This is a genomic window from Chloroherpetonaceae bacterium (genome assembly GCA_025056565.1).
Classification (GTDB): Bacteria; Bacteroidota; Chlorobiia; order Chlorobiales; family Thermochlorobacteraceae; genus Thermochlorobacter.
The window spans coordinates 1-115,343 of the sequence record JANWWA010000008.1 but is presented as its reverse complement, the minus strand read 5'-3'; the positions used below and the strand labels follow the sequence as shown (position 1 = coordinate 115,343).

At 49.7% G+C, this 115,343-nt stretch carries 92 protein-coding genes, 3 tRNA genes and 2 pseudogenes (1 of these 97 running past the window's edge); 44 read left to right on the top strand and 53 right to left on the bottom strand.

Annotated elements, in window-relative coordinates; translation table 11 throughout:
* The 3 genes from NZM05_07885 to NZM05_07875 all read right to left on the bottom strand — a co-directional run.
* Nucleotides 1–1,781: the 5' portion of a WD40 repeat domain-containing protein gene (locus NZM05_07885; GenBank protein MCS7013534.1), read on the bottom strand. The gene continues 523 nt to the left of window position 1, outside the view; 1,781 of the gene's 2,304 nt are visible here — the first part of the coding sequence; it begins with the start codon at nucleotides 1,779–1,781; the stop codon falls past the left edge of the window.
* A 207-nt stretch (nucleotides 1,782–1,988) separates the two neighbouring features.
* Nucleotides 1,989–3,497, bottom strand: a complete 1,509-nt coding sequence (locus tag NZM05_07880) for a B12-binding domain-containing radical SAM protein (GenBank protein MCS7013533.1) — start codon at nucleotides 3,495–3,497, stop codon at nucleotides 1,989–1,991.
* Nucleotides 3,498–3,617: 120 nt separating this feature from the next.
* Nucleotides 3,618–4,370: an isoprenylcysteine carboxylmethyltransferase family protein gene (locus NZM05_07875; GenBank protein ID MCS7013532.1), complete on the bottom strand. Its 753-nt coding sequence runs from the start codon at nucleotides 4,368–4,370 to the stop codon at nucleotides 3,618–3,620.
* 45 nt (nucleotides 4,371–4,415) lie between these two features.
* Here NZM05_07875 and NZM05_07870 point away from each other — a divergent pair.
* Nucleotides 4,416–4,489 (top strand) — tRNA-Val (locus tag NZM05_07870).
* Here the strand turns inward: NZM05_07870 and NZM05_07865 are convergent.
* Together NZM05_07865 and hisC are read right to left on the bottom strand one after the other, a co-directional pair.
* Nucleotides 4,480–5,034, bottom strand: a complete 555-nt coding sequence (locus NZM05_07865; GenBank protein ID MCS7013531.1) for an RNA methyltransferase — start codon at nucleotides 5,032–5,034, stop codon at nucleotides 4,480–4,482. The two genes, NZM05_07870 and NZM05_07865, sit on opposite strands and share 10 nt — an antisense overlap.
* A 155-nt stretch (nucleotides 5,035–5,189) precedes the next feature.
* Nucleotides 5,190–6,281 carry a histidinol-phosphate transaminase gene (hisC, locus tag NZM05_07860; GenBank protein MCS7013530.1) on the bottom strand — a complete coding sequence of 364 codons (1,092 nt, stop codon included), beginning with the start codon at nucleotides 6,279–6,281 and terminating at the stop codon, nucleotides 5,190–5,192.
* A gap of 174 nt (nucleotides 6,282–6,455) precedes the next feature.
* On the opposite strand from hisC, the gene NZM05_07855 reads away from it, so the two are divergent.
* Nucleotides 6,456–7,274, top strand: a complete 819-nt coding sequence (locus NZM05_07855) for a M48 family metallopeptidase (GenBank protein ID MCS7013529.1) — start codon at nucleotides 6,456–6,458, stop codon at nucleotides 7,272–7,274.
* A 20-nt stretch (nucleotides 7,275–7,294) separates the two neighbouring features.
* Here NZM05_07855 and NZM05_07850 read toward each other — a convergent pair whose 3' ends face one another.
* The 4 genes from NZM05_07850 to NZM05_07835 all read right to left on the bottom strand — a co-directional run bounded on the left by NZM05_07850 (nucleotide 7,295) and on the right by NZM05_07835 (nucleotide 11,411).
* Nucleotides 7,295–8,554 (bottom strand): exonuclease SbcCD subunit D, encoded by a 1,260-nt coding sequence (locus NZM05_07850; protein MCS7013528.1) that lies wholly within the window; start codon nucleotides 8,552–8,554, stop codon nucleotides 7,295–7,297.
* Nucleotides 8,555–8,565: 11 nt separating this feature from the next.
* A complete protein-coding gene (locus tag NZM05_07845) occupies nucleotides 8,566–8,973 on the bottom strand; it encodes a DUF393 domain-containing protein (protein MCS7013527.1) in 408 nt (135 codons plus the stop codon).
* A gap of 224 nt (nucleotides 8,974–9,197) precedes the next feature.
* Entirely contained in the window at nucleotides 9,198–10,745 is a 1,548-nt protein-coding gene (locus NZM05_07840; GenBank protein ID MCS7013526.1) for a leucyl aminopeptidase, read from the bottom strand.
* 162 nt (nucleotides 10,746–10,907) lie between these two features.
* Nucleotides 10,908–11,411, bottom strand: coding sequence for a DUF2085 domain-containing protein (locus NZM05_07835; protein ID MCS7013525.1), 504 nt, complete (start codon nucleotides 11,409–11,411; stop codon nucleotides 10,908–10,910).
* Between the two features lie 88 nt (nucleotides 11,412–11,499).
* Between NZM05_07835 and pgi the strand changes: the two genes are divergently transcribed.
* From pgi to NZM05_07805, 6 genes are all read left to right on the top strand, one after another.
* Entirely contained in the window at nucleotides 11,500–13,149 is a 1,650-nt protein-coding gene (gene pgi / locus NZM05_07830; GenBank protein ID MCS7013524.1) for a glucose-6-phosphate isomerase, read from the top strand.
* 94 nt (nucleotides 13,150–13,243) lie between these two features.
* A complete protein-coding gene (locus tag NZM05_07825; GenBank protein MCS7013523.1) occupies nucleotides 13,244–14,512 on the top strand; it encodes an MFS transporter in 1,269 nt (422 codons plus the stop codon).
* A gap of 78 nt (nucleotides 14,513–14,590) precedes the next feature.
* Nucleotides 14,591–17,251 carry a patatin-like phospholipase family protein gene (locus NZM05_07820; GenBank protein ID MCS7013522.1) on the top strand — a complete coding sequence of 887 codons (2,661 nt, stop codon included), beginning with the start codon at nucleotides 14,591–14,593 and terminating at the stop codon, nucleotides 17,249–17,251.
* Between the two features lie 21 nt (nucleotides 17,252–17,272).
* Nucleotides 17,273–17,962 carry an FAD-dependent thymidylate synthase gene (gene thyX / locus NZM05_07815; protein ID MCS7013521.1) on the top strand — a complete coding sequence of 230 codons (690 nt, stop codon included), beginning with the start codon at nucleotides 17,273–17,275 and terminating at the stop codon, nucleotides 17,960–17,962.
* A gap of 166 nt (nucleotides 17,963–18,128) precedes the next feature.
* Nucleotides 18,129–18,932, top strand: coding sequence for a J domain-containing protein (locus tag NZM05_07810; protein ID MCS7013520.1), 804 nt, complete (start codon nucleotides 18,129–18,131; stop codon nucleotides 18,930–18,932).
* Nucleotides 18,933–18,935: 3 nt separating this feature from the next.
* Nucleotides 18,936–19,712: an exodeoxyribonuclease III gene (locus NZM05_07805; GenBank protein MCS7013519.1), complete on the top strand. Its 777-nt coding sequence runs from the start codon at nucleotides 18,936–18,938 to the stop codon at nucleotides 19,710–19,712.
* A gap of 31 nt (nucleotides 19,713–19,743) precedes the next feature.
* On the opposite strand, the gene truA is transcribed toward NZM05_07805, so the two are convergent.
* On the bottom strand, nucleotides 19,744–20,610 hold the full coding sequence (truA, locus tag NZM05_07800; GenBank protein MCS7013518.1) for a tRNA pseudouridine(38-40) synthase TruA: 867 nt from the start codon (nucleotides 20,608–20,610) through the stop codon (nucleotides 19,744–19,746).
* Between the two features lie 146 nt (nucleotides 20,611–20,756).
* Here truA and NZM05_07795 point away from each other — a divergent pair, with 146 nt between their 5' ends.
* Both NZM05_07795 and NZM05_07790 read left to right on the top strand, forming a co-directional pair.
* Nucleotides 20,757–21,161, top strand: a complete 405-nt coding sequence (locus NZM05_07795) for a hypothetical protein (protein ID MCS7013517.1) — start codon at nucleotides 20,757–20,759, stop codon at nucleotides 21,159–21,161.
* Between the two features lie 19 nt (nucleotides 21,162–21,180).
* A complete protein-coding gene (locus NZM05_07790; protein ID MCS7013516.1) occupies nucleotides 21,181–21,642 on the top strand; it encodes a M67 family metallopeptidase in 462 nt (153 codons plus the stop codon).
* On the opposite strand, the gene NZM05_07785 is transcribed toward NZM05_07790, so the two are convergent.
* Complete coding sequence (locus NZM05_07785; protein ID MCS7013515.1) at nucleotides 21,639–22,520, bottom strand: hypothetical protein; 882 nt, start codon at nucleotides 22,518–22,520, stop codon at nucleotides 21,639–21,641. The genes NZM05_07790 and NZM05_07785 overlap by 4 nt on opposite strands.
* A 162-nt stretch (nucleotides 22,521–22,682) precedes the next feature.
* Between NZM05_07785 and NZM05_07780 the strand changes: the two genes are divergently transcribed.
* Nucleotides 22,683–23,495 carry an ABC-2 family transporter protein gene (locus NZM05_07780; GenBank protein MCS7013514.1) on the top strand — a complete coding sequence of 271 codons (813 nt, stop codon included), beginning with the start codon at nucleotides 22,683–22,685 and terminating at the stop codon, nucleotides 23,493–23,495.
* Nucleotides 23,496–23,509: 14 nt separating this feature from the next.
* Entirely contained in the window at nucleotides 23,510–25,270 is a 1,761-nt protein-coding gene (locus NZM05_07775; GenBank protein MCS7013513.1) for a glycoside hydrolase family 13 protein, read from the top strand.
* A 10-nt stretch (nucleotides 25,271–25,280) separates the two neighbouring features.
* Here NZM05_07775 and NZM05_07770 read toward each other — a convergent pair whose 3' ends face one another.
* Nucleotides 25,281–26,717, bottom strand: coding sequence for a DNA photolyase family protein (locus NZM05_07770; GenBank protein ID MCS7013512.1), 1,437 nt, complete (start codon nucleotides 26,715–26,717; stop codon nucleotides 25,281–25,283).
* Between the two features lies 1 nt (nucleotide 26,718).
* The gene (locus NZM05_07765) at nucleotides 26,719–27,492 is read right to left on the bottom strand and encodes an ATP-binding cassette domain-containing protein (protein MCS7013511.1); all 774 of its coding nucleotides are present in this window, start codon (nucleotides 27,490–27,492) and stop codon (nucleotides 26,719–26,721) included.
* A gap of 90 nt (nucleotides 27,493–27,582) precedes the next feature.
* Between NZM05_07765 and NZM05_07760 the strand changes: the two genes are divergently transcribed.
* The 3 genes from NZM05_07760 to NZM05_07750 all read left to right on the top strand — a co-directional run bounded on the left by NZM05_07760 (nucleotide 27,583) and on the right by NZM05_07750 (nucleotide 31,300).
* Nucleotides 27,583–28,347: a phosphoribosylanthranilate isomerase gene (locus NZM05_07760; GenBank protein ID MCS7013510.1), complete on the top strand. Its 765-nt coding sequence runs from the start codon at nucleotides 27,583–27,585 to the stop codon at nucleotides 28,345–28,347.
* Between the two features lie 56 nt (nucleotides 28,348–28,403).
* Nucleotides 28,404–29,624: a pyridoxal phosphate-dependent aminotransferase gene (locus NZM05_07755; GenBank protein MCS7013509.1), complete on the top strand. Its 1,221-nt coding sequence runs from the start codon at nucleotides 28,404–28,406 to the stop codon at nucleotides 29,622–29,624.
* Nucleotides 29,625–29,791: 167 nt separating this feature from the next.
* Nucleotides 29,792–31,300: an amino acid permease gene (locus tag NZM05_07750; protein ID MCS7013508.1), complete on the top strand. Its 1,509-nt coding sequence runs from the start codon at nucleotides 29,792–29,794 to the stop codon at nucleotides 31,298–31,300.
* Between the two features lies 1 nt (nucleotide 31,301).
* Here the strand turns inward: NZM05_07750 and NZM05_07745 are convergent, their stop codons facing one another.
* The 4 genes from NZM05_07745 to NZM05_07730 are packed head-to-tail and all read right to left on the bottom strand — an operon-like array spanning nucleotide 31,302 to nucleotide 34,077.
* Nucleotides 31,302–32,243, bottom strand: a complete 942-nt coding sequence (locus NZM05_07745; GenBank protein MCS7013507.1) for a DUF4835 family protein — start codon at nucleotides 32,241–32,243, stop codon at nucleotides 31,302–31,304.
* 8 nt (nucleotides 32,244–32,251) lie between these two features.
* Nucleotides 32,252–32,800, bottom strand: a complete 549-nt coding sequence (locus NZM05_07740; GenBank protein ID MCS7013506.1) for a YceI family protein — start codon at nucleotides 32,798–32,800, stop codon at nucleotides 32,252–32,254.
* 26 nt (nucleotides 32,801–32,826) lie between these two features.
* A complete protein-coding gene (locus tag NZM05_07735; protein ID MCS7013505.1) occupies nucleotides 32,827–33,561 on the bottom strand; it encodes a hypothetical protein in 735 nt (244 codons plus the stop codon).
* 6 nt (nucleotides 33,562–33,567) lie between these two features.
* Nucleotides 33,568–34,077, bottom strand: coding sequence for a Rieske (2Fe-2S) protein (locus NZM05_07730; protein MCS7013504.1), 510 nt, complete (start codon nucleotides 34,075–34,077; stop codon nucleotides 33,568–33,570).
* Nucleotides 34,078–34,187: 110 nt separating this feature from the next.
* Between NZM05_07730 and NZM05_07725 the strand changes: the two genes are divergently transcribed.
* Nucleotides 34,188–34,724, top strand: coding sequence for a hypothetical protein (locus NZM05_07725; GenBank protein MCS7013503.1), 537 nt, complete (start codon nucleotides 34,188–34,190; stop codon nucleotides 34,722–34,724).
* A gap of 102 nt (nucleotides 34,725–34,826) precedes the next feature.
* Here NZM05_07725 and trpD read toward each other — a convergent pair whose 3' ends face one another.
* Nucleotides 34,827–35,876, bottom strand: a complete 1,050-nt coding sequence (gene trpD / locus NZM05_07720; GenBank protein MCS7013502.1) for an anthranilate phosphoribosyltransferase — start codon at nucleotides 35,874–35,876, stop codon at nucleotides 34,827–34,829.
* The gene (locus NZM05_07715) at nucleotides 35,873–37,069 is read right to left on the bottom strand and encodes an aminotransferase class V-fold PLP-dependent enzyme (protein MCS7013501.1); all 1,197 of its coding nucleotides are present in this window, start codon (nucleotides 37,067–37,069) and stop codon (nucleotides 35,873–35,875) included. The genes trpD and NZM05_07715 overlap by 4 nt, the downstream gene beginning before the upstream one ends.
* A 178-nt stretch (nucleotides 37,070–37,247) precedes the next feature.
* Here NZM05_07715 and NZM05_07710 point away from each other — a divergent pair, with 178 nt between their 5' ends.
* Entirely contained in the window at nucleotides 37,248–39,389 is a 2,142-nt protein-coding gene (locus NZM05_07710; GenBank protein ID MCS7013500.1) for a GAF domain-containing protein, read from the top strand.
* A gap of 100 nt (nucleotides 39,390–39,489) precedes the next feature.
* Here the strand turns inward: NZM05_07710 and NZM05_07705 are convergent, their stop codons facing one another.
* From NZM05_07705 to NZM05_07690, 4 genes are all read right to left on the bottom strand, one after another.
* Entirely contained in the window at nucleotides 39,490–39,705 is a 216-nt protein-coding gene (locus tag NZM05_07705) for a type II toxin-antitoxin system HicB family antitoxin (GenBank protein ID MCS7013499.1), read from the bottom strand.
* A 127-nt stretch (nucleotides 39,706–39,832) separates the two neighbouring features.
* Nucleotides 39,833–40,507, bottom strand: coding sequence for a heme exporter protein CcmB (locus NZM05_07700; protein ID MCS7013498.1), 675 nt, complete (start codon nucleotides 40,505–40,507; stop codon nucleotides 39,833–39,835).
* A gap of 12 nt (nucleotides 40,508–40,519) precedes the next feature.
* Nucleotides 40,520–41,767: a geranylgeranyl reductase family protein gene (locus NZM05_07695; protein MCS7013497.1), complete on the bottom strand. Its 1,248-nt coding sequence runs from the start codon at nucleotides 41,765–41,767 to the stop codon at nucleotides 40,520–40,522.
* A gap of 170 nt (nucleotides 41,768–41,937) precedes the next feature.
* Nucleotides 41,938–42,762 (bottom strand): class I SAM-dependent methyltransferase, encoded by an 825-nt coding sequence (locus tag NZM05_07690; protein ID MCS7013496.1) that lies wholly within the window; start codon nucleotides 42,760–42,762, stop codon nucleotides 41,938–41,940.
* 404 nt (nucleotides 42,763–43,166) lie between these two features.
* Between NZM05_07690 and ileS the strand changes: the two genes are divergently transcribed.
* The 3 genes and pseudogenes from ileS (at nucleotide 43,167) to NZM05_07675 (ending at nucleotide 47,356) form a co-directional block, all read left to right on the top strand.
* Nucleotides 43,167–46,394 (top strand): isoleucine--tRNA ligase, encoded by a 3,228-nt coding sequence (gene ileS / locus NZM05_07685; GenBank protein ID MCS7013495.1) that lies wholly within the window; start codon nucleotides 43,167–43,169, stop codon nucleotides 46,392–46,394.
* A 280-nt stretch (nucleotides 46,395–46,674) separates the two neighbouring features.
* Nucleotides 46,675–47,049, top strand: a pseudogene (locus NZM05_07680) (TraR/DksA C4-type zinc finger protein).
* A 151-nt stretch (nucleotides 47,050–47,200) separates the two neighbouring features.
* Nucleotides 47,201–47,356 (top strand): annotated as a pseudogene (locus NZM05_07675) (twin-arginine translocase TatA/TatE family subunit).
* Between the two features lie 196 nt (nucleotides 47,357–47,552).
* On the opposite strand, the gene NZM05_07670 reads toward NZM05_07675, so the two are convergent.
* From NZM05_07670 to NZM05_07655, 4 genes are all read right to left on the bottom strand, one after another.
* The gene (locus tag NZM05_07670) at nucleotides 47,553–51,338 is read right to left on the bottom strand and encodes a multifunctional oxoglutarate decarboxylase/oxoglutarate dehydrogenase thiamine pyrophosphate-binding subunit/dihydrolipoyllysine-residue succinyltransferase subunit (GenBank protein ID MCS7013494.1); all 3,786 of its coding nucleotides are present in this window, start codon (nucleotides 51,336–51,338) and stop codon (nucleotides 47,553–47,555) included.
* Between the two features lie 130 nt (nucleotides 51,339–51,468).
* A tRNA-Leu gene (locus NZM05_07665) sits at nucleotides 51,469–51,555 on the bottom strand.
* 14 nt (nucleotides 51,556–51,569) lie between these two features.
* A tRNA-Leu gene (locus tag NZM05_07660) sits at nucleotides 51,570–51,651 on the bottom strand.
* Between the two features lie 79 nt (nucleotides 51,652–51,730).
* Complete coding sequence (locus NZM05_07655; GenBank protein ID MCS7013493.1) at nucleotides 51,731–52,099, bottom strand: hypothetical protein; 369 nt, start codon at nucleotides 52,097–52,099, stop codon at nucleotides 51,731–51,733.
* A 54-nt stretch (nucleotides 52,100–52,153) separates the two neighbouring features.
* Between NZM05_07655 and NZM05_07650 the strand changes: the two genes are divergently transcribed.
* Nucleotides 52,154–52,780 (top strand): HupE/UreJ family protein, encoded by a 627-nt coding sequence (locus NZM05_07650; protein ID MCS7013492.1) that lies wholly within the window; start codon nucleotides 52,154–52,156, stop codon nucleotides 52,778–52,780.
* Here NZM05_07650 and NZM05_07645 read toward each other — a convergent pair.
* Nucleotides 52,753–53,829 carry a bifunctional oligoribonuclease/PAP phosphatase NrnA gene (locus NZM05_07645; GenBank protein ID MCS7013491.1) on the bottom strand — a complete coding sequence of 359 codons (1,077 nt, stop codon included), beginning with the start codon at nucleotides 53,827–53,829 and terminating at the stop codon, nucleotides 52,753–52,755. The genes NZM05_07650 and NZM05_07645 overlap by 28 nt on opposite strands.
* 317 nt (nucleotides 53,830–54,146) lie before the next feature.
* On the opposite strand from NZM05_07645, the gene topA reads away from it, so the two are divergent.
* Both topA and NZM05_07635 read left to right on the top strand, forming a co-directional pair.
* On the top strand, nucleotides 54,147–56,600 hold the full coding sequence (topA, locus tag NZM05_07640) for a type I DNA topoisomerase (protein ID MCS7013490.1): 2,454 nt from the start codon (nucleotides 54,147–54,149) through the stop codon (nucleotides 56,598–56,600).
* A 188-nt stretch (nucleotides 56,601–56,788) separates the two neighbouring features.
* Nucleotides 56,789–57,946, top strand: coding sequence for an acyl-CoA dehydrogenase family protein (locus NZM05_07635; protein ID MCS7013489.1), 1,158 nt, complete (start codon nucleotides 56,789–56,791; stop codon nucleotides 57,944–57,946).
* 62 nt (nucleotides 57,947–58,008) lie between these two features.
* On the opposite strand, the gene NZM05_07630 is transcribed toward NZM05_07635, so the two are convergent.
* From NZM05_07630 to NZM05_07615, 4 genes are read right to left on the bottom strand one after another with little or no spacing between them, the layout of a single operon-like run.
* Complete coding sequence (locus NZM05_07630) at nucleotides 58,009–58,164, bottom strand: hypothetical protein (GenBank protein ID MCS7013488.1); 156 nt, start codon at nucleotides 58,162–58,164, stop codon at nucleotides 58,009–58,011.
* Nucleotides 58,146–59,231, bottom strand: a complete 1,086-nt coding sequence (aroB, locus tag NZM05_07625) for a 3-dehydroquinate synthase (protein MCS7013487.1) — start codon at nucleotides 59,229–59,231, stop codon at nucleotides 58,146–58,148. Before aroB ends, NZM05_07630 begins: the two co-directional genes overlap by 19 nt.
* A 28-nt stretch (nucleotides 59,232–59,259) precedes the next feature.
* Nucleotides 59,260–59,835, bottom strand: a complete 576-nt coding sequence (locus NZM05_07620) for a shikimate kinase (protein MCS7013486.1) — start codon at nucleotides 59,833–59,835, stop codon at nucleotides 59,260–59,262.
* Between the two features lie 50 nt (nucleotides 59,836–59,885).
* The gene (locus NZM05_07615) at nucleotides 59,886–60,824 is read right to left on the bottom strand and encodes a small ribosomal subunit Rsm22 family protein (protein ID MCS7013485.1); all 939 of its coding nucleotides are present in this window, start codon (nucleotides 60,822–60,824) and stop codon (nucleotides 59,886–59,888) included.
* 186 nt (nucleotides 60,825–61,010) lie between these two features.
* Here NZM05_07615 and NZM05_07610 point away from each other — a divergent pair, with 186 nt between their 5' ends.
* A complete protein-coding gene (locus NZM05_07610) occupies nucleotides 61,011–61,730 on the top strand; it encodes a Rieske 2Fe-2S domain-containing protein (GenBank protein ID MCS7013484.1) in 720 nt (239 codons plus the stop codon).
* A gap of 89 nt (nucleotides 61,731–61,819) precedes the next feature.
* On the opposite strand, the gene NZM05_07605 is transcribed toward NZM05_07610, so the two are convergent.
* The 5 genes from NZM05_07605 to NZM05_07585 form a co-directional block, all read right to left on the bottom strand.
* On the bottom strand, nucleotides 61,820–62,272 hold the full coding sequence (locus NZM05_07605; protein ID MCS7013483.1) for a BrxA/BrxB family bacilliredoxin: 453 nt from the start codon (nucleotides 62,270–62,272) through the stop codon (nucleotides 61,820–61,822).
* Nucleotides 62,273–62,523: 251 nt separating this feature from the next.
* The gene (locus NZM05_07600) at nucleotides 62,524–62,919 is read right to left on the bottom strand and encodes a hypothetical protein (GenBank protein ID MCS7013482.1); all 396 of its coding nucleotides are present in this window, start codon (nucleotides 62,917–62,919) and stop codon (nucleotides 62,524–62,526) included.
* 111 nt (nucleotides 62,920–63,030) lie between these two features.
* Nucleotides 63,031–64,284, bottom strand: coding sequence for a DUF1501 domain-containing protein (locus NZM05_07595; GenBank protein MCS7013481.1), 1,254 nt, complete (start codon nucleotides 64,282–64,284; stop codon nucleotides 63,031–63,033).
* A gap of 26 nt (nucleotides 64,285–64,310) precedes the next feature.
* Nucleotides 64,311–66,320, bottom strand: a complete 2,010-nt coding sequence (locus tag NZM05_07590) for a DUF1800 domain-containing protein (GenBank protein MCS7013480.1) — start codon at nucleotides 66,318–66,320, stop codon at nucleotides 64,311–64,313.
* 111 nt (nucleotides 66,321–66,431) lie between these two features.
* Complete coding sequence (locus NZM05_07585) at nucleotides 66,432–67,112, bottom strand: ATP-binding cassette domain-containing protein (protein MCS7013479.1); 681 nt, start codon at nucleotides 67,110–67,112, stop codon at nucleotides 66,432–66,434.
* Between the two features lie 449 nt (nucleotides 67,113–67,561).
* On the opposite strand from NZM05_07585, the gene NZM05_07580 reads away from it, so the two are divergent.
* The 4 genes from NZM05_07580 to NZM05_07565 all read left to right on the top strand — a co-directional run bounded on the left by NZM05_07580 (nucleotide 67,562) and on the right by NZM05_07565 (nucleotide 73,773).
* Nucleotides 67,562–67,978 carry a hypothetical protein gene (locus tag NZM05_07580; GenBank protein MCS7013478.1) on the top strand — a complete coding sequence of 139 codons (417 nt, stop codon included), beginning with the start codon at nucleotides 67,562–67,564 and terminating at the stop codon, nucleotides 67,976–67,978.
* A gap of 316 nt (nucleotides 67,979–68,294) precedes the next feature.
* Entirely contained in the window at nucleotides 68,295–71,234 is a 2,940-nt protein-coding gene (locus tag NZM05_07575) for a carboxypeptidase-like regulatory domain-containing protein (protein ID MCS7013477.1), read from the top strand.
* 65 nt (nucleotides 71,235–71,299) lie between these two features.
* Nucleotides 71,300–72,916, top strand: coding sequence for a hypothetical protein (locus NZM05_07570; GenBank protein MCS7013476.1), 1,617 nt, complete (start codon nucleotides 71,300–71,302; stop codon nucleotides 72,914–72,916).
* A gap of 41 nt (nucleotides 72,917–72,957) precedes the next feature.
* Nucleotides 72,958–73,773: a DUF4397 domain-containing protein gene (locus NZM05_07565; GenBank protein ID MCS7013475.1), complete on the top strand. Its 816-nt coding sequence runs from the start codon at nucleotides 72,958–72,960 to the stop codon at nucleotides 73,771–73,773.
* A gap of 116 nt (nucleotides 73,774–73,889) precedes the next feature.
* On the opposite strand, the gene NZM05_07560 is transcribed toward NZM05_07565, so the two are convergent.
* The 4 genes from NZM05_07560 to NZM05_07545 all read right to left on the bottom strand — a co-directional run bounded on the left by NZM05_07560 (nucleotide 73,890) and on the right by NZM05_07545 (nucleotide 77,064).
* Nucleotides 73,890–74,723, bottom strand: a complete 834-nt coding sequence (locus NZM05_07560; GenBank protein MCS7013474.1) for a PASTA domain-containing protein — start codon at nucleotides 74,721–74,723, stop codon at nucleotides 73,890–73,892.
* A gap of 222 nt (nucleotides 74,724–74,945) precedes the next feature.
* Nucleotides 74,946–75,632, bottom strand: a complete 687-nt coding sequence (thiE, locus tag NZM05_07555) for a thiamine phosphate synthase (protein MCS7013473.1) — start codon at nucleotides 75,630–75,632, stop codon at nucleotides 74,946–74,948.
* Between the two features lie 14 nt (nucleotides 75,633–75,646).
* Nucleotides 75,647–76,291: a thiamine phosphate synthase gene (gene thiE / locus NZM05_07550; GenBank protein ID MCS7013472.1), complete on the bottom strand. Its 645-nt coding sequence runs from the start codon at nucleotides 76,289–76,291 to the stop codon at nucleotides 75,647–75,649.
* Nucleotides 76,288–77,064, bottom strand: a complete 777-nt coding sequence (locus NZM05_07545; GenBank protein ID MCS7013471.1) for a thiazole synthase — start codon at nucleotides 77,062–77,064, stop codon at nucleotides 76,288–76,290. The genes thiE (NZM05_07550) and NZM05_07545 overlap by 4 nt, the downstream gene beginning before the upstream one ends.
* Before the next feature lie 258 nt (nucleotides 77,065–77,322).
* Here NZM05_07545 and NZM05_07540 point away from each other — a divergent pair, with 258 nt between their 5' ends.
* Nucleotides 77,323–78,309, top strand: coding sequence for a diguanylate cyclase (locus tag NZM05_07540; protein ID MCS7013470.1), 987 nt, complete (start codon nucleotides 77,323–77,325; stop codon nucleotides 78,307–78,309).
* A 48-nt stretch (nucleotides 78,310–78,357) separates the two neighbouring features.
* On the opposite strand, the gene NZM05_07535 is transcribed toward NZM05_07540, so the two are convergent.
* Both NZM05_07535 and NZM05_07530 read right to left on the bottom strand, forming a co-directional pair.
* Nucleotides 78,358–79,533, bottom strand: a complete 1,176-nt coding sequence (locus NZM05_07535) for a hybrid sensor histidine kinase/response regulator (protein ID MCS7013469.1) — start codon at nucleotides 79,531–79,533, stop codon at nucleotides 78,358–78,360.
* A 120-nt stretch (nucleotides 79,534–79,653) separates the two neighbouring features.
* The gene (locus tag NZM05_07530; protein ID MCS7013468.1) at nucleotides 79,654–81,228 is read right to left on the bottom strand and encodes a Ppx/GppA family phosphatase; all 1,575 of its coding nucleotides are present in this window, start codon (nucleotides 81,226–81,228) and stop codon (nucleotides 79,654–79,656) included.
* A 189-nt stretch (nucleotides 81,229–81,417) separates the two neighbouring features.
* Between NZM05_07530 and NZM05_07525 the strand changes: the two genes are divergently transcribed.
* Complete coding sequence (locus tag NZM05_07525) at nucleotides 81,418–82,386, top strand: cysteine synthase family protein (protein ID MCS7013467.1); 969 nt, start codon at nucleotides 81,418–81,420, stop codon at nucleotides 82,384–82,386.
* A gap of 160 nt (nucleotides 82,387–82,546) precedes the next feature.
* Here the strand turns inward: NZM05_07525 and glgP are convergent, their stop codons facing one another.
* Nucleotides 82,547–84,682, bottom strand: coding sequence for an alpha-glucan family phosphorylase (gene glgP, locus NZM05_07520; GenBank protein ID MCS7013466.1), 2,136 nt, complete (start codon nucleotides 84,680–84,682; stop codon nucleotides 82,547–82,549).
* Nucleotides 84,683–84,831: 149 nt separating this feature from the next.
* On the opposite strand from glgP, the gene NZM05_07515 reads away from it, so the two are divergent.
* The 4 genes from NZM05_07515 (at nucleotide 84,832) to NZM05_07500 (ending at nucleotide 88,528) form a co-directional block, all read left to right on the top strand.
* The gene (locus NZM05_07515; protein MCS7013465.1) at nucleotides 84,832–85,689 is read left to right on the top strand and encodes a metallophosphoesterase; all 858 of its coding nucleotides are present in this window, start codon (nucleotides 84,832–84,834) and stop codon (nucleotides 85,687–85,689) included.
* Nucleotides 85,690–85,774: 85 nt separating this feature from the next.
* Nucleotides 85,775–86,533, top strand: a complete 759-nt coding sequence (locus tag NZM05_07510; protein ID MCS7013464.1) for a YjbH domain-containing protein — start codon at nucleotides 85,775–85,777, stop codon at nucleotides 86,531–86,533.
* Between the two features lie 142 nt (nucleotides 86,534–86,675).
* Nucleotides 86,676–87,812, top strand: a complete 1,137-nt coding sequence (locus NZM05_07505) for an XdhC family protein (GenBank protein MCS7013463.1) — start codon at nucleotides 86,676–86,678, stop codon at nucleotides 87,810–87,812.
* Between the two features lie 116 nt (nucleotides 87,813–87,928).
* Nucleotides 87,929–88,528 (top strand): nucleotidyltransferase family protein, encoded by a 600-nt coding sequence (locus tag NZM05_07500; GenBank protein ID MCS7013462.1) that lies wholly within the window; start codon nucleotides 87,929–87,931, stop codon nucleotides 88,526–88,528.
* Nucleotides 88,529–88,652: 124 nt separating this feature from the next.
* Here the strand turns inward: NZM05_07500 and NZM05_07495 are convergent, their stop codons facing one another.
* Together NZM05_07495 and NZM05_07490 are read right to left on the bottom strand one after the other, a co-directional pair.
* Nucleotides 88,653–89,915 (bottom strand): beta-lactamase family protein, encoded by a 1,263-nt coding sequence (locus tag NZM05_07495; GenBank protein ID MCS7013461.1) that lies wholly within the window; start codon nucleotides 89,913–89,915, stop codon nucleotides 88,653–88,655.
* The gene (locus NZM05_07490; protein ID MCS7013460.1) at nucleotides 89,915–91,465 is read right to left on the bottom strand and encodes a hypothetical protein; all 1,551 of its coding nucleotides are present in this window, start codon (nucleotides 91,463–91,465) and stop codon (nucleotides 89,915–89,917) included. Before NZM05_07490 ends, NZM05_07495 begins: the two co-directional genes overlap by 1 nt.
* 230 nt (nucleotides 91,466–91,695) lie before the next feature.
* On the opposite strand from NZM05_07490, the gene NZM05_07485 reads away from it, so the two are divergent.
* Entirely contained in the window at nucleotides 91,696–97,452 is a 5,757-nt protein-coding gene (locus tag NZM05_07485; protein ID MCS7013459.1) for a T9SS type A sorting domain-containing protein, read from the top strand.
* A gap of 113 nt (nucleotides 97,453–97,565) precedes the next feature.
* On the opposite strand, the gene NZM05_07480 is transcribed toward NZM05_07485, so the two are convergent.
* The 4 genes from NZM05_07480 to NZM05_07465 form a co-directional block, all read right to left on the bottom strand.
* Nucleotides 97,566–98,450: an ABC transporter permease gene (locus tag NZM05_07480; GenBank protein MCS7013458.1), complete on the bottom strand. Its 885-nt coding sequence runs from the start codon at nucleotides 98,448–98,450 to the stop codon at nucleotides 97,566–97,568.
* A gap of 61 nt (nucleotides 98,451–98,511) precedes the next feature.
* Nucleotides 98,512–98,967 carry a hypothetical protein gene (locus NZM05_07475; protein MCS7013457.1) on the bottom strand — a complete coding sequence of 152 codons (456 nt, stop codon included), beginning with the start codon at nucleotides 98,965–98,967 and terminating at the stop codon, nucleotides 98,512–98,514.
* Nucleotides 98,968–99,194: 227 nt separating this feature from the next.
* Nucleotides 99,195–99,617 (bottom strand): hypothetical protein, encoded by a 423-nt coding sequence (locus tag NZM05_07470; protein MCS7013456.1) that lies wholly within the window; start codon nucleotides 99,615–99,617, stop codon nucleotides 99,195–99,197.
* A gap of 122 nt (nucleotides 99,618–99,739) precedes the next feature.
* The gene (locus NZM05_07465; GenBank protein ID MCS7013455.1) at nucleotides 99,740–101,476 is read right to left on the bottom strand and encodes a hypothetical protein; all 1,737 of its coding nucleotides are present in this window, start codon (nucleotides 101,474–101,476) and stop codon (nucleotides 99,740–99,742) included.
* A 500-nt stretch (nucleotides 101,477–101,976) separates the two neighbouring features.
* Here NZM05_07465 and NZM05_07460 point away from each other — a divergent pair, with 500 nt between their 5' ends.
* From NZM05_07460 to mgtE, 4 genes are all read left to right on the top strand, one after another.
* Nucleotides 101,977–102,423, top strand: coding sequence for a universal stress protein (locus NZM05_07460; GenBank protein ID MCS7013454.1), 447 nt, complete (start codon nucleotides 101,977–101,979; stop codon nucleotides 102,421–102,423).
* Between the two features lie 36 nt (nucleotides 102,424–102,459).
* Nucleotides 102,460–103,443 carry a zinc-binding dehydrogenase gene (locus NZM05_07455; protein MCS7013453.1) on the top strand — a complete coding sequence of 328 codons (984 nt, stop codon included), beginning with the start codon at nucleotides 102,460–102,462 and terminating at the stop codon, nucleotides 103,441–103,443.
* Between the two features lie 39 nt (nucleotides 103,444–103,482).
* Nucleotides 103,483–103,965: a DNA starvation/stationary phase protection protein gene (locus NZM05_07450; GenBank protein MCS7013452.1), complete on the top strand. Its 483-nt coding sequence runs from the start codon at nucleotides 103,483–103,485 to the stop codon at nucleotides 103,963–103,965.
* 570 nt (nucleotides 103,966–104,535) lie between these two features.
* Entirely contained in the window at nucleotides 104,536–105,915 is a 1,380-nt protein-coding gene (gene mgtE / locus NZM05_07445; GenBank protein ID MCS7013451.1) for a magnesium transporter, read from the top strand.
* 18 nt (nucleotides 105,916–105,933) lie between these two features.
* Here mgtE and NZM05_07440 read toward each other — a convergent pair whose 3' ends face one another.
* A complete protein-coding gene (locus tag NZM05_07440; GenBank protein ID MCS7013450.1) occupies nucleotides 105,934–108,000 on the bottom strand; it encodes a DUF262 and DUF1524 domain-containing protein in 2,067 nt (688 codons plus the stop codon).
* Between the two features lie 191 nt (nucleotides 108,001–108,191).
* Between NZM05_07440 and hpt the strand changes: the two genes are divergently transcribed.
* From hpt to NZM05_07415, 5 genes are all read left to right on the top strand, one after another.
* Nucleotides 108,192–108,770: a hypoxanthine phosphoribosyltransferase gene (gene hpt / locus NZM05_07435; protein ID MCS7013449.1), complete on the top strand. Its 579-nt coding sequence runs from the start codon at nucleotides 108,192–108,194 to the stop codon at nucleotides 108,768–108,770.
* A 100-nt stretch (nucleotides 108,771–108,870) separates the two neighbouring features.
* A complete protein-coding gene (ftsH, locus tag NZM05_07430; protein ID MCS7013448.1) occupies nucleotides 108,871–110,871 on the top strand; it encodes an ATP-dependent zinc metalloprotease FtsH in 2,001 nt (666 codons plus the stop codon).
* Complete coding sequence (locus NZM05_07425) at nucleotides 110,871–111,242, top strand: sulfite exporter TauE/SafE family protein (GenBank protein MCS7013447.1); 372 nt, start codon at nucleotides 110,871–110,873, stop codon at nucleotides 111,240–111,242. Before ftsH ends, NZM05_07425 begins: the two co-directional genes overlap by 1 nt.
* A gap of 26 nt (nucleotides 111,243–111,268) precedes the next feature.
* On the top strand, nucleotides 111,269–111,586 hold the full coding sequence (locus NZM05_07420) for an integration host factor subunit beta (GenBank protein MCS7013446.1): 318 nt from the start codon (nucleotides 111,269–111,271) through the stop codon (nucleotides 111,584–111,586).
* Nucleotides 111,583–112,524 carry a tetratricopeptide repeat protein gene (locus NZM05_07415; GenBank protein ID MCS7013445.1) on the top strand — a complete coding sequence of 314 codons (942 nt, stop codon included), beginning with the start codon at nucleotides 111,583–111,585 and terminating at the stop codon, nucleotides 112,522–112,524. Before NZM05_07420 ends, NZM05_07415 begins: the two co-directional genes overlap by 4 nt.
* 3 nt (nucleotides 112,525–112,527) lie before the next feature.
* Here the strand turns inward: NZM05_07415 and NZM05_07410 are convergent, their stop codons facing one another.
* Entirely contained in the window at nucleotides 112,528–114,567 is a 2,040-nt protein-coding gene (locus tag NZM05_07410; GenBank protein ID MCS7013444.1) for a GAF domain-containing protein, read from the bottom strand.
* 186 nt (nucleotides 114,568–114,753) lie between these two features.
* Nucleotides 114,754–115,343 (bottom strand): T9SS type A sorting domain-containing protein (locus NZM05_07405; GenBank protein ID MCS7013443.1); only part of this gene is annotated, 590 nt, incomplete at its 5' end.

Below are 115,343 nucleotides of genomic sequence, written 5' to 3'. Positions count from 1 at the left end.
AGCTTGCTATCGGCAGAAAACGCCGCACAAGTTACATTGTGCGTGTGCCCTTTAAGTGTCTTGACCTTTTTCCAATTCTGTGTATCCCAGTAATGGATGACGGCATCTACTCCAGAAGAAACCAGAAATTCACCATCAGGGCTGAAGCCAACAAACGTTACGCTCTGCTCGTGCCCCTTGAGCACTTTTAGCTTTTCACCTGTTCTGACGTCCCAAACGATAATGGTTTTATCGCTGCTTGCCGTGGCGAGCTTTGTGCCATCGGGACTAAATGCCACGCGATTGACACTCTGCTTGTGTCCTTCTAAGGCATAGAGCTCTTTGCCAGTTTTAACGTCAAAAATTTTAGAGGTCATATCGCTGCTGGCGGTTGCCAACTTGCTGCCATCTGGACTGAACGCCACGTGATTGACAAATTCTTTCATTGAATGCCCAGATAGACTCTGGATTTCTTCGGCTGTGGCAGCATTAGAGATAATAACTTTCCAGCTTGCAGACGCCAGCATTGTGCTGTCGGCACTGAAGGCAAGTGCATTGACGCGCAGCGTATGTCCAACAATCATTCGCTTGAGCTCGAAGATTGTTGGCATTACTTTCCACTTTCTTGGGCGATGCAAGTCATCTATCCCACTTAGCACTGCATAGTAAGTGCGCTGTTTAATTCGCTGCTCAATTTCGCCAAGGATTGGGGCAGCTTGGCTATTTGGCACCATTTCTGCTCGGCACTTTTGAATATGCACAGCGGTTTCTCGGAATGCCTCATCGCGCACCTTTCTGAGTGCCGTTTGCGTCGCAGGCTTTTGGAAAATGTCAAGGTCAATTGCAGCTTTGAACGCATAGATACGTTGCTGGCGAATCACCTGCTCTAAGATGATTGCTGCTTCTTGGTCTCTTCCCGCAAGCATCATTGACTTTGCTTGCAAATATCCTGCCTCAGGCAGCGGATACAGCTCTCGGCTCTTTGAAAAGATATCGGCTGCATCATAAAACTCGCCCTGTGCTAAGCAGGCAATTCCCGCCTGAAAATAGGACTCAGCCGCCACACGCTTCATCAGGAAAGCCAACTCTTCGGTCATTCCTTTTGCACCATAATCGGCTAGCGCACTAATCAGCCGCTTTGCCTGCGGGTCGCTTTCTTCCATTACGCACTCTGCCGATTTGATGAGGTAGGCTTCAGCTTTTGCCAAATCTAGCAGCGAGGGCACATAGAGATGCATTAGACCGATGCGATGCAAAATAAGGTAATCGCTATGCGGTGCTTCACCCGAGTCCAGAAGCTCGTTCAGCCCCGTGAGAGCTTTGGCAAAGTCCTCGTCTTTCGCTGCACCTTGATAGAGCGAGAGCGCTTTTTCCAATTTTTTCGCCCAACCTGCTTCTTCTAATGACACTCGCAGCAGCAACCCTAAGTCATCAGCTAAGACTTTCTTGATTCGCCACTGGTCAATTGGGAGCGACAGTCGCCAGTCCAAGCAAGGTCCTAGTTCAGACAATTCTTCCGTGTCGTTTTTGAGCAGGTAACTCACTGTTGCAGCATACACTCCCAGCCCTGTCAAAAACGACCCTGTTACCGTCTGCATCACTTGATAAATTTCTCGTGCACGATTGCCTTCAACATTATCAATTGCAGTCTGGGCTTGTTGATTCAGGCGGCGAATGTGCTTGTCGCACTCCTCTCCCACCATCTGCAACGCCAGTTGAATGTCGTTTGGAAAAATTTTCAAGTAACGCTGGTAAGCTGTTGCAAGTCCTTCGCTTGCCTGTGTCAGGTGGAAGCTCGCCATACGTCTTCGTCTGCCTTTGCGTTTTTGGAACCCACACTGCGCTTAATCTAACGCTTTTCGCCAGAAAAAACTAACTGATACTTGCTTGGGAATTGGCGTGATGGTGAAGGTTCTTTACTTGTCAAACTCGTTTGACAAGCCATGAATCATTTTCCTCTTTTACGCAGGGAAAATTCTTGAACTTTTAGTGTGCCCTACACACTCCTCTTAGAGGATACTTTTCTCAGTTTCAGAGGACAAAGCCGCTATGTCCAGTTCAGCTGGTTTGCGCTCCCCACTTTGCGCTTGCGAATTTTGACCGTGCAGCCCTTGCCTTAGTTTCTCGCGCTGTGCAAAAAGATCTCGCCTTGAGAGTCCATACATATAGATGTAGGAAAGGTTAAACATTAAAATAATGTGTGGAATGCACGGCGCATGCATCGCTCTCTTGATAGCTTTTGGAAAAGTGTAAAGCCGTTTTGTGAGTGATGTGTAGGCTTCAATAAAAGTCTCTACCGACATTAACTTTGGTTTGCATTGCATTTCTTGCCCCCAGCTGTATCGGAAGGCTTCAATGTCATCTTTATCAAAGAGCAGTCTGCCTTCTTCTGCCAAACGTTTGAAGAGTGCAGTGCCTGGAATTGGTCGCAACAGGTTAATGCCGGGCACATCAATGTGGGTGTCTTCAATGAAGTCGTAGAGTGCTTGTGCGGTTTCAACTGTGTCGCCATCTAAGCCATAAATAAAGCTGCCGTAGACGCAAATGCCTGCTGAGCGAATCGCTTTAATGTTGCGGGCAAGTGTCCGCTCACTGTTTTGCTTTTTTCGGTGCTGATGATTGCTTGCATCGGTTACACTTTCAATACCAATCAAGAGTCCAACGCAGCCAGAGTCAGCAAAGATTTTAAGCAGCTCCTCTTGCTGACCAAGTAGCGTGGTAGCTTGTCCGACCCAACGAATTTTGTATGGAATCAGCCGCTTGTAAAGCTCCTTTGCATAGCGCGGATCAGCATTGACCGTGTCATCAACGATAAAGAAAACACGCTTGTCATCTTTCAAAAATCGCTCTACTTCGGCGACCACATGTTCAATTGGGCGATGCCGCACCGTGCCCCCATTCATCACATAGACATTGCAAAAGTCGCAGCGATACGGACATCCGCGCGAAGTCTGGATAAGATTGGTGGTAAAATAGTTCTTGATGTTGAGTGCCTTTTTCTTAATTGGTCTTGGCACACTTAGGTCAGGAAGCTCTGTAGCTTGGTAGCGCCTCTTCAAGCAGTTGTGTTTCAGGTCTTGCAACACTTCCTGCCAAATATCGTCTGCTTCTCCTACGACAATCACATCGGCTTCTTTGGCGCAGCGCTCTGGAAAAAGTGTTACATGCGGTCCGCCTAATACCACCTTCATTCCTCTTTGGCGAAATTGCCTTGCGACCTCAAAGGCCGCAGTTGCTGCTCCTGTATGCACTGTAATTCCCACCAAATCCCAATGCTCATGCAGTGGCAACTTATCAAAGCGCATATCACAGATTCTTTGCTCAACTCCCTCTACCTCAATTGAGCTCAGGAGCATCAGTGCCATATTCGGCACGGCAAACTGCGCTCGCTTGATCAGATTTTGCAGCAGCGTCTCTTTACAGCGCTGCAATAGTGACGGAGGATGAGATGTGAAAACAGGTCTTGGGCCATCGACACCGCTAGCGGCTCGTGGAAATACCAACAGCACGCGCTTCATTGTGTTATTCTCCTTTTTCTTCACTGAAGACAAAGATAATCCCATCTTGTCTCACATCAAGACTGCCCCAAGACGTCTCTCAGTCTTTTGCTCTTCGATACTCTTTGCAGGTGTGTGCTATCAGAAAAGGTATGGGAAGAGCCGCTTTGTTTGACGCATATACTCGGCGTATTCATTGCCAAACTTGCGCAGCAGCAGCGACTCTTCAATGCGAATGCGTGTGCCAAACCAAATGGTGCAGACAACTATTAGTAGCAACATTGCCCAGAGGCTTTCAAAAAGCACCATATTACCGCAGAACAGCAAAATGTAACTGGTATAAATTGGATGTCGAACAATGCGGTAAATCCCTGTGGTTACAAGGTAGTGTTCATCTTTGATAAGCAATCGATCCCAGAAGCGTCCCAGCTCGCGAGCTGCAAGACGATTGACGACGAGTGCTACCAGCATCACCAACACACCCAGCACTGACCAGACCGACACAGTGCGAAGATGCTGTGAAAAATCATACACCGCCAACCAATGTGCACCGCCTAAACCAAGAAACTGTATCGGATATGCGACTTTGCCCCACTTGCTTTGCACCTGCGCATCTTGTGAACGTGGTGAAAAATCGCCGTACTTTCTGACGCGCGCAATGGTGCTCAGAAAAAACAGGAAGTAGAAGAGACATGCTGCATAGACTTGCCATGTCTGCATTATGCCGCAGAGCGCTGCAGGCACTAACACCAAGCTTGCTACAGCAAGTATGAGAGCAAACACCAGAAAAGTGAGCCTCAGTGCCACGCCCATCGTCTTCTCCCTTTTGCTGAAAAATACGGAGTCTGTGTAGCCTGAGAAAATGATTGGCTGTTGCGAACAAGTTATTGGCAATCTGGTACGTAGGTCGTATATTTACGCTCCTTGTTTTTTGCCGCTGCGCGGTTAGCTCAGTTGGTTAGAGCGCCACCTTGACACGGTGGAGGTCAGTGGTTCGAATCCACTATCGCGCACTTTCCCCTTCGTACTGCCGCCATACACGCACTAACTCAAACACGGCAATACCCACTGCCACTGCCACATTGAGCGAATGCTTTGTGCCATACTGCGGAATTTCCAATGCAAAATCGCAGGCTGCCAGCACTTCATCATCAATACCAGTTACTTCATTGCCGACTACAAGGCAAATTGGAAAGTCCTCGAGCTGCACTGCATCATAGCGTCGACTGGGACGCGCAATCTCCAGGGCCGCAATTTTGACGCCTTTTGCACGCAGCATCGCAATTGCTTCTATGGGATTTTGGCAGTATGACCACTTAACCGTTTCAGTTGCGCCCAATGCCGTTTTTTCAATTTCTTTGCGCGGTGGGGTTGCAGTGTAGCCTGTGATAATCAACTCCTCAATGCACGCCGCATCACTGGTGCGAAAAATTGAGCCGACATTCCACATTGAGCGAATGTTTTGCAATAGCACGTATATCGGGTGCTTCGGGGCTAAGCGAAATTCTTCAGGTGAGAGGCGCATCATTTCTGCCCCTGCCAGTTTCTGAAGTGGCATAGCATTTCAGGCGCTTAGCATTGCAGGCAGCGGTTTTGATTTAGCAATCACAAGTTCCGTTGTCATCTTGCTGCCCTCTCTGAGCAAAGACAGACTTGCCGAATAGCTTGCTTATCCCTCCCAATTAGTTTGGCTGCATCGTAAGCACTTCAAAGTCATGCACAAAGCTGCCTCAGCTCACTTAGCAAGTGGTCATTTTCTTCTGGCGTGCCTACGCTGATACGTAAGCACTTTTCCATTAGCGGATACTTGGAGACATCGCGCACCAGAATCCCTTTGGCACGCAAGGCTTCAAAGAGTTGCTTAGGCTGCTCGACTTGAATGATGATAAAATTCGTATCGCTCTCCAGTGCTCGTAGGCGTGGTATCTCGCGTAGCGCGCATAGTAGCCGCGCTCGCTCCGACAAAATCTGCTTCACACTGGCTTGAACCAGTGAGTAGTGCTCTAAGATTTTTATCACGGCAATTTCAGCCAGTCTTGAAGACGCAAACGGAATTTTAGGCTTTCGCAACTCTGCCATTAGGGCTGGGTTACTAATTGCAAAACCAATGCGCAACCCTGCCAATGAGAATGCTTTGGAAAGTGTGCGTAACACAATCACATTCGGGTGAGTTTCCAGCAGTTCCAGCGCCGAGCGTTCGCGTGAAAACTCTGCGTAGGCTTCATCGACCAAAACCAGCGCGCGCGTCTCTGATGCAATTCGAGCAATATCTTCAAATTTCATTGCCCTGCTGGTCGGGTTGTTCGCTGTTGAAAGCACAATGAGCGCTGGTGCACTGCGTTCTGCTTCCTCGAGAATTTGCTCTGTATCAAACTCCAGCGATGGCGTCATTGCCACGTGCAAAATCTCCGCTTCCAAGAGTGCGGCAACCTTATCGTAGAGTGAAAACGATGGCGCTGGAATCAACACCGATGCTGTGCGGCGCAAGATGGCTAAGAAAATTGTGTAAATCAGCTCATTAGAGCCATTACCCATCATCACGCACTCCTTAGGCACGCCAATAAAATTCGCATATTGAGCCACCGCTTCGTCTGCGAAGGTGCTCGGGTAGCGGTTCCATGGCTCCTGCAAAAAGCGCTCGAGAATCTCACGCTTGAGCCACTCAGGCAAATCAAACGGATTTTCATTCTGATTGAGTTTGATGCCAGCATACTGACCGCCCTCGACCGTATAAGCCGACATTTGTCGTACCGCCGGCTTGATGCACTCTAAGAAGATGTGCTCCGTTTGAAACGAAAAAGCCATATTTGTAGGGTTCTGAATGAAACTTTCGAATCTACGCAAAAAAGCACTTTCAAGCGTGATACAGTGCTGCAGAAAGATGGCATTTCTTTTTTCTCTATTGGTGTTCAGTCCCTCTCCTTTGAAACTTTCAAGCCTTTTTTGACGTAAGGATGCGCAAAGACAGGTAAATCAACAATGTGGGGTTTCTATCGTGATGAACAATCTTTTTGGTCGCTGCGCCTCATCATTGCGCTTGTAATTGTGGTTATTTCGCTGGTCTCATACTTTTCCACATGCGAGCGAAATCCTATCACAGGCAAAACCCAGTTTGTTGACCTAACGCCCGGTCAGGAAATTGCATTGGGCTTAAAAGCCACGCCACAGATGATTCGCCAATATGGCGGCTTGCACCCCGATAAAGCTTTGCAGGACTTGATTGACAAGGTTGGACATCGCATTGTGCAAAAGAGCGCTGCAGGAGCAACGGCGTGGAAGTTTGAGTTTCATCTCCTTAACGACCCCAAGACGGTCAATGCGTTTGCCCTGCCCGGCGGACAAGTCTTCATCACCACTGGGCTTTACAACCGTCTGCAAACTGAAGGGCAATTAGCAGGTGTGCTTGGACATGAGATTGGGCACGTGGTAGCTCGCCATAGCTCACAGCGACTTGCGAAAAATAAGCTTACACAAGGTCTCACAGGCGCTGTGGCGGTTGCCACTGGTGATGCTTCAGCTACACAGATAGCAGCTGTCATCGGCGAACTAGTTGGAATGAGCTACAGTCGTGACGAAGAGTTGGAATCTGACGCTCTTGGCGTACGTTTTATGTCCGAAGCAGGCTACGACCCACGCGCCATGATTGAAGTGATGAAAATTTTAGACCAAGCGACTGGTGGCGCACGTCCGCCTGAATTTTTCAGCACTCACCCGAACCCTGAAAACCGAATTCAGAGAATCCAAGCCGAAATTCAAAAGCTCTATCCACTGGGCGTGCCTAATCACCTTATCAAGTAACTGTTGCCACGCTACGCTTCTCAGCTTGCCGCCAACTCATCAAACTTTGCAAGTAGCTTTTCTTTCTTTTGCACAAGGTCATGCCGCTTTACATCAATGTAACGCACTAGTGCTTCTCTCATTGACATTGCTTTGTTAATCACTGGCTGTGCGGTCGCCCTTTCTTCATCTACGATGAGTTGAATCGGCAAAATGTTGAATGCACTACTGAGCTGATCTTTGATTGCCTTAAAGTCAATTTCTCGCTGCTGCGCTGGCTTGCAAGCAATGCGAACCCGTACGATTGACTCACTGGCACAGTATTTTTCCAGCTCCTTCTTTACCTTTTGCATCGGCGTCTCTTCCGCTCTGACATCTATCGCAATATCCAGAAAACGCCGCGCTGGCGTCTCTACAAAGCGATAATGAGCGCGCTTCTGGTCATCGAACTCCACAATCACAAAGCCCTTTGGGTCATTTGCCTCTGAGAAGCTGATGCGCTCAATGCTGCCTGAATAGACGACTGGCGGTTCGCCACGCTCCACTGCGCCCGGGTTCAAATCTTGATGCTTGTGAATGTGCCCCAGCGCCACATAGCTGAACGCCCGCTTTGCCAGCGACGCTACGCCGAACATTGGGTCTCTACCAAACTGAATGCGCTCCGAGCCTTCACTCAGCGCTGCTACATCGACATGGAGATGCCCTGCCAAAATCACTGGATAGGGCAGCTCTTTTGCTTCTTCTGCTTGCGCTTCAATGAACTCAATGTAAATCTCATGCATTTCTGCGCGCAGCTCTTCGTCAGTTTTGTGTGCATGTTGTTTCAGACCTGCTAGCGCACTTTTTGAAGCCCACGGCAAGCCAACTATTCGCACCTTACCAGATTTAGTCTCAAAATCTTGAGCTCTCGGCTTATCAAATAAGTAGATTAGCCCATTCAGGTCAGGGAAAACTTGCAGCGCATTGGCTCTGCCGAATGAAACAGGGTGGTCATGATTGCCGACAATGCACACCACTGGGATTTGGCGCTCCAGTAGAGGACGCACGGCTGCAGTGAAAATTCTCTGCTCCGTAGGTGTTGGCATTGCATCGCGATATGCGTCACCGCAGAAGAGAAACAGGTCAATGTCTTCTTCTATGGCTTTCTCGACCATAAACTCAAAACTTCGCTTGACATCCAGCCAGCGCGAGTTCAATCCTGTTTTCGCATCTAATCGTCCGTGCGTGTCGTAGCCAATGTGAATATCCGCCGTATGCAAAACCTTCATTCGTTTTCCGCTTTTGCTTGAAAGGCTTTTCATTGATGGTAAAGTTACTCTACTCCGCGTGCTGGTGGCTTCTCTGGGTTTTGAGCCACATAGCATTCATCTGCGCATCCAAAGACTTCATAGCGATTTTGCGCCACTACTTTGTAGAGTGCTTCTCCCAGTTCAGTCGAAAAAAATGCGCCACCTATTCTGAGCAGCGGGAAATACTCGCTCAGTTTTTCAATAGCTTTACCTCTCACATACACCTTGCCGTCTCGGTCAATGAAATGTAGGGTAGCCTGCAAGGCGCTTGGCGACAAATTAAATCTTGCTATCCACTCTTCTGCTTTCTGAAATGGCACAAACATCACTCGTCCACCTTCACTTGATTGATTCATTGGCTCTAAGAATCGAATCAGGCGAATGCACAAGTTGCAAATGCCATCGTAAATGAGAATTGGTTTCTGTAGCATCGCTTAGCCTTTGAATCTTTTCACGAGCTTCCAACAGCGTGCGCAGCGTGTGCAAGGGCGTCTTGCGACCGCGGGTTTTTTGGAGCATTTAAAATAAAAAAACGTGGCTGGCATACGTCCCCCACACCGTATGCCACAGGCCGCGGGCGCGACCTGCTTGCCACTTGTGGATGCAAGTATACACCGTGCATTTCAAATTTGCAAGTCCACCAACAAAATTTTTTTCAATTTTTTTGTGCCTGTCCATTCCAGCTTCGGAGCACCTCTGTAATCAGTCTGACGCCAAAGCCAGAGCTGCCTTTGCTCTGCTTACCACCCATCGAGGGAAATGCAGGTCCTGCAATGTCAATGTGCGCCCATGCACGGTGGTCGCCGATGAATTTCTCAAGAAATTTTGCTGCGGTGATTGCACCTGCTGCCCGACCGCCCACATTCTTCACATCTGCTACATCTGACTTAATTTGCTTGTCGTAATCGTCCCAGAGTGGCATTCGCCAGACCTTTTCACCTGAGCGCAAGCCTGCTTTGAAGAGCTTATCGGCTAGTTCATCGTTGTTGCAGAATAGCCCCGCCACCGGGTTACCGAGTGCTACCACGCAAGCCCCCGTTAGCGTGGCAAGGTCAATGATTGCATCTGGCTCATACTGCTCTTTGATGTAGGTTAGGGCATCTGCCAAAATCAAACGACCTTCGGCATCCGTGTTATCGACCTCAACCGTGATGCCTGAGTATGTAGTGAGCACATCACCTGGGTTTTGTGCTGTGCCGCTAGGCTTATTGTCGGTTGCTGGAATGGCCCCAATCACATGCAGCGGCAGCTTTAAGCGCGCGGCAATCTCAACAATACCAATGACATCTGCTGCACCGGACATATCAGCTTTCATATCGCCCATATTTTCTGCGGGCTTGAGCGAGATACCGCCTGTATCAAACGTGACCCCTTTGCCAATCACCGCCACTCTGCCGCGAACCTTGCCTGAGGGTTTGTATTCGAGAATCGAAAAGGTGGGCGGTTCACTGCTCCCTTTATTGACCCCCAGCAACCCACCAAATCCTAATTGCTTCAACTTCTCCTTGCCGAATACTGTCACCTTGTAACCATACTTTTTCCCAGAGGCTTTTGCGGCATTCGCAAGGTCTGTTGCGGTCATATAATTACTTGGCGCATTAATCAGGTCTCGCACTGCCGATTGCGATGTGGCAATTACATAACCTACTTCTGCTCCTTCCTTCACCGCTGCGAAGCTTTGTTCGGTTGTAAAGAGAATCAGTTCTTTTAGCTCCACTTTCTTTTCAGGCTTGAAGGCTTTGCCCTGCTTCAGTTCCTTTATTTTCTCCGTCTTTAGTGCGGTGTACTCATATCGCCCAAATTCAAAGCCTTCTACCACGGCTTGTGCCACATAGTCCGGCGTTTCGCCTAATGCTTTGGCGAGCATCTCGACATTAGAGAGGTCAATGCCGACCTTTGCCAGCTGAAAGTCTTTTGCTTTGGTTGCAAAGGCTGCTGCAGCTTTGCGAATGGCTTCAAGCGATGTAAGGTCACCTAGTCCTAGCAAACAGACGCGCGTTGCCTCGATTCCCTGCGTTCTGGGATAGAACATCAACACTTCTTCTTCGTTTGCTTTGAAATCGCCATTGAGCCCCGATGCATTTAGCCCTAAGGTCTCTGCAAGTCGGCTCAGTTCTTCCTGACGATTTGTTTTTGCGACTAAGAAGCCCGCTGCATCTAAGGCTTGCGTGCGGATATCGACTTTGGAGACACTTACCTTCATCTTTCGTTTTGCTCTTTGTTTAAAGTTTGAAAAGTTAAAAGTTATGCATTTAGCCCCAGAAGAAAAAGCAGCTATGCGCTCCGAGATACCATCGCCTCAGCTCCTTACAACTTCTTCTCTCTTTGCCAAAAGGTGACACAATCCGAGAAGTTGAAGTAAGCACTAACTGCCATTGTAGGACGCCTCATGGCTTTTGCTTCGGCAAAGCTGCTCGGCGAGTGCACTGGTTAGGAATGGCGAGAGTGCTGCGCCGAAGAAAAGTCCTGTTATGAATCGCCATGCTTTGAAATTGTGGTAGAGACCCATTGCCTCTGCGCTGACATCTATGCCTAATACGGCGCAGGCTGCAAGCAGTCCCAGAAGCCAGCGGCGACGCTGCTTTTTGTGCGGTGCATACAGCCACGCTCCCACGGCAATACCTGCATAGATGCCAGTGCATCGCACGCAGAGCGCCATCGGTTTTTCACCAATGTAGAAACATCGTTCCCCAATTTGGTGGCAGACGCTATGGAATACGCTGTAACACTCTGGGAAACCCTGCGCCGCTAAGTAAGGCGCTGCTGCAGCCAAGCCCAGCAACCCTATTACACACCCCGTTACCAGTAACTTCGCTCGTCCCAGTGCGACACCCGACTTTGTTTCGCCGCAGACTATTGTTTGTCTCACTTCTTTGGTGTTCATTTACGGCACATTTTAGCCCAATTCACTGCAAATTGTCTAACTTTAAGTAAGAGACAAAACCAAAACACGAAAGATGCCTTCACTGACGCAGTTGCCTGCTTGGAAAGCACTTGCCGCACACTACAAAAAGGTGAGCAAACTTCATTTGCGCGACCTTTTCGAGAAAGACCCGCGCCGATTTGAAAAATTTTCACTCCGAGTCGGTGACATTTTGCTTGACTACTCCAAAAATCGCATCACCGAAGAGACGATGCGCTTGCTCATTGAGCTTGCAAAAGCCACGAAAGTCAAAGCCAACATTGAGAAGATGTTTCGTGGTGAGAAAATCAACACGACAGAGAATCGCGCTGCACTACACATTGCGTTGCGCAATCGCTCGAACCGTCCGATTGAAGTCGATGGCAAAGATGTGATGCCTGAGGTCAATGCGGTGCTGGCACAAATGAAGACATTTACTGAGGCAGTGCGGAAAGGTGAGTGGCGTGGCTACACAGGCCAACCTATTACCGATGTGGTGAACATCGGCATCGGTGGTTCGGACTTGGGTCCAGCAATGGTTACCGCTGCCTTAAAGCCCTACAGCAAGCGCGACCTCAATGTGCACTTTGTCTCCAATGTTGATGGCACGCATATTGCTGAGACACTGCGCACCTTGAATGCTGAAACAACGCTCTTTATTATCGCTTCAAAGACTTTCACCACGCAAGAGACGCTCACCAACGCCCACACTGCACGTCGCTGGTTTTTAGAGCGCATCGGTCAAGAGGCAGCTATTGCCAAGCATTTTGTGGCGCTCTCCACAAATGCGGAAGCCGTGAGGCAGTTCGGGATTGATACGAACAATATGTTCGTCTTCTGGGATTGGGTCGGCGGTCGATACTCACTTTGGTCTGCTATTGGACTCTCGATTGCGCTCTCGATTGGCTTTGAGAATTTTGAAGAACTGCTTACAGGTGCTTTTGAAATGGATGAGCACTTCCGCACTGCCCCTCTTGACCGAAATATGCCCGTGATTCTTGCGCTGCTTGGCATTTGGTATAACAACTTCTTCGGCGCTGAAAGCTATGCTATCTTGCCCTACGACCAGTATCTTTCGCGCTTTGCTGCCTATTTCCAGCAAGGCGATATGGAATCGAACGGCAAGCGCGTTACCAAAAAGGGTGAGGTTGTCGACTACCAGACAGGACCGATTGTTTGGGGAGAGCCGGGCACAAACGGTCAGCATGCTTTCTACCAGCTTATTCATCAAGGCACCAAGCTTATTCCGTGTGATTTCTTAGCGCCGTGTCAAACCCATAACCCGATTGGAAATCATCACGAGATTCTGCTCTCGAACTTCTTTGCTCAAACTGAAGCGCTTATGCGAGGTAAGACTGAAGCAGAAGTTGAAGCGGAACTTCAAGCACAAGGTCTGAAAGGCGCAGCGCTCAAAAAACTTTTGCCGCACAAGGTCTTTGAAGGCAACAGGCCTACAAACTCGATTCTTTTCAAGAAACTGACGCCACGCACATTGGGCAGCCTTATTGCGATGTATGAACACAAAATCTTTGTGCAGAGCATTATCTGGGACATCAATGCCTTTGACCAATGGGGCGTGGAGCTTGGCAAGCAGTTAGCCAAGAAAATTCTGCCTGAGCTTGAAACCAAAGAACCCGTGTTTTCTCACGACTCTTCCACGAATGGACTTATCAACTTCTACAAGCAAATGCGTGCGGAGCCGTAGCGTGGCTTTCAAGGCAAAATCTATTAAGTTAGCTTTCTCTGGCCAGCCACACTATTCCTGCGGATAGACATGACAAACCTGCTTCTTTTTTAGTATGAACGCGCTGCTGAAGGCACTTTTCCTCAACCGCAACTTAGGACTTTTGTGGGTCGGGCAAATCATTGCCAAGTTTGGCGAGTCGCTTTTTATGTTGGCATTGCCTTTCTTAGCGTTAGAGCTTACAGGTAGCAGTGCGATTACGGGTTTGGTGCAGATGTTTAGTTACCTGCCGATTCTGCTATTTGGGCTATTTGCGGGTGCCTACATTGACCGCACTTCTCGCCGTGCTGTGATGCTTATTGCAGACCTTGCACGGGGCGTGCTCGTTTTGCTTGTGCCGATGCTTTTCTTTCTCAACTTGCTTTCAGCGTGGTGGCTAGCGGCGGTGGCGTTTGCAATTTCAGCGTTCAGTGCATTTTTCGTGCCTGCACGCAATGCTGCAATTCCAGAACTGGTTACAGGGTCTCCTTATGAGCGAGAAGTTGCGCTGCTAAAAGCCAACTCACTGGTGCAAACATCAGAGCAAATTGCATTTCTTCTTGCACCGCTGGCGGTTGGCGTGTTGGCACAAGTCGTGATGCCTGCCTACCTGTTAGGTATTACTGCGCTCACATTTTTCGCCTCATACTTTTTCATTTGGGCGATTGCACTTCCTGCACATAGAGCATCCAGCCCATTTTCCTTGCTGCAAATCTTGACGGATACGAAGGCGAGTCTTCAGCGCATTCAGCGCAATGTGCCCTTGCGCGGTATTCTTATCATTACGTCGCTCAATAATCTTTTCTTGATGGGCGCTGCAGTGATTGCCACACCTGCCTTGATAAAGAAGGAGTTAGGCAGAGGGCTTGAAGTCTTTGCGCTCATTGAGTTTATCTTTGCCGTAATGATGCTGCTGGTTGGATTCTTGATGAACATTTTTGCCTCACGTGCGCGCGCCATTGGCTATGAAAAAATCTGGGCTTTTGGCTTGATAATGGACGGCTTTACCTACTGTCCGTATTACTTTTGTCGCTCTGTTGAGGAACTTTGCCTCTATGCTGCCATTCATTCTGCATTTATCATCTTCATTATTGTGCCACGTAGCGTGCTTATTCAGCGGCTTGCGCCCAGCGAAGACTTGGGCAAGGTGTTTAGCTTCCTCAATGTTGCGGTAGCAGGTATGACGGCACTTTCATCTGCCGCAACGGGCTGGCTCTGCGAAACGATTGGCATTCGTGAAGCATTCTTGGGGATTGGTATCTTTGCAGGTCTTACGGGCATTGCCGCTTGGCACTTTGTTGCCATGCCTATTCGCGCGCTTAACTTAGGTCAAACCTCAGCGTGATCCATGATGCAGCACCTACGGATTATGCTGCCCGCCTTTTGGGCGCTCCTTGTGCTCAGTTTCAGTTGCGCTCACGCTTTGGCTCAATCTATTCGGATTTATCCCGACACCCTTTCGTTTCAACCTCGCCGCTATGCGATTGCACCGTATCAACAGCCTTTGCGGAAGAAAGTCGGTTTAGCCCTCTCGGGTGGCGGTGCACGCGGCTTGTCTCACATCGGGGTGCTTAAAGCTTTTGAAGAAAAAGGGATTCCGATTGACGCTATTGCAGGCACCAGTATGGGCGCTATTGTAGGGGGGCTTTACGCCAGTGGTTATTCGGCAAATGACCTGTGGTCGCTTTCGCAGCAGCTTAACTGGTCAGAACTGACGGCACTCAGTGAAAGTGAAGAGCGACGCAACCTTTTCTTGGAGCAAAAGCACGTGCGCGACAAAGCAGCTCTTACGCTTCAGTTTAGCGGGCTTCGGCTCATTATTCCTAAATCGCTTTCCGCTGCGCAGAAACTTACAGAAACATTAGACCTGCTCACGCTTCAGAGCATCTATAAACCAGAGCACAGCGACTTTCTGACACTGCCAATTCCTTTCTGTGCAATTGCCACTGATTTGGTGTCGGGTCGGCGCGTCATCTTGCGTCAAGGTTCGCTTTCTGAAGCCATGCGCGCCAGCTCCGCTGTGCCGTTGCTTTTTGCTCCTATTGAGCAAGGCTCTCTTCAGCTTGCAGATGGTGGCTTGCTTAGCAACATTCCTGTCGATGTCTTGGACTCGCTTGGCGTAGACTACAAACTCGCTGTCAAGAGCACTAGCCCACTTTACGAAAGCTCACAAGACCTCGACTTACCTTGGCAAGCTGCTGACCAAGTTATTGGCATTATGATGCAAGAGCCCAATCGGAAGCAATTGCAACTGGCACATCGAGTTATTGAACCGCATCTCAACGGGCGCAGTGCCACCAACTTTGAGCGCGTTGAAGAATTGCTCTATGCTGGTTATGAAGCCGCACTCGTGCAAGCTGACCGCATCAAGGCAGACATCAAGTTAACTCCAAAAAACGATTTTGACATTTGTGGCTATGAGAAGCGTATCGTTGGCATAGAGCCTTGTGCGCCATATGCCGAGCGCATCACTCGCATCGCTGAAGTGGCAACTGGCGTCAAAGCTGCACTGGCTGAGTTCTTGGAGACAGACTACTTTACGCGCGTATTTGCTGAAGTGGACACTGTTAGCAAAATTGTTACGTTTCACCTTTGTCCCACGCCACGCTTTACTGCAGTTGTGCTTCACGGCGCACAGCAAGAGATGCTTCGCCCCGCTCAAGCCCTGTTTGATTCTGTATGCGGCCGCCCCTATACAAATCGCGATGGAATGCTGCTTTTGGAACGTGTGCTGCGGCTCTACCGTGAAAAAGGTTACGCACTGGCACGCCTTCGGCGCGTCGCTATTTTGAACGACACTTTACACATTGAGGTAGATACTGGGAAACTCATTGATGTTTCAATCTGGCAGAGCCGAGGCTGGGCGCAGCGCTTTGTCATTGAGCGCGAAATGAAGGTAAGGCTCAATGAGCCCTTGCGCACGCAAGATGTGCGCGCTTCCATCTCTGGCTTGTACAACACGGGGATTTTTAATCGCGTCTCAATGTGGACGGAGCAGTGGTCAGATTCTAGTCAGCACACTGCAGCGCGGTTGCAAGTTAAGTTAGATGAACGATTCTTTGAGTTGCTACGCGTTGGCGTGCGCTTCGACGACATTTACACAGGTCAGCTCTTTTTGGACTTTCGCAATGAAAATTTCTTAGGCGCAGCTACCGAGTTAGGCGGCTGGGCAATGCTTGGTCAGCGGAGCTTTTTGACTCAGGCAGAGTTTCGCGTGCATCGCTTGTGGCAAAGTTATGTTACGCTTTTTGCGCGCGCATTTTACGAACAGCGTAACGTGTTCGGCTTTCAGACGCAATTTGCTGCTCCGCTTGTGCAGCCTGAACGACAGATTACTGGTGAGTATGCCCAGCGCATCTGGGGTATTTCCGCCGCTGTAGGCTGGCAACTTTATCGCGACGGTAGTGCAATTGTGGAGTGTATTCGTGCCCGTAATGAGCTGGTGCCGCTCTCGCTTTCCCCTGCGCAGGAAGCAGCTTGGATTACGACACTGCGCACTCGCTTCACGGTCGACACGCGCAACGCTGCACTGGGCGCTACTGAAGGCGCTTATACCAACATCTACTACGACTTTAGCCCCTCATTTTTAGGCAGCGACATTAGCTTTTCAAAAATCTTCTTTTCTCACGAGGAAAACGCCTCATGGTTAGGGGGCACACTGGTTGGACGCTTGCGACTCAGTGCTGGCTTTGCCGACAACACTACACCGTTTATTCAACAATTTAGCTTGGGCGGCATCGGCTCACAGTTTAGCGCTACATTCTACGGTTTGCGACTTGATGAACTTCGTGGTCGGCAACTGATTGCTGCGGGTCTTGAAGCACAAGTGCCCCTCCCGATTCAGCTTGTCGTGCCTACCTTTTTCAGCCTGCACTACAACATTGGCAACATCTGGCAATTTGCCAGCGATGTTAAGCTACGCGACTTTTTGCACGGTATCGGCGCAGAAATCTCGCTTAAAACGCCAATCGGGCTAGCGCGCCTTGCAACGGCAATTAGTTTTCGGCTCGGTGAATTTGAACGCACCACTTTCATTCAAACTGCACCACCTGTTTTTTACTTTGCACTGGGTTATGAATTCTAAAATCTGTCTTGCTTTGAAAAAATGAATGTTCGCCTTATTTCAATTACTTCACCACTTATCAAAATTGATGGCAAAGACACCACGCCCGAAGGCTTAATCGCTTACTGTGCTCGTGTCTCAAGCCCTCATCAAGAAAACCCTGACTACGCTAAGCTCTTGCGTTTCTGCATTCGCCAAAAACACTGGAGCATCTTTGAAATGGTGGATATGACCGTAGAGATTACGACTACGCGCGCCATTTCACCGCAAATTCTGCGCCATCGCAGCTTTTCGTTTCAAGAGTTTAGTCAGCGTTATGCCAAAGCGCTGGATTATGAAGTCTATGAGGCACGGCGGCAAGATGAAAAGAACCGCCAAAACTCGCTCGATGATTTTGATGAAGACACCAAAGCGTGGTTTCGTGCCGCGCAGCGTGAAGTGGCTTCGCTAGCCTTTCAGCGCTATGAAGAAGCCTTAGCTAAAGGTATCGCGAAAGAATCTGCACGCGTGCTCTTGCCTCTGAACACGGTTACGAGGCTTTATATGAAAGGCTCGGTGCGTAGCTGGATTCACTACTTGCAAGTGCGCTGCGATCCTGCTACGCAAAAGGAGCATCGTGATATTGCCAATGCCATTCGCGAGATTTTCATCGCACAGTTCCCAACCATTGCCGAAGCCTTAGAGTGGACAAGCCATAGCACGCCTGTCTCTTCTGCGTCACCAACTGCTTGATGTGACGGCAGCTCTGCCTTAATTGGATGCACTGCTCATCGCAAAGGGCAGTGCAACTTGTGTTGCTTTGCCTTCTGCAAAAGTCTATCTTTGCTTTGACGAAAACTTTTGTGCTTTTTCTAGCACAGTTGCCGTTGTAGTTCAGAAGTAGTATCCGAACAACCTTATGCCAGCCTCACACGGTGCGTTCAAGAACTATTACGAAGTCTTGCGTGTGCGCCCTTACGACCCGCCCGAGCTGATTCAAGCGGCGTATATGGCACAAATCAAGCAGTGGCACCCCGACCGATTTCAGAATGCAGATGCTTATATGCAAGCTCAGGCACATGAGCGCACCAAGCTTATCTTGGAAGCCAAGCGCGTGCTCTTAGACCCTGTGCGCAAAGCGGAATATGATGCCGAGTTTGCTGCTCGTTTCCCCAAGCGCTTTGAAAAGCTCTCGACACGTGCTCGCGTCAAGCAGCGTCAGGTTACGGTTGAAGACCTGATGGCTGGCTATGGCTTCCCCATCAATGAAAAAGCAGCTGCCGCAAAAGCTGTGCCGCCGAGCAATCTATATGAATTCAAGTGGCTCTCTTTCTCTACGCGTGTCAATCCACGCTTGCAACGCGTCATTTTCAATGTCAATCACTTTTTGGACAATAACCCCGATTGCGAGGTGCGCTTCAAATTTCATTACAATATGGATTGGACAGAGTTTTCCCGTCAGCGCATTTATCCAATTGCCTACCGCAGCAATGTGGCTCTGGTGGAAATGCAAGCACGGCGCCCTTCTTCCAAAGGGCGCTGGATTTACTCACCGATTATTTGCAAGACTGTGGTCGTAACAAACTACGATGCTGCGATGCAGGAGCGAGAGCTGATTTTCAGACATCTTCGCAAAGTGCGTAATCGGATGGCGCTTAAGCTCGTAATTGTGCTCTTGGGTTCTGCCATTGCTGCCTTGACTTTGCCAATCCTTACTGCCTAACCAATGCGCTTAGCCACTTGGAACATCAACGGCATTCGCGCTCGTGAGAAAGCTCTTCTTGCATGGATTCAAACCCATCAGCCCGATGTGCTTGTGCTTCAAGAGCTGAAAGCCACGCGTAGCCAAATCCCCGCTACCCTCACCTCACTCCCGCATTACCAAGCCTACTGGAACGACTCCACAGTGCGAGCTGGCTACAGTGGTGTCGGCGCTTTGGTGCATCACTCTGTGATTGAGCAGTATGGTGAGCCGCAGTTTGCAATCCCTGAGTTTGATGTCGAAAATCGGCTCCTGCAACTGCAGTTGGGTAACACCTTGCTCTTAGGCACTTACTTTCCCAGAGGCGAAAAACCTGAACACTACGCTCTCAAACTGCGCTTTTTTGAAGCACTGGAAACCTTTGTCAGACAAACTTTGCAGACCCACAAAGAAGTAATTATTGCAGGCGACATCAACGTTGCACGAGAAGAAATTGACCTTCACCCTTCGCAGCAAAGTGAGAATGCTACCGGTTTCCGCCCTGATGAACGCCAAGCCCTTAACCGTTTGCTTGCTGCTGGCCTTCGTGATGTTTTCCGTGACTTTTATCCTAATCAAGCTGGGCTTTACACATGGTTTCCGTATTGGAAAGGTGCTCGTGAACGAAATATCGGCTGGCGTATTGATTGCGTGTATGCCTCACCGAAACTAGCCTCACGGGCAAAGTGCGCCACCATCCATAGCGATGAAAAAAGCTCCGACCACTACCCTGTTACGGTCGAGTTTGAGACGCTGGCATAGCTTGCGCATTGCACTGTTTTGTCCTCTACTCTCACTTTTCGGTTTTGCGCAGGCTTTCCACCTCAGTGTGTTGCGTTTCGCCCTGCAACGGTATTTTGGTTTCTTCGCCCTTTGTTTCGAAGGCAAGTGTCAGTGCTGGCTTGAGCGGTCCAGGGCGCTCCGTTTTGCGGTAATACGCGCCCTCAAAGAATAAGCCAGACGGTGGTGCAGTTAGTTGGGCAGGTCGGTCTGATTTCTTCTCAAAAAATTCTCTCACTTCGCTTAGGCTCAGCTTGCCGCGCCCCACCTCCGCAATCACTCCCACGCTCTGACGCACCATTTTCCAGAGAAAGTGTGAGCCAAAAAAGCGCAGCAAGATTAGGTCGCCGCACGCCTTGACTTCAATCGGGTGCATCAGCACCAGCGTTGATTTGTCCTCATCGCGCTCAGCCGTGAAAGACTCGAAGTTTTTCATTCCTGAAAAGAGTGCAGCCGCCTGTTGCATTGCTTCGAGACTCAGCTCGTCTTTTATCCACCACACAAAGCGTTTGCCGAACGCGGTGCGCCGCCTTGAAATTTGGTAGATGTAACTGCGCGCAATAGCGCTATGCCGTGCGTGAAAACTCTTTGGCACTGGCTGCAGCGACAGAATGTGAATATCGGCTGGCAGTTCATCGTTGAGCTTGAGCCGCAAAATGTCGGGCGGAATGCGCGTTTCACAGTCTAAGTGTGCCACCTGTCGCAAAGCGTGCACGCCTGCGTCGGTGCGTCCTGCACCTTGCAAATCTATCTCTTGCTCTGGCAACACTCGCTTTACTGCCTCTATTAACTCGCCTTGCACAGTTCTTGCGTGCTTCTGCACTTGCCAGCCACTGTAACGCGTGCCCTCATATTCAATTTCCAGCTTAAATCTTGGCATTTTTTCCATGCTTTTGGTAGTGTGATAGCGTGCGCAGGCTGTGCGAGTGCGCACAGCTCCGCTGAATTCTTTTTGTCCAAATTTCGTTCAAGCAGTAGTGGCTTGGGAGGTTGTAAGAAGACTGAGTAACTTAACGCTTGAAAGCTATGATTCTGTTTTTCAATCAAAGTTCGGCTGCTATGAAACTCTCGCTCAAGGTTACCTCGCCAGTTGGCTTTCAGTTCGACCAACCGGCCACTGACGAAGTTACAGGCACGATTCTTACTGTCGCTGAGCTTGAAAAGAAAGTAACAGGTTATGTCGAGAAGTCTTTGGTCATTTGTCTCGACTCGCCTGTGAATTTAACAGGTGTGCGTAGCGACCGCCTCTTGCTTCATCTTGAATCCGAGTTTGCGATGCAGCGACTCTTTCGTGGTCAGTCGAATCGGGGCAACCTTTATCTGATTCCATCTGGTCTTGCACCCACCCCACAGGGTATTTACGAAGATAGCAAGCTTATCTTTATTGGTCGAGTTGCAGCGTCACCGCTTCCTTCAGCCGTTGCAAGTTAGAACTTTTCCGTTTCGCCACATGCTTCAGCTTTCTCGCACAACGCTTGAAGCTATGCAACAGCACGCAGTAGACACTTTCCCAGAAGAGTGCGGTGGCTTGTTGCTTGGCTACTTGCTTGAAGATGCTCGCAACATCACCTTAGTTGTCACTGAAATACTTCCTCTCCCTAATGTGCGGCTCGAGGCTCGGCACAATCGCATTGAAATAGACCCGCTGGACTATGTGAAGGCGGAGCGTCTTGCATTGAAGAAAGGCTTGGGTGTTTGGGGTTTCTACCACTCTCACCCCAACGCCCCTGCTATTCCTTCTGAATTCGACCGTCTGCATTTTCCCTTCACGAACTGGTGGTATCCAATTGTCAGCGTTACAGCCACTCGGCAGCCAGAAGTGCGGTGCTGGAAACTCTCTCCTACTCGTGATTCATTTAGTGAGGAGATAATTCGCCTCTCGGACACTTGCCCAACTGCGTCTACAGCTTAATTCCACATCATCACCACAAGAAACTTAGACTTTTTCCAAAACTCTTGTGGGTCCTTGATTTTCAAGACTGCTTCTTTGTCTGTAACGGGCGATAGCTCATATGAGCTTGAACTGTGTGTCGTCAAAATCCTAATCTGGTAGACATTTCTTGGAATCGGGATTTCCTTCACATCATTGATGTTAATCTGCTTGAACTTGGACGCATCAAAATCCTGAGTGGTCGTAATTGTGCTTCCTATTCCAATGATACCGCCTTTGTATTCTAGAATGCCTTTGTCTCGCAGGTTATTTTCTGTATCCACAATGTAGTAAGCTGTTTTCAGGGCCTTTTCCTGCTCTTGAATGATGCTTTCTTTCTCTTGCACGGAGCTTGTTAGCGTGGCCACTTGAATGTTTAGCCTTGCCACTTCTTCCTTGAGCATCGCAATTTCCTTGTCTTTCTGCGCAATCGTCTCTTGCAAGGACTTCACCATACGCTCCAAGTTGGTGATTTTACCTTGATAGCCTTTGACTTTTTGCTGCAGAGCTTCCATTCTCTTGCGGTTTTCTGCCATTACTTGGTCAATATCCTGGATGCTATTGAGAATTTGCGTCTTTACAGCTTGCGTGTTTTCTCTTTGGCGAGTTTCAATGTCGCTGGCTACCTTCGTTACCACACCCTGCTTTTCCTGCACAGCATTCAGGCTTTCTTGAATTTCGCTCATTGCCGCCAAGATGTCATCAATCTGGCGCTGCTTTTCGTCTAAGTCAGCCTGTGCTTGTGCTTTCTCTTTTTCTAAGCGCATTACTTTTTCTTCCAGTTCTTTATTGCTGCAGCCCACCGCTAAGGTGCCAAGCAGCCAAAATGCTACGATAGTGAGCTTCACATTTGTCCGCATATTCCTGAAATTTTTTAGCGTTTGTTAAGGATTAGGATACTCTGTCAGTGGCTTAGGTTGATTTCATGCCAGTTTTGCGCTATATTTGCTATGCTTATATTTTGTAGCCGTACAATATAGTAAATTTTTTCAAATTTGCATTTTTGACGCGTGTTTAACCGTTTGCAGTCACTCATTTACGGTATCCGTCGCTTTCTCCGATTAGAGTGGGCATTCATCAAGAATTGCCTCACGCGCGATGTTCAGTATCGCGGGAACTTCTTTCTGGTGTTTGTGATGGACATCATTTGGTATGCGGTGAATTTAGGCTTTTTTGAAGTCATTTACTTCAATACCAGCACAATTGCTGGTTATACGCGCAGCGATGTCTTCTTCTTTATGGCTACTACCTTCGTAATTGATGCAATTGATATGACCTTCTTTGCTTCTGGAATTTGGCAAATCAGTGACTTCATTCGAAAGGGTGATTTTGATCTCATTCTCTCTAAGCCTGTTTCACCGCTTATCTACTCTACGATGCGCTTTGTCTCATTTGGCTCTCTCTTAGACCTCGTCTTTGCTTTGGGCTTGCTTGCGATTGCATTCCTTAATTTGGACTTTACGCCCACGTTTCTAGACATTCTCGGATACGTCGTCTTGGTCATCTCTGGTTTAGTTGTAATGTATTCCATTCAAGTTTTCTTTGCTGCACTTGGGTTTATCTTTGTGAATGCCTCGACTGGCTTACAGTGGGGCTTTCACCACCTCTACCAGCTGGCTATGCGCCCAGAAGCTATCTACAAAGGCCTTGTGCGATTCTTTTTGCTCTATCTTCTTCCAATGATTGTCATTTCTTCAATCCCTTCTACGATGATTTTGCGTGGGTTCGACATCAACACTTTTCTTACTTGCTTTTTTATTAGCACATTTTCACTACTTTTCACCGTCAAGTTTTTTTACTTTGCACTTCGCCGCTACGAAAGTGCATCAAGTTAAGATTCCCAGTCTCAATGCGCTACGCTCCTTTAATCCTTAGCTTTTTTTTCAGCCACATCTTGCTTGCACAGATGAAGCCAACTTCTTCTTTTGCACCAAACTGGGCAAGGGGTGCCGTTTTTTATCAAATTTTCCCTGAACGATTCCGTAACGGAGATCCGCATAATGACCCTACTTTTGATAAATCTGCACCAACGGGGAAGGCTCACTCTTGGACAAGCAATTGGTATGCGCTTACTTCTGAGGAAAAAGCTCACTCTCCGAATTTCTATGATAATGTATTTCGTCGTCGCTACGGTGGGGATTTGCAAGGTGTTTTGGATAAGTTGGATTACCTTGCTGACTTAGGTATAGAAGTAATTTACTTCAACCCCCTTTTCGAAGCGCCGTCGCTTCATAAATACGATGCCACACTTTTGCATCACATTGATATTAACTTTGGTCCAGACCCTGCTGGCGACCTTGAAATTATCTCCAAAGAAAATCCCGCTGACCCTAATACTTGGCAATGGACAAGTGCTGACCGACTTTTTCTTAAACTTGTTGAGGAAGCACACCGACGCGGTATTCGCATTATTCTCGATGGTGTGTTCAATCATACTGGGCGCACTTTTTGGGCATTTCAAGATGTTTTGCGGCATCAAGAAAAATCACGATATAAAGACTGGTATCACATTATAAGTTGGGACGATTCCACCAAAGGCACAAAGTTCGATTACGCTGGCTGGCACGGCTCAAAGTCCTTACCTATTTTTGCACGCGATTCGCTTTCTGGTCTGCACCCTGAAGTTTGTGCATACCTTTTTGCGATTACGAAGCGCTGGATGCTGCCCGACGGTAAAGTAGAAAAGGGTATTGACGGCTGGCGACTTGATGCTGCCGATGATGTACCTCATCAATTTTGGAAAATGTGGCGACAATATGCAAAATCACTCAATCCTAATGCATATTTAGTTGGCGAAATTTGGAAAAATGCACGCGAATGGCTCCAAGGCGATGAATTCGATGCCGTCACCAATTATCAACTTGCGATTCTGACATTCCAATTCTTTATCAAGCGAAGCATTCCAAGCAGTCGAGACTTTCTTAAGAAACTGGAAGCCCTGCTTGCTGCATATCCCCAAGAAGCCAACTACGGACTTCTCAATCTTCTCGAGAGCCATGATACAGATCGCCTTGCTTCAATGATTGTCAATCCGAACCGAGACTATGACCGACAGTCTTCCTTGCGTTATCACCCTGAATACGACCCGCGTAAGCCTAATGAAACGGAACGCGCACTTCAGAAAGCGATTACAGTTTTTCAGATGACCTATCTTGGCTCACCGATGCTTTACTACGGCACAGAAGCTGGAATGTGGGGTGCTGATGACCCTGACGACCGCAAACCGATGCTCTGGCCAGACCTTCGATATGAAAATGAAACTCATCTTTACCGACCAGACATCTCTTACACTGTTGAATTTGACCAATCGCTTTTTGAGTTTCACAAAAAACTCATCTCCATTCGCAGGCAAAGTAAAGCAATTCGCTATGGCACATTCAGGCCCATATACCTGAAGGCAAACCTTGTCTGCTATGAGCGAAAGTATGAAGATGAGCTTGTTGTGGTCATTATTAATCCCTTGCAAACTACTCAATCTGAGAAGTTGTTACTGCCTGCTGGTGTCTGGAGAGATGAACTAAGCGGGAAAACCTTTATCGTTTCTAAAACTTCTTCCTCACTTTCACTGTCTCTTTCAGGTTACTCAGGTATGATTTTGAAAAGAGTTTAGATGCGCCAAGCTATGCGCTTGCTTCCCTAAACATTTTTAAGGCTTTTTCACGCTGCTTGGTATGCTCCACGATTGGAAGTGGGTAGTCTACGCCGAGCCTTACACCGAATTCTGATTGCAATAGCGGAGATGACTGCAAAAATTCGGCGGGATTGTGAATGTATTTTTCTGGCACTTTTGAGAGTTCTGGCACATACTTTTTAATAAACTCACCTTTCGGGTCAAACTTTTTGGATTGTGAAATAGGATTAAAAATCCTAAAATAGGGCTGTGCATCGGTGCCTGTCGAAGCCGACCATTGCCAGCCACCGTTGTTGGCAGCCATATCGCCATCTACCAAGCGTTGCATAAAATACTTCTCGCCCCATCGCCAATCAATGAGCAAATCTTTTGTTAGGAAACTCGCAACAATCATTCTGAGGCGATTGTGCATCCAACCTGTTTGATTGAGCTGGCGCATTGCTGCATCGACAATTGGGTAGCCTGTTCTCCCCTCCTTCCATGCTAAGAAGAAATCTTCTCGATTTTCCCACTTAATTTTTCGCGTCTCTGGCTTAAAACTTTCTTTTTCTACGAAGGGGAAATGGTCAAGAATCTGAAAATAAAAATCTCGCCAAATCAACTCAGCAATGAATGTATCTATACCTGCTTTTTCCGATGAATTTGCATTTTCTTCTTTTGCTCTTGCGGCGAAATAGACTTTGCGAACTGAAACTGTGCCAAATCGTAAGTGTGCAGAAAGCAAACTTGTTCCCTCCGCGCTAGGAAAGTCTCTATCTACTTTGTAGCGCAAAATCTTTTTCTCTAAGAATTTTTTTAGTGTCTCCTCACCGCTCCTTTCTCCACCTTGTGTCAGCAGTGTTACACTTTCTTTTAACCCTAATTCCTCTACTGTTGGCACAGGAATACTTGGGAGATTGGGCGATTTAATGCGAACTGGCGCATTGACAGGCTCAGCTATTTTTTCTGCTTGAGAAAGCCAATTTTTCTTGTAAGGGGTGTAGATGGTGTATGGTTTCCCTTGCGCAGTTAATATCTCGCTTGGTGCAAAGCAAACTTGGTCTTTGAATGCTCTGACCTCCAAGCCTAATTTAGAAAACTCTTCTCTTACTTTTCTATCTCGCTCTTTTGCTGCGGGCTCATAGTCTTCATTGAAGTAAATTGCTCTGGCTTCACTTTCTTTTACGACCTCTCGCAACACCTCCAAAAATCGCCCTTTTCGCAGAATGAATTGCCCACCGATTTTTTGGTATGACACTGCCAATTCTGCAAGCGACTGCAGCATAAATTTCACGCAAGCGGGCGAAAAATCGTCTCTCTCCTTTAGGATGTCATCGGCAAGAATAAAGAGCGGGATAACTTCGTCCGCCACTTTCAGCGCAGCATGCAGCGCTGTATTATCTGAAATTCTTAAATCACGGCGATGCCACACAATGATACGGTTCATTTCAATAGATGTAGTGAATATGCCGCTCACTAAATCGTTTCAAGAGTGCTTCTTCGGTGAGCGCCCGTTTTTCCTCACCACGAATGTCACAGGCTACATCGCCTAAGTTCATCATAATCACTCGATTACCGAAGCGCACGGCATGATTCATAGAGTGTGTAACCATTAGTGCAGTCAGTTTGTAGTGCTCAATTAGTTGCTGCGTAATAAAAAGCACCTGCTCACCTGAAATTGGGTCCAAGGCTGCAGTGTGTTCGTCCAGTAGAAGAATTTTTGGTCGCCGCATCGCTGCCATCAGAAGCGTTATGGCTTGGCGCTGTCCGCCCGAGAGCAGTCCAATGGGCGTATCCATTCGGTTCTCTAGCCCCATTTGCAGTTCCGCCAATTTTTCTCGCAGGTATTCACGCCGTTTTTTGGTTAGCCCAATGCTTAGCCCTTTTCTTTCACCTCGCAGCGATGCCATCTGCATATTTTCCGCCACCGTCATATTTGGGGCTGTGCCCATATAGGGATTCTGAAACACTCGTGCGATATACTTGGCACGCTTATAGTCTGGATCTTTGGTTACATCGACATTGTCAATCAAGATTCTGCCCGAATCGCAGATGAAACTGCCTGCAATCGCATTAAGCAACGTGGATTTGCCGCTGCCATTGACGCCAATTACAACGGCAAAGTCGCCTTCTTCAATAGTGAGATTCACTCGGTCTAGCGCATAGACCTCATTGAGCGTACCACGCCCAAAGACTTTGGTGAGGTTCTCGACTCGTATCATCGCTGCCTTCTCCTTTGTGTTGATCAGAGCCTGCAATATACTCTTTTGCCTGTCAACAAACCTACGCAATTCTGACGTTGAACGCTGTAAATGCGTCGCCTTTGCGCACGGATTCCTTCAAAAAAGTGTATTTTTCCTGCAGCCTACTTTGGTCGCACATTGAGCATCTATCAGCAGCAAGCTCGAATGAAAGTAAAAATCTGTGGCATCACCAGCTTGGAAGATGCAGAAATTGCCCTTGCGGCTGGCGCTGATGCGTTGGGCTTTGTTTTCTACCCAAGAAGTCCAAGACGCATCTCTGTGCGTGAGGCAAAACGCATCATCCAGAGTCTTCCTGTTTTTGTGGAAAAAGTGGGTGTGTTTGTTGATGGCTCACCTGATGAAATTGATGAGACATGCCGCTCTTTGAAACTCACGCTAGCGCAACTTTCGGGTGATGTGTTTACTTCTGGTGTGGTGCGGCGTTTCCGCATCCCTGTTATGCGGGCTTTTCGCGTGAATGAGTCGTTCAACGCTTGTGTGGCGTATAATTTTCTCAAGCGTTCAAAGACCACCACCGTGCTTTTGGACACCTACGATGCCAAACTTCATGGCGGCACAGGTCGCTGCATTGATAGGGAAAAAGCCAAAGGGCTCGTTAAGGAAATTTCAGAATTTGGCTATGTTGTGCTGGCTGGTGGTCTTACACCTTCGAATGTGGCAGAGACCATTGAGGCTGTCCGCCCTTTCGGCGTCGATGTGGCCAGCGGTGTTGAGAAAGAAGCTGGCAAGAAAGACCCTGAGAAGGTTCGAGCCTTTGTAGAGAACGCCAAGGCGGCATTTCAGAGGCTTGAAACGCAGTCGGCGCAGAGATAAGTTCTGTGCGCAAGCATTTGTTGCTCAACAACTACAAACAACTTACAAACAGTCCAATGCACGCTGATACACTTCTGACACTGGACACCGACCGATTTCTTTCTCGGCGCACAAAGCGCGTGCAAGAATCGGCGACGCTGCAAATCACGACGCGCGCAATGAAGCTGAAAGCCGAAGGCAAAGACGTCGTGAGTCTATCGGCTGGTGAGCCTGACTTCCCTACGCCTGACTTTGTTTGCCGAGCCGCAGTAGAAGCGATTCAAGCTGGCTTTACACGCTACACCAGCGTCGTTGGAATCCCTGAACTGCGACGTGCAATTGCAGAAAAGCTTTGGCGTGACAATGCGCTCCGCTATTCTCCTGACGAAATCTGCGTGAGCGTAGGCGGCAAGCAAGCGATTATGAACACGATTTTGGCACTGATTGATAGCGGTGATGAAGTCATTATTCCAGCCCCTTATTGGGTGAGTTTTCCTGAGATGGTCAAAATTGCAGACGGCGTGCCTGTTATCGTGCCGACCACATTGGAACAAGGCTTCAAGCTCACGCCTGCGCAACTTGACGCCGCCCTTACCCCTCGCACCAAAATGCTTATTCTCAACACGCCCTCTAATCCAACTGGTGCCATGTATTCCGAAGCGGACATTCGAGCGCTTATGCAAGTCATTGAGGGACGCGATATTTTTGTGCTTTCCGATGAGATGTATGAGCGGCTCACTTACGGCGAAATTGAACACTTCTCGCCTGCGCGCCTTGACACAATGCGAGAGAGAGTCATTGTGAGCAACGCGCTCTCAAAGTCGCACTCTATGACAGGCTGGCGCGTTGGCTATGTGGCTGCGCCTAAGTGGATTATTGACGCTGTAGCGAAACTTCAATCTCAGATGAGTTCGCACACCTCCTCCATTTCGCAGAAAGCCGCAGTGGCGGCGCTAACAGGCGACCAGACTGTTGTAGCTCGAATGCGTGACGAGTTCAGAAAGCGCCGTGATTTCCTCTACCGCGAACTTTCACAGATTGATGGCATTCGCCTTAGCTTACCTGAAGGGGCGTTTTACCTTTTCCCATCGGTTGAGGGCTTGCTGGGTAAAACCTTCGCTGGCATCACGCTTCATTCATCAGTAGATGTTGCAGAGTTTCTTTTGGAGCAGCATTTGGTTGCAACCGTGCCGGGCGACGCGTTTGGTGCGCCGGGCTATCTGCGGCTCTCCTATGCTGCCTCTATGACCGAGCTGCAAAAAGCTGCTCAACGCATCAAGCAGGCATTTCAAAGGTAAGTTTTCTCTGGGCAGTTTGTGAAAAGTTGCTGACATCCATCTACACACATGCACTGCCTCTTTTTGCACAGCCTACGCTTTTCACTATAATTGACGCAACTCTGAGCTAGCTTGCTCGGCAAGCATTAGCAAGTGTATCTCGACAACGAAACCAAAGGAGCAACACCGTGGCAAATCCACTTTTTACAACCAAATCCATTCCGCAACTGCTGAAAGATGCTGGATTGGGCGGCGACAGTGAAGTGCTTACGCTGAAGCGCACACTCGGCGCAACCAATCTTGTGGCACTTGGTATCGGTGCAATTATTGGCGCAGGGCTTTTCTCCCTCACGGGTCTTGCTGCTGCCAACAACGCGGGACCTGCGGTTACACTTTCATTTGTGGTTGGTGCTATCGGCTGCGCTTTTGCAGGGCTTTGCTACGCCGAGTTTGCCTCTATGATTCCTGTTGCAGGCAGTGCCTATACCTACTCCTACGCCACAATGGGACAATTTATCGCTTGGATTATCGGCTGGGATCTGGTGCTTGAATATGCTGTTGGCGCTGCCACTGTCTCTATTAGCTGGTCGCAATACTTGGTAAAGCTCTTAGCCACCTACAACATCTACTTGCCTGCTGAGCTGACTTGCTCCCCGTGGGAAACGGCTAAGCAAGCCGATGGCACTGTAGTCTCTGGCATCTTGAACTTGCCCGCAGTGTTTATCGTCGTTGTGCTCTCACTTCTGCTTGTCAAAGGCACAAAAGAGTCCGCCTTTGTTAATGCCCTTATTGTGATTTTGAAAGTCTCCGTCGTGCTCATTTTTATTGGGCTGGGCTGGGCTTACATTAATCCTGCTAATCACACGCCTTACATTCCCGAGAATACCACAGGTGAATTTGGACATTTTGGCATCAGTGGCATTTTCAGAGGCGCAGCGGTCGTCTTCTTTGCGTTCATCGGTTTTGATGCGGTTTCTACAGCGGCTCAAGAAGCTAAAAACCCACAGCGCGATATGCCTATTGGTATTTTGGGCTCACTCTTTATCTGCACAGTTCTCTATGTGCTTTTTTCACATGTGATGACGGGCATAGCGCATTACACTGAGTTCAAAGGCAGTGCCGCACCTGTTGCTATCGCAATTGCCAAAACGCCGTATAGCTGGCTCGGTCAGGCTATCATTATCGCCATTCTTGCTGGCTATTCATCGGTCATTTTGGTGATGCTGCTTGGACAATCACGCGTCTTTTTCTCAATGTCAAAAGATCGGCTTTTGCCGAAAATTTTCTCGGAACTGCACCCAAAGTTCCGCACGCCGTATAAGTCCAATTTGCTCTTTATGGTGTTTGTGAGCCTTTTTGCAGCGTTTGTGCCTGTGCAAGTTGTAGGCGAGATGACGAGCATCGGCACGCTCTTTGCCTTTGTGCTGGTTTGCATTGGCGTGATGGTCATGCGTAAAACGCAGCCTGATGCACCGCGCGCATTTAAGACTCCCCTTGTGCCACTTGTTCCAATTTTTGGCATTCTTACTTGCCTTGCAATGATGTTTTCACTGCCCGGCGACACTTGGCTACGCCTAATCGTCTGGCTAGTGATTGGGCTTGGGATTTACTTCTTCTACGGCCTGAAGAATAGTCAATTGCCAGAATCAGCCAGTGAGCCTGTTACCAGCCCTGCATCAGCTTCAACCAATTCATAGCTTAGGGGCGATTGCCAGCAAGGTTTGGTTCATATGTTTGCTGCAGGCGAGAGGGGTCTACTTTACGCAGAATTTCCAGCAGCTCTTCGCGCATTTTTTGCGGCGCACTTCTAAACACTTCGGTAATTTCAATTGCTTTTGATTCAAAGAAACGGCGCACAAAGAGACTTCTCGGAAAGCGCGCATCAACTTCAGCAATTGTCTTGATGCAATTCAAGATGGTCTCACGCGCAGCGTTTGGGTCACGGTAGAATTCATCAAGACCGTTGTAGTGATAGTCGTAAAGCACCTCACGCATTTTGAGAAAGCGTGCATCAAGGATTTCATCAATCATTGCTGCGCGGTTGTTGCCGCCATTGTCGCCAAATTGCCAGCCTCGCGGGAAGGGACTTTGCTCCTGCGCCAATCGCTTGATGCGCAAGGCCTTTTCAAAGTATGGCGTGCCCCCCAGTTTGCGATACGTGTCAAAGTCGTAGCCTATAATGACATTTGCATAAAAGTCCAGAAAACTCGCCAGCGGATTATGCACCAGTTCATTGTGCAACAGCACGCCTTGCTGTTCATTGTAGGCAAACTCCAGCGCACCATCGAGCATACGCAGCGTAGATGCCGTCATGGAGGCGCGGTAAATTGGGCGCGTTACACCAATGAAGACCTGCGCCGAATAGACTGGCGGCGAAGCGCCTAAGTTTGCGTCCATAAATACAAACTGAATCTGGCACTTGATGCGGTCTTCATCGGTCTCAAACTCAGTAGAGTTTGTCCATCGGTAGTTGTTCATATAGTTACGCACGGTTTGTGCAAAGTTTGCCAGTCGCACGCGTGCCTCTGACTGCAAACGCTCCACATTGAGCGTTACTTCGCACTGCAATTCAGGCTGCTGTGCATACAGCAGCTGGACGCAAAGCAGCCACAAACCTACCAGCAGCGTTTTTCGCATCATACCTCCGCTTAGGTCAATGCAAATGCAATCTCAAAAGAGATTTTCAGAGCATCTTCCACTTTCACAAAAAAGAGTGCTGGTCGCTCAACCTTAAATGCCGTCAGGCTAATTTCTGTCTCGCCCTCTACCACCAGCTTTGAGCCGACGATTCTCTTTCTTGCCGTAAAGTTAATTGGCTGCGTAACGCCATGAAAGGTTAGCTTCCCACTGACGCGCAGCTTGTCTTGCTGATTTTCGATTCGCTCGCTTTGGAATACGACTTCTGGATAGAGCAGCGCTTCCACTACTTCCAGCGCATGGGCATCACGGTTAGAGTTGCCACTATCAAAGCTTGTCACTTCGGCGCGAAACTCTACGGACTGAATCTCCTGAGTCTCCTCCAAGAGTTCAATCTCGCAGAGAAAGTTCTTTGTGGTCGCTACGACTTTATGCAGCGGGTGCACCAGCTCATAGCTCAGTTTCGATTCGCCTTTCAGCGCACTAAGCTTAGGCAGTGTGCGCACCGCTTCCGACAGTGAAAATGTCATTATCAAGACAAAGAGTGCGTTTGAAGCCATAGTTGGTTGAAGTTTGAGTTAGGGTTTTAGAAGGTCATCACAACCATAGCAGTCGCAAGCGCAGCAAGCGTAACATAGCCCACGATTTGATGGGCACGACGCAGCGCGCGAATCTGCTCAAAATCCCGAGAATTTGCGGCTGAAATGGCCAGAATCGGTTGCGCAATCATTCCCGCAAGATGAACCACGGCAAGGAGCTTATGCGTCGTAACTGTATTCCACTCGTCTCGGCGAATCAGTGGCGGCGGCGCAAAAGTTGACATTGCTGCTGTGGTCATATATGTGCCAAACGTGATGATTGAAAGGGTGCGATGCACTTGCCGATTGCGCGCCGCCTCATCGAATCGCAGCGCTTCATAGTCGTTTAGCAAAACCTGCCCAAACACGACCGACGCAGTCATCAGCCCCAGTGTCGCAAAGCCTAAAAGTTGATGGGTCGAGAGCATCGCGCGGCGAAAGTCCAGCTCTCGGCGTCTCGCCTCAGGCGTTAGCGGTGAGATGCCACGAAACAGCCCTGACTCTCCCCAAAAGACCGATTCAAACATGCTCATATTTTCAGGCAGAAGTTTCGGCTTACGCACTACTTGCATAGAATCCATTACTTGCAACACAGCAGCCACTTCTGCGCTTTGCAGCGAGTGCTCTTCGTCATTCTTCTTAGGCTCAGCTATCCAACTTTGCACCCAGTCGCAGCGAAATTGTGCCCGCAGCTCCGTATGCAGCACACACAAGCCCATCAGCCAGACTACCAACCGACACATTGGAGGTCAGAATGTGATGGTGAGCGTTGTGCCGTCAAATGAAGTTGGAAAGGTTTGCAGGGGCGATGTGGCTGGACCGTTCAGCACGGCTCCAAAGTTATTTGCTGCTATGCTGAAGCGCGAGCCATGGCAAAGACACGTTACCACGCTGCCCTGTGGGTTTTCCACATTGCAGCCAGCATGCGTGCAGACCACAGAGGCTGCACGAAACTCATTCTGAGCAACCCGAACAATCAAGACTTCACGATTATTGTTTCTACCTTGAAAGACTCGGCGCAAAAAACCACCAACCGTTTGCAGTTGTGGCACATTTGCTATGTTTAGCTGCTCACGTGCCCCCGTGAGTGGCGCATCGGTTGCGCTGCCCCCTGAACCACTGCTGCAAGCAGCCAAGAGCGATGATAGCACAGTGCCGCACGCCAGCATTGAGCCGCTCGCCGCTACCATTTCAAGAAACGCTCGGCGCGACACTGCACCTATGCTACTTGCCTTGGGTTCATCTGCCAAGTGATACATAGCGTGATGATTTTGAGACATAGATAGGCTTGTTTAGCTTACTCTGAGCGAAAAAACCAAAAACGCCTTGCAGGACGTTTCTGCTGCAAGGACTACAACCACTGCGTGCTATGCATAGAGACACCCAAGCCCAGCGTTTGGTTGCATTCTTTGCACTAAGCGGCTACACCATGCTCTGGCTCTTGGGTTGCACCTTGAATCCTTTTGCGCCGCGCTTAGACACCGAAAACCGCAGTGGTATCGGGTTAGGCGACCAGCGCACCCTTGATGGCTTTTTCCGCAACTTCGAGTTCGCTTACCTTACCAAAGATACCGCGCTCTACAGCCAACTGCTTGATGAGCGCTTCACATTTGTCTATCGTGATTTTGACAACGGTATCGATGTGGTCTGGCCGCGTGAAGTTGAATTGGTTACTACACTGGGACTTTTTCGCAGCACCGAGATTTTAGACTTGCGCTGGAACACGATTGTCTTTCAGGAAGGCAGCGCTGTGCAAACACAAGTGGTGCGCAGTTTTCGCTTGCGCGTAGGGTTTCGTGCAAGTGAAGTTTTCGAAATCACGGGCAATGCCAATTTTACGCTAGTGCGCCGTGATACTGCTGCGGTCTGGAAACTGAGCCGCTGGCGCGATGAGTCAAACTTTTAGAGTGTGCCAAGTTACGATGTTTTGTGCCTGCATCGTGTGGTATCCCTTCTTTGCCAGCGGCAACATTCGTGCTTACCTTGCGTAGCATTTAACACCCCTCCTTCAAGCGGGCGACAGAGCACTTGCCACTTCACGATGCGCCGCCAAGATACGTTCCAGCGTTTGTTTAGCACGACCGCTCTCAAGCTCAAAACGCGCTTGTGCAATGCCGCGCTCCAGCGAGTCAACTACGCCGCTCACATAAATCGCAAAGCCACCCGCATAAATCACCGCATCACGCTTCGCTTCTGAGGCTGTGCCATCGAGAATTTGCCAGATGAGCTGTGCGTTTTCTTGCACCGTGCCGCCTTGCAATTCCTCAAGTGAGCGACGCTTAAAGCCAAAATCCTCAGGGTGCACGGTGTAGTTAGAAATCGTGCCATTTTTAAGTTCCGAGACGAATGTCGGTCCGCAAACGCTCGGCTCATCAAGTGCTAAGCCTTCTTTGGTGCCGCCGTGCACCACCATACAATGCTCTGCCCCTTGTTGACGCAGCACTTGTGCAAACATCGCCGTTAGCTCACGGTCATAGACGCCTATTACTTGACGCAAAATCCCTGCTGGATTAACCAGCGGTCCCAGCATATTGAAAATCGTGCGAACCCCCAAATCTCGGCGCACGCTTGCCACGCGTTTCATTGCTTTGTGGTAAAGCGGCGCATAAAGAAATGCAAATCCCGTTTTATGAAAGAGTTCAATCGTCTTTTCTTTGGGCAGCTCAATTTTCAGCCCGATGGTCTCCAGCACATCGGCGCTGCCACATTTGCTTGAGACTGAACGATTACCGTGCTTAGCTACTTTTGCCCCCGCACTGCACGCTACAATCGCTGCCATTGTAGAGATGTTAAATGTACCTGCTGCATCACCACCTGTGCCAGCCGTATCAATGGCTTGCGGATCGAGTTCAACTCGGTCGACATTTTCCATCACGGCTTGCACGGCGCCGTAGATTTCCTCAATTGTTTCACCCTTCTGGCGTAGCAAAACCAAGAGCGCTGCAATCACGGCATCTGGCACATCACCTTGCATTACGGCATTTACGACGCTTCGCATATCGCTAGCCGAAAGGTCTGAACCAGAAAGCAGCGTAATAACCGCTTCTCGAGGTGTCATACTGGTTTGAGTCTGGGTTGAGCAAATTTTTTCAGCGCCGCAAGAAATTGTTCAAGGTCTTCAATGGAGTTGTAAAAATGGGGCGAAATTCTTAGAAGCCCTTCGCGCGTGGAAACTTCAATTTGTGCTGAAAGTAGTCGCTTCTGAATTTCGCTTGGATTGTCTAAGCCTTGAATTGAGACAATGCCTGAGTAGTGTTTGCGAGCTGCGCTGAAGGCAGGCTCAAATCCTTCTTCGTAGAGCCGCTCACAGAGATACTCCGATAGCGTGAGCAGTTTCTCGGCAATCGTCTCGGCACCCAGCTCGTGAAAAATGGCAAAGGCTTCATTCAAACCCACAAGCCCCATCCAGTTTTGCGTGCCAAGTTCATAGCGGCGCGCATCGTCCAGCAGTTCCTGTTCGTAGTTAAAAAAATTCCACCCATCTTTTACGCTTAGCCAGCCCACAAATGGCGTTTGCAAGTCTGCCATCAGCGCATCGGTCATGACCATAATTCCAATGCCCATTGGCGACATGGCCCACTTGTGAGCCCCAGCCGCCAGAAAGTCAATGCCTGAGCCAAGAAAATCAATAGGCATTGCGCCCAGCGCTTGAATCGCATCAATTGACACCAGTGCACCTTTCTGATGGCAAAGCTCCGCCAGCTCGGCTAAATCCAATCGGTAGCCCGTTAGGAACTGCACATAACTCATTGAGACCAGACGCGTGCGTGGTGTGAGCTTAGCCGCAATATCTTCCAGCAAAATTTGACCATCTCGCGCTGAGACAAAGTCAATTTCAACTCCGTGTTTTCTGAGATTGAGGAAAGGATAGACGTTAGAGGGAAAGTCTTTGTCGTAGAGCAAAATGCGGTCGCCAGACTTCCAGCGCAGTCCTTGTGCCAAGATGTTAAGTCCGTAACTGGTATTCGGCACGAATGCGACATTGCGCGGCTCAGCATGAATGAACGCAGCGACGCGCTGGCGAGCTGATTCCAACGTGGGCAATAGACGCGTCCAGTAGTTTTCCACATCAAACTCACTACACTCTGCCAAATACGCTTCTATCGCTTGCCGCACCCGCAGCGACAGCGGGCTTACCGCCGCATGGTTCAAGTAAAGCTGATGGTGTAAATGCGGAAAAATTGAGCGATACGATTCAGTGCGCCAAAAAAGTTGGTTTTTGCGGCACGTTGCGTCGTTTGTCAAGTTCATCTGTGCCTCAGCATCCTCTGGGTGCTGCAATTAACACGTTCAAAGGCGATTTTCAAAGTCCTTGAGGTGCCCTCTCCCTCTGCTTTTGCTCTCTGCCTTTTGCCGATGCAGCCGCATTGGATTAGAGCAAAGTTTTTGTGATATTCTCAGTGCAAACTTAACGCATCACTTTTGGGCTATGAGCAAAAACACACTACCTGAGCGCATTCGTTATGCTGGGAAAATTCAGCTCTATGACCATGTGGGCTTAGAGACTTCTGCCCTGCAAACAGGCTTGAAGCGAATGCATCACGTCTATGATTATCACTCGCCTGCACATAGCCGCGCTATTATTGAGCACCCTAACATTTTGCCAACCGCTGATATTCTTTTTTTAGCCGATGTCAGCACGGCGCATCGAATCCGGCGCACACTTGCTCAACACGCCAAACGCCGATTTGCCATCGCTATCATTGCTGCACCTGAGGAGCTGGCTGACTTTCCCGATCCCACTGAACTGCTGGATAAATCTATCATCGACATTTTGGAGACGCCGATTAGTGCTAACGAATTTGCGATTCTCTTGCGCCGCGTGCAGATGTTTTTCCAAAACCAAGAGCGTTTCGATCTACTGCGCCACGAGCTGACCGAGCAGCGTAATGAACTGCATAAGCTCAATGACATTGGCATGGCACTTTCCAGCGAGCGCGATGTAACCAAGTTGCTTGAGATGATTCTTTCCATCTGTATGGAAATCACGGGAGCAGATGCCGGCAGTGTCTATGTAGTTGAAGATAAGCCAGGTGTGCCTGCCGACCCTGCAAACTACTTTGCTAACAAACAACTTCGCTTCCGCCACACTAAGAATTTCTCCAAGCAAGTTCCGTTTAAGGAATTCACAATGCCAATTAGCCGCAACAGCATCGTGGGCGCTGCTACGCTCTCCGGTGTGCCGCTTAATATCCCCGATGTGTATGAAATCCCGCCCGATGCTACATACAGCTTCAATCGCGGCTTTGATATGGCCAGCGGCTATCGCACCAAATCAATGCTTACTGTGCCGATGCTCAACCGCAACAAGGAGACCATCGGCGCAATTCAATTGCTCAATAAAAAGAGCGATCCGAATGTCATCCTCTCCGACGAAGCTGCAACTGCAAAGTATGTCATTCCCTTCGATAAGAACGATGAAGATTTCATCTACTCTTTGGCATCGCAAGCGGCCATTGCGCTGGAAAATCAAATCCTTTTTGAAGCACATCGCAATCTGCTGGAAGCCTTCATTCGTCTGATTGCTGAAGCAATTGACCGCAAGTCGCCTTACACAGGCGGACATTGCAACCGCGTGCCTGTGCTTACTGAAATGCTCGCCAAGGCAGCCTGTGAATCGCAAGAAGAGCCGTTCAAGGACTTTAATCTCACTGATGAGCAGTGGTATGAACTCCACATCGCAGCGTGGCTACACGATTGTGGCAAAATTGTTACGCCCGTAAACATTATGGACAAAGCCACAAAGCTGGAGAAAATCTACGACCGCATTCACACCGTCAAAACTCGCTTCGAAGTTTTGCGCCGTGACTTGCAAATAGAGTATCTGAAAGCCTTGCAACACCCTAACGGTCGGTCAAAAGAAGAGTTAGAGGAAGAATACCAAAGAAAACTTCGCGAGCTTAGTGAAGAGGAAGCCTTCCTTGAAAAGGTCAATATCGGCGGCGAGTATCTGGACGATGAAAGCATTGAACGCATCAAACGCATCGGTCATCGCAAACTGGTGCTCAACGGTGAAGAGCGTCGACTACTTGACGATGACGAAATCTATAACCTCAGCATTCGGCGCGGCACACTGACTGCAGAGGAGCGCAAAATCATTAACGACCATATTGTCATTACGATTGAGATGCTAGAAAAATTGCCCTTCCCGCGTAACCTTATGCGCGTGCCTGAATATGCGGGCGGGCATCACGAGAAAATGGATGGCACTGGCTACCCCAGAGGTCTGACGCGCGAGCAAATGTCTATTCCAGCACGCATTATGGCCATCGCGGATGTCTTTGAAGCACTCACTGCTGTCGACCGACCCTATAAACGCGGCAAAAAACTCAGTGAAGCAATGGAGATTATGGGCAAAATGAAGGCGGAGAATCACCTTGACCCTGACTTATTTGACCTCTTTGTCAAGTCAGGCGTCTATCGCAAGTATGCAGAAATGTATATGAGCCCTGAGCTAATTGATGAAGTCGATGAAGAAAGCCTTTTGCGCATTAAGCCAATTAGCCGAAAAGTCAAAGAAGAGCCTGTCTCTTCGCCTGCCACAGTTAGCGAGCCAGTCAGTGAAAGTTGAAAAAAAGACGCAGTCAAGCGGTGAATCTTTGCCTGCTTTGTGCTTGCTTGACTTTACCTGTAGTCTTAGTCAGAAGACACGGAGAGTACCTCTCCTCTTTTCACACTGGCACTTTTACGTAACTGGATTTGTAGCGTGGCTTTGGAATCGGCAAGCCATCTTTTGCTAGCCAGTATAGATGTGCCTGAATGGCGTGATGCATATTGCGCTTGGCTTCTTCGGGTGTCTCGCCCAGCGCTGTGCACCCCTCTAAATCAGGTGAGAAAGCCAGATAGCCTTCCTTTGTGCGCTCAATGAGAATCACATACTTTTGCATAGCCCTCTCAGAGAAACTTTGTGATGCAAATTGTGTCGGCTTTCTTGGCTTGAAGTGTTCTTTCACCTTGTCTTCTCACTTTATCAATACGCCGAAGCGTGACACTGGCAGAGCAATCTACTGCCGTTCAAACTTCCCAGATGTAATCAAACAGCACCAGCGAGAGGGTAAAGGTAAGAAGTGAGTAGGCGGCTAAGAGTTGCATTTCGGTCTCAGCGCGAGCAAAGGGCGCGTCGTCCATTGTTGCAATTTTTGTCGCACGCACTACCAAAAGCAGCAGTGGCAGAAGAATTGGAAAAGAGAGGACCGCAAATAGCCCTCCTCTGGCTGTGGTGTTCGCCACTATTACCCCGATCAGCGTGAGCGAGGTGGCAGCCCCAATACTTCCCAAAAGCAAGGCAAGTAAAAAAATTGCCCAATTGACAATCTCTAAGTTCAATGTCGCAACGTATAGCACAGCGATGAGCACATTGACCAGCATGGCTAAAATCAAGTTGTAGAGCATTTTGCCTAAGAAAATTGCAGCCGGCGTTGCCGAAAGCGCAAGAAACAGGGCTGTGCCGCGTTCCACTTCGCTGACAAAGCCTCGCTGCAACGCCACCATCGCCGTAAAAAAGATGGTGTTCCAGAGCAGTGCGGCCAGCAGTTCCTTTTGCAGGGTTTCACCCGCTAAGGAAAATGTGAGCAGCGATACTGAAATCAAGACAAAGAGCAAGATGGTATTGATACCGTAGCGCGTCCGCACTTCCAGCAAGAAGTCCTTGTAGAATACAGCCAGCGCAGCAAGGAAAACTGCTTTCATTGTTCTAAGTAGCTACTCAAATAGCAGGCGTAGGTAGAAGCTCGGTTGGCTTAACTTTTTTCTTGCTTCGAAATCCTCCACCATTCGCGCTACCGCATCTTTGAGGGCTTCGCTGCGCCCAACTTTCCGCACAATTAGGTTAATCAGGAATGGCGTTGCAGCGACTTTTTGCAGAATGTGATGTAATCGGAATGACGGACCTAATCGGCGATACACAGCTGCATCATACTGCTTGTTAAACGCCGCAGAGAAATTTTGTGCTTCAAAGCACTTCTGCACGTGTTGAGCAGCAAATGCCCCTGAGAGCATTGCTTCTCCAATTCCTTCGCCTGTGAGCGGGTCAATGAGCGATGCGGCATCGCCTGCGAGCAAAAATCGTTCGCCTGAGATGTTCCATCGTTTTGAGCCAAGTGGCAAACCAAATCCTCTTATGTCGCTTAGCATCTCTGCTTTTTTGAAGCGTTCTTTGAGGCGAGGGTGCGAGTGCAAAAGCTCCAGCAACTTCTCTCGCAGATTGATGCGCTGCCTTTGCACAGCTGAAGCGAGCATTCCAAGCCCCACATTTGCCAGCCCATTTGGTAGCGGGAAAATCCACAGGTAACCGGGCACAATATCTCGCAACAGGTAAAACTCCACATAATTTTCGGGGCGGCTATCTGCCACACCTTTGACATAGACGCGCACTGCTGCCGAATAGTGGCGTGCATCTACTTCAAATCCTGCCAGCTGCTTTGCTAAGAGCGACTGAGCTCCATCAGCCGCAATAGCGATTTTGGCGCGAAAAATTTTTTGTGGCGTCTGCAGCTCAATCCATTCCGTCTCTTTCCTAACTGCCTTCACAGGCGTATTTTCATAGAGCGCAATGTTTGGGGCTTTCCGAAATTGCTCTACCAGAAAGTTGTCAAAATCAATTCGGCGGCTTACATAGCCAATGGTTGTACCTGAAAAATGCCGTTTTGGCTTAAAGACAATTTCCAAGCTGTCGTCACTCGGCGAGACAATTTTAACACCAGTGGTATAGACCTTTTCAGGAAAGCGCTCAAACTTCTCGAGCAAGTCTGGCGAGAGCATTTTCAGTGCCTCAGGCACTTTGCCGCTTAGGGCATCACCACAGACTTTATCGCGAGGAAATTTAGCTTTCTCAATTACGGCTACTTTTAGCGCGGTTTGCCGAAGCCCAATCGCCGCACTTGCCCCTGCTGGCCCAGCGCCTACAATTGCGACATCAACTTGCTCAATTGGAAGCGATAAGTTTGGCATATTTCAGCTCATTCTGGCAGGCAAAGATACAACTTCTTTCACAGCTGCCTTTTACCTTTAATCCGCACTGAGCAAAAACCGCTGGGGCGTTGGCACTTCCTCTGCGCAGTCTCTAAATCCGCGTTTCAGCAAAGCACAGTTCGCCCAACTGTCCATATACTTCCCGTTGCTCACTTTTGGCGCCGCAAACCACGCGTCAGATAAAGCAAGAAACGAAACTCCGTTTCCTCTTCACGTTCAAGATTGTGCCACTGTTCCCTTGCCCAAGTCCGAATGCGTCCCATTGCCTCACGCAGCAAGCCTTCTTCTAATTGCCATGTTTCATTGAATGCGCGATTTTCCATCTGCATTAGCAGTTTTGCAGGGCTTATGGTCTGTGTCCAGCGAGCGGCAATGATTTCTGGCTCATTTTTGCCGCCCCGCGCTGAGAGTGCTTCAAATAGCGCAGGTCCTGCAGCAGCTGTCGGTTTAAGATTTGGGTTCAGCGTTGCCACAATTTCACGCAGCTTATTGCGCAGGCGTGCAAAGGCTGAATCAGGCGATACCCAGTCTCGCCCTTGAATGAAGACGCCTCCGAACTTCATTACACGAATCGCCTCGTCCAGTGCTTTTTCCCACTGGGGAACAAGATGCAACACGTTGCTGGTAAAAACGGCATCAAATGTATTGTCGGCAAACGGCAGCTTGGCTGCATCTCCGACCACTGTGGTAATGTGGAGTGAAAATTCCCTTACTTGGCGCTCCAATTCTTCCAGCATTTTCGGCTCACAATCCAGTGCGGTTACTTCACAGCCCGCTATAGCAATTGGAATTGTGATGCGACCAGCTCCCGCACCAACATCCAGTAGCTTGCTATGTTTGCCCGCAAGGTGGGCAATCACTTTTCCAATCTGCAACGCCGCTTTTTCTGGAATTGCATTGATTTTGTTGTAGCTTGTTGCAATGTCCTTAAATGACATCGCCGTGTATTCTGCAGCAGGAGAAGTGCTTGGCATATTTGTCTCCTCCATTATTAGGTTTTGGCAGCTTGCAAGCGTTTATACATTTACTCTTCTTTCTGCACTGCGACACTCATCACACACTTTGCAGATAAGCACCGCATCTCTGAGCGCTTCCTTTTCAGCCATCAAGATAGGCAAACTGCGCCTGATATGCACTTAGCAAACTATGCAGCTTATGTGGCTTATCCTTTATGCCCGCTCGCCGAATCGTACAGCTCTCCTTTTCCAAGAGTGGAGCACAGAATCTAAGAGCAGATTGCTCATAGACGCTTTTGCCGTTTTTGCTACTCTTACGCCGCACTTTTGTTTTTTCGCTGAACAATCTATATTTGCAAATTTCAAATGCGCAGGGTTGCGCAAGGGCATCGGAAAGTTCAACGAGCGGCAAACAGACGGGCATGCGAAAGTTCAAAGAACTCCCTCCTGACATTACATACAGTGCACTGGAAGCTGAGATTCTCAGTTTCTGGAAAGCCAACCGCATCTTTGAAAAAAGTGTTACCTCTCGCCAGCACGCACCGCAGTTTACATTCTATGAGGGACCGCCAACGGTCAATGGAAAGCCCGGTGTGCATCACGTATTGAGCCGTACAACGAAGGACCTTATCTGCCGATATAAAACACTCAAAGGCTACTGTGTGCCACGCAAAGCAGGCTGGGATACACACGGTTTGCCAGTGGAAATTTCTGTTGAAAAAAAGTTAGGACTCAAAAACAAAGCCGCTGTCGAAGCCTACGGCATTGCTGAGTTTAACCGTGAAGCAAGAAATCTTGTCTATTTCCACATTCAGGATAATAAGGAGGGCTGGGGTCGCCTCACTGACCAAATGGGTTATTGGTGCGACCTTGAAAATCCTTATATCACCTGCGACAATGCCTACATCGAATCAGTCTGGTGGGGTCTAAAGCAGATTTTTGACAAGGGTTTGATTTACAAAGACTACAAAATTGTGCCGCAAGACCCCAAATCTGAAACGGTGCTTAGCTCGCATGAACTGGCACTGGGCTACAAGGAAGTCAAAGACCCCAGCATCTACGTCAAGTTCAAGCGCAAAGGCTGCGACAATGAGTATTTCCTTGCGTGGACAACAACGCCTTGGACACTTATTTCTAATGTCTGCTTAGCCGTTCATCCTGAGGTGGAGTATGTGCGTGTGCGCGTCGGCAACGAAATCTACGTGCTTGCCAAAGCTCGCCTGAGCGTTTTAGGTGAGCCTAGCCCAGAAAACCCGATTGAGATTCTCGAGGCATTTAGAGGGCGCGTTTTAGAATTTGCTGAGTATGAGCAAATCTTGCCGCACCTTAAGGTCAAAGAAAAGGCTTTCTTTGTTACCTTAGGCGATTTTGTCTCCACGGCAGACGGCACAGGCATTGTGCACTGCGCACCTGCTTTTGGCGCCGATGACTATGAGATTTCCAAGAAATACGGGCTGCCGATGTATCAGCCGATTGCGCGTAACGGACACTTTACCGATGAAGTGCCACGCTACGCAGGCAAGTTTTTCAAAGATGCGGATGCTGAAATCATTGCAGAGCTGAAAGCGGCTGGCAGGCTTTTTCGCAAGGAAACTATTACACACAGCTATCCTTTCTCGTGGCGCTACGATGTGCCTGTGATGTATTATGCACGCGAGTCATGGTATATCCGCACCACAGCTGTGGCGCAGCGAATGGTAGAGCTCAATCGCACCATCAATTGGCAACCGCCTGAAATTGGCACAGGTCGCTTTGGCAACTGGCTTGAGGAAAACAAAGACTGGGCACTTTCACGCGAGCGTTTCTGGGGTACGCCCCTACCAATTTGGGTCTCCGAAGATTTCAAAATCGGCGACGACCACACCTCTGGTAACCTTTTCTGCATTGGCTCGATTGCCGAACTCAAAGAAGGATTTATTGACATTGACGGCAAACCCTACAAGCTGGGCGATGCCCTTGCGCAAGGTTTGGTTGAATTAGACCTTCATAAGCCCTTTGTTGACCAAATCTATTTTATTCGCAATGGCAAAAAATTTACGCGCACTCCTGAACTGATTGATGTCTGGTTCGACTCTGGCGCGATGCCTTTTGCACAGTGGCATTACCCCTTTGAGAATCAAGAAGCCTTCGAGCGCGGTTTTCCTGCTGACTATATCTGCGAAGCGGTTGACCAAACACGCGGGTGGTTTTACACCCTGCACGCTATTGCCACGCTGATTTTTGACAAGCCTGCCTTCAAAAACCTTATCGTCAATGGACACATTCTGGACAAAAACAAGCAGAAGATGTCCAAATCCAAAGGCAATGTGGTTGACCCCTTCGTAATCATGAACCGTTATGGGGCGGATTCTTTGCGCTGGTATTTGGTTAATTCAAGTCCAGTGTGGTTGCCTAAGGCTTTTGATGAAGAAGAAATTTTGGAAGAGCAGCGCAAATTTTTCCGCAGCTTCATTGAAAGCTACAAGTTCTTTGCGCTCTACGCTAATGTTGATGGGTTCGAGTATAAGGAGGCTCGCTTACCCGTGCGAGAGCGCACAGAACTTGACCGGTGGATTCTTTCCGTCCTCAATACGCTCATTCAAGGTGTCGACGATGCCTTAGCTAACTATGACCCTACAACGGCAACACGCCTTATTGAGGATTTCACGGTCAATCAACTCTCAAACTGGTATATTCGCCGCTCACGACGCCGATTCTGGAAAGGCGAAATGGGTCTGGACAAACTTGCAGCTTACCAGACGCTCTACGAGTGTCTCATCACAGTGGCAAAATTGGTTTCGCCCTTCTGCCCATTTATCGCCGAAGAGATTTACCGCAACCTTAATACTGTAACAGGCAAAGAGCCTTACGAGTCTGTGCACTTATCATACTTTCCTGAGATTGAACCAGAGGCAATTGATAAGGCACTGGAAGCCAGAATGAAGAAAGCACAAGCGATTTGCTCGCTTGCCTTGTCGTTGCGCAAGAAAGCTGAACTCAAAGTGCGTCAGCCCTTGCGTCGAATGCTTTTGCCTGTGTTGGATAAAGAGACACGGCGTGAAATTGAAACCGTCAAAGACATTATTCTGGAAGAGGTGAATATCAAGTCTATTGAGTTCGTTGATGATGAATCTGGCATCGTGAGCAAAAAAGCAAAGCCAAACTTTAGAACTTTGGGCAAAAAGTTTGGCAAAGAGGTTAATGCTGTGGCGAACCGCATTCGAATGCTCTCAGCGCAGGAAATTACCAAGCTGGAAAGAAGTGGCAGCTTGGAGCTTGAGCTGAACGGTCGCACGGTTTCAATTGTCAAAGAGGATGTCGAAATTCTCACGGAGGATTTGGAAGGCTGGTTGGTTGCCAGCGACGAGACGCTGAAACTGACGGTCGCACTGGACACCGAGCTCACGCAAGAATTAATTTGGGAAGGTTTGGCGCGAGAGCTTGTCAGCCGCGTGCAAGCACTGCGCAAAGAGCGCGGCTTGGACATCACAGATAGAATTATCTTACGCATTGATGCTCCAGAAGCGCTGCGCCACGCCATTGAGCACAACCGCGACTATATCCAGAACGAAACACTGGCTACACGCATTGATTGGACGCTCAATGGAGGTGAGCGCGCAGAAGAGGATATCAATGGCGAACGATGCCGAATTGAGTTGGAAAAACTCTAATGCTCTCAGTTTTATTAACCTCAACTTTGGAGTAGTTATGGCAACAAAGAAAGCGAAAAAAAAGGCTGCAAAGAAAACCAGCAGCTCTTCGCCAAAGACCCGTGCCGCAGCAAAGTCTTCAAAGCTCTCTGGAAGTGGCGCAAAGTCTGCTGCCAAAAAAGCTGCGACCAAACCTACTTCACCCAAATCCACAGCACCTCAAGCTGAAGAACCGAAAAGTGCGACACCTGTTGCTGCAACCACCAGTTCTGCAACGGCTCCCCCACCACCTGAGCAACGGCTTACGAAAACTTACCTTACACCTGAAGAACTCAAGCACTTTGAGCAAATCTTGCTTCAAAAACGTGCTGAGGTGCTACGCGACCTTGAAATTATGCGCAACGCTTACAGCGAAGACAGCAACAATGAGGAAAGTAATTCCAGCTACTCTATGCACATGGCAGACCATGGCACCGAGACCATGGACAGGGAGCAGCACTTTATGTTTATTGCTCGCGATGAACGCTACCTCAGCTACATTGATAAAGCCTTAGAGCGCATCAAGAATGGCACATATGGCATCTGTGCGGTCTCAGGCTTACCGATTCCAAAAGAGCGTCTCGAAGCCGTACCACATACTGCCGTGCGCATTGAGTATAAGAACCGCGGTAAGTGAAGTTTTTGCATACTGGGCAGGCATCAGCCTGTCTGCTTTGTAGGTATAGTGCTGCACTGCTCTATGCCCCTTTCTTGTAACTTGCAAGGCATTGAAAAACCCAGACATTTGTGTAAGTTGGAACACATTTATCAACTTAGACCATAACGATATGTTTGGATTAGGCGGACAGGAACTCTTGCTCATCTTGCTTATTGTGCTCATTTTCTTCGGCGCAAAGAAATTGCCCGAATTAGCAAGAGGGCTAGGTCGCGGCATTCACGAGTTCAAGCGAGCTCAAGCTGGGCTCGAGGAAGAAATTAGCAAGGTCGCAGAGCCTATCAAGGATTCTGATAAAGCACTGGTTGAAAAAATCAGCCAGATGAGCGACGAAGAAAAGGCAAAGCTTGCTGAGCTTCTCAACACAACAAAGAAGTAAGCGCTCTGCTCTGCTTGCGACCAACGCAGATTTAGGGCAGGTTTTTCCCTGCCCTAAATCATTTGCAATTAGCACACCTATCACGTCATTCAGCGAGTGCTTGATGCACAATCGCTGCCTGCTCTTGCTCGTGTTGCTTGATGTAGCCTGTTGCAGGACTAGCTGACGCTGGTCGTCCCACATAACGCAATTTTTGATGAGGCTGAAGCAATTCACTTAGGAGTGGGGCAATGAATGACCAAGCTCCCATATTCTTAGGCTCTTCTTGCACCCAGACCACATCTTGAACTGCCGCATACTTTTCAATTAGGTAGCTGAGTCGCTTTTCTGGGAAGGGATAAAGCTGCTCAATGCGCACGATGGCAATATCACGCTGTTCACGGCGACGCCGCTCCTGCAACAGTTCGTAGTAGATTTTGCCTGTGCAGAAAATCAGGCGACGTGGTGCCTCAATCGGGTCAATTTCATCGAGCACATTGCGAAACTTGCCCTCAAGCAGTTCTGAGGCTTTGGAAATCACCAACGGGTGGCGTAGAAGACTTTTTGGCGTCATCACCACCAGCGGCTTGATATTTCCTGCATACACTTGGCGGCGCAGCAGGTGAAAATACTGTGCAGGCGTCGTGCAGTTTACAACTTGCATATTGACCTCAGCGCAAAGTTGTAGGAAACGCTCTAAGCGTGCGGAAGAGTGCTCTGGTCCCTGTCCCTCATAGCCGTGTGGCAAAAGCAACACTAAACCTGAAGGCTGCCCCCATTTGGACTCTGTGCTAGAAATAAATTGGTCAATGATAATCTGAGCGCCGTTGGCAAAATCACCAAACTGCGCTTCCCAGATGGTGAGTGTGAGCGGGTCCGCTACACTGTAACCAAACTCAAAGCCCATTGCCGCAAATTCGGAAAGTAAGCTATCGTTCACATAGAATGGTGCTTGCGTCGGTGAAATGTGCTTTAAGGGCGTGTATTCCTCTCCCGTTTCCATATCAAAGACGCTTAGATGGCGCTGGCTGAAGGTGCCACGCGTGCTATCCTGTCCGCTTAGGCGAACTGGATAGCCTTCCAGCAGAAGCGTGCCAAAAGCAAGCGCCTCTGCAAAGGCCCAGTCAATTGGAGCTTCGAGTGCGTTTTCGCCCAGCAGTTCCGCACGGCGCGCAAATTGCTGCTCGAGCTTCTTATTCAGGTTGAAGCCCTTCGGCAGCGTGAGCATAGCCCGCACTACGGTCTGCAGACTTTCCAGCGTTGTTCCCGTGTTTGGCGACCTGCCTCGATAGCGCGCCACAATTTCGCGCGGGTCAACTGCCAGCGGTAAATCTGCTTTTGCTTCGGGCTTTGTGTTACGCTCCTGTGAGATAGCCTTTGCATATTCTGACGCTGCATCTAACTCACGCTTAAACTCTTCCATCATCTCTTTTGCTTCCTCGGGCGTCAGCACGCCTTCTCGAATGAGCTGCTGCTCATAGAGTTCTCGCACCGATGGGTGATTGCGGATTTTGCGATACATCACAGGCTGCGTGTAGCCCGGGTCATCACCTTCGTTGTGTCCATGTCGGCGGTAGCAGAGCATATCAATTACCACATCACTGTTGAAGGTCATTCGATAGTCGAGCGCCAGTTTTGCCACAATGAGGCAGGCTTCTGGGTCGTCGCCATTGACATGGAAAATCGGCGCTTGCACCATTTTTGCTACATCCGTCGCATAGAGTGTTGAGCGGGCTTCATTCGGTGTGGTGGTAAAGCCGATTTGGTTATTGATGATGAGGTGAATCGTGCCGCCTGTGGCGTAGCCTTCAAGTTGTGAGAGATTAAGCGTCTCGGTTACCACGCCTTGCCCTGCAAAGGCTGCATCGCCGTGAATGAGGAATGGGATAATCGCATTGCGTTTTTGGTCGCCCATTCGGTCTTGCTTGGCGCGCACAATTCCCTCCACGACGGGATTTACTGCTTCCAGATGGCTCGGGTTTGATGCTACGGAGACTTTAATTTCTTTGCCATTACGACCAATGCGCACCCCCGTTGCACCCAAGTGATACTTCACATCGCCTGAGCCTTGTGTCAGGTAATCAGCTTTCATCGGCAGGGGCTTACCCTCAAACTCGACAAACAGTGTCTCGAATGGCTTGCCGACGATATTGGTGAGCACATTGAGTCGACCGCGGTGCGCCATTCCAATCACCACTTCTTTGACGCCATACACCGCTGCCTCACGAATGATGAAATCGGTAATTGCAATCGCCGACTCGCCGCCCTCAATTGAGAAGCGCTTGTGCCCTAAGTATTTGAGGTGCAGGTATCGCTCAAAGCCCTCAGCACGCACCAAATTTTTGTAGATGGCAATTTTGTCCTCGCGAGAAAATTGCAATTGCTCCGAGCGGTTTTCAATGTGTCGCTGAATCCAGCGTTTCTGTTCCAGCGATTGAATGTTCATATACTCGACGCCGATTTTCTCGCAGTAGGCTTTGCGGACTTTTTCCAGAATTTCGCGCAAAGTCATCACGGGCTTGTCGCCAAAGTTGGTCGTGATGAACTCTCGGTCTAAATCCCAAATTGAGAGGTCGTAGAAGTCAGGCTCAAGTTCGGGGTGATAATGTGGCTTGTATTCAAGCGGGTTGATGTTGGCAATTAGGTGACCACGCACGCGATAGGAGTTGATGAGTTGCATCACGCGCGCCTGCTTGCGCACCGCATCTTCGGTGCTCAGACCCCCTGTGAAACTAAGGTGCGATTTATCAACTGTGTGCCTAAATGGTCGATGCGGAACATTGAGGGCATGGAAAATCTCATCATAGAAACCCTCTTCGCCTAAGAGGAGCTTATGAATGTAAGCCAGAAATTCGCCCGACTCTGCTCCTTGAATAATGCGATGGTCATATGTGCTGGTGAGCGTCATCACCTTGCTGACACCCAGTTGAGAGAGCGTCTGCGGCGACATGCCTTGAAACTCTGCTGGGTAGTCAATTGCGCCTGCGGCTACAATCACACTTTGTCCCTGCATCAGGCGCGGCACGCTCATAGCTGTGCCAATTGTGCCCGGATTGGTCAGTGAGGCTGTAGTGCCTTGAAAATCATCTGGCTCGAGCGCGTTTTTGCGTGCTCGCTCAATCAGCGCATTGTAGGCATTGAAGAACTGCTCAAAATTCAGCTGCTCTGCATACTTGATGTTGGGCACCACCAGTGAGCGTGTGCCATCCTTGCGCACTATGTCAACTGCTAAGCCAAAGTGAATGTGTTTGCGCTCAATGCGATAGGGCCGCCCACCCACCAGCACATATTTCGCATTCATCGCTGGATACCTCTTTAACGCCTGAATGATGGCCCAAGCGATGAAGTGCGTAAATGCTGCTTTGCCACGACCAATGAGCTGCAAGTGTTGGTTCAAAATCAAGCGATTTTCTTCAAGTGCTTTGACAGGCACAGTGCGAACTGATGTAGCGGTCGGCACGCCCAGCGAGCGCTCCATATTTTGGGCAATCAGCGCTGCCGAACCAGACAGTGGTCTTAGGCGGTCTTCTGGGTCTAGGTCTAACTTATCCAGTGAAGCGTAGCTCGGTGCCAGCGGCACTAGCGATGCACTGGAGCTATGGGTCGCACCTATTGGCGCCGCACTGGGACTCGGCGATGTCCCTACACCATTTGCTACTGCAGTGTGTGCACCATTTTCAGAGTGGCTGCTATTGCTGGGTGGCGCAGTTTCGAGTGCGCTTAGATTTAGCGAGCCAGTTTCTAGCGCACGGAAAAACACACGCCAGTTTTCGCTCAGCGATTCAGGCTTTTCCAAGTATTGCGCATACAGCTCTTGCACAAAGGGCGTATTTGTGCCGAAAATGTCCACAAGTCGCTGGTGTAGCGAGTCAGAAATTTCTGAAGCTGTCATAGTCAGTTTGACCGAAGAAAGAATTTTTCACTGCTTTGAAATGCGCCAATCTACACAAATGCGCGCGTATTTTTCAACGAGGAAGGCACTGTGAGAAGTTCTACCTACGCAGGCCTTGACGGGGACTTTGTGCCGAAGGCGAGACTCGAACTCGCACGAAGTTTTAAGCTTCGCCAGATTTTGAGTCTGGTGCGTCTGCCAATTCCGCCACTTCGGCATTGCACTGTGCGGTGCGAGAGGAGGGACTTGAACCCACACGCCTTGCGGCACTGGCTTCTAAGACCAGCGCGTCTGCCAGTTCCGCCACTCTCGCAAGCATATCTTGCAAAGGATTGCCAATATACACGGCACTGCAAAAATCTGCAAGCCAAAATTTCAAATTTGAAACCGTCTCACAGCTTTTTAGCTTGCCACAGCGCCCATCGGTAGCATAGCTCAAACACGCCAAGCGTCCAGAGCACAAATGCCCCTATGCCAACGCCCCATTTTGCTGCATCGGGCAGCCTTAGCAGCCATGGCACAAGTCGGAACCCCACTAAGTAGCCCCAGAATATCCCAAAGGGATAGAGAAAGCTCATCACTAATGCGATGAACAATCCTCCTAATCCCAGCTCACTTGGTATCTTGCGGTTGAAAAGAGTGAGATAAAACTCGGTCAGCCACATTCCTGGGTAGCCCACTGTTAGGAGCACACTGCCCACTGCCACCGCTGCGCTGATCGCAAATACGACCAGCAGCTCTTTTAGGACGTCGCTTATCATCGTCTTTGCGTTTGTTATCTTTTTTGAAAACACCGTTCAACGCATCTGAAAGCTATGACAACCTTCTTTACCTTTCTTCGCTTGGGCTTTGAGCACATCTCCGACCTCAAGGGCTATGACCACATTTTGTTTGTGACGGCGCTTACCGCTATCTATCCCTTGCAAGCGTGGAAACAGCTTGTGTGGCTCGTAACCGCCTTCACATTAGGGCACAGCCTGACGCTGGCTTTGGCGACCTTACGGCTTCTTGAGGTACCCAGTGAGCTTATCGAGTTTCTCATTCCTGTTACGATTGTCTTCACCTGCACGCTGAATATGCTTTCTTCGCGTGAGGAAGTGATAACCTCACGTCTGTGGTGGCGATACAGCGGTGCGGCGTTTTTTGGGCTGATTCATGGGCTTGGCTTTTCGAACTTCCTGCGTCAGATACTCGGCGCTGAGGAAAGTCTCTTTGTGCCGCTTCTTGCCTTCAATATCGGCTTGGAAGTTGGGCAACTTTTTATTGTCGCTGTTGCGCTCACGGTGTCGTTTTTGGTCGTGGACACGCTCAATGTTTCTCGCCGAGAGTGGAACTTGGCACTTTCGGGCATTATTTCAGGCATTGCTCTAACGCTGGTCTTTGAGCGTGCTGAGCCGCTCTTTTCCTTTCTGAGCTATGTGCCAGTGTGGTTCGCAGTGTGAAGTAGGTTGGCACATTGTGCAAGGACTTTCTGAATCGTCTGCCTCAGTGGAAATGGGGCTGTGCACCCTGCAGCATTTTTGTGCCCGCCACCGCCGTAGCTTTTGGCAATTTGGTTGACAGGTAGCTCGCCTCGGGAGCGAAAGCTAATTTTTGTGTTTCCGTCTGGCATCTCAATAAACATTACGGCAATTTTTGTGTCGGGCAATCCCAAGAGATACTCCAGCAATCGCTCTGTGTCAGACAGTCCGACTCCTGTCTCTTGCAGGGTTGCTTGCGTAACGAAAAGGTAGGCTACTGCACCATCTTCCGCCAAATGCAGGTTTGCAATACTTTGGCTAATGAGCTGCAGCGTGCCAATGGTTAGTGTGTTGTAAATGTGGTCATAAATTTCCATCGGGGCGACGCCTGCTTCCAGCAATTCCGCCGTAATTCGATGAATGCGCGCGGTTGTCTTCGGCAGTCTAAACGAGGCGGTGTCGGTCATAATTGCGGTGTAGAGACCGATGGCAGCAGTTTTGTCTAAGAGTGAGCGCTGAAAGTAGTGTTCCATTTCGCGCAGCAGTTCATACATCAGCTCGCCTGTTGCCGCTGCCGAACTGCGACAGATCATCACATCTGCGAACTCTTGCGGCTCGAGGTGATGGTCAATGCAGATGATTTTGACTTTGCCCGCTTGCTGCAGCTCCAACACGTGCGGTTTCATTGCGCGAGTGCGTCCAATGTTGTTGGTGTCGAGCAGGAAAAAGAGGTCAGCGTCCTGCAAGCATTGAATATGCTGCTCATTTTTTTCATCGAAGGTCCAGACCTCTTTCATAAAAGGCAAGAACTGGTAGTTTCTGGGGACAAGCGTGGGGTTGATCAGCGTTACGTTTTTGCCGAGCATGCGCAGCGCAGCGACCAGCGCCACTTCACTGCCCAAGCCATCTCCGTCAGAATTCTCATGCGTGGAGACAACGATTCGCGTCGCCGAATCAATCATTTCAACGACAGACTGCCAAAGCGGCTCTTCAATCAGGATTGTCTCATCGGGCTTGGCTATCTGGCGCATCGAGCCGTCCTTTCTTAGTTTTTTGTATAAGTTGCAAAGTTAAACAAATCTCCCGCCTGTGCAAGGCACTGGTTTTTATTTTCTGCAGCTTGGCATCGTCCGCTCCAGCCAGCTTGCATTGTAATACATCAATCTTTCCCTGCGGAAAGTTGTCTTGTGGGCTGCGAACACTGCTTCTCGGGCTACGCAATCATTTTCAGTGCCACATTTGTTTTTGCAAAGTCAGCAAGTATCTTTGCCCAACTTTTTTGGAACTTATGTTTGTTCTCTTTGTTTGAATTCAAGCGGTTTTGCCGCTTAAACCTTTCAAAGACGATATGGCTGCAAAGAAACGCACCGCTTATCATAATACTTCTGTGTCGGAGCAAGCATCTGCTCCTTTGCAGGCTGACACTGCCTCATCTCAGAATGGTCGCGCTAAAGGCAAGCGCCTTGTGATTGTCGAATCACCTGCAAAGGCAAAGACAATTAACAAGTATCTTGGCAAGGATTTCACTGTGTTTGCATCGGTGGGGCATATCAAAGAATTGCCGCGCAAAGAAATCGGTATCAACTTCGAGCATCACTACGAACCGCGCTACGAAATTATCGCTGGCAAAGAAAAAATCGTGCGCGAAATGAAAAAGCTGGCGAAAGAATCCAGCGAAGTCTTTATTGCCACTGACCCTGACCGAGAAGGCGAAGCGATTGCTTGGCATATCTCTAATGAAATCGAAGATTTGCACAAGCCTATTCACCGCGTGCTATTCAATGAAATTACGCCGAAAGCCGTCCGTGAGGCTATTGAACACCCCAAAGAGATTGACTATAAGCTGGTGCGCTCACAGCAAGCACGCCAAGCGATGGATAAAATCGTGGGCTACAAAGTCAGTCCCTTCCTTTGGGAGACAGTTCTGCGTGGGCTTTCTGCTGGACGCGTTCAATCCGTTGCCTTGCGTTTGGTTTGCGAGCGAGAAGCAGAAATTGAGGCCTTTGAGCCAAAGGAGTACTGGTCCATTGTCGCAGAGTTTCTCACGGAGCGCGGTGAAAAGATTGTCGCCAAGCTTGTCAAAGTCGACGGCAAAGAGCTTGAGATTCCAAATGAAACTGCGGCCAAAGCTCTTGCAGCTGAAATTCAGCAGCGGCTTTATCGGATTCGTGAAATTCGTCGGCGTAAACTCCGGCGCAATCCGCCTGCTCCATTTACCACTTCCCTTCTGCAGCAGGCTGCCTCGAATCAGCTTGGCTTTGGTTCAAAGAAGACGATGCTGCTTGCGCAGCAGCTCTACGAAGGCATTGAGCTTGGCTCAGAAGGCGCTGTGGGGCTGATTACCTATATGCGCACGGACTCCAAGCGCATTAGCAAAGAAGCACAAGCCGAAGCCCGTGAATTCATCACGCAGCAATTTGGTCATGCGTTTGTGCCTGAGTCGCCTGTCGAATACAAAAGCGCTGAATCGGCGCAAGATGCCCACGAGGCTATTCGTCCCACTTCCGTCGACCGCACGCCGAAGGCGGTTGAGAAATTCCTCACGCGCGACCAGTATCGGCTCTATGAGCTGATCTGGAAACGCTTTCTTGCTTCACAGATGTCACCGGCGGAGCTGGAACAAACCAGCGTTGATATCTCTGATTCTGATGAGCGATTTCTCTTTCGCGCTTCTGGCAGCGTCATTCTCTTTGAAGGTTTTCTTCGGCTCTACGGTGATGCCCAAGAACTGGACTACGAAGAGCGCAAATCGACCAAAGAGGATAGCGAGAGCAGTGAGGAAAAAACCATCTTGCCAAAACACATCAAGGAGCAAGATGCGCTCCAGCTAGGCTCCCTCAGAGAGCAGCAACACTTCACTAAGCCACCTGCTCGCTACACTGAAGCCAGTCTGGTCAAGGAACTGGACAACTACGGCATCGGTCGCCCCTCCACCTATGCGACGATTCTTTCCACGCTAGTTGAGCGCAACTATGTTGAAATTCGCGACAGGCGGCTTTACCCAACAGAACTTGGTAAAGATGTAAACAAAATTCTTATCGCCAACTTCCCCGAGCTATTCAATGTGGAATTTACAGCCAAGATGGAGGAGGACTTGGATAAGGTGGCCACAGGCGAAGACAGCTACGAAGGCGTGCTTGACCGCTTCTACATTCCGTTTGAAAAAGCTCTGGAGTTGCGTCAGGCATCCCCCATTTTGCCGCAAAACGACAATGCCGAAACATGCGATGTCTGCGGCGAAGGTAAAATGATTGTCAAGTGGACAAAGTCAGGCAAGTTTTTGGGCTGCTCTCGCTATCCGAAGTGTCGCAATGTGAAACCCATTAGCGTGCAGAAGGCAGCGCCGCTTGAAACAGGTATCAAGTGCCCAAAGTGCGAGACGGGGCGAATGGTCGTGCGGCAAGGCAAGTTTGGTCGCTTCTTAGCTTGCACCAATTATCCTGACTGCGACAGTGTCTTGAATTTGGATAAGTATGGCCGCGTGGAACCTCCTAAGATGCCACCCTTGCAAACTGACGTCTCCTGTCCAAAGTGTGGCGCCCCGATGTATCTGCGCAGTAGCAAGCGTGGCTTGTGGCTTAGTTGCACGCGCTTTCCGAAGTGCCGCGGTCTTCGCTCCCTAAAGGAACTCAGCGAAGCTGAACAAGCGAGGTGGACAGCAGCCTACAAAGACCACGAAGCAAAGTTTCCACCCGTTGAACTCAAAATGCTGGACGGCACACCGCTTGACTTCTCCATGAAGATAGAAGACATCATTGACTCACAAGCTGAACTTGCAAAAGCTTTCGACACAGAATCGTAGCGCCTTTCTAAGGCGTTAGCTTCTTTCTAAGCATGAACTTCCTTTGCTTCCTTTCCTTCAAAAGAGAGGAACTTTCTACTTTTGTCGGAATCGGGAGTGCAGCCGTGACCGCTGCACCCTGCGCTTGGGAGAGTGTATTGCAAACACGTAATTTCACACATCTTCTGGCAACTTAATCTGTAACGACAATGAGATTTGCCTTTTCTGAAGAACAGCTGATGATTCAGCAAACTGCGCGAGATTTTGCGCGCACTGAAATTACCGACGCCATAGCGCGCGATGAGACGTCTGAGTTTCCCTACGAGATTGCAATGAAGTTAGGTGAGTTAGGTTTTCTGGGTATGCTTGCCCCAACGGAATACGATGGCGCTGGAATGGATACGCTCAGCTATGTGCTGGCGATGGAAGAAATTTCCAAAGCGGATGCGTCCGTCGGAGTCATTATGTCGGTCAATAATTCGCTCATCTGTTGGGCACTTAGCGAGTATGGCACGCCTGAGCAAAAGGAAAAGTATCTGCGCCCGCTTGCCAAAGGTCAGAAAGATGGCAAGCTCTACATTGGCGCATTTTGTCTCTCTGAGCCAAATGCTGGCTCGGACGCCACAGCCCAGAGCACAACAGCCGTGCGAGATGGCAACTTCTGGGTGCTCAATGGCACGAAGAACTGGATTACGAATGGCACAACGGCTGAGCTGTATCTTGTATTTGCCATGACAGACAAATCCAAAGGCGCGCACGGTATTTCGGCTTTCCTTGTTGAGCGCAATACACCCGGCTTTGAAATCTTAAAGAAGGAAAAAAAGCTTGGCATCCGCTCCTCCGACACGTGCTCGCTTGGCTTTACGGATTGCCGTATTCCGCTGGAGAACTTGCTCGGCGTTGAAGGCGAAGGTTTCAAGATAGCGATGAAGACGCTGGACGGCGGACGCATTGGCATTGCGGCACAGGCTTTGGGCATTGCAGCTGCCTCGCTGGAGCGCTCTCTCAAATACGCCAAAGAGCGCAAGTCATTCGGTAAATTGCTCATTGAGCATCAAGCGATTCAGATGAAGTTGGCAGATATGGCTACTGAACTTGAAGCCGCCCGAATGCTTACCTACGAAGCCGCTTGGCGCAAAGACCAACACTTGCCCCATTCACAGCACTCTGCGATGGCAAAGCTCTATGCCTCAAAAGTTGCGGTGAAAGCGGCACTGGAAGCGGTTCAGATTCATGGCGGATATGGTTATGTGCAGGAGTATGAAGTTGAACGCTACCTACGCGATGCCAAAATCACAGAGATTTACGAGGGCACTTCCGAAGTGCAGCGCATTGTGATTGCGCGCTCGCTCTTGCGCGCCGCCTAACTTGCGCGCTGCCATAGCTTCCTCTTTTCCCCTTCGGACGACATGAGGACACGGGCAAAGAGTTAGAAGTAAAAGCAACTCTTTGCCCATTTGCCTAACGCTATCAAGATTTGCACAATAATGAGCGTGAGCACGATTCGATAAAACCACCGCCCGAATACCTTAATCACCGGTTCTTTCTTGGGTGACGAGGGTTGATTTACCTTTCCTTCCACCATTGTTTCGCCTCCTTGATGGCACGCTGCAAGATGTGTGATTGCACAGGGCTTTCTGAGAGAAAGGCTTCCCCGATTTGCCGTAGCAATACAAAGCGTAGCACGCCATTTGCTTTTTTCTTGTCGCTCTGCATCGCTTGCTCAATTTCCTTTTCACTGCGCTCAAGAAAATATCGCTCTGCCACGGTGCGCTTGACATTGAAGCGCTTAGCGATTTGAACAATTCGCTTTGCTTCGTTTTCTGCCAGCAGCCCCAACTGCATTGATAATGCCGATGCACAGAGCATTCCAAAGAGCACCGCTTCACCGTGTCGCAAAAATCTGTAGTGCGCCAGCTTTTCCAAAGCGTGCGCGAAAGTATGCCCGAAATTTAGTCTTGCACGCAGTCCAGTGGTTTCTCTAAAATCCAGCTTTACAATACGCTGTTTCATTGCTACGCAGCGCTTGATGGCTTCCACTAAAGGCGGACGCTGTGCCACAATGGCTTCAAACTGCTCCTCCAAAAAGCTGAAGAATGTCCTATCACCGATGAGGGCATACTTTAGCACTTCTGCCAGCCCTGAAAATATCTCGCGCGGTGGGAGCGTGCGCAAAAAAGCTGGGTCAATGAGCGTTGCACTGGCTTCGTAGAAAAATCCAATCAGATTTTTTCCTGCTGGGTGATTAATTGCAACTTTGCCGCCAATGGCTGAGTCAACCATTGCCAAGAGCGTCGTAGGAATATGCACCAGCGGTAAGCCGCGCATGTAGCTGGCTGCGACAAACCCTGCAAGGTCGCCCACGACACCGCCACCCACCGCCACAACCGTGTAGGTTCTATCTACCCCTGCACGCACCCACTCGCCATACAGCCGATTTGCCATGGCCAGAGACTTGCTGCGCTCACTGGCTGGCACCAGCGTTTTGTGCACCACAAAATTTTCCTTGCGCAGCTCTAAACAGAGGGGTGTGCCAAAGTAAGTATCAACATGCTGGTCAATACACAACACCAGCCGCTTGGCACTCTGATGCTTATTGCAAATATCTGCCAAGTCACTGGCTAGACGATGTGAGATAAGCACTTCACTCATTTTTGATTGGCTTACGCCATAGCGCCCTTCACTCCTCTGCAAGGCGTGCTTGCTCTTTCAGATACCGCTCAATCTGACGCGTCAGTAGCTCGACAGTCTTCCCGATTGGATACTGGTCGGTTGAAATGGAGATAACAGAGTGACTTTGGTAGCGGTCTTCCCGATTTAGCAAAAGCTGCTCTACACGCCGACGCAACTCCTCTGGTGAGAGCCGCTCTCCATTTTCAGCTTTCATCAGGGGTCTATCGTCTTTGTTAGCCAGTCGTTTAGTGAGCGTCTCAATTTCGGACTTTAAGTAGATAATCGTGCCAGAATCTTTGACGATGTCAAAGCTCTTGTCATTCTCCAGCGTGCCACCCCCTAACGCCACCACAAGGTTTTCAGCTTGTGCATAGCGCTGCAAAAGCTCATACTCTAACTGCCGAAAGTAAGCCTCTCCTTTTTCTCGAAAAATCTCTACCACTGACTTTTTTTCTTTCTCCACGATGGCTTTGTCAATATCAACAAAGTCGTAGCCTAGCGAGTTAGCCAGAATCGGCCCAATCGTCGATTTTCCTGCCGTGCTAAATCCGGTCAGAAAAATAAGGTTTGGCTTCTTCTGCATACTTTTCACCATTCAGATTGCTCAAAAATGCCTTCTAAAATTTATGCAAATTACTTTGAAATCGCTTGCAATGCCCTAATTTCGCCTTCTGCCACGCTGAGCCTTAGCAGCGTATCCAGTTTCCCTTTCTTAATTTGCCGATAGGCTTCTTTCAACTCTCGTTCCTGCAAACGATACTCTGCTACACCGTCGGCTGAGCACACGAGGAGTAAGGCATACCCCTTGTAGAGCCGCACTCTGCCAATCATGCGAGAAACCCCTGATGCTGGTAGTGAAAGTGAGCGCTTATCCAACACCAGATAAGACAGCGGTAAATCAGATAAGTCAATGCCTAACTTCTGTTTGAACACAGCCCAGCGCTCATCGGTAAAGGCTTCGGCTGGCGGCTTTGCAAAATGATGACACCAATGCACCTTGTTTTTCTCTGCAAGCAAGCCGCACTTGCTTTGATGCGTACAGGGCGCTACGACTTGAAATGCTGCTCGCAAAGATTCCCGCACATCAATCAACTTGCGGCTGGCGCGATAATCTCCTGACTCCACCCAAAGCACCGCAGTCGCCTCACGCAACTTCGTTAGCAGTGCTTGCTGCGCCTCTTCACTTAGCTCCGTGATGATGTGGCTGAGCAATACGGTGCCTTGATATGACTTATGGGCTTCAAACGGTAGAATCGACACATTGGGATATTCTTGGCGGATTTTGTTGGTTGCGACTTCTACTGCAAGTGGGGAACGGTCATACAGCCATAGCTTCGGTTGAGGTATGCTGAAGGTGCGCAACACCACCCGTGCGGCGATACCTGTGCCACACCCCCAATCGAGAAGCGGCGCATCTGGTAACTTCCAGCCCAGCCGCATTAGCTCTGCTAACACATACTGCCACTTCCAAGCTATGCGCTGCGCAAAGGTTTGGTCATACAGCTCCAGCAGACGCCGAGTTGACCAGTAATCTTGCTCACCCGCTCTGCCTTCTAAGAAGCACTCGCGCAACTTGTTTAAATGCTGCCAGTCTTGCGTGTCAATTGCGCCGTTTGACAAGGAATAAGCAGGTTTGAGTTAAATTACCGCTGCAGGAAATATACCGATACTACATTGGTTCGGTATGGATTTTCTAAGTGCTGAAATGGGTTTTTACGCAGCAGGCTTTACTTCATTCCTTTTCTCAAGCGCAACCTGATGAACCGACGTGACTTTTTGACGCACTCTACGGCACTTGCATTTAGTATGGCTCTATGCGGTTGCCCTAGCCCCACCACCAGCTTAGATACGCTTCCTCCTGCTGCACCTGCGGCGATTGCGGTAAAAGGGTCACTTTTTGCAATTACTGTGTCGTGGCCGGCGGTTACCACCAATCGCGATGGCACACCGTTGATGGACTTGGCAGGATACAGGCTCTACCGTAGCGCTGCCCCAGCTCGCGGCTTTGAGCCGATTGCTCATCTGAATGCCTCGCAAACCATGTGGCAAGATAGAACGGTGCGTGCCGGCGACATCTGGTATTACAAAGTAACAGCGCTTGACCATAATGGCAACGAATCTGACTTTTCGCCAGAAAGCTCGCCTGCTCTCCTTTCTATTCGCGTGTCTCGCTCTATTCTACCACAAACTGGTGAAGCACTGTTTCTTAACTACGACGGCCAAGTTGCACAGCCGACGGACTTTCGCTCTGACCTAAGTATCACCCGCTTCGGTGAATCATTCATTGTGCTTTCTCGCTTCTGCACACACGCTGGCTGCAGCAATATGGTGTTTCAAGAGGGTATTTGGACCTGCCGCTGCCATGGCTCACAGTTTACGCAGCAAGGCAGGGTGATCGCGCCCCCTGCACAGAGCGACCTTAGAGCTTTTGAGTTTAGCAAAGACGACAATGGAGATCTGATTGTCGCACTTTGCTAAGCTCTCTATGTCGGGACTGAGACAGGAGGCTACGATGTTGCCGATTCGCTCGCATTTAGTTTCCCCCACTGGGGGGTTGCGCCTTCTCTTCAGACAGCTGCAGCTTCGTTTCTTTTCGTGCAGTATTTGTTGTAGATGTTTTTCAGCTCCATTGCAATCATTTCGGCTGAGCGCGCTTCAATCTGATGCCGATGAATGATGCCCATAAACTGCCCATCTTTCAGGAAAGCGATGGAAGGCGATGATGGTGGTTGGTTGGTAAAGAACTTGCGTGCTTCTTCGGTGGCTTCCTTATCTTGCCCCGCAAAGACAGTGAAGAGGTTATCGGGGACAATCTCGTTCTGCAGCGACATCACAAAGCCCGGACGTGCCTTGCCTGCTGCACACCCACAGACTGAATTGACGAAGACCACCGAGACTCCCTTTGCCGTTGTCAGAGCCGCTCGCACTTCTTCGGCCGTGCGCAGTTCTCTCACACCTGCCCGCGTTAGCTCATCACGCATTGCTTGAATCATTTGCTCGCGTTCAAGAATGCTGAACATTTTTTCCTCCTGATTTTGCGTTTTTGTTCTGAATTTTCACTTTCAATCACAAAAATACGCAAAACCGTTCTCAGGCAGGCTTTTTGCAAAATAAAAACGCCTCAGAGACTTGAAAGCCGACATAACAAGCCTCGAGGCGCCGTAGCAGAAAGAACAACACCTATGACAATGAGAAGACACTGGTGCAAACATAAAATTTCCGTCTGAATTTTTTACCTATCCAAACAAATTTGATGATTTCTTAAAACTGCTTACCCACTGCGCCGCTGGCGCCATTCTTCGCGCATTTTCTCGCGCCGCTCCTCTTTCATTTTTGCATATGTGGCTTTTTGTTCTTCGGTTAGCACTGCTTGCACACGCTCATCCATTGTCTGAATCCTCTCTCGCATTCGTCCTAATGCCATGCGGCGGTCACCTGCGCTTTCTTCTCTGTCTTTTCGCATTGCTTCTCGGGTTTCTTCCAAAATTGCTTTGATTTTTGCCTCTTGCTCAGGCGAGAGATTTAAGCGCGTGCGCAATTCTTCAAGTGTAGGAAGGAGTGGGAGCAACGGCCTTTCACTGCCGCGCTCTTGTGCTTTTGCTTCTATTCCGACGCTCAGGGCTATGCAGGCTGCCAGCCATAGCGATTTCCAAGTTAAGTGTTTCATTGTCTTTCGGTTTAGGTGGTTGTTTAAGTTCTCTTTCCTAATTGCCGTCAGTCAGCGCGCAGTGCTGCTTGATGCACCTTACTGCACGATATTTTACCGTTGTCGCCTCATTTAGCTTTTCATCAGCGGTATTCGCTTGCCTGTCCAAGTTGGAAAAATCTTTGTGTCGTCCTTTATGCCGAACACCGTGCCTGCTACTTCGGCAAAAACAGAGCGAAAGTCTGTGGTAACGGGCAAGTCGCGCCCATCTTCTAAGTTTTCAGGTGCAAGTGTTGGCACTGTGCCGTGCACTTTTCCGCCATCGGCTAAGGCTGAGAGCACAAATAGGCAGGAAGCGCGTCCGTGGTCTGTGCCGCCAGAGCCATTTTCGGCGAGCGTTCTCCCAAACTCCGTCATGGTGAGCAGCGTGATACGGTCTTGATAGCGCCGAAGGTCTGTCCAGAATGCTGCAATAGACTGTGACAGGTCGCGTGCTTGTTGGGCGAAGCGTCCTCGCACTGTGCCTTGCTGCGTGTGCGTATCCCAACCTGTTGATTCAGCAAATGCAATTTCTACGCCAACATCGGCTTTAATCAGCTGTGCGATTTGCTCTAAGCTCTTGCCGAGCGGCGTGCGTGGATAGATGGCTCCAAATTCTGGTCGATATGACCTTATATCCAGCTTTTGCAGGATTTGCATCGCCTCAAAGCTCTCCTTGCCAGTGCTGCGCAGAAGTGGCTGAGAAGTTTGCTCGTAGAGTGCCTCAAAGCCGACTTCTGCTGCTGCAGCCACTTCTTTTGCGCTGGGCAAGTTTAAGCCAAACTCAGCAAGGCTTGGAATTGCCAGTGCAGGTGCCGCACCATAAAGCGCGCGTGGCAGTATTCGGGTAAGCGCTACTGCTCGAAATGGTGTGGTTTCTTTGCTTAATTCTCTGGCAAGCCGATTCAGCCAACCATCAGGTGTGCCTTTTCTTTCAGGCGTGCCAGATTCCATATAATCTTGCTGGTCAAAATGTGAGCGAGTAGGATTGGGCGAGCCGACACCGTGCACAATTGCTAACTGCCGCTCCTTGAAAAAAGGCAAGAGCGGTTGAAATGCTGGATGCAGTCCGAAGCGCCCGTCCAAATCCAGCAGTGCATCACTGCTCTTGTCGGGCAGTGCCAGTGCCAGATGCGGTCGCAGTTGCTGCACATAGCTATCCGTGTAGGGTGTCACGGCCATCACGCCATCCATTCCGCCGCGCTGGAAAATAGTCACCAGCACCCTGCGCGGCATACTGCTTGAGACAGCTGCTACAGCTCGCTTCAAAAAAAGCGGGGTGCTATCCCACCCAATTGATAGCAAGGCAAGTCCTGTCGTTTTTAGAAATGCCCTTCGTGTCAGCATATCCCTCAAGTTTGCTGTTCCCCAAACTACCGCCGTTGAAATTCAGGCGAGCCTAAGATGAGCCCCACTACTTTTGCTACTGCACTGGCTGTTGGACGGTTTTCGCCGCTTTCCGCTGGTGCGATCTGGCTCTCATCGGTTTCCTCACTTATCCAGTCCTGAACTACGGTTTCATCGCGCCACTTCATACCGTTTCGCTCAAAGCGCGGCATGGGCATATTAGGCACTACCTTGGAGAGTTGTTCCGCAAAGTCGGGCTGCTGCAAAAGTGGTAGAAGCCGCCGAATCGTCTCACTATGGTCGCGTTCTGGCAGAAGCCGTGCAGCGTAAGCCCGCAGTGCGTCCTCCAGCGATTCTGGCTCATGGTAGCCATTGAGTGCTAAGAGGTCGAATGAGATGCCCTGAATTCTGCCTAACGCTAATTGCAAGCCAAAATTCATTCGATTTAGCAGTGCCCCTGCATTGACCCATGCGGCTGCACTGTCGGGGTAGCCTGTTGGGGCTTGGCAGGCATAAAGAGGTTGTCCTTGCCGTTCAATCCACCGTGCAAGGTCGCGTGTGTGTTCGACTTCTGCGCCGATTGCGCGCAAAGCACTGACCGTCAGCTCAAAGGGGGATTTGATTTTTGCACGGCGCGCTTCTTTGCTCCAAAACTCTGGTGATTCAGCCATCGTGCGCACCATTGCCCGTATATCACCATCAGTTTCAAGAAAAGCCTTTGTCAGTTTCTCAATGAGCGACTTGGGCGGCGAGTCTGAAACGAACCGCCTTGCCAGCTTAGTTGAGATAAAGCGAGCAGTTGAGGGATGCGACGCCAGTATATCAAGCACTCTTTCGCCTTCTTCTTTGCCACCACCTGCTGGGAAGACTGTGCCTAAAATCACTTTTTCGCCCGCATCGTGCATATCAGGTCGGAAAAGGAAGTCACCTTCTTCGAGGAAACCCAGTGCTTTTGCTTGCTCAATACGCGTGTGAAACGGTTCAGCACGCTTACCTCGTGGCGCAACTGTCCAGCCCGTAAAAGCACGCGCCACTTCCACCACGTCTTTTTGCGTGTACCCTCCTTCCACACCAAGCGTGTGGAGTTCCATCAGCTCTCGTGCATAGTTTTCATTGATGCCACGTTTTGGGAAGCGTCTCTGCACAGCATCTGGCAGCTTGTCTTGCATGGCTTTCATTTCTGCTTTTCGTTCTACCATCGCTCGTTGCCGCCGATGTGCAAAGAGTGGGCTTTGCCGCATCTGTTGTGAAAGTGTCGTGGACGCGCCTTCTGCAGCAGTTGACTGCGCGTTATCCAAGTAGAGCAGCATAGCAGGGTGTTTAGCCGTCGCGCCTAAGAGTGTGCGAAACTTTCCTAAGGCATTGGGTCGAATCGCATCACGCTCGTAGCTCAGCACAAATGCCCTTGCTCTGTTATCTGTGATGGACACATTGAAGTGATTGAACCAAAAGTCTGTGAGCACTTCCTCGAGCTGATTTTCGCTGTAGACGGCGCGCAGAATCTTTTGCGTGCGCAATATGTCCAAGAGTTCTCGCTGCGGGCGCACGCCCTCTTTGCGATACAGCCCTAATATCTTTCGGCGCAGCTCAGCTCGATTTGCCGTATCCCTTTGAGAAATCAAGCCTTCACGGTAAGCTTGGGCAAGGAGCAGCCCCGGGTTAGGATAAGTGTTCAGAATCTCAGCATTGCTCATTGCGAGCGCAGGAAATTGGGCTAATTTTTCGTCTAACTTTGTGCTTTTCTGCCTTGCCTCTAATTGCTGCTCCAACCACTTTTCCACGCCCATTTGTACGACTGCATCGACTTCACCTGGGCGTGCACCAAATGCAAAGCGATCTAAGAGATGGGCAGCCGCTTCTCGGTCTGAAAGCCCAGCTTCTCGGTATGGCAGTTTTAGAGTCGTGCGGTAATACGGCGAAACGCTCAGTGCACCAGACGAACTGCGTTCAGATACCGTCGGCAGCGCAGTGCAGCATAGCGTAACGGCACTGAGCACAAGCAGTGCCAACCTGCTTATTACTTTTTTAGTGTGCATCGACTCTCACGAATTTGTTCACTATCAGCGCTATTGACACGCTTGCTTTCTGCGCGGTTTAATTCTCAGCAGAGAATTCGGGGCAGTTCCACAGGCGAGGTTGTTCTCAGTTTATTTCGGCGCTGCCTTCGGAAAAGTATGGATTTCCTCAATTTTGCCGTCTTTGACAAACAGCGTTCTGGCTGGCAGTTTTTCAGCGATGTGATAGTCATGCGTTACGACAATGGTTGTAATTCCTTTGAAGCTAATGCGCCGAAGAAGTTGCATAATTTCCAGCGAGACTTCGGGGTCTAAATTGCCAGTCGGCTCATCGGCTAAGAGCACAAATGGTTCGCGCACGATGGCGCGCGCAATGGCGACGCGCTGCTGCTCGCCACCCGACAGATTTTGGGGCATTTCATGACGCTTCTGACTCAGTCCGACTTCTGCCAGTGCATCACTGACCTTCTTTGGAATCTCTTTTGGTCGAACACCTGTTACTTCCAGCACGAAGGCTACGTTTTCATATACCGTACGGTCTTCTAGCAACCGAAATTCCTGAAACACAATCCCCAAGTTGCGCCTCAGAAAAGGAATCTCTCGCTTGCGAATGGTGCGCGAGGAAAACTCACCGACTTTGACTTCGCCGCTGCTTGGGAAAATATCCATATAGAGCAAGCGTAGCAGTGAACTTTTGCCTGCGCCGCTAGGCCCTAAGATGTAAAGAAACTCCCCACGCCCTACATCCAGCGACAGACGCTCAAAAATTTGCTTGCCTGCTAGTTGCAGCGACACCTCTCGCAGTGAAATCATACCTCTTAAATTGCATCAAGTTAGGCCTGTTTTCTCTATTGCCTGCTTTGCTCACGCTTTGGTCCCACCTCTGCTCGACTTTTGGAAATTTCTCCTTCTTGACTACATTTGTGTTGAGAACCTACTCAGGAGCACTGCCGCAACTTCTTCGTTCTCCAGTGTCCTGCGCTTTTGGCTCTCCTCTTTGAAAAGCTGGCGTGCTTCAATTTACATAACTTAAAACCTGCATTGCTATGGCCGCATACTTCTCTTTCACCCTTGCAAGTGCAAGCCTCTATGTGGCACACCGTGTTCTCAGCGTTTTTAGGCGCTCCATCACCTGATACTGCTTAACTCTGTCGCTTGCACCGCAAAACCTCTCTCAACGCTCAGGACGGACGCACTGCCACTTAACGCTTATACCGTAAAACACTGCTTCTGCAACTCTAAACAATGATGGAGAAACCACTATGAAAACCGCCACTATCGCTCTCTTTGTTGCCTTCGCCCTTTTTGCATTTAGCACCCCTTCCGTTGCACAAGTCTACAAGCTAAAATCAACGGGCTTTTCCTATAAGGTTAAAAATGGGGACACTTGGAGTCGATGGAGCGATTGGGAAGACTCTGGTCTCCTAATCACAATTGACCTTGACAAAGCCAGAATCACCATCTTCTCGAAGGATACGCAAGTGTATAACATTGCGCGTAACGAAGGTACCAGCCACGACAGTGATGGTGATGAGACCTTGTCACTATACTGTGTTGACAAAAAAGGCTTGAATTGTCGAGTTCGCCTTGTTCAATTGCATTCTCAAGGCGGTCGCCTTCAACTGTATGTCGACTACAACGATATTATGTGGGGCTACAATGTCGTCTCGTTAGATTAGCGCCACCCATTGTGCCCCTCTTTCACACTCGAAGAGGGGCACTTTTTACTTTACCACACTTTTTTCACCTCTTCAAGCAACTAGCAGCATAGGCTTTTACCTCGCGCTTGGCTTGTGTCGTGTCAGTCCTTCTTTTTTGCTCACACTGCTAAGAAGGCTCAACACTTTGAGCAGCGCACTTGCTTTTTTCAAAGCCTGTGGTTAAAATTCAGAGATGTTTTGCCAAGCCTAAATTTTTAAGGCGCCTTAAGGTTTGGCTTAGGTTGCAACGGGCGCTAAACTTTAATCAACTTTAAGCAGCAAAGGAGCAAAACCAATGAAGCACGCCGCCTTACGAATAGCAAGTCTCTTTTTGACAAGCTTACTTACCTTGATGTTTGCACAGATGGCGTCAGCGCAAACGACAACTGGCGAAATTAAAGGTAAAGTCATTGATGCATTTACCAAAGAGCCGCTTGTCGGCGCGCAGGTTTTTATACGTGATACCAAAATTGGCGCCGCCACAAACATTGACGGTCAATACACCTTACGCCGTCTGCAGCCCGGCGAATATGTGCTGGTTGCACGCTATGTCGGATATCGCAGTGTCTCAAAGAATGTAACTGTGTCGGCTGGTGCAAGTGCCCAAGTGGACTTCGAGCTTGTTCCCTCTGCGGTGCAAGCTGACGAGCTTGTGGTTACAGGACAAGGCGTTGCCACAGAGAAGCGAAAGCTAACAACCGCTGTCGAATTTATCAGCTCAGACAGAATCACTGGCTCGCCGACCAAGTCTATTGACCAGCTTCTTCAAGGCAATGTGCCAGGACTGACGGCTCAGCTGCCTTCGGGCGTGCCGGGCGTCGGTGCACGCATCCAGACACGCGGCGTGAAGAGTGCCTTGAACAGCACTAACCCTGTGATTTATGTCGATGGCGTGCGCGTTGACAACGGGGACAACTTTGCTGGTGCATTTGGTCGGGGCGGACAGGTTAGCTCTGCCTTGGCAGACTTGCTTGTCGGTGACAACATTGAGCGTATTGAAATCATCAAAGGCGGTGCCGCTTCTACTCTCTATGGCTCCGATGGGGCAAACGGTGTCATTCAAATCTTCACCAAGAAAGGCGCTGCGGGCGAAGCCAAGTGGAACGTAGGTATTGTCGCAGGCGCTGATACGCCTGAGTTGCGTTGGCTCTACACTGATTACCTGCGGGAGGCTTATTACCAAAATGCCTTCTTCCAGCAGTATCGCTTGGGTGTCACTGGTGGCAGTGAAGCCCTCAGCTACAACATCAATGGGAAGTTGCAAGACTCACGTGGCATTGTGACTGGCGACCGCGTGCCTGACCGAGCTTTCAATGTTGCCGCTGGCTTGAAAGCGATTGCCTCTGACAAGGCAGATGTGGAGATTTCTACAAGCCTCACTCGCACACAATTTGGCAGCCTCTTGCTTAACAACGCCTTCAATGCTTACAACTCCATTGAAACCGAAGCGCGCTTGGATCCATATGTGCTCGGCGTTGTGCGTGGCTTAGATGTGAGCACCCCGCAACGCTTACGCTTTGTGCAAGATAGTCTCTTTCAGCAGTGGCTCATTCCAGACTTCTCCGAGCAAGTTACACGCTCTATCACCACGCTGAACTTTAACTATGCTCCTTTTAGGGAGTTTACAAATCGCTTCACAGTTGGCGTAGATTACCGCTACAATGAAGCACGCGACATTATCCCTGTCAATCCCGGTGAGGCTTTCGGCCCACTCGGCTCTATTAGTCGCAGCTCACGCGACTTTACGCAAATCACGCTGGCATACACAGGCAACTACAAGCTACCTGAATTAGGACCGATTAGTGCACAAGTTGCATTTGGTTTTCAGGGCTTTAGGCAAGAGACGCGCGAGGTGTCGGCGCAAGGTTCTCAAATTGCGCCGGGCACACGCGATTTTGACAACGCCGCAGTTATCACTGCTAGCGAAATTATCTCTGAGCTATTTACGGGTGGCGTGTTTATCAACCCTATCATTGGCATAAACGATCGCATCTTCATTGACTTAGGCTTGCGCATTGATGGAAGCACTGCCTTTGGTCAAGACATCACTTACTTGCCTTATCCGAAAATCGGCATTGCGTGGAATGTCTCAGAAGAAGCCTTCTATCCTGATGTGCTGCGGGAATTTCTCACGAGCGTCAAGCTCAGAGGCTCTTTCGGCAGCGCGGGCGAATTTCCACCACCTTTTCTACGTGACCGCACCTTTGCCATTAACCCATATCTGGGCGATGTTACCATCACATATGCAAATTTTGGCAACCGTGAGCTGAAGCCTGCGATTACCACTTCGCTTGAGTTTGGCACGGAGCTGTCGCTTCTGCAAGACCGCGTGTCCGTTGAGTTCAACTGGTATCGCCAAGAGACCACCAATTCATTCTTCTCGGTCTTCCAAGACCCTGCATCTGGTTTTATTGCTGCACAGCAGACCAATGTCGGCAAAATTGAAAACGCTGGCATTGAACTCTCTGTCAAAGCCAATGTGATTCGTGAGCAGAACTTTGACCTCAGTGTGCGTGCATCTTACGCCACCCTTTACAACCGTCTTACTGACCTTGGTGGCTCTGCACCATTTGCGGTTGGTGGGTTCGCATATGCGCAGACGCGTGCTGAACAAGGCTACCCAATCGGAGTGCTTCGCGTCAATGTGCCTCGTCCTGACCCAGATGGCGTTTGGCGCGGTAGCTTCGATTTGGATTTGCGTGGCTCGCCGGTGCCTTCCAGCTTTGGTGCGTTTGGTCTTGATATGACCATTTTCCGTGACCTGAGTGTCAGTGCGCTGGTTGAGTATGCCTTAGGTGCGCAGCTGCTCAATCAATGGCGTGCTCGTCGCCAAGTGAACGCCTTTGGCTTCCGCGTGGTCGAGGCTGGCTCTGGCGAAACGACCTATCCAGTTTATCCTGAAATTGGCGAATCACTCATCCGCAACCCACTTACCAACAATGCGATCTACCCACGCGACCCACAATCTGTGAGCCTTCTGGTTGATGGTAGCTGGGTCAAGTTCCGAGAAATCAGCATTCGTTACCGTGTGCCTCGCGCACTCTTTGGTAATCTCTTCTCAGGCATCACGCTTTCGGCGTCGGTGCGAAATCCGCTGGTCATTATGGCACACCCTGAAGTTGACCCAGAGACGCAATTTATCCGTGAGGGACGTGGGCTTAATGTAGGCGGTATTGTGGGCGGCACAATCAGCAACCCACGCCAATTCCGAATTGGCATTGATGTCAATCTCTAAGCAAGGCGCTTGGCTACGCGCACTTGGAATGAATGCAACCCAAAACTTTAACTTGCAAAAGAGACATGAAAGCTATACTGCATCTTTTTAGGCATCTCTCAAAATGGACGGCTTACTCTTTTGTGCTCGTCGTAGGTCTGTCGGCAGCGACCTTATCCTGCCGCCCGGGCAACCTTTTTGACCCTACTCGGGTGCAGAACTACAACGTCACGGAAGACAACCTCAAAGCCAACCCTGACAACTCGGCACGGGGTATTCTTACAGGCTTGCGCCGAACCTTTACTATTGGCTATGGTGCATTAGGCACGCTAACGGAGCTGGCATCGGATAACTATACCAATGCCACTTCGTTTGTTTCGCAACTTCTGGATACCCCGTCTCTGATTACTGGCACTGACCTTACGCTGAGCGGCGGTGCAGCCTACTTTAATCTCCTGCGTGTCAATGCCATAGCTGAGTTTGCTTTCCGTGACATTTTGCCTAACGACAAGCAAGCGACTGACCTTCAGCGCGCTGAAATTCGCTTCCTGCAAGCGATGGCACTCATTCTCTTAGCTGAAAACTGGAGTCACTTCCCAATTGAAGACAGAGGGCAGCCGAAATCCTCACGCGAAGTTTTTCAATTTGCGCTACAAAAGCTGCAAGAGGCACAAAATTTTGCCGCAAGTGCACCGCCCTCTACTGCTGTCGATAACCGCAGCGATGGCTTGGGTGATATTCGAATGAATATCCTGCTGGCTTTGGCACGTGTGCATCGAATGCTGGGCAACAAGGCCGAAGCCCGCCGCAATGCTGAACTGGCACTGGCACGCCGTCCGAATTACGTCTATTACATCCGTCCCGATGTCACCAATGGTCCTGTGCCAGACATCACGGCTCATACCCTTCGGCGCACAGACAACAATTTTCAGCCCCTTCCACGCTTGGAGTTTCTTGACCCCAAGTCTGCCAGCCTCCAAGGTGAAGACTTTCTGCCCGTGCTAAAAACCGAAGAATGTCACTTGATTTTGGCAGAGATTGCGCTCTCTGACAACAATCTTGCCGAAGCTCGCAGCCAGATGCGAGAAGCCGTGCGCTTAGCCAGAAGCCGACCTACTACACTGTTTGCTGACCAGAACGAACGTCGAATTGCAAGCCCAGCTGGTCCTGCTTTGACAGTGCTAACACAAGCCGCAACTTTCCCAGGTCCTGGAAACCTACCTTCTCGTGTGCTGGTGCTGCCAAGCCCCAGCGCAAGGCTTACCACAAATGCGGACTCCGTCTATGCGGCTTCGCTCGTGTTGCGTCGCGGCTCAGGTGCACCGCCTGTGCCTATTCCGCTTATCTCTGGCACCAGTCTCACAGAGGCGGACATCAATGCCTTGCCGAATGACCGACAAGCCATGGTGCGCACGCTTTACCTTCTGCGTCAAGAAATCTTCTTTTTGGAATCACGGCGAATGAGCGATCTTGGCATTCGCTTCCCTGTGCCAGAGCGACAGACACAAACCAATCCGAATATGCCGCTTGGCTCACCGGGCACACTGGTTACTGTGCCAGAGTGGATTCCACCGGGCAATGCTGCGCTTAACACTTATACAGTAACGACTTCTGGCACCTTTACGATTGTGACCATTCAAACCGATATGAATGAGGTGATTGCAAGAAACATCGCTCGCATCTCTCCGTTCTCGGGCTTCTAAGCGAGCGGCTTTCGCTAACCCAAACGATTTGATACATACAAATGCATAGAAAAAACATCTTCATAGCGTTCCTTACCATAGCGAGTCTCGCACTGTGGTCGGCTGCTTGCCGAATCAAGGCTACCGAATACGAGCTGCCACCCCTTACAGCCGTGCGGTTTGTGCATGCTGCACCGAATGCTCCTGCCGTCAATGTACTCTTAAACAATAATCGCTTCAACGATACGACCTTTGCGCTCTTGGGTGCGACCTCTCCTACAGCTACGCCTGCGACGATTTCATTTCCGAGTGCTTCTGCCTTCTTTCCTGTCAGTGCCGGTCCGACGCGCATTCGCATCTTTCCTGCGACGCCGCGTGCGACCCCTACCAACAATGTGCAGCCTGTCATTGATGCGACAGATGAATTTCCCAGAGACGGCGCAAAGACTTACTTTGTGGTTGGCAATGCTGCTCCGCTTTCCGTAGTGATTAGCGATGACAAAATTTTGACCGACATTTTGGACACGGTGAACTTTGCTAACGCTATTCGTGCGGGTCGTGCTGGGCTACGTGTAGCACATATGTCGCTTTCTGCTACCCCTGTTAGCGTCAATGTTGTGGCGCAACGGGTTGGTGCAGCTGCTACCACGCTCTTTTCTAATATCGCACCACGCACCGTCTCCGACATTGCACAAGTTGATGCGGGCACTTACAACATTTTCGTGCTGCGTGCTGGTGCCGCTGATACACTGGGTCGCTTGACCAATGTGGCGATTGGTAGCCGGCGCGTCTTTACAGTGATGGCACGCGGCACAGTTGACAGCACCCGTGTCGGCTCACCTGCCGCATTCGGCTTGACACTTCTGACGGATAGATAATCAGCGGGGCTTTGTTGCATTGAAGACAAACTTCTTGAGCAAGTGGAGGACGCCCTACGGCGTCCTCTGCTCGTATTCGCTTTGCAAAGTTTGGGGACTCTCAGCTATTTGATGGATTATGGTGCACCGCTTGTATCTTCATCTGCTTCTACAGGCACATTCTCTTTTTCCTTCTCTTTGTCGTTGGTCGTAACCAGCAAATCTACTGGCTTGCCTAATGGTGCCAGCTCACTCGCTTTTGGTGATTGCGAGATGACTGTATTTGGCACAAGCGAGACTGAGTAACGGTATCGAATGGTGCCGATTGTAAAGCCTGCTGTTACAATCATTGCTTCGGCTTCACTTAGGGTTTTCTGCACTACGTCAGGCACTACGCTGTGCTGCACACCGTTTTCTGCTGGTAATTGCCCTACTTTGAAGCTAATGACACTTTCGCCGCTCACGCTGGTACCCGGTGCAATGCTCTGCGATAAAATGACCCCATCTTCTTCTTTTTTTGTAACAGGCACGGTCTCTACTCTGCCTAACCTTAGGTTCAAGCGCTCTAAGGTCAGTTTTGCATCGGTCAGCGTTCTGCCTTTGAAGTCGGGCATTGGGATATTTTCTCGTCGCGCTGTGTTAATGGAGAGATATACGCTCCGCCCCGCTTTGACTTTGGAATTAGGCAATGGATTTTGCGACAGCACTGTGCCCAGTTTTTTCTTGGGGTCATACAGCTCATAGCCTTGTTTGGCCACCAGTCCTGCTTCTCTTAGAATACGCTCTGCTTCTTCAAACGACTTACCTGCAACATTCGGCACGGACACAATCTCTCCTCCCTTGACATAGAGCGGCATAATTACCTTGTCAAGTAGCACAATTGCTGCCACCAGCGATGCAAGGAGAATAGAGAGCTTGATTGCAAAAGGGGAACGAAACGCAGAGAGCGTTTTTTCAACGATTAGGTTCATTACACAGTGTTACCCAAATTCAGAATCAATTTTTTCGGGCTTTTCCACTCAAGAAAGTTTCATTGCTCTACAAGCTATTTTGTGATACCATACTGGCGCAAAGTTACGCCTCCCTCCAAAGAACACAAAGGCTGCACGAGCTTTTGCCAAACTTGCAGTTTCTCTCGACTGAATGGAGTCTAACCTTGAAGAACACGAGGGCTAAACCGCTCACATTATTGTTCAGCGCTTTTGAGGTAGCTCTGCTATCTTCAAAGCGTTTTGCTCTTGGTTTAGCTCAAACAGCCTGACCAGTTCTTTTGTTGCTGCTTCGGGTGAAGCGGCTTTGGCTACGGCTGAAATTACGGCAATACCAGCTGCTCCTGCTTTTATCACCTCTCTTGCGTTCTCTGCTGTAATGCCCCCAATCGCAATGACAGGAATTCGCACTGCCCTTACAACTTGACGCAGCATCTCTAAGCCCTTGGGTGGCGATGGCTTCTCTTTGCTGGTTGTTGGGAAAATATGCCCAAACCCGATGTAATCTGCGCCGTCTTTTTCGACGGCTACAGCCTCTTCCAGTGTAGAAGCAGTGCCGCCAATGAGCTTGCCCTCACCCAAAATTTTGCGTGCGGCTGGAATTGGCAAATCTGTTTGTCCAAGATGCACGCCATCGGCATCAGCTGCCAACGCAATATCCACTCGGTCGTTGATAATCAAGCGTGCACCAAACGCTAGCGTTAGTGTGCGTAACGCAACGGCAATCGCAAACAGCTCTCTTGTTGGCAGTGTTTTGTCGCGCAGTTGAATCAAGCGTGCGCCTCCACGCATAGCCAGCTCTGCTAACTGCAAATGTGTCCAGCACGATTGCACCACTGTGTCGGTAATGACACATACGCCCGAAATTGGGTGTTTTTCGGTTTGGTTCATTCTCGAGTGTTGTATCAATTCGTTTGCCTGTTTGCGGTCTTCATTGCCGTCCAAAAGGCTTGCATGACGGCCTGCGGACACTGCGCTTGCATCAAGCTTGAAATCGTCGCCACGCCAAACGCCCCTGCTTGCCAACATAACTTTGCTCGCTCTGGCGTTATACCGCCCACTGCAAACACAGGCACAGAGACACTTTCGACCACTTCTCTCAGTGCATCTAACCCTTTGGGTGCCGCCAGTGGCTTAGAGTGCGTCTCAAAGATGTGACCGAAGATGATAAAATCTACACCGCTGTCTTCTGCTTCTTTTGCTCCCCTTACGGTATGCACGCTGCGGCCGATTATCCACTCAGGCTTGATTTTTCTTGCGACTTGCACGGGCAGTCCTAATTCGGGCAGCACAACTCCATCGGCTTCAACCGCAAGCGCAATGTCTACACGGTCATTGATGAGCAGCTTTGCGCCGTAGCGTGCTGTGGTGGTGCGTAGTGTGGTAGCAAGGTGGTAGAGTGCTCGGTCCCTCAGCTCTTTTTCCCGCACTTGCACAAGCTGCACCCCCGCTGCGCAAAGCACCTCAATTTGTTCGGCTAAGGGCTTTGGTGTAACCCTGCGGTCAGTAATACACAGCAGCTTGGGTAGCATCCCGCCTACAGCTTTCATTGCCCAATTACGCCTTCCAGTGGACTTGACGCTGTCGCATAGAGCTTTCTTGGAATTCGCCCTGCTTCAAACGCTAGTCGTCCAGCTTGAACGGCTAACTTCATGGCTTCTGCCATTTGAACAGGGTGCTGAGCTTGTGAAATCGCCGTATTCAGCAAGACGCCGTCGTAGCCCAGTTCCATTGCGATGGCGGCATCAGACGCCGTGCCAATTCCTGCATCAATGATTAGCGGCACATCGGGCAAAAGCTCACGAATAATTTGCAGGTTGTATGGATTGCGTATGCCCATTCCTGACCCAATTGGCGAGGCTAAGGGCATAATCGCATGGCAGCCCAAGTTGTAGAGCTTTTTGCATGTCACGGGGTCATCATTCGTGTATGCCATTACGATAAAGCCATCGTTTAGCAACTGCTCTGCAGCTTTCAGCAACTCCACCACATCGGGAAAAAGCGTTTCATCATCACCAATCACCTCAAGCTTAATCCAGTTGGTGCCCAGTGCCTCGCGTGCCAGTTTTGCCGTTAGCACTGCATCTTTGGCAGTGTAACAGCCTGCGGTATTGGGCAAGAAAAAAAGATTTTTTTCTTCAAGGTATCGCAAAATGTTTTCACCTGCTGTGTCGTGCACATTCACACGACGCACGGCGACCGTAACAACTTCTGCGCCGCTTGCTTCAATTGCGGCTAACATTGTCTGCGGGTTCGGATACCTTGCCGTTCCGACTAGCAAACGCGAGCGGAACGACTTGCCCGCAATCACCAGTTCGCTCATAGCCTTTCAGGTTTATGCAAAAAATCTACAAAAGATTGTGTCAAAAATTGACTTGCCCAGCGCCTGCGCAGGCTTTCTTTATTTCTCAAAAAACTTCTTAACTTCACCCCAAAGAGATAACCCTAACATCACTCAATTCGTTGAGCTAGCGGCTAAGAGGCTGGCAGCGTTCCTTTCACCGTGTGCTTGGTCGCTTAGGTAATCTTTGTGATTTTTCTTAGAATCTCCAAGCCTATTTAGGCAGCTTTGGGAGTTGTTATGGCGTTATCTCGATATGAATCCATTCGCAATTTCATTATGATGATGAACTCGGAGACCTACAAAGTCCTCCTCATTGAAGATAACCCTGACCACAGTTTCTTGGTCAAAAGTCATCTGCAAGCCAAGGGTCGCTATCAAGTTGAAATTGCTGCATCAGGGGAGCAAGGTGTAGAGTGGATTCGGGAAAATCCCTCTCGCTTTGATATCGTCTTACTGGACTACAACCTGCCTGACCAGACGGGACTAGATATTTTGCGACGGATTCAGAGCATTAGCCGCTTTATTCCTGTTGTGGTCATCACTGGCTTAGGCTCAGAAGCGGTTGCGGTGGAACTCATGAAAGCTGGTGCAAAAGATTACGTCATCAAGACGGGTGAATACTACAAAGCCTTGCATATTACGCTCGACCAAGTTATGGAGAAGCATAAGTTTGAGATGCTTAATCTCCAGCTTCAGCAACAATTGGAAGAGCGCGCTAACAAGGACTTTCTTACAGGTGTCTACAATCGGCATCGATTTACGGAACTTTTCGAGCACGAAATTCACAGCGCTAAGCGCTACAAGCGCCCCATCTCTGTCGCAATGATTGACTTAGATAAATTCAAAGACATCAATGACCGATATGGACACAAAATGGGTGACTTCGCGCTGGTTTGCATTAGCGACTTACTCAAGCAGCAGTTGCGAGCCTCCGACATTATCGGTCGCTACGGGGGCGATGAATTTATTGTAGTGATGCCAGAGACAGACAAGGGCCAAGCTCAGGCTACTTTTGAGCGCATTCAGCAAGCGCTGGAATCGTTTAACAAAAAAGGTCAATTCCCATGTGAGCTTTCTCTCTCCATTGGCGTGAGCAGTAGCTCTGAAAGCGGATACGACAATCTCATTGAGCTGGCTGATGCGGCCATGTATCGCAATAAGCAAGCAAAGAAACGTGGCCTTGCCCTCCCGATTGCAGATTCTTCACGTGGCGACAATAGCTAAGTGCATACTGCTTTGAGCACAACATGACACCTTCAGCACCGGCAAGCACTATGAGGCGCATGCGGGTAGTTCGACAAAAAACGTCGAGCCTTTATTTTTTCCTTCCGACTCTGCCCAAACCTTACCGCCATGCAGTTCAACCACTCGCTTGACGATTGCAAGTCCCAGCCCTGTTGAGCACTCGCCGTTTGTTGGCACCGCAGACAGTCGTTGAAACTTGCCAAAGAGTCGCTTTTTGTCGTCCTCCGTTAAGCCCTGTCCTTCATCTCGAACAGAAATCCGCACACAATTAGGCACAGTGCTATCAGTTCTCAGATGCTGCTTCACGCTGACCCAAATTGTTTTGCCCTTTGGGGAGTATTTTATCGCATTGGAGAGTAGGTTATCTACAACCTCATAGAGGCGCATCGAATCGGCCTTCACGTAGCAGTCTGCCTGAAGCGACAGCTCAATCGTTTGTGCCTTCTGCCTTGCCAGCGGTTGATTTTGCGCCACTACTGACGAGACAATTTGACTGACATCGTGTGTTGCTAACCGCAAGCGCATCTGTCCTTCTTCTAAGGCAGCCATGTCCAACAAGTCTTTAATTAAGCCCAGCATTCGCTGAGAAGACTGAATAATCCGCTGCGACCAATGTTCAATTTTCTGCAAATCGGCCGCTTGCACCAGACCTGCATTTTGCTTTGCCATTTCCTTGATGAGTTCTGCAAATCCCAGAATAGATTGGACAGGGTTGCGCAGGTCATGCGCTGCAATTCCCAGTAGTTCAGTTTTGAGCTTATTGGCTTCACTGAGCACACGATTGGCTTCCGCCAGCTCTGCATTTTTATTCCACGCTTCCAGCATTGCATTGACCTGCAAGGCGACTTTTTCCACCGTTGCCTTGAGGTCTCGGAAATCCACTGGCTTGGTGATAAAGTCCACAGCGCCTTGATTCATGGCCGTGCGAATGTTTTTCATATCGCCGTAAGCGGAAATGACGATGACCCGCAGCAGGGGATTGTGGGGCGCAATTTTCGACAGAAGCGTTAGTCCATCCATTTCAGGCATATTAATGTCAGTTAGGACAATGCGTATATCGGGGTGCTCACGCAACTTTTGTAAGGCTTGCAGTCCATTTTGCGCAAAGAGAAATTCATACTCTCCCGCTTCCAGTTCCTTGCGAAAGCGCTCTCGCATTAGCGTCTCAAAATCAGCTTCGTCATCGACGATGAGGATTTTCATAGCGTGCGTGGTTAGCGTTGGCGGCGCAAGTTAGCAAAAATTATATCGCAGAAATCAGGCTACAAGCCAAGGCTGCATCTGAATAGGTTAGGAGGCTATGGCTGTTGCCACCCGCCTCATTCAGTCTATTTCTGTATCTACTGTAATGACCAGCTTGCGATTGAAGACAGCTTCAAACATATCGCCCATTTGCGTTGCTGCCCAGATTTCAATCTCAGGGTCTGCAGTTGCAAGGAGACGCAGCTCAATTTTTTTGGCACCTATCTTTACCTTGACTTGCTTCACATTTTGGCGATGCCCTCTGTCAAGTGCATTGGCTACGCGCAACAGACTGGCTAAGACGCGCACGATGTGCTTGTTGCGAGGTGAGAGCGTCTGAAATGCTGTATGCTCTGCTTTGGGTGGTGACTTACGGTGGTAGCGCGCCACATTTGCCATTACTTGAATTTCTTCGGGCGTAAAGCCCTTCAGACCTGCGTTTTGAATGATATACTGACTGTGTTTGTGGTGCGCAGATGGGGAAATAAAGTAGCCAATGTTATGCAAATACGCTGCATACTCCAGTAGCTCGCGCTCGGTTTTGCCAAGCTCATGCAGCGGTTGGAGCTGATCGAAGAGCTGAAGCGACAGATTTGCAATATGGCGTGAGCGTGCTTCGTCCCATTGGCAGCGGCGTGCTAGTTCTAAGACACTACGCAAGCGAGGACTTTCCAGTTCGGTCTGCTGCGGCTCAAAGCGGCGCGCTAAGTAATCCAAGACAATTCCTTCCCGCAATGCATACTCGGAAATCATAATCTCTTTCAGGTCAAAGAGGCGCATCACGACATCGAAGAGCACCAAGCCGGGAACAATGAGGTCAGCCCGTTGAGGGTCTAAGCCTGGCACATCTCGCCGCTCGACTGAGCGCATTGCCAGCAATTTTTCATAGAGCTTTAGGAAACCGCGTCGTGAAAATCGGCTGCCGTTTAGTGCTTCAAACTCCAGACCTTGCTCTTCGAGCAAAATCATTGCAGCGATATTTTCTGCGGTGCCACTCGAAGCAATTGCAAACTCATATCCAATTGCTTTAGCTGCTTTGGCGACGGGACGAATCTCCTCTACCAAGTAGCCTTCCAGTGCATTGAACTCTCGGTCGCTAATTGGGTCGGTGGTTACAAATCGTTCCTGCAAGCGCGCGACGCCTAATTTTTTGCTTTCTACAAAGTATAGCTGCTGCGCGTCGCCCACCATAAATTCTACTGAGCCGCCCCCAACATCTATCATCAAGGCTTTGCGCTTGCCAATGTTGATGGCGCGTCGAATTGCAAGGTAAATTAGCCGCCCCTCTTCTTCGCCTGAAATGATGCGCGTGCGAATCCCAACCTGCGTCGCCACCCGCTCCATAAATTCTTGACCATTTTTGGCTTCTCTGATGGCACTGGTTGCGAAGGCAAGAATGTGGTCGGTATCCACTCCGCGCTGCTCAGCCAGCTTCCGAAAGCGTAGCAGCGTTTCAATTCCTTGTTCCATGGCTGCTTCGCTCAGTTGTCTGGTTGCGAGGCTGCCTGAGCCAATGCGAATCATCTCTTTTGCGCGGTCAATCATCGTGAAACTCATATCGGGCAAAAGTTCCACGATAATCATATGGAAAGAATTGGTGCCTAAGTCAATTGCGGCGATGCGAATGGGCGATGCGGGTTGAAGCGTTGCCGTCATAGACGCTGCAATAGTTCAGCTCAAAATTTAGTGAATGCCAAAGTATAAATGAAGCAATTATGTCGTGCGATGCCACAGCGTCTTTTGCAGCACTTCCCTGTTAGCGCACGCACTGTCCCCTTTTCTGAACTGAATTAGAAGGATTGTCGTTTTTGCAAAAAAGTCTAATAGTTCAAACTTTTCTCGGATATGCCAGCTTCCTTTGACCTTTCGTTTGACCTTAGCAAGGCGCGCCAAAGTGTGCTGTCACTGATTGGCAACACGCCGCTTGTGCGACTGCAAAAACTACCCGCTCAGTGGGGCATTCCCGACAGTGTAGAGATTTACGGCAAGTGTGAGTTTATGAACCCGGGCGGCAGTGTCAAAGACCGCCCTGCTCTGAACATTATTGAGACGGCTGAAGCACAAGGGCTTCTGACCAAAGACAAAATTTTGCTCGATGCCACCAGTGGCAACACAGGTATCGCCTATGCAATGATTTGCGCCATTAAGGGCTACAAGGTTCAACTGTGTGTGCCCGAGTCAGCTTCACCTGAACGCAAGCGCATTTTGCAAGCATATGGGGCTGATATTATCTACACCCCTGCTTCTGAGTCGTCCGACGGTGCCATTCTTAAAGCCCGTGAGCTGTATGCCAAGCACCCCGAGCGGTATTTCTACGCAGACCAATACGGCAACGACGCCAACTGGCTTTCGCACTATCACGGCACAGGCGTGGAGATTTGGGAACAAACCAGTGGCCGCATCACGCACTTTATTGCAGCGATTGGCACAAGTGGCAGCTTTATTGGTACATCGCGCCGACTCAAGGCATATAATCCTGCAATTGAGTGCATCGCAGTTCAGCCCGATGTGGCGGTGCACGGCATTGAAGGCATTAAGCATCTGGAATCAGCAATGGTGCCGAAAATTTATGACCCCTCTGTGCCTGACAGATTTATGGAAGTCTCAACAGAGACGGCTTACGAATTCGCTAAGCGCTTAGCGGCAACTGAAGGCTTACTGGTTGGTATTTCCGCTGCTGCAAATGTCTATGCTTCACTGAAAGTCGCCAAGCAACTCTCAGAGCAAGGTGAGCCTGCTACGATTGTCTGCATTCTCTGCGATGGCGGAATGAAGTATCTCTCCGAACACTTTTGGGAAATGCCTGTGTCATAGCCCCCTTTCTCAATTTTATCAGAACTGTGCTCCTCTCTTTGAAGAGGAGCAGGGCTACAGGCGCGGCCGATTGCCGCCACGCAACACTTAAAACCGCTCAACGCCTTTCGTGCGTATCAAAAACCTTTCCTAGGGGAGCCAGTGGACATTGAAGCTATTCTCAGTCCGTCTTGTAATACTTCTCAATATACTCGCGCACCATTCGGTGGGTGTTGTAGACGGGCATCAGCGTTTTGATTGATTCACGAATGCGCGCAATCCACTTTGTTGGAATGCCGTTTGTGCGCTCATCGTAAAACTCGGGCACAATTTGATGTTCCAGCACATCATACAGTGACTCTGCATCAAATTTGTCTTGCTCCTCTTGTGGGAGCTTGGATTCATCTTTGCCGATTGCAAAGCCGTTTTTGCCGTTGTAGGCTTCACGCCACCAGCCATCGAGGATGCTGAAATTAATGCCGCCATGTCCGACGATTTTTTGCCCTGAGGTGCCGCTGGCTTCGAGCGGACGGAGCGGGGTATTGAGCCAGATATCTGAGCCTGAAATTAGGTGGCGCGTGATGTTCATATCGTAGTTCTCGAGGAAAATGACCTTGCCAATGAACTGTGGCATTCGGGTAATGTGATAAATTTCTTGAATGAACTTTTTGCCGCCATTGTCGCGTGGGTGAGCTTTGCCAGCAAAGATAATTTGCAGCGGCCGTTTGGGGTCGTTAATCAGGCGCGCAATTCGCTCAAGATTACTGAAAATTAGCGGGGCACGTTTGTAAGTTGCAAATCGTCGAGCAAAGCCAATGGTGAGCACATCGGCAGAGAGAAGATGCAAATACATAATTCCCATTTCAAAGCCGTGCCGCAGGTTTTGCTCTTCTAAGCGCTGGCGGACAAACTCAATCATTTCTCGGCGAAGCAAGTAGCGTAGTGCCCAAAGCTCCTCATCTGGAATGCGGTCGACTATCTCAGCCAGTTTCACAGGGTCGGTGTAGAACTCTCGGTCGCCGTTGTGGAAACGCGCCCAAAACGAATAGGTGGTATGATTGAGCCAGCTATGCGTGTGAATGCCATTGGTGATATGTCCAATTGGGACTTGTTCAGGCTTACCTCCGTAGAGCGCTTTCCACATCTTGCGCGAGACTTCTCCGTGTAGCTCAGAGACTCCATTTGCTGCACGCGACATTCTAAGGCAAAGCACGGTCATGGTGAAGGGTGCATTTGGCTCATCTGCCTGCTCGCGTCCGAGTGTCATCAGTTCGTCCAGTGAAAGCGGCATTGTTTTAAGGAATTTGCCCAGCGCATAATCCATTAGGTCGGCTGAGAAGCGGTCGTGTCCAGCTGGCACAGGTGTATGGGTGGTAAAGACGCACTGTGCGCGCACTGCCTCTATGGCATTTTGCAGCGACTTACCTGCTGCCAGCTCCAGACGCAATAGCTCCAGCGTCAGAAACGCAGAATGCCCTTCATTCATATGATAGACACGCGGCATTAGACCAAGCCGATGCAGAAAGCGCACACCGCCGATGCCCAAAATGATTTCTTGATTGATGCGTGTGGTGGCATCGCCGCCATAGACACGGCTGGTGATGTCACGATAATGCGAGTCGTTTTTTTCCAAGTTTGTGTCCAGAAGATACAGCGTGGCGCGTCCTACCTTCACCGCCCAGCCTTGCACATAGACCAAGCTATGTCCTAATTCTACTGATATCACAATTGGCTCTCCCTTATCGTCGCGCACCAGCTCCATCGGCAGGTATTCAGGGCGGTAGAGCGGATAGTTTTCCTGCTGCCATCCGTCGGGTGAAAGCCGCTGCTGGAAGTAGCCTTCACGGTAGAAAAGGCTGACCCCGACAAAGTTCAAGCCTAAGTCGCTTGCTGATTTGATGTGGTCGCCAGCTAACACGCCTAAGCCACCTGAGTAAATCGGCAGGCTTTCATGCAAGCCAAACTCGGCGCTGAAATACGCCACAGGTTGTTTGGCAAATTCGGGCGCATTTGCAGCTGCCCAAGTGTTGGGGTCATTTAGGTAGCTTTCAAACTGCGAGAGCACATTAGTTACTTCAGCCCGAAACACCGCATCGCCTAAACGCGCCTTTAGCTCCTGTTCCGAGACATTCATCATCACTTCGGCGGGGTTGTGGTTATACTTTGACCAGAGACGCGGCGACAGTCGCTCAAAGATATGCTGCGCCTCCAAGTTCCACGACCACCAAAGATTGCGTGAGAGCGCTTTTAGCTTCTCAGCAAGTTCAGATGTTGATAAAACCGATGCTTCGTTGAGCAGAGCAGATGTGTTGGACATACTGCGAGTGGTTCATTTTTGGTTGGTGCGGCACATTCGCAGAATCCAGCAAACTGGCTGAGTGTGCCTTTTTCTTTTTTCACAAAAGAGAGATTTTTTTATCACTTTTCAAAGTCCGAAATTTGTGTGCAAACCTTGTTTCGGCACTAATGAAAATTGCTCATATCTCAGACCTTCACCTCGATAGCGATACGAACCCAGATTGCCTGTCTGAAATTGATAGCTTGATAAAGAAAATCTTTGACAGCGGCTTTGACCACTTGGTCATGACAGGCGATATTGTCGATGTCGTCAATTTTCAAGATTTATGGCACTTGCGTGAGATTTTGGAAAAAAATGGCGTGCTGAGTTGGGAACATGTCACCATCATACCGGGCAATCATGACATTTTTGGCAAATATGAAATGAATGGTATCATCGGGCTGCGTGATACAGCCCTGCGCGCGCTTGAATCCACTGGTATCCGCTACCACCAGAAACTGCACGAATTCTGCGAAATTTTTCGAGAAACCATCACAGATAAGCCTGATGAGTCACTTTCATTTCCATTTGTGAAAATTTTCCAAAATCGGCCGCATGGTGTTGCGCTGGTTGCTTTCAACAGTGTGCTGGAGTGGTCGCTTAAAATCAATCCCTCTGGCTCACGCGGCTACATTCACGCCGAAGAGCGATGCGCAATTGAGCAAGCGGAAGTGCGCGCTGCACTCAAAGACAAATTCACGATTGCCCTCTTTCACCATGCCTACAAAATCTATGAACCGCAAAATGCAGCCGATAAAGCCTTCATCTGGTCAATGGAACTCATTGAGCGTGAGGCATTTCTCAAAACGCTAAAGAACATTGGCGTGCGACTTGCTCTGCACGGACACTACCACAAAGCTGAAGAGTATCGCATTGATGGCATTCACTTTATTAATTCTGGCTCCGTGCGCCGCAGTGGAAGTAAGTTTAACGCAATTACCATCTATGACGATGGCAGCTACGAAAATCGTTTTATCCGCCTTTGACACTCGAGCTTTGCCGCCTCAGTTTTCTCAGCATTACATTTTTTGCTTTCACACCGCAGCACAATAAACTGCATCACTATTGCCAATGAAACTCATCTGCTTTCTGCTTCTCAGCACGCCTGCTCTGCTTTTTGCACAAGGCTCTGCAGGCAGCAATGCCACACAAGAAGCTCGCTACCTTTTTAACCTTCCGACCGCTGGTACTTTGAAGCGCGGCACGTTTGCTATTGAAGGCTGGTTCTATGCCGGCGGCGGTGCAATGATTGGGGCAAGCGTCGGCATTAGCGACCGATTTTCGTTAGGACTTTCTTACGGAGCTGGAAACCTTATTGGCTCTGGGTCGCCAAGCTGGAATCGCTTGCCCGGTGCAATGGTGCGCTATCGTATCTTAGACGAAGAACTCACTCTGCCTGCCCTCACTGTTGGCTTCGAGTCGCAAGGGCGCGGCCGCTTTATTGACAGCCTGAGTCGCTACGAGCGCAAGTCGCCCGGCTTTTTCCTTGCCGCCTCAAAAAATTTTGAGTTTCTCGGCTACCTCACCTTGCACAGTGGCTTAAACTACAGCATCTTGGAAGCCAGCGACGACGGCAACGCCAACTTTTACATCGGACTGGAAAAAACCATCGGAACTGACTTCACATTTTATGTGCAATACGACTTTGCCTTGAACGACGACCGCAGCGAGACGTTCGGTCGCGGCAGCGGGTTTCTCGATATCGGATTGCGCTGGTCGCTCGGCGCTGGTTTCACGCTGGAGTTTAACCTTAGCAACCTCAACAACAATTTCCGTTCTCTCTCAGCACTTGACCGTAGCGTTCGCTTGGAGTTCATTCAAGCGTTCTGAAGCATCATCTCCACACAACAATTTTTATCTTTCGCTTGCGCTCTTTGCGAGAAACGGTTGCATAATCAGTTGCCGTGTTTCTGCATGCTTTATGTTGTGTTGCCTTCAAATGTTTTCTTGAAACGAGTCAAGCTGAACTGGAATGAAAGAACTGAGCGACATTCTTTGTGCCGCACAGGCTGCATCTGACAGTGGGGAACGGTTTGCACTGGCTACACTGGTCAAAGTGCAAGGGTCGTCGTATCGCCGTGCAGGCGCTAAAATGCTTATTACTGAATCAGGTAAGAGCGTTGGTGCTATTTCAGGCGGTTGCCTTGAAGGTGATGTAAGACAGAAGGCGCTGTTTGCGATTCAGACGCAACGCTCACTTCTTGTCGCTTACGACTCAATGGATGAAGACGCTTCGCTGGGTTACGGCTTGGGCTGCCATGGGAAAATTTTTGTGCTCATTGAATCCAGTGAGCTGGCTACGCTTCAAGCTCGCTTGCAGCAGTATCAAGACTTTCTTCGTGCCCCAAAACCTACGGGGCTTGCTACTGTCTATGGGGCAGAAGGCAGCTTACAGCGTGAAGTCGGTCGCTTTCTTTCGCTTCGTGAAAACGATGCGCCTTTTAGCAACATCTCTTCTCATCACTTGCGTCTTATGCTTGCGCATGATGTTGCTAAGCACCTGCATCGGCAGCTTGCTGCGAGCCAGCGGTATGAATGCAGCGATGGTGCCGCTGAGGTTTTCATTGATGTACTTCTGCCACCTGTTCATTTCTTGATTATTGGCGCTGGGTATGACGCTGTGCCACTTGCTGAACTGGCTAAGCGTTTGGGCTGGCAAGTTAGTGTAGTGGATAGGCGTCCATCTTATCTTTCACGAGAAGGCTTCGGTATTGCCGATGCACGGCGGTTGCTCAAAGTCGGTGCAGACATTGCCTCCGTCGTGTCCAACCCTGCTCGCACTGCTGCGGTTGTAATGACTCACAATTTTGAGTTAGATGTAGAATTTCTTTTTCAGCTCTTGCCGATGCACTTGGCTTATTTGGGCGTGCTCGGACCAAAGCGCCGCACTGAGAAATTACTGGCAGCAATCCGTGCGCGTGGGTTAGTGCCTACCGAGACAATGCTGAATAAGCTCTATGCGCCAGTTGGATTAGACATTGGCGCAGAACTTCCAGAGGAAATCGCCTTGTCTATTTTAGCCGAAATTCGCGCTGTGCTGTCTGGACGCACTGGCTCATTTTTGCGCAATCGTCCTACACCCATTCATAGCGAGAGTGTTCATCTCTAACAATTGGTTACTGGAAACCTTGCATCAATGGCATTTTGCCGTATCGGTCACTCTGTTCTGGCTTTTGCATCAAGCGCAGCGCTCATAAATCTGAAACTTTAGGTGTCGGAGAAAAGATGCTTAGCAAAGTCAGCATCATCATTCTGGCGGCTGGTGCATCGCGCCGGCTGGGTCAGCCAAAACAATTACTGCGATTTTTAGGCAAATCTCTTATTCAGCGGGCAGCTACGGAAGCACTTGCCGTGTCGCCTAAGGAGGTGCTTTGCGTGCTTGGCGCCTTTGCAGAGCAGATTAAACCTGAACTGGCTGGAATGCCTGTGCGCATTGTGGAAAACCGTGAGTGGCCAGAAGGCATTGCTTCCTCCATTCGTGCAGGGATTGCGGCGCTGCAACTCACTGATGCAGACGCGGCTATCTTAATGCTATGTGACCAGCCCTTTATTGACCGTGCCGTTCTTCGTGAGCTTATGACGATGTGGCAATCTTCTACTGAGCCAATTGTGGCTACCAGCTATGGTGACACGGTGGGCGTGCCTGCACTTTTTTCGCGCTCACTTTTTCCCGAGCTGCTCCGCCTGCGTGGTGATACTGGTGCTCGTCCACTTATCTTCCGCTACCCACATCGCCGTATTCCTTGCCCGCAAAGCCCTGCAGATATTGACACACCTGACGACAAGCGCGCCTTAGATGCCCTGAACTCACCCGATAGCCACTAAGTTATGCTGGCATTTTATACCCCTAACCTCTCTCTGTGAAGGCGAGCGGAACGATTCTGACCTGAGTCAAAGTCGAAAGTGAGGTCTAAGCTCAAGCTCCTCGTGTGCTGTTTCTTTTGCTCTCTTAGCGATGTAGTGGGGCGATTTTGCCTTTTTCTATGAGGTAGTGATAGAGCGCGTCGTAAATCGCCAGTTCCACATCGTAGAATGCGCTCCCTGTAGCACGATAGCGTGAGCCAGTGATGAGCATCGTCACACCAAGGCGCTGCGGGCGATTGTAGTAAAAGCCGCTTAGAAGTCCGTAGGCTTGTCCCGAGTGCCCGATGAGTTCTACACCTTTCCAAAGGCTATCTGCATAGCACAAACCGAGGGCATATTTTCCGAATAGTGCATCGCTTGTGCTCAGTGGATTTTGCTCCATTATGCGCAGTGCCTGCTCAGACACAAGGCGCACCTTGCCTAACTGACCGCTGTTCAGGAATAACTGAACCAACCGCCCCAGTTCTTTTATGCTGATGCGCAAACCACCTTGGGGAGAAAAGAGCAATGCATTTGACCCCACTTCATACCGTTCAAGCGGGAAGATGGGACGCACACTATCGGCTTGTGCCATCCATCTACCCTGCACTTCACGGTAGGGATAGGCAAGTTGCTCAGTTGGAATATCCATCACATTGAAACTCGCTTTCAGCCCCAGCGGGGCAAAGATGTGCTCTGTGCAGTATTGGTCAAAGCGCTTGCCTGAATGGCGCTCGACCAATGTGCCAAGCAGTGCATAGCCCAAGTTGGAGTAGGCAAAGCGTGTGCCTGGTGGGTGTTTTGACCAGAGCGACCGATAGACGGAATCGTTGTATCGCGCTCCGTGCGAAGAAAGTACATCACTCAGACGCAGTGTAGGGTCGCGCCAGAGCACATAATACGGCGCTGGCATTGCTTCATCGCTTTCCAAGCTGGATGTGTGTTGCAATAGCTGTCGGTAAGTAATCGGCTTATCAGGAAAGTTGGGGTTACGCAACTGAAATCCAAGTGCAGGTGAAATGTCGTCCTCGAGTGAAAACTTGCCTTGCTCGTAGAGTTGCATCACAGCCAGTGCAGTGAGCACTTTGGAGACCGATGCCACGCGGGCAAAGGTGCTATCGGTCATCGGTCGAGCGGCGCCTAATTGCGCTTGTCCCCAGCTGTGGGCATAGAGGAACGCCGTATCGCTGACCAGTGCGACACTCATTCCCACCACCTGATAGGCTTTGCAAATCGAGTCGAGTGTGTGTGATAGCTTGACTTCAGGCGACGTTGTCTTTGGCGCATGGGTGTCGCTTGTGGTGCGGCAACCGATGACCGCTACCGCCAGCACGCCTGTCCACCACAGCACTTTGCACTGCGCTGGCATTACCGAACAGGTTCTGCTTTTTTCAGCGCTGAAAATGCCCACCCTGCCCAGTTCTGCAGCCACGACAGACTTCCCGAAATGCCGAGTTTCTGGTAAGTGATAGGAAAGATTTTCGGATACTTCACTCCCACTGTCAAAATCAGCGTGGTGAAATCTGACAGTGTCATTTCATCACGAAAGAGTGATTCGCGGTAGCGCTCTGGCAGTGCGTCCAGCACTTTCATAATTTCATTCATCAGTTCATTGACAAAGTTCGGTTCGTCGGTGCGCGCATCAAAGCACATAAACTTCATTAGGTTCGACATAATTGCCACATTTGGCTCAAAGGCATTGATAGGCTCTAAGTCGTTGCGACTGAGAGCATTGCGTTCTAAGGCTGCAGCCAGTGCCACAGTGGTGCGTTCCAAGTTGCGCACCATTGAGCCAAACCCACAGAAGGTCAAAGGTGACGACAGTGACGCCGCATCGCCAAAGAGCACAATGCGGTCATCGGCTGTCACTCGCGTTTTGCCAAAGCCATGGTGGTGGTAGGCTGGAATAATACCGAAAACGGGCTTATGAATTTTGAAATTCCTGCCAATCGGTTTGTAGCTTGGCAGTTTTTCAAAATACACTTCGAAGAGGTTAAGGAGCGACTTATCGTTATCGGAATCAATACGGTCGTAGAAAAAAAGGTAGGAAGTAAATTCAGTGCGGCTGGCAGGAAACCCCTCCCAAATGAGTTGGCGACCGCTGCCGTGTGAAAAATCGGCTGGCTCCGTTGAGACTAAAATTTCGCCTACGTCGTAGTCAATATTTTCTAAGCCACTGGAGAGCGTGCCAACGGTGGGGCAACAGTGCGTCTGTGGCAGGCCGTGGTTCAGTTGCATTGCAATCGGCGAGAGAATCCCCATTGTATCGACCAGCATCTTTGCCTTGAAATACGCACGCTGTCCCTCCCGCTCGACTTCTACCACGACTCCCTCCTCGAGCTTAAAGACGCGCTTGAAACGCGTGTGCCCCAAGACGCCGCTTTTTGGGTGGCTTAGCACTCGTTTGAGCGCCAAGTCTAAAATGACGTCGGATTCAACCGCGCAATCGAGCACACCTGTCATATACAGGCGCTTTCGGTCTTGACGAGCAGCAAATTCAACAAAGCCTGTTCTGTAGTGCGCAGTAATTGCACGCTCCGCTTCAGCTTGTGAAATCAGTCCCATTTTATCGAGGCGCAGCAGCTCGCGCAAAGAAATGTTCCAATCACGATGCGTTTTAGCGGGCGTGTATTTATCTATCACCAGCACAGAGCGATTGTGTAAATATGCCATAGCTGCCGCATGGAGTAGCCCTAATGTGGCACCTGCATAGATGATTTCATATTCACCTGCTATCTCAATGTCTTTCGGCAACTTTGCGCCATCAAAAATCACTTCTGGCACATCGGCATGACCAATCTGTGACCAATACGCATCGATTTCTTGGATGCGACGAATCCAAAACTCGCCTTGTTCAAGGCTTGAGAAGTACTGATAAACGAGTGGGTGTGTGTCTTTCAGCTCTGCAAGTGTCCGCATTGTAATGGGAATAAACCTTGTGTTGCACTGCGCAAATTTAGCGAAAGATGCTAAGAGCGCCTGCAGCTTTTTGCTGAGCTTCTTAGGCAGCCTGATTTGCTATGCTGCTCACATTGAAATAATCTGCTAACTGCTTAAATTTGAGCAGCTTACTTTACGCCGCTAAGTACATTCACTGCTGCCAATCGAAGAAAGTAGCCACTCTGACACAAAGGAGGACACAAAAAACTATGACAATAGTCTTACCACGTCAGCACCGTGCTGGCAAGTGTATTACCCTGTTCCTTGTGATGCTTGCCTGCCTCTTCACACTTCCTTCAATTCTTTGGTCTCAGACCACCAAGCGTGTGGTGCTTCAAGGTTTTTGGTGGGATTATTGGAACAACAATTATCCTTTCGCATGGGCAAATTACCTTGCTGACCTTGCCCCACGCCTGCGTGAGCTTGGTATTGATGCGGTTTGGATTCCACCGACCATTAAAAATGAAGGGGGCCCAACTTCTGTCGGTTACGCTCCTTTTGACCACTACGACCTCGGCGATAAGTTTCAGAAGGGCAATGTGCGCACCCGAATGGGCACGAAGGATGAACTATTGCGTATGGCTGCTGTGCTCCATGCCAACGGTATTGAAGTTGTGCAGGATATTGTTCTTAACCACATCATTGGTGCGCAAGTGCGAGACCCACAAGCGCAAGACGACCAATACAAGATTTTCCGTTACACCTCATTTGCCACCCCACAGTTTGCAGGCGATTCAGTGGACTACATTGGTCGGCGCGGGCGGTTTCCCAAAAACTGGATAAACTTTCACCCCAATCCTTGGCGAGGCTTTGGCGGCAACCCGGGCAGCTCTCTCAATGACGTAACCTCCGCTTTCTTTGGCCCTGACATCTGCTATGACCCACGTGCTTACGGACAATCGTCGCTGCCAATAGGCAATCCGCTGGTGTTTAATCCGCCGCAGTCCTCGAACTATATGCGTAACGAACTGCGCCGTTGGTTTATCTGGCACACAAAGCAAATCGGTATTGATGGCTATCGCTTCGATGCGGTCAAGCACTTTGAGCCGCATGTGGTGCACGATTTCGTTTGGCATGTCGCTAGTCCAAGTGGCGACATTACGCAAGGCGTGAACGGCAGTTCGCCGCTTGGTTGGGACATTCTCTCGATTGGCGAATGGGTGGGCGGCAAGTCGGAACTGGACGCATGGGCTGGCGCACCGCCTGCACCCGAAAGCGTCTTGGAAGGCGGACTGTCAGGCACAAGCCGCAACTTAGGCGGCGTCGATAACCGCGCGGGCACCTTCGATTTCAGTTTGCGTGGTTTCAGCACGGATGGCTTGGTTGGTATGGTCTATGCGCTGGGCGCATTTGATATGAGCACGATTCCCAGCCTGCAGCAAGACAATCGCGGTCGCACCGTGCCGTTCGTCAACAATCACGATACGTTCCGACCACCCCTGCAACCTAATGGCGATTACCCCTCTGGAAACTGGACCAGTAGCAGCGAACTTGGGCGCAACATTGATCCGCGAGAGCCGCGCCTTGCGCCCGCTTACGCCATCATTTTCGCCGTTGATGGCTCGCCGCAAGTTTTCTTTGAAGATCTCTTTGACATTGGCTCAGGCGGTATTCGCTACACGCATTTTCCGAACAATCCATCATCGCTACCCGTGCGCGATGACATTGCAAACCTCATTCGTTGCCACCAGAAACTGCAGTTCAAAAGCGGCCCATACTTTGTGCGCACTGCTGAAACCGGCAACGACGCTCCTTCTTTTTTGCAAGGCAACTTGCAAGACGGTATTGTCTTTGAGCGCGGCGGTCGTGCACTGATTGGTGCAACCGATAGTTGGAATGTCGAGCAGCGCGTCTGGGTCGCCACTTCTTTCCCGGTTGGGACAGTGCTAAAAGATTACGGTGGCACCTACGGCTTCACAGTTACGGTGCAACCGCCTAGTGGTGGCTTATACAACCGTGTGCTAATTCACATTCCACCATGCGACCTTACAGCGCCTATCACTGGACCAGTTGGTCCGACGCGACGACGTGGTTACGCCGTTTGGGCGCCAGTGAGCGAACAAGCGAACTTCGATGCGCCCTTTTCGCCCACGCCCAAAAATATCGCGCAAGAGTGGGAAATGGCAGACGACTTAGGCGATAGCCACCCACGTTCTCTGATGCAAGGCGGTGCATTGCCTACCAACTCCACTGCTTGGCGCACGGTCGGCAATATCTACCCTGAAGCTGGTCAGCCAATTAACCTGCGCGTTTTTCAAACCAGTTCGACGCCGCAGGACATCACGATTGCCGTTTTTCGCAATCAAACGCTTGTCTTCAGCGCAAATGGTGCAAGCAACCTCAATGTCAATTTCACGCCGACGGTTACGGACTGGCACACCATTCGCATTCGCAATACGTCGGTGAATGCCATCGGGCAGCGCGTCTATGTGCGCGCCACTTACCGCGCTCCGCAAGTCGTCAACACGATGGCTAACCCCATGCCCTACTCGCCTGGGCGCGTTGCGGTCAAACGCCTCAGCGATAATCAGTTTGAATTCATCGTAGAAGGTGCGGCAACGCTCAATCGTGCGGTCGTCAAGCAAAACTCCGCACCCTCTTCGCCTACCGACGGCACGATTTTCGACAACCTCTCACCTAACTCACCGAACACGGTCACAGTTACGCCGCTTTCTCTGAACTACATCTCTGCATGGGGTAAGACCAGCAGCCAATTTTCGCTTGACAGCGCCACCGTTGCGATTCAACTTGTGCCTGCAACAGGTAGCGCCACCGTGCCGATTCCTGCAAACACCACAGGTGCTTTTGTCGCTGCTGCATCAAACAATCGGCAAGCTACGGTCATCTTTACGCAACCCTCAAACGACGCAGGCAATCTGCTTTTCAATATGCAAAACAGTTTGCCACCAAATCCTAATAGCGGCTTGCCACTGAGTGGCATTTCGCCGAAAGGCACTGTGGTCGTCAAGAACATCGCTCCAAGATACTGGCAAATCACGCCCTCAGGCTTGAACGGCTATCAATATGACATTGAACTTGACATTAGCGGTCTGCCGGGTATCTCTGACCCACGCAGTCTTGTCGTGCTAAAGCGAAACAATAGCTCCGAGCCTTGGACGAGCGCCGCTAACGGCACGAGTGTTACGATTTCTTACCCGCGCGAAAACGTGCTGCGTGTCTCTGGGCTGACCTCTTTTTCCGAGTTTGCGATTGGCGGTGACTTCTCGACTTTCTCGTTTCTCTCTACGCCGCCTACGCGCGATGGCGTAATTTCGCCCGGCGAATACGGCGACCATACCAACGGTGCAAACCGATGGAACGATGGTGCGCGCGATTGGTATATGGCGTGGGACGATAACAACCTCTACATCGCCGTTAACGCAAACGGCAACGCTAACACCGACGAACTTGTGCTTTACATTGACACCGACCCACAAACGCCCGCTAACGGTGGCACAAATGCCAACGGCGCACTGGGTGGCATCGGCAACTTTGATGGCAATAACTACGGTCGCTTGCCTTTCCGCGCCAATTTCGCCGCCTTCATTCGCAATGGCTACCATCAACACCGCACGCACGATGGCTCTGGCGGCTGGAACGCTAATGTCGACAACAGCTCCAGCATTCAGAAAACCACGTCGGGCAATGTGCAAGAAATTGCGATTGCGTGGTCGCTAATGGGCGGCAGGCCGACCTCGTTTCGCGTCTTTTTCTACCTCAACGGTGGCGACCCTTACGGCGGTCTTTCTCGCTTTGCGCTGGATAATGATTTTTCCAACAAACTTGACCTTACGGGACGGCTTTACTTTGATATTGCGAACACCAACAGCGGCTCCAGCACACCGCCTTTCTCGCGCTTCTGCTACATCAATCAGCGCGTCAGCGACAACATCGCGGACTACGGCACGACTTTCTTCGACGCGACCACTGCTGACAACCAAACCACCACGATTACAAATAACCTCACCATTCAACACAGTTTGCGCACCGAAGGCGGCTGCCAGCTTACAGTCTCAGGCAACCGAACCGTTACGATGACAGGCGCAGACGGCTCCATTGTCAACAACGGCTTTATGAACGCCAACCCCAGCTTTGGTAACACAATGAATTTTGTTATTGACGGCACTACGACACTTTCAGGCTCAACTGGTCATGTTGATGTATGGAATCTCACGGTCAGCTCAGGCGGGACGCTGCGCGTCATCAATGCTAATCTGCGCACAGGCAATACAGGCACGATTACAGTGAATGGCACGATTGAATTTGGCGAAACACGCTTTCTTACAAGCTACGCTGGCACAGCAAATTTCACACTGAACTCGGGTGCAACGCTTATCACGGCACATGAAAAAGGCGTCAATGGCGACAACTCGAGCACACTGAATGGCTCGATTCGCGCCAACGGCACAGTAACCTACAATGCAGGCGCTAGCTATGTGTTTAATCGCTTGGGCAATCAGATTACGGGTTTTCTTGCACAAAGCACATTGCCTGCGATTACAACAGCAAACCGTCTGGCTACGGCTGGCTCTGGCACAAAGACGCTTGATGCGACTGCAATAACGCTCACAGCAAGCGCCTCGCAACCAGCGCTGTCGCTGGGTGCCAGTACTACACTGGACATTGGCACACTCACTGTTGAGGTGCGTGGCAACATCACGGGCACTGGCTCGGCATTAGCTTCAACTGGTAAAATCCTCGTTCAAAATGCGCCTGCTACGGTGCAAGTGAGCGGTGCGACCTTTACGAACTTTGACCTTAATGACGCTGATGGCGCCACGCTCACAGGCAGCCCAACCATTCTTAACACGTTGCAACTTAGCAGCGGCGTGTTGAACACAGGCGTTTTCTTAGCGTCTGTTACCAACCCGCTGCCTGCTGCTGTGCAGCGCACTAATGGTTTTATCAACAATCGGCTCGCACGTGCGTTTGACAACTCTGCCATCGTCTCGCGCCTCTATCCCTTAGGCGATGCGACCACATACCGCCCGATTTCGTTGCTCGGACAATCTGCGAGCGGCACAATACTGCGCGGCGCGCTTATCACAGGCTCTGGCAATTCGCTTGCGCTATCCACCTTTCCGCTCGTGAAAGTCTCTGACCTGCGCTATTATGAATTTCAAAACACAGGTTCAGGCAGTCTTGTGCTCTCGCAAGTCTTGGATATGGCCATCAACAGCGATGATGCCGTGCAGGTTAGCGACAACAACGCAACGCTCAAGATTGCAACGCGCACCACAGGCAATTGGCAATCGCAAGGGCCGCTTGCTGTAGATACTGACCCGCTTCCCGTGCTGACTGGGTTTAATTCCCTCATTTTCAATACAACATTAGCCGCCAGCGAGAATTTCTTTGTTGCACTTGGCACGGAAAACGCATCGGATAACCCTTTGCCCGTCTCGCTTTCAGCCTTTGTGGCAAAGCCGCTGGGTCGCAGAGTGGAACTTAGTTGGCGCACAGAAAGCGAACTGAACAATGCTGGATTTGTGCTCCTGCGCAATGGTGAGCCGATTGCTGACTATCGTGAGCGCAGCGAGCTGCGTGGCTTAGGCACTGCACCTGTCGGCAAAGAGTATAAGTTCATTGATGAGACCGCTGCGCCCAATCAAACGCATCGCTATGCGCTGCGTAGCGTGGACTACGACGGCACTGTGCACGACTACGCTTACACCGTTGAGATACTGCTTGATGTCCCAGACAGATATAGCTTGATGCAGAATTATCCAAATCCATTTAACCCTGAAACCACTTTGCGCTACGAATTGGCGGAAAGCGGCGATGTCAAGCTCGAGGTGTTTGACGTGCTCGGTAGAAAGGTTGCCACATTGGTTAATAGCTGGCAGGAAGCGGGTCGCTATGCTATCCAGTTCAATGCTGCACAGTATGGTCTTTCCAGCGGTGTCTATTTCTACCGCCTTGTAGCGGGCAAATTTGTAGAGACCAAGAAAATGCTGTTGAGAAAGTAGGTGCTTGCTTCTTGCTTGCTGTGGTAGATTGTGCCGCACAGGGGTCACCCGCTGCCCTGTTCAGGAAGCAAACAGGGCAGCGGGTTTTTTCTTTTGGGATCTGGCAACACGGCTCAACGCTTAAAGACAAGGTGGCGCAGCTGTGGCAGTGCTACAGCGAGAAGCACGAAAAATGCGGTTACAATTTTGAAATCTGTCGGCGCCAGTCCCAGTGACAGCGCAATGCCGACCAGCACGCGAAAGACAATCGCTCCAAACACGACACTGACTAATTGCGTGCCGACTGAGAAACGTTGCCGAAAAATCCCTAAGAAAGACTCACCGATAATCACGCTGGCTAAGCCAAACACGATAATGCCAATGCCCATACTGATGTCGGCAAAACCTTGATACTGGCACACCAGCGAGCCTGACAGAGCAATCATTGCATTTGACAATCCAATTCCGATGATTTTCATCGTGTCGGTATTGACACCTTGTGCTGCAATCATCACTTCGTTATCGCCTGTTGCCCGCATCGCTAAGCCAAAATCGGTCTTGAAGAGCAGTCCTAAGAGGATTAGGGCAACAGCACTAATCACGAAGAATACGGCAAAATCGACTGCCCAGCGTGGCAGTTGAGAGAAAGTATTTTCAAACGGCGTGAGCAGTGTTTGCACCGTTAGCAAGGGAATGTTGGAGCGTCCCATAATGCGCAAGTTGATGGAGTAGAGTGCTGTGGTAACCAAAATACCAGATAGCAGACCATTAACTTTCAGTTTGGTATGAATCACACCTGTCGTTGCACCTGCTAAAAATCCGAATACAATTGCAACGAATGTGGCAAAAATCGGGCTGACTCCAATCGTGAGCAAAGCTGCCGTAATGCTTGCGCCTAAGGTCAAGCTACCGTCAGCGGTAATGTCGGGGAAGTTATAGATGCGCATGGTGATGTAGACTCCGATGGCGAGAAATCCATAGCACAGCCCTAAAACTGCTGCGCCAAGCCAAAGCTCCATTTGAGATTGTGGTTTTTGTTTATGGCAACTCTATAAGCCGTAAAAATACGAACTTTGCCTTTCATTTGGGCTGAGCACAGCTGCGGCGCATCTCATCAATCAAGGGCTGATAGAGTGAGCGCGTAAAGACGCTCGCATTACGCTCATCGTAGCTTACTTCAATCACTGGCTCTTGCTCTTCGGCTGGAATATCCAAAATACGATAGATGTAAAGCGTAATGACCGCACTATCAATCGTGGCCATCACATATAGCGCCCCATTAAACATAATCTGGTCACCAAAATTCACCTGCTCTGGACGACGGTATGCTTTGAGAATACCATCAAGACGATTGTCGACACGAATCTTATACTGCTGTCTCTCTAAGACCTCTTTTGCTTTCTGGTACAGGTCAAGTCGCGACCCCTCACAAGCAATGCGGATTGGGCGTGGTTGGCGCACTGAATCTGCAAGCACACAGCCCGATAGCAAAGTAATGACAAATATGAACCACGACAAATTGCGACACATTGACATACTAAACGTGTGTTAGGTTTATAGCCTCGGCTTGATATGACTTGTCTTGCCTCATTGCACTGATAGAACCTGCTTTTCTCCCCTGCCTTGCCTTTCCTTAGCTGGCATTACACAATTTTACTACGCTAGCATAGCAGAAAAAAGCGGCAACCTAAAAGTTGCCGCTACTGTTTCCGATAAACGCACAGCGACTTTGATTCTGCCGCCGTGCGCACACCTACTCAACTTCACTTACACAGCTCACGCAAGCCATTAAGAACAGGCATAAAGTTGCGCTTATCATAGACAGATGAATTCTCATCGTGGCTTTTCACTGGACGCCCTTCCGACACCGTCTGAATGTTCACCGTAATTGTGGTGCCATCATAGACTGCGTCAAAGATATACGGCCCACTCACGATGATATTTTCACCAATGCCAACATAGACTGGCACGCGGTTACCTTCGACTTCCCCTGTCTCTTCGTTGGCTTCAACGACTACGTAGTTGTTTGCGCGCAGCAGTTGCGACGCTTTCTCAATAAACTCCTTCTTAGTGAGCCTTGTGCAAGGAATCTTGATAGGCTTCGGTGTAGCAATCGGTGTAACGCAGGCGCTGGTAGTGAGCGCTGCAAACAGGAAAACAAGTCCAATTTGAATGAATGTTTTCATTTCTTACTCTCCCGATTAATTAAAGAAAGTTTAACAATCCGGCCTTTATGGCCTTTCAGTCAGTCTTTACGCAACATGCAAAGCTGCTGCACTGCGCAAAGATATGCAATAAAGTTGCACAATTAGAGATAGATGTGGAACTGCGTAATAGCTTCCCAGCGCGTACCGACACGACGCATTCCATCTAACAGCTCGCGTCCAGGCTCTGAGCTGATTGCACGACCATAAATCGCACGAGGACGGAACTGCATACTGATTTTTGCATTCTGCCCTGCTAAAATCCAGTTGAACCCAAACTCTGGCATAAGGGTTGGCTCACGCAGACGCTGATAGTTAAGGTATGTAATTGCACCGAAGAATTGGAATCTGCCCCATCCTTCTGTCCATTCTCGTGGCGTCAGGTATGAGGCTTGTAGGTAGTAGGCTTGACCTGTGCCATGCAAGGGATATGCATTGCCAGGCCCATTAAACTCAGGCTGTGACACTAATTGACCTCCAACTGCAGTCGGATTCGGTTGCCCGATTGACATTACGCCAATATTGCGCACGTAGTTCGGTCCAAAGTTGTAGTTATAGAATGCACCGTGTGCCGTAATTGCCGGGCCGGTTGGGTCAGGCGTCCCATCTTCTTTGTAGCGCAAAGGCAGATCTAAGAAAAAGTCAACCGCCCAGTGAAATGTATCTGTCCAAGCAGTGTCTACAAAGGCATCCGTAATTGCGGCTTGCTGCGTAGGGTTGAGGCGTCCCCAAGCATTGTAGAACGCTGAATCTGTAATGTTCAGTGGGCTACCTTCAGGACTGCTGATGCCAGGTGCTGAGCTCGGGCCTGGACCACGTCCAGCAGGATAGATACCACGTCTTAGCGCATCGTTAAGTGTGTTCAGGTCTGCCGCCGGAATGGTGCGAGCCACCGCTTCTGGAATAGCAGGATTTGCAGGACGGATACGATGCCACATACCACGTGGATGCAAATTGAACCCGACGCCGATGTTAAAAACTTTCTTCGTGCCTAAGTATGAACCAACCATAAACGGCAGGACTGAGCTTTCTTGCTCGAAAAAGTCGTAGTTGACATATGCGTGGTAGAGCAGCTCATTGTTGTTACCTGCCCATTGTGAGATATTGTAGGCTGGTGGTAAAGTCGTCAGTGCTGCTGCCCAGCTTGGTGGTTGGTTGGTCGTACCGCCAATTGGTGTTGCAAGTCCAGGATTTGGAATTGTGAAGGGTTTGCTTAGCACGGCACGGTAGTTGAAGTGTCCAATTTCACCTTTCGCATAGATGCCAAACATACGAGCAAACTGGTCCGTCGCATCAAGATTGATCCACCCCAAGTTTGACGCATCGAGCATATTGTAGTTCAATGTCGCCCAGTTGGTTTGGCGCGACAGACCGCTCCAAGTCAGCAGCCCTGCGCCAATGAAGAGCTCACGGCTCCACTTAAACTCGCACCATGCATCGTGAACAAAGACCTGCTGACGCTTTCCATCAGACGTAGGGTCGAAGCCTGAAGCAATGCCTAGACCACCTGAGTTAAAAGTTTGATTGTTGACACCAATAATCCAGAACAGCAGAATACGTGGGGTCAGTTGCCCATGCACCAGCATACGCGAGCGACGAATGCCGATGTCGAAGGTTTCGCGAGTCTCAGGGTTGTTGCTGACGCTTGTGCCTGGATTTTGCTGCATCCAGCGAATCCAGATTTGATTCCAAAAGAGCAGACGAACAAATGTAGTGCTGTCTTTACTAAGGTAGATTTTGAATCCACCTCCGTAGCCCTCTAACCCTTGTGCTTGCAAAATAGAGCTGCGCGCACAAAGTAAGATGAGCGTACAAAGCATCGCTGTCAGCAGTTTTCTCATTGTCATTTATCCTCCCTTGTTTTTGTTGGAAAAGATGTCTATTTGTCGATAGAGTAAAGCCCACGCAATGTCGCCGCATTGCCTTGTGCATATCACAAAGCCGCTTTGCGTGATATGCGGTTACCCAGCACCTCTGTACTTTGCAGGTGTCTGTGTGAAATACAATAAACTTGAACTACAATTGAACTACGAGAACACGAAATAGGGCAAGACGATATAGGGGGCAGTGATCGTATCAGCTGCCAATTCTTATTGAACCCTTATTACTACTCCTGAATTTGAGGTACTGCACTTGTGTGTGCGCTTTCTGCGCAAGACTTGCGCAAATTTGGGTGAAAAAAAAGAAAAAAGCAAATACAAGTCGGTTTTTCTTTACAGCTCTTTGAGATTCAACGCCTTGCAACAATTTTTAGCCATCTCTTCGATTCTTTGCAGAGAGGGGAATTTGTTGCATATTCCCTTGCCTGCTTAGGCAACTCAAGCGCAAAACAGTACGCAGTATGATTGCCATCAAAAAAATCCTCTGCCCAATTGACTTTTCTGAAGTATCTCACAACGCTATTCTCTACGGCAAGGAATTCGCCTGTGCAATGGGTGCAGAGCTTATTTTGCTCCATGTGGTTGAGCCCGTTACAATGACCGCAGAGACCGTCCCATATGTGTCCGAAGTAGAATTAGAGCGCAATGCCAAAGAGGAGCTCAGTATGCTGGTTCAAAAAGAATGCCCCAGCACCCTCACGGTGAGGCAACTTGTTAAAATTGGTCTTGCTCCTGATACCATTATCCGAGTTGCTGAGGAAGAAGACGTGGATTTGCTGATTATGGGCTCCCATGGGCGTAGCGGTTTATCGCGCCTGCTGCTCGGCAGCGTCACTGAAGCTGTGATGCGACGCGCCAAATTACCTATCTTGGTGGTTAAGCAAGAAGAAAAGGAGTTTGTTCGGTAAGCCTGCACTGTTTAATCACTGCGTAACCACTGAGTTATGAAAGCGGCTGTCTTAACTGCTGTTTCCGCTCCGTTAGTCTTGCAGGAGGTAGAAAAACCCTCACCCTCTGACGGTGAAGCATTGGTAGCGCTGCGCTATGCGGCTCTCAATCATCGTGATGTTTGGATTCAAAAGGGTCTGTATGCTGGCTTAAAGTTTCCGATTATTCTCGGCTCCGATGGTGCAGGCACTGTGGTTGAGTGCCGCCATTCTGCTTGGCTCGGCAAAGAAGTGATCATCAATCCCAGCTTGGATTGGGGCCCTAATGAAAAAGCGCAGCAAAAGTCGTTTCGCATCTTGGGCTTGCCTGATAACGGCACATTTGCCGAATTCCTCAAAATCCCTATCCAGAATCTCTGTGAAAAGCCGGCCCACCTTTCTTGGCAGGAGGCTGCAGCATTGCCGCTTGCAGGACTGACCGCCTATCGTGCGCTCTTCTCGCGTGCAGCACTGCAGCCAAACGAGAAGGTCTTGATTACGGGCATTGGCGGCGGCGTCGCTCTTTTTGCGCTGCAATTTGCCCTCGCAATTGGTGCTGAGGTGTGGGTTACATCAGGCAGCGACCGCAAACTGTCCAGAGCATTAGCCATGGGCGCAAAAGGCGGTGCAAACTACCAAACTCCTGACTGGGACACTCCTCTCAAATCAGTTGGCTTTGATGTTATTCTGGATAGTGCAGGTGGCGAGGGCTTCTCCAAGCTCATTGACCTTGCTGCGCCGGGCGCACGTATTGTTTTCGTTGGCGCCACACGCGGCCCCGTCAAAGAGCTTGTGCTCCAAAAAATTTTTTGGAAACAGCTCTCACTTTTGGGCTCCACAATGGGTTCTCCAGCCGATTTTGCTTCAATGATCACTTTTGTCACCACGCATCAAATCCACCCTATTGTAGACTGCACCTTTCCTCTTGCCGAAGCAGAAACTGCCCTGCGTTACTTAGACAGCGCCAAACAATTTGGCAAAATCGCTCTTGAAATTTCTTAACTTTCGCTGCCAACTTAAACTTTCAGAAAGGAGCTTGCTATGTCGATTGAAGTCAAAATCAAGCACACTTCTACCGAAGTACTTTCGGCTCTAAACTTGCAGCTTGCTAACGCCTTCGTGCTCTCTGTCAAATACAAGAAATTCCACTGGTATGTTTCAGGTCCATTCTTCAAGACGCTACATGAGCTCTTCGATGAACACTATCGGCAACTTAGCAAAATCATTGATGACCTTGCTGAGCGCTCTCGCTCTATCGGTGGCTACCCGATTGCGACGATGAAAGAGTTCCTTGAAACGGCTGAAATTGATGAATCTCCCAACTTGAATTACACGCCCCAAGAAATGGTAGAAATTCTCTACGAGGATACCGATACCATCATTGATTCGCTGCACCAGCACATTGAGCTTGCCACCAACCATCATGACCCCGGCACAGCCGACATCTTCACAGAAATTGTTCAGATTTACCAAAAGCAAGCATGGTATCTGGCGGAAACCAAAGCCCGCAAGAATCTGGTCTAATTGTTTTGCAGCGGCGTCTTCATTGCAACAAGGGTGAGGAGTCTTTGCTATCACGGCGCAAAGATTCCTCTTTCACCCACAGTCTCAATTTTCGCTTGCTTTTATAGTCATGCTACGCGCAATGCTGCTTCGCATGCCTCCTACCATCCTTTAGCTGCTACATTTTATACTGCTTTGGCATACAGCTATTTTCGTTGCTAAAAGGCTACAGAAAAAATCCTTAACTTGCGGCAGCGCGCATCTTAGGCAAGAGTAGAGCTTTGAGCAGTGTATTTTGCCTCCGTAGCGTTTTCATCTTCTAACGATATGATGAAAGCTGTGCGGCACGGAAATTCGGGGCACGGCTTACGGAGCATGCTTGTTCTGATTTTGCCCTTTGACCCAACTCTTTCATGGGGGCAGCGGGCTTGCTCTCTGGATAGAAGTCCGAGGAAGGCACTTTCTCGCCTTCAGCACAACGTTGCAGTGTAACCGCTGGTTTGAGTTACGTGCAGGTTTCTGTCAGCACATTTGGTAGTTTGAACATCGTCTCTATTTACAGCTTTGTGTCACTTGTCTCAACCAAGTGCTATGACCGAGCTTAAGCAACCTGAAGTCGCCGTCGATAGCTTTGCCGATGATATCTCGATTGAGGAACTGGCAGAATTACAACCTGTGGATATTGCCGAATACCTCAATGCGCTTCCGCTCGAGAAAGCGGCAAAGGTGCTGACCGATTTACCTATTGATGTGGCACAAGAGACTGTTGCGACCCGACTTTTCCCGCACCTGCCAGATTTGTTTTTAGCTCTTCCGAATGAGCGCGCGGTCGAAATCATTCGCAATTTGCGCACTGATGAGCGCGTCTATCTTTTTCGCCAACTCCACCTTGCCAAAGGCGAGAAAGCTGAGCAGCTAAATCAAAAACTTTTCTCGCAACTGCCTGCCGATATGCAGCTGGAGCTGCAAAACTTTCTTCGCTACCCGCTCACCAGCGTTGCCTCTATGATGACAACGGAATTTACGGCAGTCTTCGCCGATATGACCGTTGAGATGGCAAAAAAGCTGGTTTTGCGGCAGCAAAAGTTCGGGCGCAAGCGAGAAATTTACGATGTCTATGTGCTCGAGCGCGACGATGGCGAAAAGCGTCTTGTGGGCGTTGTCAGCCTGCGTGACTTGCTTTTGGCAGATGACCAAGATACAGTGGAAGACATTATGCAACGAGACCCGATTAGCATTTTACCCACCGAAGAGCGTTGGGACGCAGCCGTGCTGGTCTCCAAGTATAACCTTCTCTCTTTGCCTGTCGTCACGCACGATAACCGAATGTTAGGTATCGTAACGGTCGATGATATTATTGACGTGATTGTGCAAGAAGAAACGCAGGACTATCTCAAACTGGGTGGTGTGCAGACCAGCGCTACTGACAAACCTTACTTTGAGACTCCAATTTGGACAAATGTACGCAAGCGTCTTGTGTGGCTACTTTTGCTTTTCGTTGGGGGCACTCTGACGGCGAATGTACTTGAGGGCTTCAAAAGTGAAATTGAAAAGGTGGTCGTGCTGACCATTTTCATTCCGCTGCTAATTGGCACAGGAGGCAATGCAGGCTCGCAGACCGTTTCTACGGTGATTCGCAGCCTTACAATTGGTGAAATCAAGCCAACGGATTGGTTCAAGGTGCTTTTCAAGGAGCTTTCTACGGGTCTTGCTTTGGGGGCACTTTTGTGCCTGATTGCGTGTGGGTTTGCGATTTTCCGCGTGGGCGATTGGGCTTTGGCACTGACAGTAGGACTTAGCGTGATAGCCATTTGCACTTGGGCTAACATCATCGGCGCACTCATTCCCGTTACTGCCGAGCGCTTCGGCGTCGATCCGACGGTGCTCTCTGCCCCGCTTATTACCACACTTGTCGATGCTACCGGTCTGATTATCTACTTTACTATCGCAAAACTTATTCTGGGACTTTGATGCCAGCAAAAAAATGCATTACAGCAATTGCCTCTCATATGCTTTCCGCACAATTGGCATTACTTCTTTGATGTGCTGCATCTCTTGAATTTTCACTTCCACATCACCCACGCCCCAATGCCCTATGCCTGTTACATCACGACAAAATGTGTAGTTCCGCACTTCCTCATACGGCAGATTAAGATAGAGTTTTAAGCCTGATTTTTGTGGCACAACGGAGAGAAAAGTTTTGTTCCCGACACGGTAGGTAACGCACTGCTTCAAAATTTTCTCCTCTGCCCTATTGAATCGCATCACTTCGTCTTGCAAAGCCTCAAACAGCTCGAGCACTTCACCAACAAGAAAATCTCCATTGTTCATTGTCTCAAAAGTATTTACCTGTTCATCTTCTGCTTGCCTGTCGAGATTTGTAATGTTTTGCTTGCCGAAGTATGACCAGATTTTCAAACACTTCTCAGCTAAGATTTCACCACGCTGGCGAATGTCTTTTTCACGCCAAGTTTCAACTTCGGAGAAGTATCGGTTGAGTTCGAGATGGCTCCCTGCATAGATGCGTTTTTTGCTTTCGAAATCAGCATTCGACAGTTCTGAGTTGTATGCAGTGAGCGTTAAATTGCCAAGTGTGTTACACATTGTCTCGTGAGTGAACTTCCAGTTTTCCCCCAAGTTCGACCGCCACCAATCTGTGAGTGTTTGCGGCATCACGTGCTCAACTTGCAAATTGTCAAATGCAACCTGCTCTTTGTGTCCAAATGACTCTTCCAGCGTTTCCAGAATGAACTTTGTTTTCTCTCCTCTATCACCTGCACCATAGAGTTCAGCCTCGACAAGTTCGCGCTTGAACTCAAAGTCTTTAGGATAGTTTCGTTTCTCTAAAATGTCTTTGACGGCTTCCGTGAAAGGAACTGGCAACTCTCTTGCCTGTTGGGAAAGAGGAGCAAAGATTTTGCTCAGCTGATTTGTTGGCACACCACAAACGAAGCGACGAATAATGAAATTTTCAAGTGTTCTCAAAACTTCCAAGAAGTCTTCAGCCGAGAGACGCTGACTTTCGTAATCGTCATAGCAAGCCAACAAGAAGGGATATGCTGTAGTCACCTGCAGTCGATTCAGGCGATGCATCGCTCGCCTAATCTCTTCATTCGTCTCACTTTCTAAGCTTATGATTCTGGCATAGTAGCTTGAGAAAGTGTGCAAGGTTTGAAGTTCCTCCAGGGCGTCTTTGCCGCTGGCATACTCTTTCAGCACAAAGTAAACCTCTGATGCCTTAACAAAATCGCCTCTTCGCATTATCAAGTAATGACGAATAAACTCGGCTAAATGCGCTTCGCCAAGTCTATCCTCCATTGGCTGCCAGTATTGCTTGTGAATTTTCTCCTGATGATTCGTATGAAGGCACATCAGGAAGTAGTTTCGAATTAAGTCCGCCTGAGAGAGTGGTCGCCCCTTTGCATTGAGACTCTCAAAGACAAGGTAGGGGTCTTCGTTCTCATGAAGCAACACGCGTACGACAGTCAGCCATCTCTCGGCAACATCTTTAAGCTTTTGCAGAGAGATTTGACTACTCCGAATTTTTTTCTCAAAGAAGCAATAGGCTTTCGCCAAGCGAGAATTACCTGGATTATCTGCATTACCTGCATTATCTGCATTGAGTGGCTCGCCTAAAATGATGCGTCTGTAAACTTTCCTATCGCCTTGTGTCGGCAGTAGCTTGAAAAAATCATTACCTTCTGCAAACTTGTTGATGAGAAATCTCTCATAGAGTTCATCTGCCAGTCTCATTTCGCCCCGCTCTTTTGCAATGCGGCGAAGCGCTGCAAAGAAAACGGAGATTGTAGTGTATCGCTGCTGCCCATCAATCAGACTATACTTTGTAACTCCTTCGGGAATAGAGCGAGCTGGAATGAGCACAATTGCCCCAAAGAAGTGGGGGCGAGGATTTTCGGCTTCACAAAGCTCTACAAGGTCGTCCCAAAGAGTTTGCCATTCTTTGCGCTCCCAGCTATATGGGCGCTGAAAAAGTGGCACAAGATACTGTTTTGCATCACCTAAAAGCTCTACCAGTCGAATAACCGAGGCTTCCATTTTCGAGGGCACCACGTTTTCACTACAAGGTTTTGGCAGAATTATAGGAAAGGCTTTCTGCTCTTCCAAAGAAATGGTTACTCTTTCCCTCTATGTTACGGCTTTTGCCCTTTGCGGCTTCGTTCATTTTTCCGCCTTGTTCTGTTATATTCGGCAGTTAGTTAATTTTCACGCGCAACTTGTCTTTCACCGTGAATCACTCATCGCTGCAGGCATCATCAGCGCCGCTCACCGTTACAGTCGGCGACGATACTTTCGAGCTTTTTATCTCCGAAGATGCCATTGCTCAACGCGTGGCAGAGTTGGGCAAAGAAATTGAACGTGATTACGCTGGCAAAACCCCCATTTTCATTGGCATTCTCAACGGCGCATTTATCTTCCTTGCCGACCTTGTGCGCGCCGTACAAGCGATTGATGTAGAAGTGGACTTCTACAAGCTCTCCAGCTACGGCAACCAAAAAATTTCTTCTGGTCAGGTGAGGAACCTCAAGTCGATTGATGCCGTATTAGAAGGGCGTGATGTGATTGTCGTTGAAGACATTGTGGACTCAGGTCTTTCGCTCTCATATATCCGTAGCGAGATTCTTAAATTGCGTCCGGGTAGCCTGCGCTTCTGCGCACTGTTTCTCAAAGAAGAAACTGCACAGTTGGAATTTGCAGTCGACTATATCGGCTTTCGTATACCGAAGCAATTCGTGGTCGGCTACGGTTTGGATATTGCTCAGAAGAAACGCAACCTGAGAGCCGTCTATAAGTTGCGAGAGCCGTAGAGATTCTGCATATTCTCAATTGTCTTGGGCTTGGTGCGCGTAGCACCAACCTATAAACTTCATTGCTTGCAGTATTGAAGCAACAAAGCAGTATTGACTTATGGCAGAGAATCCTTTTGTGAAGAATCGGGAGAGCGGGCGACCGAAGAACATTCGCGAACGTTTCAAGCCCGTGCGTGGCGATGAATCCCCCTTCGCAAATCTCAATAGCAACGGCGACCCTGATGAAAACTTCAAACGCACCTTTCGCGTCTTGCTCTATGCGTTTGCAATGATTTTCCTTTTCTTTTTCCTGCAGCGACTTTTTACTTCCAGCGAACCTACAGCGCCCGAAATCTCCTACAATGAATTCCGCCGACTTCTGGGGCTATCGCTCATTAAGGAAGCCATCGTAGAAAAACGCGACGGCGGTGCTGTGCTTACAGGCATTCTTAGCAAGTATGAAACGGTTGAACTGGCTGACAATCGTGGCGAGAAAAAGATTGACCGCTTCATCGTGAAGTTGCCTGAGTTCGACCGTGCGATGGCTGATGAGCTGGTTGAAAAGCATATCAAGATAAAATTTGAGCAGCGTGAAGACGGCTCGCTGCTGCAGTTTCTCATGGTGTTTGGACCATGGATTTTGCTTGGCGTGATTTACTTCGTCATCATTCGGCGGCTTACGGCACAAAACGGTCTCACACGCAATGTGTTCAACTTTGGCAAAAGCCGCGCTAAAATGATTACCGAGTTCGATACCAAAGTTACATTTGCCGATGTTGCTGGCTGCGATGAAGCCAAAGCCGAACTTCGTGAAATTGTGGAGTTCCTAAGAGAACCTGAGAAATTCCAGCGGCTGGGTGCCAAAATTCCCAAAGGCGTGTTGCTCTTAGGTCCGCCGGGCACTGGGAAGACACTGCTGGCTAAAGCCGTAGCTGGAGAGGCGGGTGTGCCTTTCTTTTCAATGTCTGGCGCAGATTTTGTCGAGATGTTTGTCGGCGTTGGTGCTTCACGCGTGCGTGATCTTTTTGAACAAGCTAAGCAACATGCCCCTTGCATTGTCTTCATTGATGAAATTGATGCCGTCGGTCGCTCACGGGGCGCAGGTTTGGGCGGCGGACACGATGAACGTGAGCAAACCTTAAACCAACTCCTCGTCGAGATGGATGGCTTTGGCACCAATGACAATGTGATTTTGATTGCGGCTACTAACCGTCCTGATGTGCTGGATACTGCGCTGCTCCGCCCTGGACGCTTCGATCGACAAATTGTGGTCGACAAGCCCGATGTGCGCGGCCGAGAAGCGATTTTGCGCATTCACACACGCAAAGTGCCACTTGCTCCTGATGTGAATCTGCAAGTTATTGCGCAAGGCACCCCCGGCTTTGCCGGCGCCGACCTTGCTAACCTTGTCAATGAAGCCTCACTTTTCGCTGCTCGCGCCAACCGCAACGTTGTTACGATGCAAGATTTAGAAGATGCTCGCGACAAGGTCTTGATGGGACCTGAGCGCAAGAGCATTTACATTTCGCCGCGAGAAAAAGAAATTACCAGCTATCACGAAAGCGGTCATGTTCTGGTCGCCAAATTCACTGAAGGCGCTGACCCTGTGCACAAGGTTACCATCATTCCGCGCGGTCGCGCTTTGGGGCTGACCTCTTACCTGCCTTTGGAAGACAAGCATACGTATTCCCGCCAGTATATCTTGGCAATGATTACTTACGCGCTTGGTGGGCGTGCCGCTGAGGAAATTGTTTTCAGCGAAATTAGCACTGGTGCAGGTAACGACATTGAGCGCGCCACCGAGCTTGCACGCAAGATGGTCTGCGAGTGGGGCATGAGTGAGCGGCTCGGTCCTTTGAACTACGGCACGAAGCATCAAGAAGTTTTCCTAGGCCGTGACTTTGGACGCGTGCGAGACTACAGCGAAGAGACAGCCGTCGCAATTGACAGCGAAGTGCGGCACATTGTCTCCGAGTGCATGGCAAATGCGCGGCGCATTCTCACTGAGCATATAGACATTTTGCATCGTCTTGCAAAAGCGCTCATTGAGCGCGAAACACTCAGCGCCAGTGAAATCGACCGTGTCATTGCTGGTGAAACTCTTGCGCCTGTTCAGTAATGATTTGGCTACTGCTTTTGCTCATTGGCTTCATAGCAGGAATGCTCTCGGGAATGTTTGGCATTGGCGGCGGCGTTGTAATTGTGCCGCTGTTGGTGTTTTTGCTTGGATTTTCGCAATACACCGCAACTGGCACTTCGCTTCTTGTATTTCTGTTGCCCGTCGGTATCTTGGGCGCACTGGAATACTACAAAGCTGGGAAAATCTCAGTGGAACATCTTAGATACGCTGCCGTCATCGCATTGAGCCTATTTTTCGGCTCGCTGTTTGGGTCTCGGCTCGCCCTGTCGCTCTCTGAAGAGTGGGTGCGCAAAGGGTTTGCATTGCTTTTAGTCATCGTTGCAGCTCGTCTTTGGTTTAAGGCATCGTAGAGATTTTTCCCTAACTCATCAACCTTATTGTCGTAACCGTGACAAAAGCAGATATTGTTAGCATTATTGCCAGTCGTACGGGTCTCTCAAAGCAGGAGACCGAAACTGTGGTAGATGGGTTTATTGAAACCGTCATTGAGTCGCTAAAGTCTGGTGAACGCATTGAGATTCGCGGGTTTGGCACGTTCAACGTGCGCAAGAAGAACAAACGCATTGCCCATAATCCGCGCACAGGTGAAAAAGTCCTCATTGAGGAAAAGTATGTGCCAACCTTTAAAATCTCACGAGAGTTCAAAACCGCAGTCAGTGAGAAGCTCAAGAAACTGCCGAAAGAGAAAGAATGATCCATCGCCCCAATGTGCAAGACAAAGCCACTTGTCCAAACTGCGGTGCGCTCGTCTTGCCTGATGCAACCGTTTGCCACCAATGCGGCAGTGATTTGAAAATTGAATCACCACCTTTGGCAGATGCCGTGGCAGATAGCGTAGGTTCTGCAGCGACTGCTTCGTCATCAGCTTCTTTGAAAGCGGTGCGTGCGGAGCAATCCATATGGCTCTCTTTTGCTCTTTTTATGCTAGTCGTGCTTGCGGCTTTTGGCTACCAAGGTATGACCGCTCGTGTGGCATTTAAGAAGTCAGGTGCAGCAGGTGAAGGTGCTAAGCCGCTCACGGAGGAACGCCTGTCAGCCAGTCCTAATGAAGCCTCGCGTTTGCCTGTGATAGTTGACACCGCCACCCTAAATCGGCTGGAAGCCTTGCACCAGCGCTTTGTAACGGAGACCGATTCAGCGGCAAAGGTTGAACTAGCGCTACGCCTCTCAAAAGAATACATTGACCTTCAGCAACTTAGCCGTGCTGGTTTCTATGTTAAAGCCGCGGCTGAAATTGCTGGCGCACGTGTGCCTCAGCTCTGGTTACGCGCTGCCAATCTTTACGATGACGCTGAAGAGTACGAGCTTGCCAAACCGCTTTACGAAAAATTTCTCTCTATTCAACCCAAAAATGTGGATGCACGCGTCGACTATGCCATCGTGCTTCTGAAACTTGGCGAACAAGGCAACCCCGCTTTGTCGCAACAAGCCGTCTCAGAGATGCGCCGCGCCGTCGAAGATGACTCCACACACCAGAAAGCAACTGTCAACCTTGGCATTCTCTATATGCAAATTGGCAAAGTCGAAGAAGCGCACCGACTCTGGCGACGTGCGTTGGCGTTAGACCCCAAAAGTGAAGCAGGCCGAAAGGCGCAAGAACTGATGGACCGCTTCCCTCTCACTAAGCCATAGTGTCTAAGCCCGACCGTTTTCACTAATCGCCAAATTAGCACTGCTCACCTTCTCATAAATGCGTGCTTCTACAAAGACTTCGAACAAGTCTTTGTCGACTTTGCCACTCTTTACTTCATAGTGCAGAATGTCTAAGGCTCGTTCAACAGGCACGGCGGGCTTGTACGGGCGGTCTTGTGCCGTCAGTGCATCGTAAATGTCAGAAATGGTCATCATTCGTGCCTGAATAGGGATTGCCTCAGCAGCCAGCTTGCGTGGGTAGCCCGAGCCATCGAGCTTTTCGTGATGCGCAAAGGCAATCTCTGGCACACGCCTCAGGTCATTTGTCCAAGGAATTTTCCTAAGGAAGTTGAACGTATGCGTTACATGCGACTCAATCTCACGGCGTTCCTCTTCATCAAGGCTGCCCTTGGGAATCGATAGGCGCATCGCTTCAGATTCCAGAAGGTAGGGATACACCTCATCTTCACTGTAGATGAACACCTTTGACTGAATTTCTCTTAGCTTGCCAAAGCCCTCTGAGCGCATCACAGTGGGTTCATTAGCTTGAACAATAAACTTTAGATAGTCTTCCAGCTCCCCAAGTTTTTGCGACATTTCGGCGTCTAGCTTTTGAAGGATTGGCTCGACCTCTTCACGCGTGCGTTCCATCAGGTAGAATAGCTTCTGCTTTGTGTATTTCAGCTCAATTGCTTTTTTAATCAGCGCGTAACGCTCACGAATAGAGCGCAGCTCGTAATCATAGAGCTTTTTGGCTTTCACTAGCACGCGCTCACGCACGCCAATTTTGCCAAAGTCGTGCAATAGCGACGCATAGCGAATTTCTTCTAAGTCGCGCTTTGAAAATTGAACAGACTTAAAGGGTCCTGTAGTCAGTCGGTCCACTGCTTCAGCTATACCGACGGTGAGAATTGCTACGCGCTCAGAGTGTCCAGAAGTCGTAGGGTCTCGGGCTTCAATGGCAGTGACAGAGGCTTTGATGAAGCCTTCGAAGAGATTGCGAATGTTGTCATACAGCATTCTGTTTTCGTAAGCCACCGCCGCTTGCGATGCCAGTGCGTAAATAAACGCCTCATCTTTTTTCGTGAAGGGAATGATGTGATGCACGGCTTCTTCGGGGTCGGGCAGCACAATGCGAAAGTCGTGCTTTTTGTTAATGAGCTGAATCACGCCGATGGTTTCCTTATCACGATTCAGCATCGGCACAGTGAGCATTGACTTGGTGCGATAGTTAATTGACTGATCGAACACCCGCCCACCGAAGCTATATGGCACATGCTCAGGTAGGTGATACACATCAGGAATGTTAAGTGGCTCACGAGACAAGGCAGCGTAGCCCACAATGCTGTTTGGAGAGATGGGCATCACCCACTCTTTGAAGGGCACTTCACGGCTAATGTTTTGCGCCAGTTTAAAGCGCAGTTGTTTATTCGCAAGGTAGTTGCTGCGGTCAAATTCCACGCCCGGGCGCTCCTCGACAATGTAGAGACTCCCTGCATCTGCTCCTGCAATTTCCATACTGATGGACAGAATCATCTCGAGGAGCTTGTTGATGTCTTGCTCGCTGGAGAGAGCAATACCGATTTCGGTTAGTTTCTCAAGCTCTTCTCGCTGCTCAGAAATCTCTCGCTGCAAAAGCTGCTGGCGCTCACGCTGATGAAAATGCGCCTGCACGCGTTGCAAAAGGAGCTTGAAGCGTGTTGAGCTGATTGGAATTTCCAGAAAATCAATGAGCTGTTGCGTGTAAATCCATGACTCAAACCCGCCTAGCGACTCAAGTTCTTCAGGCAGTCCAACTGCCACAATAGCCACCACTTTAGCTAGACTAGGCGGCAATTCTTTCTTTAAGCGGTGCAAAGTGGTCGCATCCACCAGCAGCAACACAGGCGTTAGGTGAAACGATGCGCCAAATGTTCTTAGATACTGTTCCGTCTGCTGCGGTGAGCAATACTCAAACGCATATTGCATTCGCTTGAGTCCTTCCTGTGTGATTTCAGCGGGCAACCCAACTTGGTCAAAAATCAAAATTTTTCTCGTATCCATCGTTCGAGGTTTGTGTGCGTCTGCAAGAAATGCAAAGTTACAGATTTTTCCTGATGCTTCTGCAAGCAGATGAATAGGTGCCTCTGCTACAGCTCTTCTTCACACCATCTCTTGGAGCGTTTCAGCAACGCAAAGCAAAAAGGCGTTCCTACTTGGAACGCCCTTTGCCACGAACTCTTTTTTGGGTTATTTCATCAGTAGCATCTTCTTTGTAGCCACGAAATCACGGCTGCGTAAGCGATAAAGATACATTCCACTTGCCAGATTGCTCAGATTCACTTGATAGCGGTAACTGCCCGCCGCCAAATCTGCATCCACCACCGTCATCACCTTTTGCCCAAGTAAGTTGTAGATTTCCAGCACCGTCCGCCCTGGGAAGCGCAGGTTGAATTCAATCGTTGTGGTAGGATTAAATGGATTCGGATAGTTCTGGCTTAGGCTATACTCCTTGGGCATCGTGAATTCCTTGATTTCGGTGGTGTAAATGACGCCGTTGTAGTCGACATCTTCGAGCTTGTAGAAGTAGGTTTCGCCGGGCACAAGGCGTGCGCGGTCAATGAATTCATAAGTGCCCCCTGTGCTGGATGTGCCTTTACCCACGAGTGCGTCGTGTGTGCGGTAGGAGGCAATTTCTTCAAAGCCACCGTCTCTGAAGCGGGAGCGCGAGAGAATGAAGCCCGCGTTATCCACTTCGGATGCGGTTTGCCACTTCAGTTTGACGCCCTCATCCACTGCTGCAATGGAGAAACTTACCAGCTCTACGGGCAGCGGGTTAT

Excerpts from the sequence above, each read along its gene's own strand:
- NZM05_07775 (MCS7013513.1), top strand. The coding sequence starts at position 23,510 with ATGCGCTACGCTCCTTTAATCCTTAGCTTTTTTTTCAGCCACATCTTG.
- NZM05_07605 (MCS7013483.1), bottom strand. The coding sequence starts at position 62,272 with ATGTTCAGCATTCTTGAACGCGAGCAAATGATTCAAGCAATGCGTGAT.
- thyX (MCS7013521.1), top strand. The coding sequence starts at position 17,273 with ATGAATGTTCGCCTTATTTCAATTACTTCACCACTTATCAAAATTGAT.
- NZM05_07670 (MCS7013494.1), bottom strand. The coding sequence starts at position 51,338 with ATGACAGCTTCAGAAATTTCTGACTCGCTACACCAGCGACTTGTGGAC.
- NZM05_07760 (MCS7013510.1), top strand. The coding sequence starts at position 27,583 with ATGCGTCGCCTTTGCGCACGGATTCCTTCAAAAAAGTGTATTTTTCCT.
- NZM05_07535 (MCS7013469.1), bottom strand. The coding sequence starts at position 79,533 with ATGAAAATCCTCATCGTCGATGACGAAGCTGATTTTGAGACGCTAATG.
- NZM05_07645 (MCS7013491.1), bottom strand. The coding sequence starts at position 53,829 with ATGCGCCAGATAGCCAAGCCCGATGAGACAATCCTGATTGAAGAGCCG.
- NZM05_07840 (MCS7013526.1), bottom strand. The coding sequence starts at position 10,745 with ATGAAGGTAAGTGTCTCCAAAGTCGATATCCGCACGCAAGCCTTAGAT.
- trpD (MCS7013502.1), bottom strand. The coding sequence starts at position 35,876 with ATGACACCTCGAGAAGCGGTTATTACGCTGCTTTCTGGTTCAGACCTT.
- NZM05_07600 (MCS7013482.1), bottom strand. The coding sequence starts at position 62,919 with ATGAAACACTTAACTTGGAAATCGCTATGGCTGGCAGCCTGCATAGCC.
- NZM05_07575 (MCS7013477.1), top strand. The coding sequence starts at position 68,295 with ATGAAGCACGCCGCCTTACGAATAGCAAGTCTCTTTTTGACAAGCTTA.
- NZM05_07465 (MCS7013455.1), bottom strand. The coding sequence starts at position 101,476 with ATGAGAAAACTGCTGACAGCGATGCTTTGTACGCTCATCTTACTTTGT.
- NZM05_07440 (MCS7013450.1), bottom strand. The coding sequence starts at position 108,000 with ATGGAAGCCTCGGTTATTCGACTGGTAGAGCTTTTAGGTGATGCAAAA.
- NZM05_07585 (MCS7013479.1), bottom strand. The coding sequence starts at position 67,112 with ATGATTTCACTGCGAGAGGTGTCGCTGCAACTAGCAGGCAAGCAAATT.
- NZM05_07695 (MCS7013497.1), bottom strand. The coding sequence starts at position 41,767 with ATGCCAAACTTATCGCTTCCAATTGAGCAAGTTGATGTCGCAATTGTA.
- NZM05_07765 (MCS7013511.1), bottom strand. The coding sequence starts at position 27,492 with ATGATACGAGTCGAGAACCTCACCAAAGTCTTTGGGCGTGGTACGCTC.
- truA (MCS7013518.1), bottom strand. The coding sequence starts at position 20,610 with ATGCCAAGATTTAAGCTGGAAATTGAATATGAGGGCACGCGTTACAGT.
- NZM05_07610 (MCS7013484.1), top strand. The coding sequence starts at position 61,011 with ATGAACCGACGTGACTTTTTGACGCACTCTACGGCACTTGCATTTAGT.
- mgtE (MCS7013451.1), top strand. The coding sequence starts at position 104,536 with ATGACCGAGCTTAAGCAACCTGAAGTCGCCGTCGATAGCTTTGCCGAT.
- NZM05_07635 (MCS7013489.1), top strand. The coding sequence starts at position 56,789 with ATGAGATTTGCCTTTTCTGAAGAACAGCTGATGATTCAGCAAACTGCG.
- NZM05_07500 (MCS7013462.1), top strand. The coding sequence starts at position 87,929 with ATGCTTAGCAAAGTCAGCATCATCATTCTGGCGGCTGGTGCATCGCGC.
- NZM05_07455 (MCS7013453.1), top strand. The coding sequence starts at position 102,460 with ATGAAAGCGGCTGTCTTAACTGCTGTTTCCGCTCCGTTAGTCTTGCAG.
- NZM05_07510 (MCS7013464.1), top strand. The coding sequence starts at position 85,775 with ATGAAACTCATCTGCTTTCTGCTTCTCAGCACGCCTGCTCTGCTTTTT.
- NZM05_07630 (MCS7013488.1), bottom strand. The coding sequence starts at position 58,164 with ATGGTGGAAGGAAAGGTAAATCAACCCTCGTCACCCAAGAAAGAACCG.
- NZM05_07810 (MCS7013520.1), top strand. The coding sequence starts at position 18,129 with ATGCCAGCCTCACACGGTGCGTTCAAGAACTATTACGAAGTCTTGCGT.
- NZM05_07460 (MCS7013454.1), top strand. The coding sequence starts at position 101,977 with ATGATTGCCATCAAAAAAATCCTCTGCCCAATTGACTTTTCTGAAGTA.
- NZM05_07865 (MCS7013531.1), bottom strand. The coding sequence starts at position 5,034 with ATGCCACTTCAGAAACTGGCAGGGGCAGAAATGATGCGCCTCTCACCT.
- NZM05_07545 (MCS7013471.1), bottom strand. The coding sequence starts at position 77,064 with ATGAGCGAACTGGTGATTGCGGGCAAGTCGTTCCGCTCGCGTTTGCTA.
- NZM05_07565 (MCS7013475.1), top strand. The coding sequence starts at position 72,958 with ATGCATAGAAAAAACATCTTCATAGCGTTCCTTACCATAGCGAGTCTC.
- NZM05_07880 (MCS7013533.1), bottom strand. The coding sequence starts at position 3,497 with ATGAAGCGCGTGCTGTTGGTATTTCCACGAGCCGCTAGCGGTGTCGAT.
- NZM05_07505 (MCS7013463.1), top strand. The coding sequence starts at position 86,676 with ATGAAAGAACTGAGCGACATTCTTTGTGCCGCACAGGCTGCATCTGAC.
- NZM05_07410 (MCS7013444.1), bottom strand. The coding sequence starts at position 114,567 with ATGGATACGAGAAAAATTTTGATTTTTGACCAAGTTGGGTTGCCCGCT.
- NZM05_07590 (MCS7013480.1), bottom strand. The coding sequence starts at position 66,320 with ATGCACACTAAAAAAGTAATAAGCAGGTTGGCACTGCTTGTGCTCAGT.
- NZM05_07415 (MCS7013445.1), top strand. The coding sequence starts at position 111,583 with ATGATCCATCGCCCCAATGTGCAAGACAAAGCCACTTGTCCAAACTGC.
- NZM05_07570 (MCS7013476.1), top strand. The coding sequence starts at position 71,300 with ATGAAAGCTATACTGCATCTTTTTAGGCATCTCTCAAAATGGACGGCT.
- hisC (MCS7013530.1), bottom strand. The coding sequence starts at position 6,281 with ATGGCTTTTTCGTTTCAAACGGAGCACATCTTCTTAGAGTGCATCAAG.
- NZM05_07785 (MCS7013515.1), bottom strand. The coding sequence starts at position 22,520 with ATGCGGACAAATGTGAAGCTCACTATCGTAGCATTTTGGCTGCTTGGC.
- NZM05_07795 (MCS7013517.1), top strand. The coding sequence starts at position 20,757 with ATGATTCTGTTTTTCAATCAAAGTTCGGCTGCTATGAAACTCTCGCTC.
- thiE (MCS7013472.1), bottom strand. The coding sequence starts at position 76,291 with ATGAAAGCTGTAGGCGGGATGCTACCCAAGCTGCTGTGTATTACTGAC.
- NZM05_07490 (MCS7013460.1), bottom strand. The coding sequence starts at position 91,465 with ATGCGGACACTTGCAGAGCTGAAAGACACACACCCACTCGTTTATCAG.
- NZM05_07580 (MCS7013478.1), top strand. The coding sequence starts at position 67,562 with ATGAAAACCGCCACTATCGCTCTCTTTGTTGCCTTCGCCCTTTTTGCA.
- NZM05_07530 (MCS7013468.1), bottom strand. The coding sequence starts at position 81,228 with ATGACGGCAACGCTTCAACCCGCATCGCCCATTCGCATCGCCGCAATT.
- NZM05_07735 (MCS7013505.1), bottom strand. The coding sequence starts at position 33,561 with ATGTGTCGGTTGGTAGTCTGGCTGATGGGCTTGTGTGTGCTGCATACG.
- NZM05_07475 (MCS7013457.1), bottom strand. The coding sequence starts at position 98,967 with ATGTCAATGTGTCGCAATTTGTCGTGGTTCATATTTGTCATTACTTTG.
- NZM05_07690 (MCS7013496.1), bottom strand. The coding sequence starts at position 42,762 with ATGCCAAGCACTTCTCCTGCTGCAGAATACACGGCGATGTCATTTAAG.
- ileS (MCS7013495.1), top strand. The coding sequence starts at position 43,167 with ATGCGAAAGTTCAAAGAACTCCCTCCTGACATTACATACAGTGCACTG.
- NZM05_07620 (MCS7013486.1), bottom strand. The coding sequence starts at position 59,835 with ATGCAGAAGAAGCCAAACCTTATTTTTCTGACCGGATTTAGCACGGCA.
- NZM05_07525 (MCS7013467.1), top strand. The coding sequence starts at position 81,418 with ATGCCAGCTTCCTTTGACCTTTCGTTTGACCTTAGCAAGGCGCGCCAA.
- NZM05_07650 (MCS7013492.1), top strand. The coding sequence starts at position 52,154 with ATGACAACCTTCTTTACCTTTCTTCGCTTGGGCTTTGAGCACATCTCC.
- NZM05_07855 (MCS7013529.1), top strand. The coding sequence starts at position 6,456 with ATGTGGGGTTTCTATCGTGATGAACAATCTTTTTGGTCGCTGCGCCTC.
- NZM05_07825 (MCS7013523.1), top strand. The coding sequence starts at position 13,244 with ATGAACGCGCTGCTGAAGGCACTTTTCCTCAACCGCAACTTAGGACTT.
- NZM05_07425 (MCS7013447.1), top strand. The coding sequence starts at position 110,871 with ATGATTTGGCTACTGCTTTTGCTCATTGGCTTCATAGCAGGAATGCTC.
- NZM05_07450 (MCS7013452.1), top strand. The coding sequence starts at position 103,483 with ATGTCGATTGAAGTCAAAATCAAGCACACTTCTACCGAAGTACTTTCG.
- NZM05_07480 (MCS7013458.1), bottom strand. The coding sequence starts at position 98,450 with ATGGAGCTTTGGCTTGGCGCAGCAGTTTTAGGGCTGTGCTATGGATTT.
- NZM05_07470 (MCS7013456.1), bottom strand. The coding sequence starts at position 99,617 with ATGAAAACATTCATTCAAATTGGACTTGTTTTCCTGTTTGCAGCGCTC.
- ftsH (MCS7013448.1), top strand. The coding sequence starts at position 108,871 with ATGGCAGAGAATCCTTTTGTGAAGAATCGGGAGAGCGGGCGACCGAAG.
- NZM05_07700 (MCS7013498.1), bottom strand. The coding sequence starts at position 40,507 with ATGAAAGCAGTTTTCCTTGCTGCGCTGGCTGTATTCTACAAGGACTTC.
- NZM05_07560 (MCS7013474.1), bottom strand. The coding sequence starts at position 74,723 with ATGAACCTAATCGTTGAAAAAACGCTCTCTGCGTTTCGTTCCCCTTTT.
- NZM05_07485 (MCS7013459.1), top strand. The coding sequence starts at position 91,696 with ATGACAATAGTCTTACCACGTCAGCACCGTGCTGGCAAGTGTATTACC.
- NZM05_07515 (MCS7013465.1), top strand. The coding sequence starts at position 84,832 with ATGAAAATTGCTCATATCTCAGACCTTCACCTCGATAGCGATACGAAC.
- NZM05_07755 (MCS7013509.1), top strand. The coding sequence starts at position 28,404 with ATGCACGCTGATACACTTCTGACACTGGACACCGACCGATTTCTTTCT.
- NZM05_07740 (MCS7013506.1), bottom strand. The coding sequence starts at position 32,800 with ATGGCTTCAAACGCACTCTTTGTCTTGATAATGACATTTTCACTGTCG.
- NZM05_07845 (MCS7013527.1), bottom strand. The coding sequence starts at position 8,973 with ATGCTACAGAAACCAATTCTCATTTACGATGGCATTTGCAACTTGTGC.
- pgi (MCS7013524.1), top strand. The coding sequence starts at position 11,500 with ATGCCTTCACTGACGCAGTTGCCTGCTTGGAAAGCACTTGCCGCACAC.
- NZM05_07770 (MCS7013512.1), bottom strand. The coding sequence starts at position 26,717 with ATGAACCGTATCATTGTGTGGCATCGCCGTGATTTAAGAATTTCAGAT.
- topA (MCS7013490.1), top strand. The coding sequence starts at position 54,147 with ATGGCTGCAAAGAAACGCACCGCTTATCATAATACTTCTGTGTCGGAG.
- NZM05_07705 (MCS7013499.1), bottom strand. The coding sequence starts at position 39,705 with ATGCAAAAGTATGTGATTCTCATTGAGCGCACAAAGGAAGGCTATCTG.
- NZM05_07730 (MCS7013504.1), bottom strand. The coding sequence starts at position 34,077 with ATGTATCACTTGGCAGATGAACCCAAGGCAAGTAGCATAGGTGCAGTG.
- NZM05_07805 (MCS7013519.1), top strand. The coding sequence starts at position 18,936 with ATGCGCTTAGCCACTTGGAACATCAACGGCATTCGCGCTCGTGAGAAA.
- NZM05_07710 (MCS7013500.1), top strand. The coding sequence starts at position 37,248 with ATGAGCAAAAACACACTACCTGAGCGCATTCGTTATGCTGGGAAAATT.
- thiE (MCS7013473.1), bottom strand. The coding sequence starts at position 75,632 with ATGAACCAAACCGAAAAACACCCAATTTCGGGCGTATGTGTCATTACC.
- NZM05_07540 (MCS7013470.1), top strand. The coding sequence starts at position 77,323 with ATGGCGTTATCTCGATATGAATCCATTCGCAATTTCATTATGATGATG.
- NZM05_07745 (MCS7013507.1), bottom strand. The coding sequence starts at position 32,243 with ATGATGCGAAAAACGCTGCTGGTAGGTTTGTGGCTGCTTTGCGTCCAG.
- NZM05_07495 (MCS7013461.1), bottom strand. The coding sequence starts at position 89,915 with ATGCCAGCGCAGTGCAAAGTGCTGTGGTGGACAGGCGTGCTGGCGGTA.
- NZM05_07725 (MCS7013503.1), top strand. The coding sequence starts at position 34,188 with ATGCATAGAGACACCCAAGCCCAGCGTTTGGTTGCATTCTTTGCACTA.
- NZM05_07850 (MCS7013528.1), bottom strand. The coding sequence starts at position 8,554 with ATGAAAAGCCTTTCAAGCAAAAGCGGAAAACGAATGAAGGTTTTGCAT.
- glgP (MCS7013466.1), bottom strand. The coding sequence starts at position 84,682 with ATGTCCAACACATCTGCTCTGCTCAACGAAGCATCGGTTTTATCAACA.
- NZM05_07595 (MCS7013481.1), bottom strand. The coding sequence starts at position 64,284 with ATGCTGACACGAAGGGCATTTCTAAAAACGACAGGACTTGCCTTGCTA.
- aroB (MCS7013487.1), bottom strand. The coding sequence starts at position 59,231 with ATGAGTGAAGTGCTTATCTCACATCGTCTAGCCAGTGACTTGGCAGAT.
- NZM05_07790 (MCS7013516.1), top strand. The coding sequence starts at position 21,181 with ATGCTTCAGCTTTCTCGCACAACGCTTGAAGCTATGCAACAGCACGCA.
- NZM05_07715 (MCS7013501.1), bottom strand. The coding sequence starts at position 37,069 with ATGAACTTGACAAACGACGCAACGTGCCGCAAAAACCAACTTTTTTGG.
- NZM05_07655 (MCS7013493.1), bottom strand. The coding sequence starts at position 52,099 with ATGATAAGCGACGTCCTAAAAGAGCTGCTGGTCGTATTTGCGATCAGC.